This is a genomic window from Pseudomonas marginalis (assembly GCF_900105325.1).
Lineage (GTDB): Bacteria > Pseudomonadota > Gammaproteobacteria > Pseudomonadales > Pseudomonadaceae > Aquipseudomonas > Aquipseudomonas marginalis.
This window is the reverse complement of record NZ_FNSU01000003.1, coordinates 1,320,983-1,435,465: the sequence shown is the minus strand read 5'-3', so window position 1 is coordinate 1,435,465 and position 114,483 is coordinate 1,320,983. Positions and strand designations below refer to the sequence as shown.

Sequence of the window (114,483 nt, the reverse complement as noted above, 5' to 3'; positions counted from 1 at the left end):
CAGGCTCAATTGCTGCTCGGCGCCCTCGGTGAGGGCACGTTCGTCGCAGATCACGATTACCAGGCTGCCGGGACGCAGCACTTCGCGGCCACGGCGCAGGGCCATGCCCAGGGCGTCGGCCTCCGGGCGGCTTTCGGTGTCCAGGCTCTGGTTGACGCGCACCAGGCGGTTGAGCAATTGCAGCAGGCTTTGCTTGCTGCGGCGCGGCTTGATTTCGTAGTGCTCGTTGTCGCCGAACACCAGCCCGCCGACGCGGTCGTTGTGCCCTAACGCGGCCCAGCCGATCAGGCTGGCGGCTTGAGCGGCGAGCACCGACTTGAACATCTGCCCCGAGCCGAAAAACAGCCGGCAACTTTGCTCCACCATGATGAAAATCGGCCGTTCGCGTTCTTCGTGGAACAGCTTGGTGTGCGGCTCCTGGGTGCGCGCGGTGACGCGCCAGTCGATGGTACGCACGTCGTCGCCGGCCTGGTACACGCGCACCTGGTCGAAGTCCACACCGCGCCCGCGCAGCTTGGAGTGGTGCAGGCCGATCAGCGGGCTGCGCTGGCTTGGCGTGGAAAACAGCTGCACTTCGCGCACACGGTGGCGCATCTCGATCAGCTCGCTGAGCGTGACGCGCACCCCATCGCTTGCGTTCATCGACTTCAAGCGACGGCAACGACGTCGAGAATGCGTTGCACCACACGGTCCTGGTCAATCCCGGCCGCTTCGGCTTCGAACGACAGGATGATGCGATGACGCAGCACGTCGAACAGCACCGCCTGGATGTCTTCCGGGCTGACAAAGTCGCGACCGGCCAGCCAGGCATGGGCGCGCGCGCAGCGATCCAGGGCGATGGAGCCACGGGGGCTGGCGCCGTAGGCGATCCATTCGGCCATTTCCGGGTCGAACTTGGCCGGGGTGCGCGTGGCCATGACCAGTTGCACCAGGTATTCCTCCACCGCATCGGCCATGTACAGGCCGAGGATTTCCTTGCGCGCGGCAAAGATCGCCTGCTGGCTGACGCGGCGCTCGGGCTTGGTTTCGCCGTTGAGGGCTTCGCCACGGGCTTGTTGCAGGATGCGCCGCTCCACGGTTGCGTCCGGGAAGCCGATCTTGACGTGCATCAGGAACCGGTCGAGTTGGGCTTCGGGCAGCGGGTAGGTGCCTTCCTGCTCAATGGGTTTTTGCGTGGCCATCACCAGGAACAGCGGCGACAGGTCATAGGTGCTGCGCCCCACGCTGACCTGGCGCTCGGCCATCGCTTCGAGCAAGGCTGATTGCACCTTGGCCGGGGCGCGGTTGATTTCGTCGGCCAGTACCAGGTTGTGGAAGATCGGCCCTTGTTGGAATACGAAGCTGCCGGTTTCCGGGCGATAGATCTCGGTGCCGGTGATGTCGGCGGGCAACAGGTCGGGGGTGAACTGGATACGATGGAACTGCGCTTCGATGCCTTCGGCCAGCTCTTTGATCGCCTTGGTCTTGGCCAGGCCCGGCGCGCCTTCCACCAGCATATGGCCGTCGGCGAGCAGGGCGATCAGCAGGCGATCGATGAGTTTTTCCTGGCCGAGAATCTGCGTAGAAAGAAAGGTTCGCAGCGCGAGCAGCGCTTCACGATGTTCCATCGATGACGGTTCCTGGAGAGATGAGCCTGTGCGTCATGTAACAAACGACAGCCTGGGGCGCCTACTTTAATGCATGGCAGGGGGTGGCGACTAACGGCACGCGGGGTATTTTTAGCAAAACTTGTAGGAAAATTGTGTGAGAGGCACAAAGGACGGCGAGCAGGCGTGTCCGCTCACCGCCTCTGCTTCAACGGCAGGGCACCCCGGGATGCCAAGGCTGGCTATGCACGGCAGAGTTGAGATCCGGGCGTTTGTCGAGGCTGTAGAAGTTCTGTTTGTAGGCCATGCCGTTGTACGACACCGCCTCTGCGTAGGTTGAATAGACCTTGGTGGGCGACCACGCCGGAATGTCGCGGCAACTGCCCGAAGGTGGCAGGGCCTTGACGGTGATCGGTTTTTCCAGTCGCAGCGTACCGCCGCGCCCGTCACTGACCCCGACACTGACGATGACGCGGGTATCGCCGGTGACCGCAGGGGCGGTGAGGGTGACGCTGCGGGTATTGCCGATGGTGCCGGTGAAGCCGGTCGGGCGCGTCCACGTGTAGCTCATCGCGTCGCCGTCAGGGTCGCTGGTGTTGGCGATGAAGCTCACGGCCTTGCCCGAATCGACCGTTTCGCTGCCCTGCAGGCTGCCGACGGGTGGGCGGTTGGCGGGGGTGCCGGTGGTCACCGTGAGGCTGTGGCTGGCCGTCGCACGGCGATCGCGTTCATCGGTGACGGTCAGGGTGATGACGCGTGTTCCCGCCGTATTCGGAGCAATAAAGCTGCTGGATGCTTGCGCCGAAAAGTCCGGGTTGAAGCCAGTGGCCGCCCAGGCGAAGCGCAAGCCTTGGCCCGTGGAGGAGGCCCCCGATAGCAGCACCGCCTTGCCGGCCTCAACACTGGAAGGGCCGGTGATCCTGGCGACCGGCAGCCCGTTGCCGCAGGTGCCCAGGCGCCGCCAGGGTTTGGCGGCGCCGGTTTCAACAAAGTTCAGATCGGGGCGAGCGTTTTGCGTCCAGTGCGCCACTTGGTAGTTGTAACCGCTGTAGGAGACTTTTTCGCCAGCGGAGGCATATACCTTGCTCGCAATCCAGGGGGCGGCGCAGTCGCCGACCGGAGGCGCGTCAGGGGCCTTGATGGTCATGTTTTCCCTCAGGTTGAGGGTGTGGGTGCCGTCGGACACCGCCACGGAAATCGAGGTCAGGGTATCGGCGGTTACGGGCGGGGCGGTCAATGCCAAGGTCGGTCCATCCCCGTCCGGAGGGGTAAACCCGTCGGCATTCCAGCGATAGGTCAGCGGTTTTTGCGTGGGCGATTGCGCATAGACATGGCCGTTGAACGTCTCTCCCGATTTGGCTTGCTCGGGGATGGCCAGCCGGCCCGTGGGCGGTTGGCCGGCGCCGTCGGCAAGCAGTTTGCGGATGGCGGCCTCCAGGTCCGGTTGCACGCCAATCTCGGTACGGTTGCCGTTGGCTTGTGGATAGCCGGTCTCCACGAGGATTCTGCGCAGTTCCTTGGGGGCGAGATTGCCCAGGCCATTGGCCCGCGCCACACCTTGCAGCGATGCCATCACCCCGGCAATGATCGGGTTGGCGGAGGAGGTGCCGCTGTAGGTGTGGGTATAGGCGCTGGTGGGGTTGGCGGTGGTCCAGGTCGTCGTGGTGACGGAGCCGCCCCAACTGAACAGGTCGACGCGTCTGCCGTATTGGGAGTAATAGGCTCTCAAACCGCTCGTGGGGGACACGGCGCCCGCGTAGATGCTGCCGGAATCGAATCTGTTGCGATCAAAGTAGCCGTTGAAGTAGGGGTGGTCCAGGTTGATATTGCCGTTTGCCGCAGCCAGTACGACATGCACACCTTTTTCCATCGTCAGGTAGGTGATGATGTCGCGTACCATGCTGTTGTATTCCAGGGGCATGTAGCAGTTCTGGGTGCAGCCGACTGCTGGAAAGGGCGTGTAATTCATATGCACGCCCAGTTGCAACACATCGCCGGGGCTCAGTTGTTCGGCGGTTTGCAGCAATCGGCTGGGGCCATATTGCGAATAGCCCAGTTGTGCATGGGGCACGATGCCGGTGGTGCCGAAGCCGTTGTCCCTGGAGCCGATGGTGCCGACGCTGGCCGTGTCGTGGTAGCCAGTAAGAGCCCCTGCATCGACTTCCAGAAAAGGTTTGGGCAGGTCCACGTGGTTGTAGGCCCAATGATCGATCTCCGAAGAGATCACCCGCATGTTGTAGCCCTTGCCACCGGGTACGGTCCAGGCCTTCACCGCGTTTACACCGCCGATGTTGTAGGGCGGCACGGCTTGTCGGCCGAGCAGGTAGTGCTGGCGTCCGGTATGGTCCGGTATGCTGCCGCTCGCACTGCCTGCGATGGGTTCGGCCTTGTCGTCGTGCATGCCCTCCACCACGGGTTCAAAGTCGACGTCTTCTATGGCCGGGTCTTGCTGGAGTTGCTGGCGCAGTGCGTCAGCCTGCCTGTGGCTCAAGTGGCGCGTGTCGACGATGTAGTAGCGGTCCAGCCGATGGCGGCGCAGGGCTTCTGCATCCGCCAGCGTGCGGGCCTTGCTCGGCGTTACCAGCGGCTTGATGTTGGGCACGCGGTGCTGGAAGGTGCTGGAGGGGTCGACGAGGTCCTGAAGATTTCGCGACCTGGATCCGTCGTCTTTGATCAGCAGAATCAAGTGTGAATAGTCAGTGTTGGCTGCGGATGCCGCCAGCGCTGATGAAACCGTAGCCAAAAGGCCAATGGCCAGGAACTTGCTGAGGGATTTCATCGAGGCACCCGTGCAGTCACCGTTGCTTTGCTCAGCTAAGGCCGGAAACACGGGGCCGGGTACTGTTAGAAATAACAGTACCGACCAACGGTCAAGGGCATCGGTGAAGGCTGCGCCAGTGCGATTCAGGCGCGGATGTAGGTGCCGGTGCCCTTGAGGATGTTTTGCAGGGTTTGTTCCACTTCTGCCATCTCCGCTGCGGCGGTGGCGTGGGTTATCTCCAATTGGTCCTTGCCGCCCAGTGCATCGGCATCGCCCGCTGCCAGCTCTACCCGCAATGTCGTGTCGCTGAGGGTGACTTTCAGCCCATCCAGGGTCGACGGCTCATAGTCCCAGGTCAGTTCCACTTCGTCTTCGTCGGGGTAGCGGGTGAGCATGAACATCTCGCCGTTCCTGCCGTGGCAGCAGAGCATGGCCATGTTGTCTTCTTCGTCGTCGCACGGGGTGGCCATCAGGGCGTCGGTTTTCAGTTGCAGCATGGGGAATCCTGTCTGGGGTAGGGCGTTGCGTAGGTAATTGTGCCATTGCGGCGAATTTTATGCTGCTTCCTGTGTCAGACCCAGCGCATGACCTGACGGGCAATACCGGTCATTTTCGGTACTCGGGGCGGGGAAAATAGCCGGTTTTTCTACCGGGAATTCCGGGTTGCCCAAGTCGCAACCCCACGCCTGCGTACCGATGACCGAATATGTCGCAGCATCGCAAGCACCCGGCTTCCCACACTCGTTAAGCTGCGCAACGGATGTGCACGTGCCAGGCGCCTGACCTGCCCGTCGTACCGTCACCCGGCAAGGTGCGCATCTTATGGAAGTTGTATGTGACCTCATTGTCTTGTCCAGCTTCACCCACCTGTCACCCTGATTCGTTTATGGTGCTTAACTCGTTACCTGCGAACAGAGCTGACGGTCTCCCCACCAGGGGATAACACGCGACGCTTCCATCAATAACAAGCCCAAGCGGAGTACCACAGATGGCGTTCTTCACCGCAGCCAGCAAGGCCGACTTCCAGCATCAACTGCAAGCGGCACTGGCGCAGCACATCAGTGAACAGGCACTGCCACAAGTGGCGCTGTTCGCTGAGCAATTCTTCGGCATCATTTCCCTGGATGAACTGACCCAGCGTCGCCTTTCCGACCTGGCCGGTTGCACCCTGTCTGCCTGGCGCCTGCTTGAGCGCTTTGATCACACCCAACCGCAAGTGCGGGTCTACAACCCCGATTACGAACGTCATGGCTGGCAATCGACCCACACTGCGGTCGAAGTGCTGCACCATGACCTGCCATTCCTGGTGGACTCGGTACGCACCGAGCTGAACCGCCGTGGCTACAGCATCCACACCCTGCAGACCACCGTGCTCAGCGTGCGCCGTGGCAGCAAGGGCGAGTTGCTGGAAATCCTGCCCAAGGGCACCCAGGGCGAAGGCATCGAGCAAGAATCGCTGATGTACCTGGAAATCGACCGCTGCGCCAACGCCGCCGAACTCAACGTGCTGAGCAAAGAGCTTGAGCAGGTACTGGGCGAAGTGCGCGTGGCCGTGGCCGATTTCGAACCGATGAAGGCCAAGGTCCAGGAGCTGCTCGACGGTATCGACGCCAGCCCGTTCGGCATCGACGGCGAAGAAAAAGCCGAGATCAAGAACTTCCTGGAATGGCTGGTGGGCAACCACTTCACCTTCCTCGGCTATGAAGAGTTCGTGGTACGTGACGAGGCGGACGGCGGTCATATCGAATATGACGCCAGCTCGTTCCTCGGTCTGACCAAGCTGCTGCGCGCCGGCCTGACCGCCGACGACCTGCGCATCGAAGACTACGCCGTGTCGTACCTGCGCGAGCCGACCGTGCTGTCGTTCGCCAAGGCCGCGCACCCAAGCCGTGTGCACCGCCCGGCTTACCCGGACTACGTGTCGATCCGCCAGATCGATGCCGACGGCAAGGTGATCAAGGAATGCCGCTTCATGGGCCTCTACACCTCGTCGGTGTATGGCGAAAGCGTGCGCGTCATCCCGTATATCCGCCGCAAGGTCGCGGAAATCGAGCGTCGCTCGGGCTTCCAGGCCAAGGCGCACCTGGGCAAGGAGCTTGCTCAAGTCGTTGAAGTGCTGCCCCGTGACGACCTGTTCCAGACCCCGGTCGACGAGCTGTTCAGCACCGTGATGTCGATCGTGCAGATCCAGGAACGCAACAAGATCCGTGTGTTCCTGCGTAAAGACCCGTACGGTCGTTTCTGCTACTGCCTGGCCTACGTGCCGCGCGACATCTATTCCACCGAAGTGCGCCAGAAGATCCAGCAAGTGCTGATGGATCGCCTGAAAGCCTCGGACTGCGAATTCTGGACCTTCTTCTCCGAATCCGTGCTGGCGCGCGTGCAGCTGATTCTGCGGGTCGACCCGAAGAACCGCCTGGACATCGACCCGCTGCAACTGGAAAAAGAAGTGGTGCAGGCCTGCCGCAGCTGGCAGGACGACTACTCCAGCCTCGTTGTGGAAAGCTTCGGCGAAGCCCACGGCACCAACGTGCTGGCGGACTTCCCGAAAGGCTTCCCGGCCGGCTACCGCGAGCGTTTCGCTGCGCACTCGGCCGTGGTCGACATGCAGCACCTGCTCAGCCTCACCGAAGCCAACCCGCTGGTGATGAGCTTCTATCAGCCGCTGGGCCAGGTCTCCGGCCAGCGCGAGCTGCATTGCAAGCTGTATCACGCCGATACCCCGCTGGCGCTGTCCGACGTCTTGCCGATCCTGGAAAACCTCGGCCTGCGCGTGCTGGGTGAGTTCCCGTACCGCCTGCGCCATGCCAACGGCCGCGAGTTCTGGATCCACGATTTTGCGTTCATCGCCGCCGAAGGCGTGAACCTGGACATCCAGCAGCTCAACGACACCCTGCAGGACGCGTTCGTGCACATCGTGCATGGCGATGCAGAGAACGATGCGTTCAACCGCCTGGTACTCACCGCCGGCCTGCCATGGCGCGACGTCGCGCTGTTGCGTGCCTACGCCCGTTACCTGAAGCAGATCCGCCTGGGCTTCGACCTCGGCTACATCGCCAGCACCCTGAACAACCACACCGACATCGCCCGCGAGTTGACCCGGTTGTTCAAGACCCGCTTCTATCTGGCGCGCAAGCTCACCGCCGATGACCTGGAAGACAAGCAGCAACGCCTGGAACAAGCGATCCTCACGGCCCTGGACGACGTCCAGGTGCTCAACGAAGACCGCATCCTGCGGCGCTACCTGGACCTGATCAAGGCCACCCTGCGCACCAACTTCTACCAGACCGACGCCAACGGCCAGAACAAGTCGTACTTCAGCTTCAAGTTCGACCCGCGTGCCATCCCCGAGCTGCCCAAGCCGGTGCCGAAGTTTGAAATCTTCGTCTACTCGCCGCGTGTCGAAGGCGTGCACCTACGCTTTGGCAATGTGGCCCGTGGCGGCCTGCGCTGGTCCGACCGTGAAGAAGACTTCCGTACCGAAGTGCTCGGCCTGGTCAAAGCCCAGCAAGTGAAGAACTCGGTGATCGTGCCGGTGGGCGCCAAGGGCGGCTTCCTGCCGCGTCGCCTGCCATTGGGCGGCAGCCGTGACGAGATCGCGGCCGAGGGCATCGCCTGCTACCGCATCTTCATTTCCGGCCTGTTGGACATCACCGACAACCTGAAGGATGGCGCCCTGGTGCCGCCGGCCAACGTCGTGCGCCATGACGACGATGACCCGTACCTGGTGGTGGCAGCGGACAAGGGCACCGCGACCTTCTCCGACATCGCCAACGGCATCGCCATCGACTACGGCTTCTGGCTGGGCGATGCCTTTGCCTCCGGTGGTTCCGCCGGTTACGACCACAAGAAAATGGGCATCACTGCCAAGGGGGCTTGGGTCGGTGTGCAGCGTCACTTCCGTGAGCGCGGCATCAACGTGCAGGAAGACAGCATCACCGTGGTGGGCGTCGGCGATATGGCCGGCGACGTGTTCGGTAACGGCCTGTTGATGTCCGACAAGCTGCAACTGGTCGCGGCCTTCAACCACCTGCATATCTTTATCGACCCGAACCCGAACCCGGCCACCAGCTTCGTCGAGCGCCAGCGCATGTTCGAGCTGCCGCGTTCGGCCTGGACCGACTACGACACCAGCATCATGTCCGAAGGCGGCGGTATCTTCTCGCGCAGCGCGAAGAGCATTGCCATCTCGCCACAGATGAAGGAACGCTTTGACATTTCGGCCGACAAGCTGACCCCGACCGAACTGCTGAACGCCTTGCTCAAGGCGCCGGTGGACCTGTTGTGGAACGGCGGTATCGGTACCTACGTCAAGGCCAGCACCGAAAGCCATGCCGATGTAGGCGACAAGGCCAACGACGCGCTGCGCGTCAACGGCAACGAGCTGCGCTGCAAGGTGGTGGGCGAGGGCGGTAACCTCGGCATGACCCAGCTGGGCCGTGTGGAATTCGGTCTCAATGGTGGCGGCTCCAACACCGACTTCATCGACAACGCCGGTGGCGTGGACTGCTCCGACCACGAAGTGAACATCAAGATCCTGCTCAACGAAGTGGTGCAGGCCGGCGACATGACCGACAAGCAACGCAACCAGTTGCTGGCGAGCATGACCGACGAAGTCGGCAGCCTGGTGTTGGGCAACAACTACAAGCAGACCCAGGCCCTGTCCCTGGCTGCGCGCCGTGCCTACGAGCGTGCCGCCGAGTACAAGCGCCTGATGAGCGACCTGGAAGGCCGTGGCAAGCTGGACCGCGCCATCGAGTACCTGCCGACCGAGGAGCAGCTCACCGAGCGCGCTTCCACCGGCAAGGGCCTGACCCGTCCGGAACTGTCGGTGCTGATTTCCTACAGCAAGATCGACCTCAAGGAAGCGCTGCTCAAGTCGCTGGTACCGGATGACGACTACCTGACCCGCGACATGGAGACCGCGTTCCCACCGAGCCTGGTGGCCAAGTTCGGCGAAGCCATGCGTCGCCACCGTCTGAAGCGCGAGATCGTCAGCACCCAGATCGCCAACGACCTGGTCAACCACATGGGCATCACCTTTGTGCAGCGACTCAAGGAGTCGACCGGCATGAGCCCGGCGAACGTGGCCGGTGCCTACGTGATCGTGCGCGACATCTTCCACCTCCCGCACTGGTTCCGCCAGATCGAAGCCCTGGACCACCAGGTCTCCGCTGACGTGCAATTGCAGTTGATGGATGAGTTGATGCGCCTGGGCCGTCGCGCCACGCGCTGGTTCCTGCGCAGCCGTCGCAACGAGCAGGACGCCGGCCGTGACACCGCGCACTTCGGTCCGCACCTGGCCGCGTTGGGCCTCAAGCTCGACGAACTGCTGGAAGGTCCGACCCGCGAAGGCTGGCAGACCCGCTACCAGGCCTACACCGAAGCCGGCGTGCCGGAGTTGCTGGCGCGCATGGTTGCAGGCACGACCCACCTGTACACCTTGCTGCCGATCATCGAAGCCGCTGATGTGACCGGGCATGACGCCGCCGAAGTGGCCAAGGCCTACTTCGCTGTCGGCAGCGCCCTGGACCTGCCGTGGTATCTGCAGCAGATCAGCGATCTGCCCGTGGCCAACAACTGGCAGGCCCAGGCCCGCGAAGCGTTCCGCGACGATGTGGACTGGCAGCAACGTGCGATCACCATTTCCGTCCTGCAAATGGCCGACGCGCCACAGGACATGGAAGCCCGCGTGGCCCTGTGGCTTGAGCAGCACAAGGACATGGCTGATCGTTGGGTCGCAATGATGGTGGAAATCCGTGCTGCGGTCGGCACGGACTACGCCATGTACGCGGTGGCCAACCGTGAGTTGCTGGACCTGGCGTTGAGTGGTCAATCGGTGTTGTAAAACAACGACTGGTACTGGAAGAATCCCTGAATCTCACGATTCAGGGATTTTTTTTGGCCCGGTGAACCCGGGCAGCCCGCTATTGGACGATTATTTCGCAGTGCCCGGAATGATCAACTCCTCAAGGCGAGAGAAGGGTTCAATAGCCTTTTCTGCAAGTTGGGTCAGGGTCGTGTTGGCCTTTTCCCAATCCGTTTGCGTCATCTGCATTTCGATTGCGTGGAGGTCGGATGCAAGCATGGGAACCTCTTCAACCTCCGCTGTTTTCTTGAGTACATACTTCAACATCGCGTAGGCCAGGCCGAGGTCCTTGGCTAGGCCGTACGTGCGCGGCGCCTGTCGCTCGCCAGGGGCATAGCGGGATGCGTCTTTTTGCGCGCGTGCAAAGTTGGCGAGTGCGTAGCCGTATTCGAGCATCCCGTATACCTGTCCCATCCACGCCAGTTGAGCAAGACGTGATTGTTTTTCGGCAAAGCTGGCATTCGACTCATCAGAAAAGACTCGTGCGTGTACCGCCAAAGGCAGTCCACCGTCTGCGGACGCTTGCAGGAGTTCTTCGATTCGGGCGTGGCGTAGGGTGTCGTTACTAAAGATCTCAGGCTTTTGTTGATACAACTGGGCGAGTTTGTATTGGGCTTGGTTCCAGCCGACGGCGGCGGACTTCTCCAACCAGTGGGTGTCATTGGTAATGAGGTACATGTAATACATGCCCTGGGGATTCTCTTGGCTCGCCGGGTTGGTCAGCAGGCCCTTGGCTTTTTCCAGGGACTGGGCGTCACCCAGTTGTATCAAGGCAGGAATATAGTTCTGAGCCGCAGCCAATCTGAGCCATTTCTTTGTATCGTCGCTTGCGTGGGAAGTGACCTCACCGTTCTTGTGATGCCAGATGCCGTCGCGGTAAGCACCGCATGTGGCCAGGGCGAACTGAGACCAAGCGTTGCCGGTCGCGGCGGCTATGTTTAGAAAGCGCTCGGCTTCTTCAAGTTTGTTGAGCTGGAATATTTTCGCTCCCGTGTAAAGCGCAGCATCGTTCAACTCGTTCAGAGCCGTCTGCATTTCCAGTGGCATTGTTGTTTTTTGCGTGTTCAGTTGCGAAAGCACGCTGAACAGTGCTGGTCGTATTTTTGAATCTGATTTCATGATTGGTACCTGTAATACGCACTCAAATTGTGCGCAAACAGGGTGTGAGATTGCCTGGGCCCTCAGGCGTTAGATAGCTATTGCGTTAGCTTGAGCAGTTTCGATTCCAGGTGATCCAAATGCTGGGTCATCAGGCTGATCGCACGGTTGACGTCGCGTTGCTCAACTGCGTCGACAATCGCCACATGCTCCTGCCACGCGCAATACGTGCAGGCTTTGGCCTCATATTGCGCAATGATCAACGACGTCAGCGGCACCAGGCTGTTCAGGAACTGCGCCAGCGGCGCATTTCCTGCTATGGCTGCCAACTGCAGGTGAAACTCCCCCGACAAGCGTATCGCCGGCCCACGCTGGTCACGTTCAATGCAATCGCGCTCGCGGGCGATCAATTCGCGTAATTGGCGGATTTGCCCGGAGCTGGCCTGGGCGCATGCCAATTGCACCACGGTCATTTCGGTCATGCGCCGCGCTTCGAGGATTTGCCGCGTCTGCTGGGCATCCGGCGCCGCCACTTGGGCGCGCTGGTTCGGACGCAGGATAATCACTTGCTGATGGGACAGTTTGGCCAATACCCGACGGATCACGCTGCGGCTCACGCCGAAGGTTTCGCCCAGGCTTTCTTCGGTGAAGCGGCTGGCCGGGGCGATGCGTTGTTCGAGGATTGCGTCGAACAACCGTGGGTAGATGTCATCCACCGAAGGCTTCTTGCCGGCCACCAGGCGCAGGGTGGGCAAGTAGGGGTCGTGTTGCAGGGCGTGGGCGGTCATGGCCGGTCTCCAATAAATCAGCTGCCCAGATGATCGTCCGGGATATTCAGGCGAATGCCCATGCGCAGGCCTTCCTGGAGGATATGCCGGCGCATCTCGGCACTGGCCAGGGCGCTGTTCTTGTTGCGGATGGCGCGTACCACCGCCTCATTTTCCTGCAGGCGTTCCGCCAGGTGCTCGGGTGAGTTGCGCAGCACCTGGGTGCTTTGCTTGAGGGCATTGCTGGTTTGCTGCACCACGTTCTGGAAGATCGGGTTGGAGGTGAGCGCGAACAGTTCCTCATGAAAGTCGAGGTAAGCGTTCATGCCGGCTTCGGCGTCACCGGCATCCAGGGCTTCGCGCATGTCCATCAGGGTCAGGCGCAATTGGCCGACTTCCTTGCTGCTGATGGACTGGGCCACCAGGCCGACGATAAAGGGTTCGAGGGTGTAGCGCAGTTGCAGGATGTCTTCGAGGCTGGCGTCGGCCACGGCGTCGCTCGATTGTGGTTCGCTGACGCTGGTTTCCAGCACGACCACGCCTTTGCCGGGCATGGAGCGCACCAAGCCGAGGGTTTCCAGCACGATGACCGCTTCGCGCAGGCTGGGGCGGCTGATGCCCATCTGTTCGGCCAGTTCGCGCTGGCCGGGCAGCATTTCGCCCCGGCGCCACTGACCGCGAGCCAGGGCGGCGCGGAGTTTTTCTACGACTGAATTGACGACGGTTGAGGTGCTGATCACGTCGTGCGCTCCTTAAAAATGAATAATCCCTGCACTGTAGGAGCGAGCTTGCTCGCGAAAAACTTCAAGTCACCGCGTGCATCCAGAATGCCCGCGTTATCGTTGACGACCTTCGCGAGCAAGCTCGCTCCTACAGTGGAAAGCGTTTGGCGTTTTAAAATTCCTGGTGGGCCGGCACTACCGGCTTCTTGGCCTGGAAGGCATAACCTTGCTGGCCGTCCAGCACCTTGTTGGCGCGTTGGATATCGATGTCTTTTTCCCAGCGGGCAATGGCCACGGTGGCGACGCAGTTGCCGATCAGGTTGGTCAACGCGCGACCGATACCCATGAACCAGTCCACCGCCAACACCAGCACCAGACCGACTACTGGAATCGCCGGGATCGCCGTAAGCGTTGCCGCCAGAATCACCAGCGCCGAGCCGGGAATCCCGTGGGCGCCCTTGGAGGTGATCAGCGACACCAGCAGGATGGTCAGCAGGTCGGTCATCGACAGCGGCGTGCCGGTGGCGTTGGCGATAAACACGATGGCCAGGGTCAGGTAGATCGAGAAACCGTCGAGGTTGAACGAATACCCGGTGGGAATCACCAGGCCCACGGTGGAGCTGCCAATGCCCAGGTGTTCGAGTTTGCGCATGACCTGCGGCAGCACCGCGTCGGAGGAGGCGGTACCCATCACGATCAACAGTTCTTCGCGCAGGTACTTGAGCAACGGCAGCATGCGCAGGCCCGACAGGCGCATCACCAGGCCGAGGATCAGCGCGACGAAGGCAAGGCAGGTCAGGTAGAACAGGCCCACCAGGCTGCCCAAGTGTTGCAGGGAGTCCAGCCCGTAGGTGCTGGTGGTGAAGGCGATTGCGCCGAACACACCGATCGGCGCCAGGCGCACGATCATGCCCATGATGCGGAAAATCACGTGGCTGAGTTCGTTGATCAGCCGGGTGATGCCCGAGGCTGCTTCGCCTACCAGGTTCAGCGCGCTGCCGAACAGTACCGAGAACAGCAGCACTTGCAGCACGTTGTTGTCGGCAAAGGCGCCGATCACCGAATTAGGGATCAGGTCCATCAGGAACTGGCTGGTGCGTTTGATGTGCTGGCCCTTGTCGGCCAGTTCATTCAGGCCGGCAGAGGAGAGCTGCTCCAGGTGGATATTGGCACCTTGGCCGATCCCGGTGCTGAAGGCCATGATCAGGCCGATCACCAGGGCGATGGTGGTGAGCACTTCGAAGTAGATCACCGACTTGAGGCCGATGCGCCCGACCTTCTTCAAGTCGCCGGCCCCGGAAATACCACTGACCACCACGCAGAACACGATCAGGCCGATCAGCATCTTGATCAGCTTGATAAAGCCGTCACCCAGGGGTTTGAGTTGCGAGGAGAATTCGGGAAGGGCCAGGCCGCACACGATGCCGAGCATCAGGCCAATCACGACTTGCAGGAAAATCGAACGCGAGCACCATCTGAGCATGGGAGGGATCTCTATTCGGTGCCCTGGTGGTTCCAGGGCTTAATTGTTGTGGTCATACCGGTAAGTCCAGTGCGTCGCCAGTCTAGGCCAGGTATTTTTGAAATCACAAGTAAAAATTCGGCGGTAGGCAGGTCCCGGTCTGACCAGTTGGTCGCGAAGGTGGATGCTTGAGCGGTTGGCGGGGCGCAAATTTTTTCGCTTATCATTCGCCGCCTGGCACATGAGGTGATGGATGGACAAACAAGGACTGACCACCGACGAAGCAGGGCTGACCCACTGCACCTGGCGCACGGCCGCGCCGGAATACCTCCGTTATCACGACCACGAGTGGGGCGTACCGGTGGCGGATGATGTTCAACTGTACGAGAAGATTTGCCTGGAAGGCTTCCAGGCCGGCATGGCCTGGATCACCATCCTGCGCAAGCGCGAGCCGTTCAGGGCGGCATTCGACGGTTTTGATTTTCGCCGGGTGGCGCAGTACGGCGAGGCGGATGTCGAGCGGTTGATGCAGGACGCGGGCATCGTGCGTAACCGGGCGAAGATCGTTTCCACCATCAACAACGCCCGCCGGGCGTGTGAGCTGGTGGATGAGACCGGCTCGCTGGCGCAGTGGTTATGGGCGTTCGAACCCGGCCCTGAAGAGCGCCCGGCAGTGGTGGACCTGGCTTACTGGACGGGCAATCCCATCTCGCCGGCCTCGGTGCGCCTGTCCAAGGCCTTGAAGAAACGTGGCTGGACGTTCGTCGGGCCGACCACGATGTATGCGCTGATGCAGGCGATGGGGATGGTCAATGATCACCTTGATGGGTGCGTGTGCCGCCCAAAGATCGAAGAACTGCGCCGCCAGTTCAAGCGCCCGTGAGTCGCTGACGGAGGGAGGGGGCTTCATCCATATTGCTGATTGGTGATGAGGCTGATTAGTGAGGAAGAGGGGTCAACACCTCGGCCTTGTCATCCAGCACCATCACTACCAGCAGCCTGGCCGGCTGGGTCTGGCTGGCATTGCTGGATTCAAAGTGTCGCGAACCCGCGGGCTCGTAGAACGATTCGCCAACCGTGTAGGTCCTGGCTTTCTCATCATTCACCCGCGAGGTAATCGCGCCTTCGAGCACATAGGCCACGGCCGTGCCCGTGTGGCTGTGGGGTACGGTGGCCTGGCCGGGGGCGTAGTCCACGGTGAGCATGAGGGTTTTCTTGCCGGGCACCTGGGGCAGCGCGTGTTCTTGCAGGACCTTGATCGATTCCTGGTTGTACACGGGCGGGTGGGCAAAGGCGCTGAGCGAGGCGAGCATCAGGGTGGTGGCGAGTAGGCGTTTCATGGCGAAGTTTCCGAGAAGTTCGAGACCTGCCCACCGTACGCCGGGATTTTCGAGCGACCAATGACCAATCCGGCGGAAAAACCCTTAGCCAATCTGCTGGAGAATATCGCGCACCTTGTCCAGCGCCGGGTCGATGTCGAGGGTCTCGATGGCCCCAAACCCGATGATCAGGCCCGGACGCACCGGCGTGTCGTGGAAGAACACGTCCAGCGGGTATAGGCCGACTTCCACCTGGCGCGCCAATTCCATCAGCAACGGGATATTCACCGGTACTTTGCACAACGCCGCCATATGGAACCCGGCGACGGTGGGCACCGCTTCGAACCACGGCGACAGGTCGCCCGCCAGGCGCTGCAAAATGCGCTCGCGGCGCCCGGCGTATACGCTGTGGCAGCGGCGAATATGCTTGAGCAAATAGCCTTCGCTGATGAATTTGGCCAGCGCCCATTGCGGCAATGTGGAGCTGTGCTGGTCGGTCAATTGCTTGGCCTTGAGCACCGCGCCGTAGATCGCCGGCGGCAGCACCGCATAGCCCAGGCGCAGTTCGGGCAACAGGGTCTTGGAGAACGTCCCGACGTAGGTGACCACGCCACGGCTGTCCATGCTTTGCAGGGAGTCGGTGGGCCGGCCTTCGTAGCGGAACTCGCTGTCGTAGTCGTCCTCGATGATGATCGCACCCAACTCGAAGGCGCGTGCCAGCAGTGACTCCCGACGTGGCAGGCTCATGGGCATGCCGAGGGGGAACTGGTGGGAGGGCGTGACGTAGATCAGCCGGGCGCCATCGGGGATCCGGTCGACCTGAATGCCTTGTTCATCGATGGGAACCCCGATGACCAAGGCCCCCATCGCCATGAACAACTGGCGCGCGGGGCTGTAGCCGGGGTCTTCCATGGCGACGATGCTGCCCGGTTCCAGCACCACGCGGGCGATCAGGTCCAACGCCTGCTGCGCACCGTTGGTGACTACGATGTCGCTGTCGCGGCATTTGACCCCACGGGAAAACGCGATATGCCCGGCGATGGCACTGCGCAGTGCCGGCACCCCTTCGGGCTGGCTGTAGAACCCACTGTTCTGGGCGATGCGCCGCAGCGCATCCTGGGTGCAGCGCCGCCATTCATCCTGGGGGAACTGATTGCGGCTGGTGGCGCCGCCGATAAATTCGTAGCGCAACGTGCTGTCGCGGGTGGGATGGCGCATGGGCGAGGGCAGTGACTGCCACTTCGCCAGGTTGGCGGCGCAGGCCAGGTCGGTGGCGGTCTGCACGCGATTCGGCTGTGGTGCCCACGCGTTGACGAAGGTGCCACGGCCAATCTTGCCCACCAGCAGGCCCTCGTAGGTCAGGGTGGCGTAGGTATCGGATACGGTCTTGCGCGATACGCCTAATTGCTCGGCCAGCAGGCGGCTGGGTGGCAGTTGCGCGCCCGCCGAGAGACGCCCGGTGGCGATGGCTTCACGCAACTGCTGATAAAGCTGGGCCGCCAGGTCCTTACGCCCGTTGATGACGATGTGGAGTTCCATGTTTCATCCTGAGACAGATCGATCTACGCCAAGGTTACGCGTAAATCGATCTGTAGAAACCCAGGCGTACTCAGGACAGGAAGCCGCCATCCACATTCAGCGACACACCGGTGGTGTAGCTCGACGCATCGCTGGCCAGGTACAGCACCGCACCGGCCATCTCGCTCGGGTCGGCCACGCGCTTGAGCGGGATCTGCGCCAGGGCCATTTTCAGGATCGCGTCGTTCTTCACCAGCGCCGAGGCGAACTTGGTGTCGGTCAGGCCGGGCAACAGGGCGTTGCAACGAATGCCGAATTCGGCGCATTCCTTGGCGAACACCTTGGTCATGTTGATCACGGCGGCCTTGGTCACCGAGTAGATGCCCTGGAACACGCCCGGCGAAATGCCGTTGATCGACGCCACGTTGATGATGCTGCCGCCACCGTTCTCGCGCATCAGCTTGCCGGCTTCCACCGACATGAAGAAGTAGCCGCGAATGTTCACGTCAACGGTCTTCTGGAAGGCGCCGAGGTCGGTGTCCAGCACGTTGCAGAACTGCGGGTTGGTCGCGGCATTGTTGACCAGTATGTCCAGGCGGCCGAACTGTTCGCGGATGCCGGCAAACACCTGGGTAATCTGCTCCATTTCACCGATATGGCAGGCAATCGCCGTGGCCTTGCCGCCGTCGGCGATGATTGCATCCGCCACATGCTGGCAGCCTTCGAGCTTGCGGCTCGAGACGATCACGTGGGCGCCTTGCTGGGCAAGCAGCTTGGCGATGGCTTCACCGATGCCACGGCTGGCGCCGGACACAAAGGCAATCTTGCCGTCGAGGTCGAACAGGTGGGTCTTGGACATTAGCGATTCCTTAGAGGGCTGATTTACCGATGACATTCAGGCTCATCTGCTCCAGCAGCTTGTTCATGTGGATGAACTGCGCAAAGCGTTTGTCCTGGGTCTGGCCGTGGAAGAAACGGTAGTAGATCTGCTGCACGATGCCGGCCAGGCGGAACAGGCCGTAGGTGTAGTAGAAGTCGAAATTGTCGATCTGGATCCCGGCGCGCTCAGCGTAGTAATCCACGAACTGGCGGCGGGTGAGCATGCCGGGGGCATTGCTCGGTTGGCGGCGCATCAGTTGCACCGGCGCCGGGTCGTCGGCTTCGATCCAGTAGGCGAGGGTGTTGCCCAGGTCCATCAGCGGGTCGCCGAGGGTGGTCAGTTCCCAATCCAACACGCCGATGATCTGCATCGGGTTGTGCGGGTCGAGGATCACGTTATCGAAGCGGTAGTCGTTATGCACGATGCTCGAGGTTGGATGGTCGGCGGGCATCTTGTCGTTGAGCCAGGCACGTACCTTTTCCCAGTTGGGGGCGTCGGGGGTCAGGGCCTTTTCGTAGCGGTCGCTCCAGCCACCAATCTGGCGTGCCACATAGCCTTCAGGCTTGCCCAGGTCGGCCAGGCCGCAGGCGCGGTAGTCGACCTGGTGCAGTTCGACGAACTTGTCGATAAAGCTTTTGCACAACGCCTCGGTCCGGGTGGCATCCAGGCCCAGTTCGGCGGGCAGGTCGGAACGCAGGATGATGCCGTTGACCCGTTCCATCACATAGAACTCGGCGCCGATCACCGACGCGTCGGTGCAGTGCACATAGGCCTTGGGGCAATACGGGAAACCATCCTTGAGCTGGTTGAGAATGCGGTATTCGCGGCCCATGTCGTGGGCGGACTTGGCCTTGTGGCCAAAGGGTGGGCGACGCAGCACGAATTCCTGGCCGGGGTATTCCAGCAGGTAGGTGAGGTTGGATGCGCCACCGGGGAACTGGCTGATCGTGGGCGTGCCGCTCAGGCCTGGGATATGGGCCTTGAGGTAGGGATCGATCAAGTTGGCATCAAGTTCTTCGCCTGGGCGAATCTGGGTCGATTGGTCGTTAAGCGCCATGCTTATCCCTTCTGCTTATTCTAAAGGCGTCGGACTATTTCCTAATCTAATGCGCACCACCGCCCAGCGACAAGGTCGGGGCGGCTTAATAGGTTAGCGTGTTGAAGGGTGATCAGCCTGCCTGATTGGTCATTTTACGGGCGGGGGCAGGACGACCGGGGTAAGCACCGGCCGGCCGGCAAAGTACTCCACCAGGTTGTCGGCCACACGCTGCACGGTGTCGTGGGCGGCCTCGGGAGACAGGCCGGCCACATGGGACGTGAGCACGGTATTGCTCAAGCGCTTGAGGGCATCCGGCACCTTGGGTTCATCGTCGAACACGTCCAGCGCCGCACCCCCGATACGGCGTTGTTCAAGGGCGGTGACCAGGTCGGCGGTGACCACCACGCTGCCACGGCCGATATTCACCAGGTAACCGTTCGGGCCGAGGGCGTCCAGGGCGTGGCGGTCGATCAAGTGGCGCGTGCCGGCGCCGCCGGGCGTGGCCAGGACCAGGAAATCCGAGCTGCGCGCCAGCTCCACGGCCGTGGCGCAGTAGGTGTAGTCCACATCATCGCGCGGCTGGCGGTTGTGATAGCTCACTTCCATGCCAAAGCCGAGGGCCGCGCGCTTGGCGATTTCCAGGCCCACCGCGCCGAGCCCGAGGATGCCCAATTGCTTGCCGCCCAGAGACGGGCGCATGACCTTGGGCCATTCGCTGCGGCGTACCGCTGCGTCCGTCTGGGGAATGCCGCGCACCAGCGACAACAGCAGCGCCATGGCGTGGTCGGCCACCGACGGCGCATTCACCCCGGCGCCATTGGTGACCACGATGCCGCGATTGCTCGCGGCCTGCAGGTCGACATGCTCATAACCGGCGCCGATCACGCAGATGATCTCCAGCATTGGCAGGGCCGCGATTTCTTCGGCATACAGGCCCAGCGGGCCCCGGGTCAGTACGGCCTTGATCTGCCCGCCATGGGTCTTGATCGCCTGGGCGCGCTCGCTGGGTGTGGGCGCCAGGATCACATGAAAGTCGTTGCTCTCGATGATTTGCAGGTATTCATTGATGGTTTCAACCAGAACCAGAACAGTGGTGGTCATCGGAAGGCTCTTCCTGAAGGGTTTGAGGGCATCAGTATGCGGGATTTGCAGGAGGGCGCGTTTTGCTCGGGTAGAAAAAATCTACGACTGCAGGCGCGAGCATGCTTGCTCCTACAGTTTGTACCGGTCAGAACCTGACGTCAGCCGCTTTCATACTCAGCCCAAACGCCCCCGCCAGCGTGGCATTGTGATGCGCGATGATCGCCTCGGCCTTCAGCGCCGGGGTGTCCATGCAGGTATGGGCGTCTTCAGGCACGATCACCGAGAAGCCCAGCTCTACCGCCACGCGGCAGGTGGTGTCGATGCAGTACTGGGTTTTCATCCCGACGATCACCAGTTGATTAACCTCCAGGGCTCGCAGTCGTCGGGCCAGGTCGGTACCCAGGAAGCAACTGGGGCGGGTTTTGTCGAACAGATGGTCGTGAGTCTCGTCTACCAGCAGCCCTTGCCACAGTTGCCAATTCGGACTGCCCGCAGCTATCGGCGAGCCCGCCGGGCCGGTATGGCGGGCAACCAGGATCGGCGCGCCGGCTTCACGGGCGCGGCCGATCAACGAGTTGATGGTGCCCAGCACACGCTCGCGTTCAAAGGGTTTGTCGGGGCCATCGTACAAGCCGGTTTGCATATCGATGATCAACAGGGCATCAGCCATGGTATTGCTCCTTGCGAGTGCCAGGCGACGGAGCAATAAAACGGCCCCGTCCATTGCTGGCGGGGCCTTGGGTTGAATCTGGGTGGTGTTTAGCTTGAGCACCCACGGCAACCGCACGACCCGCCTGGAGCGGTCGTGGTGGTGGTGCGGGTGAGGAGCTGCTGGAAAAAGGTCATGCCTCGATCATGCTGGGACAGGGGCGAGGCTGTCAAATGCATCAGGTGCCGAAAAAGTTGCGCCCCAGCTGGAACAGGGGGCGCGGATGCTAGCGGGAGATCACTGCGGGGGGCTAAGCCGTGCCTTTTCCTGCTCGGCCTGAGCGATGGCCATGAAATTGTAGGTGGGGAAGAATTCCGTGGTGTAGACCCCCCATGCGGTGTTTTCGATCGCCAGGTTGACTTCCGCCAGGCGCGACGCCGGCAGGCGCAGCACAACGACCTGCCCGATACCCATGGTGATGTTCCAGCTCACTACTTCCACTCCTGCTGGTGGGAACACCTTGTGAAATTCCTGCTTGGCCAGTTGTCGTTTCAGTTCGCTCAACGGGCGTGATTGATCGTGTTTAAGAAATACGGTCAACATGACGGCGTTGTCCGCTGTGGCAGCAGCGTTTTTTGCAGGAAGGGTTGTTGAAGTTTGCGCAGTCGCTACACCGGGTAACAGTGTCGCGGCCAGCAGTGCGGGTATTAACAGTTTGCGCATATTCATTGTCGGGTGCCTTGTTTGTTATTCGGTTTTATCATTAAACATGAATGTTTAATCAGTTCGACATGACTGTCTTCATGGGGCCGGTGTAGGGGGCGTGTACCACATAAATCCGAACGGGCGGGTTAGTGCTGACCATATCGCGCGGCACTTCGCGGGAATAAGTGAATTCGCTGCTGTCGAGTTTTTCGAGTCTTCTAACAATGGTTCTGGTCGGGCCAACGTCAGGGACCAGGATATGGGTCTTTTTATCGCCGGTGACCAGGAAGTAACCGCCGCCGCCATCGGCGTGTTTCGAGCGGCCGGTATCGGTGTAGAAGAACTCATAGCGATTACGCTGCGGGTCCCACATCGATATGCCTACCACGCCGGGGTAGCTGGCCTTGACGTCGGTGTCCGGCTCGCCTTCGATATAAACCTTGGTGGTCAGCCATTGAGGCGAGGAAGCCAGTGCGTGAACGTCAGGTTCAGACGCGGTTTGATTGGCGTAACTTTCAGACGAGCAGAGTAGGCCCGTGATCAACAAACCAGCAAAAACAACAGTGAGTCTTCGCATATTGGAATCCTTGTTATTTTAAATAAGCATGTTGTTCTTCGAATGGAGCGGGGCGATGTTAGGTTGGTTCTTGGCGAATGCTCAATGGCTATGTAGGGTTGTGTAACAATTGCAAGGTTGTTGTGGTTAAACTTTTATTTAGATATAAGGTGTTTCTGGTCTTGCTGTAGGCGACTTCTCTAAAAGTATGGGAAGTCCATTGGTTAGAATCCCCGATCGCGCTCGTCAATGGCGCCTGGCAGCCACTCGAGAAACCCGCGGCAGCGCCCCCCGAAACCACTGCCCAGGGCCGCGCTTGAGCCTCTGCACCGCATAACCGTTCCTCAGCTAAGTCTTTGCTTATTCACGAGAATCCCGGACAATCCGGCCCCTTCTATGGTCGGGGCGCTGCCTGTCAGGTTTTTCTGACTCGTCCCGGCCGTGTAAATGCGGAGATCCGACCGGATGAATGATCAGGCCAATAGCGTCGACGAACGCTATGCAACGACACCTGCAACCCTCTCAAGCTGGAGCCGCCAGGACACCACCTGGATGCTTGGCCTGTTCGGCACCGCCATTGGCGCCGGCACCTTGTTCCTGCCGATCAACGCCGGCCTGGGCGGCTTCTGGCCCTTGGTGATCCTGGCGGTGCTGGCGTTCCCGATGACGTTCTTTGCCCACCGTGGCCTGACCCGTTTCGTACTCTCCGGTCGTGCGGGCTCCGACATCACCGATGTGGTCGAAGAGCATTTCGGCATCAAGGCCGGTGCGTTGATCACGCTGCTGTACTTCTTCGCGATCTTCCCGATCCTGCTGATCTACAGCGTGGCCCTGACCAACACGGTCAGCAGCTTCATGGAGCACCAGTTGCACATCATGCCGCCGCCACGGGCGTTGCTGGCGTTTGTGCTGATCCTGGGGCTGCTGGCGGTGGTGCGTTGCGGTGAGCAGGTGATCGTCAAGGCCATGAGCCTGATGGTGTACCCGTTTATCGTCGCCTTGCTGTTCCTCGCGGTGTACCTGATCCCCCATTGGAACGGTGGCATCCTCAGCACCGCCAGTGTGGTGCCGGCACCGTCGGCGTTGCTCAACACCCTGTGGCTGGCGATTCCGGTGATGGTGTTCTCGTTCAACCACTCGCCGATCATCTCGGCGTTTGCGGTCGACCAGAAGCGCCAGTACGGCGAACACGCCGATGAGCGCAGTTCGCAGATCCTGTCCCGCGCGCACCTGTTGATGGTGGTGATGGTGCTGTTCTTCGTGTTCAGTTGCGTGCTGACCCTGTCGCCGGTGCAGTTGGGTGAGGCGAAAGCGCAGAACCTGTCGATCCTGTCGTACCTGGCCAACCACTTCAACAACCCGACCATCGCGTTTGCCGCGCCGTTGATCGCGTTCGTGGCGATTGCCAAGTCGTTCCTGGGTCACTACATCGGCGCCAGCGAAGGCCTCAAGGGCCTGGTGCTCAAAAGCGGTCGCCGTCCGGCCGCCAAGACCCTGGACCGCATGACCGCCGCCTTCATGCTGGTGGTGTGCTGGATCGTTGCCACGCTGAACCCGAGCATCCTCGGCATGATCGAGACCCTGGGCGGGCCGATCATCGCGTCGATCCTGTTCCTGATGCCGATGTACGCGATCCGCAAGGTGCCGGCCATGGCCAGGTACCGTGGGCAGGCGTCCAACGTGTTTGTCACGGCGGTGGGCCTGGTGGCGATTACCGCATTGATTTATTCGCTGCTGTCCTGACCCCGGGGCTCACGCCCGCAAGCCGATTCGCGCACACCGCGAATCGGCTTTTTTTTTGCCTGCGCAAAAGCTGACGCGGCGCAACCGTCGCCGACCAATGAGGGCTAAGCTTACCCACGCTTTTTGCCAGGATGGGTTGGGCCGATTGAAGACTGAAACCGATGCACCCGTTGCCGTAACCTCTAACCGCACCCAAGACCTGCTGGCCGGCTTATCCATTGCCGGTTTGCTGCTGCCGGAGGCCGTGGCCTATTCCAGTATTGCCGCGCTGCCGCCCCAGGCCGGGGTGATCGCCTTGTTTGCCGGGCTGGTGTGCTATGGCCTGTTCGGCAGCAGCCGCTTTGCGATTGTCTCGGCCACCTCGTCGTCGGCAGCCGTGTTGGCGGCGGCCACGGCGAGCCTGGCGGGTGACGACCCGGCATTGAGGCTGTCCCTGGCCTTCGGGCTGGTGTTGCTCACCGGGGTGTTTTTCCTGTTGGCCGGACTGTTCAAGCTCGGCGGCGTCACCTCGTTTATCGCCAAACCGGTATTGCGTGGCTTCGCCTTCGGCCTGGCGCTGACCATCATCCTCAAGCAATTGGCCGGTGTGGTGGGTGTGCACCTCACCGATAACAACCTGATCCGTTTTCTGCCGCAGTTGCTGGAGCAGCTGCCGCGCTGGAACTGGCCTGCGGCACTGGTGGCGACGCTGGCGTTGCTGGTGCTGTGGCTGTGCGCACGCCTCCCGCGCCTGCCCGGTGGCCTGGTGGTCGTGGTGCTCGGCATCGCTGCCGGGCAGTACCTGGACCTGCAGGCCTATGGGGTGGCGCAGATCGGCATGATCGACCTGCGCCTGGAGCTGGGGCATTTGCCGGTGCTGCCGTTTGCCGACTGGCTGCGCCTGGGGGAATTGGCGTTTGCGCTGGTGATGATCCTGTACGCGGAGTCCTACGGCTCTATCAGTTCGTTCGCGCTCAAGCATGGTGACCGGGTGTCATCCAACCGTGACCTGCTGGCGCTGGGCGCGGCCAACCTGGTCTCCGGGTTGTTCCACGGCATGCCGGCCGGTGCCGGGTATTCGGCGACGTCGGCCAACGAGGCGGCCGGCGCCTATTCGCGCCTGGCGGGGATTGTCGCGGCGCTGGTGATCTTGCTGATTGTGCTGACGGTGCTGCCCTATGTCGCGCTCACGCCGGAGCCGGTGCTGGCCGCCGTCGTCATCTATGCCCTGGGACGAGGCTTGAGCGTGCAGCCGCTGGGGCGTTATTTCCTGTGGCGGCGCGATCGCGTGCTGGTGATCTGTGCGGTAACGGCAGTGCTGGTGCTCGGTGTGCTGGATGGTTTGCTGGTGTCGGTCGCGATCAGCGTGATGTTGATGCTGCGCCAGATGTCCTCAGCCGACATCCAGGTGCTGGGGCGCTTGGGTGACAGTCATGACTTTGTCGATCGCCAGCACCATGCCGATGCCCTGGCCGTGCCGGGGGTCTTGATCGTCCGGCCCAGCGAGGCGCTGTTTTTTGCCAATGCCGAACGCATCCTGGGCGCGGCCTTGCGCCTGATGCGGCAGTCACAGGTAGAGGTGGTGGTGTTGAGCCTGGAAGAATCGCCGGACCTCGACGGCACCAGTATCGAAGCGCTGGCGGCGTTTTTTGCCCAGGTACGTGGGGAGGGCAAGCGCTTGGTGCTGGCCCGCGTCCGGCATGAGGCTCGTGAGGTGTTGCAGGGGTTGCCTGAGGCATTGGCGCCCCATGTATTGCTCAGTGGCCTGAGCGTCGATGGCGCGGTGCAGCTGGCGCTTGAGGTAGGAAAAGCGTGAGGAAGGGGGCTTATGCGATGGCGGTGGGTCAGTGACAGATGCATCAACTGAATGTGTTTGTATTCCAGGCATAAAAAACGCCGCGTACCTTGCGATACGCGGCGTCTTTCACATCAACACACCGTTAAGCCTGGATCACCGGGATGTTGGCGCTTGCTGCGATTTTGCGGAACTCGGCGATCTGGTCGAAGTTCAGGTAGCGGTAGACGTCACTGGCCATGGTGTCCAGTTTCGCTGCGTAGCCCATGTACTCTTCGACGGTCGGCAGGCGACCCAGGGTGGAGGCGACTGCCGCCAGCTCAGCCGAAGCCAGGTAGACGTTCGCGCCGTCACCCAGGCGGTTCGGGAAGTTACGGGTCGACGTCGATACCACGGTCGAGTTCGGCTCTACACGTGCCTGGTTACCCATGCACAGCGAGCAGCCCGGCATTTCCATGCGCGCGCCAGCCTTGCCGTAGATGCCGTAGTAGCCTTCTTCGGTCAACTGGTGAGCGTCCATCTTGGTCGGCGGCGACAGCCACAGGCGAGTTGGCAACTGACCCTTGACCTGCTCCAGCAGCTTACCGGCAGCGCGGAAGTGACCGATGTTGGTCATGCACGAACCGATGAACACTTCGTCGATCTTCTCGCCGGCAACGCTGGACAGCAGACGGGCATCGTCCGGGTCGTTCGGCGCGCAGAGGATCGGCTCGTTGATTTCGGCCAGGTCGATCTCGATGACTTCGGCGTATTCCGCGTCGGCATCGGCTTCCATCAGTTCCGGGTTGGCGACCCAGGCTTCCATCGCTTGGGCGCGACGTTCCAGGGTGCGGGCATCGCCGTAGCCTTCGCCGATCATCCAGCGCAGCAGGGTGATGTTGGAGTTCAGGTACTCGGTGACGGATTCTTTCGACAGCTTGATGGTGCAACCGGCAGCCGAACGTTCGGCCGATGCGTCGGAGAGCTCGAAAGCCTGCTCCAGCGTCAGGTCGTTCAGGCCTTCGATTTCCAGGATGCGGCCGGAGAAGGCGTTTTTCTTGCCTTTCTTCTCTACGGTCAGCAGGCCAGCCTGGATCGCGTAGTAAGGAATGGCATGAACCAGGTCACGCAGGGTGATGCCAGGTTTCATCTTGCCTTTGAAGCGCACCAGGATCGATTCCGGCATGTCCAGCGGCATGACGCCGGTGGCTGCGGCGAACGCGACCAGACCCGAACCGGCCGGGAACGAGATGCCCATCGGGAAACGGGTGTGGGAGTCACCACCTGTGCCGACGGTATCCGGCAGCAGCATGCGGTTCAGCCAGCTGTGGATGATGCCGTCGCCTGGACGCAGCGATACACCGCCACGGGTCATGATGAAGTCAGGCAGGGTGTGGTGGGTGGTCACGTCGATCGGCTTTGGATACGCCGCGGTGTGGCAGAAGGACTGCATCACCAGGTCGGTCGAGAAGCCCAGGCACGCCAGGTCTTTCAGTTCGTCACGGGTCATCGGACCGGTGGTGTCCTGGGAACCCACGGTGGTCATCTTCGGTTCGCAGTAGGTACCTGGACGAACGCCTTTGCCTTCCGGCAGGCCGCAGGCCTTGCCGACCATTTTCTGGGCCAGGGTGAAACCCTTGCCCGTGTCGACCGGTGCTTCAGGCAGCTTGAACAGGTCGGTAGGGCCCAGGCCCAGCTCGGCGCGCGCCTTGTCGGTCAGGCCACGGCCGATGATCAGCGGGATACGGCCGCCGGCGCGAACTTCGTCGAGCAGGACCGGGGTCTTCATTTCGAAGGTGGTCAGGACTTCGTCGGTGCCATGCTTGCAGACTTTGCCAGCATGAGGGTACAGGTCGATCACGTCGCCCATGTTCATGTTGGTCACGTCGAATTCGATCGGCAGTGCGCCGGCATCTTCCATGGTGTTGTAGAAGATGGGAGCGATCTTGCTGCCGAAGCAGAAGCCGCCGGCGCGCTTGTTCGGCACGTAGGGAACGTCGTCGCCGAAGAACCACAGCACCGAGTTGGTCGCGGATTTACGCGAAGAGCCGGTACCGACCACGTCACCGACGTAGGCGATCGGGAAGCCTTGGCCGCGCATTTCTTCGATCTGCTTCATCGGGCCGGTCTTGCCTTGCTCGTCCGGCACGATGCCTTCACGTGCCATTTTCAACATGGCCAGGGCGTGCAGCGGGATGTCAGGGCGGGACCAGGCGTCCGGGGCAGGGGACAGGTCGTCGGTGTTGGTTTCGCCGGTGACCTTGAACACGCGCAGGCTGATCTTGTCGGCCAGGGTCGGGCGGTTACGGAACCACTCGCCGTCAGCCCAGGACTGGATCACGCCTTTGGCGTGCTCGTTGCCGTTGCGGGCTTTTTCGGCGACGTCGTGGAACGCATCGAACATCAGCAGGGTGTGCTTGAGTTGGGCAGCCGCGACAGGCGCCAGCTCGGCGTCGTCCAGCAGCTCGACCAACGTCACGATGTTGTAGCCGCCCTGCATGGTGCCGAGCAGTTCAACCGCGCGTTTCTTGTCGATCAGGGGGGAAGTGGCTTCGCCCTTGGCCAGGGCAGACAGGAAGCCGGCCTTGACGTAGGCAGCTTCGTCAACGCCCGGTGGAATACGGTTGGTGATCAGGTCAACGAGGAATTCTTCTTCGCCAGCCGGGGGATTCTTCAGCAGCTCAACCAGGCCTGCGGTTTGTTCGGCATTAAGCGGCTGGGGAACGATACCCAGTGCTGCACGCTCTTCGATATGTTTGCGGTAGGCTTCAAGCACAGTTATTACCCTCATCAGTGGTCCCACGGGACGCTCATCCAGAAATGAACGGCACGCATGCGCTCGGGGGCTTTTTGGGCCGCAAAGCCAGCGCTGCCGGCATTCCTTACAGAAGCTGCTTTCAAAGTTTTACGCCTGCAGAACGGAGCTGATGAGGGTTGGCGCTGATCATTACCTGCCGGGTAATGACCATCGCCAACACCGTTCTGAAGGAACGACTGTGCTCGTGACGCTTTGAAAACAGCTTCCAGCGGATTATTGGCGCCTTACAAGGCCGGATGATTCTACGGCAAAAAATTTCTAAAGGTAAGTTGCATCACCAAGTTTGCTGGGTGATCAACCTTAGACAAAGGGCTAACATGGCGCACTGTTTCGCTGATTTGCGTGTTGTTGCCCATGTCCAACCAAACCATCAAGACCCCCTGCGTCGGCCTGTGCTCCACGGTCTACGGCGATCTCGTGTGCCGTGGCTGCAAGCGTTTCCACCACGAGGTGATCCAGTGGAATGGCTATAACGAGGAAGAAAAACGCGCGGTCTGGCTGCGGCTGGAGCAACTGTTGGTGCAGGTGATGGCCGGCAAACTCGAGATTTTCGACCCCAAGACCCTGCGCGGCCAACTGGAGCAACGCAAGATCCGTTTCGTGCCGCACCAGTCCGAGTACTGCTGGGCGTACCAGCTGATTGCCCGCGGCGCGCGGGTGATCAATAACCTGGAGGCGTACGGCATGGTGCTGTTGCCGGAGTTTCGCGACTGGGCCTTGCCGGAACTGCGCGATGCCATCGACCGTGAGTTCTTCATTCTGTCCGAGGCCCATTACCAGCGCTATATCGCCCCGGGGTTCCTGAGAGACGCGCTCGCTGACTGACAACACACATCCAACTGTGGGAGGGGGATCGGCGTCAGGCCTTGGTCGCCAGTTCCTCCAGGTGATCCATCAACGTCTGCGGCTTGAGCACCAGTACATCACTGTCCACCGCATCCAGGATCACCTCCGCCGTATTACCGATCAACGCCCCGGAAATGCCGGTGCGCCCCACGGTGCCTATGATGGTCACGGCCGCTTTCAATGTGTGGGCCAAGTGGGGGATCAATACATCCGCCGGGCCCTCCTCGACATGCAGGTGCGCGTCATCCACATCGAATTCCGCCTGGAACGCCTTGCACTGCTCCCGATAACGCGCCTCGATGGTTTCCTTGAGCTGGAACGTCGGGTCCGCCGCCGACAACATCGGCGACGGATGGGCGCTGATCACATGCAACTGCGCCTTGGCCAGGCTGGCGATGTCGAAGCCATGGTCGATGATCGCGTGATGCAGCTCGCGGTGTTCCCCGTCGTTGTTGCCCACATCGATCGCCGCCAGAATTACCCCGCCCGCCCACGGTGTGGACGTCTTGACCAGCAACACCGGCGTCGGGCACAAGCGCAACAGCTTCCAGTCCGCCGGCGTCAGCAGGGCCTTTTTAAGCGGGCTGTCGGGAAAGTGCTGCTTGATCACCAGCCCACAGCCTTCGGCCTGCTGCACATCGATAATGGTGTCATGCAGGCTTTCATTCCACGCCTGCTCGGTGGTCACGCTGTAACCGTCCTCCTGCAAGCCGGCCTTGAGCAGGCTCAACAGCGCCGAATGCTCGTGTTTCTTGTCGCAGACCAGCAAGTGCAGGTGCGCGCCGGTAACCCCGGCGATCAGCTTGGCGCGCTTGAGGGCCAGGCTTTCCGAATGCGCGGGCTCGATGACCACCAGGATGCTGCGAATGGCTTGCATGATCGGATCTCCAAAAGGGTGGGCGTGGAACAACTATAGTTGCTGCCCGCCAGACGTCATGTTGATGCACATCAAGGCCGGTGGCTGGTGGTCTGCGGCGCGGTGGGTATAATCGGCGGCCTTTTTGTGATCCTTTGTCCGTGAGCCCGATGAACCTGCCCGAAATCCACGAATTCCTCGGTTGCCGAACCCCCGATGCCTGGGTGCAGGCCGCATTGGCCGATCAGGACACCCTGTTGATCGACCACAAGAACTGCGAATTCAAAGCGGCCAGCACCGCCCTGAGCCTGATCGCCAAGTACCACGCCCATGTTGACCTGATTAATATGATGTCGCGGCTGGCCCGGGAAGAACTGGTGCACCATGAGCAGGTCATGCGCCTGATCAAGAAGCGCAAGGTCGAGTTGCGCCAACTGCACGCCGGGCGCTATGCCTCCGGTTTGCGCAAGGTGGTGCGCAGCCACGAACCGGTCAAGCTGGTGGATACCCTGGTGGTCGGCGCCTTTATCGAAGCGCGCAGTTGCGAGCGTTTCGAAGCCCTGGTGCCGCATTTGGACGAAGAACTCGGCAAGTTCTACTTCGGCCTGCTGAAAAGCGAGGCGCGGCACTTCCAGGGTTACCTGAAGCTGGCCTACCAGTACGGCGACGCCAAGGACATCGCCCAGGTGATCGAGCGGGTGAGGGCGGCCGAGCAGGAACTGATCGAATCACCCGACATCGAGTTCCGCTTTCACAGTGGCGTGCCAGCCTGAGGCCACGGCCACGCCGATCAAGGCGCTGATCCCGGTCAGTAGCAGGATCACCGTCTGCGTGCCCAAGGGCGCCGCCAGCACTGCAATCACCAGGCCCGCCAGCGGCTGGGCCAGGTTGTTGAGCAAGGTGATCACGCCCACGGTCTTGCCGAAGTCCTGCACTGGAATGACCCGCTGACGAGTACTGCGCAGGTAAACGTTGAACATCTTGTCGAAGCCGGTGACCAGCAGGAATCCCAGGGTGTACGCCCACAGGCTGGGACTGACCGCCATCACCAACGCCCCGGCGCCGATCATCGAGTAAGACAGCCCGCCCAGCACTTTCAAGGGCAACGTGGCGCGCGCCAGGCAAAACAGAATCGCGATGGTCACCCCCGCGCCGGCCGCCTGCAGCAGGGCATAGGTGTCCTTGTCGGCAGCGTAGAGGCCGGTGACCATGGCCGCGGAGGTGGCCAGCGTGACGCCGATGATCAGGTTCACACCGACCGCCAGGGTAATGATCCGCTTCAGGTCCGCCAGGTTGCGGATATGCCCGAACGCGATGCGCAGCGGTTGCAGCCAGATATCCCGGTGCTGCCGATGGGTTTCCAGGCTTGCCGTGGTTTTGCGCTGCCAGGCCAGCATCGCCAGGTCCGCCAGCACAAACAGCCCGGCAATCCCCAACACCACCCAATGCCAGGCCCACACCTCCAGCATCAGCGCGGCCACCAGCGGCCCCAGCACCAGGCCGCTCTGGTCGGCGATCTGCGAGTAGGAGAGGGTCTTGGCATAGCTGTACTGCGAGAAGACATGCGGCATCAACACTTCGCGGGCCATGATGCCCTGGGTCGTCAGCACCCCGCATAACGCCGACAGCAGCACCAGCCAGTAGATGCCGTTGAACACCCCATACAATGCCACCGCCACCACGCAGGCCAGTGCCCGGTAAACCTGGCTGATATGCAGGATGCGCACCGGCGAATACTTGTCGCACAACGCCCCGCACACCGGAAACGCGAGATAGCGCGGCAGTGATTCGACAAAGAAGGCCAGCCCGGCCCAGGACACGCTGTGGGTGGTCTGGAACACGATCAGTGGCACGATAAACAACAGGATCTGGTCCGCCAGCCGCGACAGGAACAGCGAAACGAAGAACGCCAGGTAATCCTTGCGCATACAACTCCCTGTGGATGGCGTTAAAAAATGCAGGCTATTTGTTAAAAACTCTTAAAAGCATGAAGCTTCGTCGGCACCAACTGGCCAGTTGCTTTAGTTGACCAGCTTGCCACCTATAATGCCCGCTCTTCAATCCGTCTTTGCACACTGAGAACTTATGGAAAACCTGGGTCTGGGCAAGGTCCTGCTCGTTGAGGACGACGAGAAGCTGGCAGGGCTGATCGCGCATTTTCTGTCACAGCATGGCTTTGAGGTCCGCGTGGTGCACCGCGGCGATGAAGCCCTGGCGGCGTTCCTCGACTTCAAACCCAAGATCGTCGTGCTCGACCTGATGCTGCCGGGCCAGAGTGGCCTGCATGTGTGCCGCGAGATCCGCACGGTGTCCGACACCCCCATTGTGATCCTCACTGCCAAGGAAGACGACCTGGACCATATCCTCGGCCTGGAGTCGGGTGCCGACGACTATGTGATCAAGCCGATCAAGCCGCCGGTACTGCTCGCACGCCTGCGCGCCCTGCAACGTCGCCAGGCGCCCGAGCCGACGGTGCGCGGCGCCCTCGCGTTCGGCCGCTTGGCGATTGACCGCAGTTGCCGGGTGGTCAGCCTGGGGGACGAGCAGATCGACCTCACCACCATGGAGTTCGAGCTGCTGTGGTTGCTGGCCAGCAGCGCGGGCAAGATTCTTTCCCGCGACGACATCCTCAATCGCATGCGCGGCATCGCCTTCGACGGCCTTAACCGCAGCGTCGACGTGTACATCAGCAAGCTGCGCGGCAAGCTCAACGACAACCCCCGTGAGCCGGTGTGCATCAAGACCATCTGGGGCAAGGGCTATCTGTTCAATCCGTTTGCGTGGGAGGTCTAGATGCTGCGCCTGTTTCTGCGCCTGTATGTGATTCTGGCGATCGGCCTGGCGGGGGCGATCTGGCTGGTCAACTACACCTTCGACGAACTGCTCCCCGAAGCCAACGAGACCTATAACCGCGAAGCCATGCGTGGCCCGGCATACGGCTTGGTGGAGCAATTGCGGCCGTTGCCCGTGGAGCAGCGCGCCGCACGGCTGGCCGAGTTGCAGTCCCACTACGGCCTGCGCCTGAAGCTGGTGCAGAAGGATGCCCAGGCCCTCACCGAGCGCGAACAAAAGCTTCTGGAACAGGGCTTGCTGGTGGTGCGCGGCGACTTTATGGAGTTTCTCACGGCCATCGACGGTGGCCCGCAACTGCTGGAAATCAAACTGCCGGAAGAGCCCAAGTGGTTATACCTGTGGGCCTACGGTTTTCTCGGGCTGTGCCTGGCCATCGTCCTGTATTTCTGGGTGCGCCCGCACTGGCGCGACCTGGAACATATCCGCCTGGCCGCGCAGCGCTTCGGCGACAACGACCTCGGCTCGCGCATCCTGCTGCCGCGCAGCTCCACCGTGCGTGCGCTGGCCGGGCACTTCAACCAGATGGCCGAACGCATCGAAAGCCTGATCGCCAACCAGCGCGAACTCACCAATGCGGTGTCCCACGAACTGCGTACACCGATTGCACGGTTATCGTTCGAACTCGACCAACTCAAGCAACAGGCCGACCCGCGCCAGCGGGGCGAATTGATCGCCGATATGTACGCTGACCTCGGCGAGCTGGAGGAGATGGTGTCCGAGCTGCTCACCTACGCCAGCCTGGAGCGCGGCGCCACTCAGGTCACCCGCGAGCGCATCGAGGCCCACAGCTGGCTCGACAGCGTGATCGGCAGCGTCGCGCTGGAGGCGGAGGCGGCCGGTATCCAGCTGACGTTGCGTACCTGCGAGGTCGACTTTATCCAGATCGAGCCGCGCTTCATGGCCCGCGCCGTGATCAACCTGCTGCGCAATGCCATCCGTTATGCCGAGCGCCGGGTCGAGGTGTCGCTGGTGAAGTTCGGCGAGGGCTACGAAGTGCGTGTGTGTGACGACGGCCCCGGCGTGCCCGAGGACGGCCGGGCCAGGATCTTCCAGCCCTTCATGCGCCTGGATGCCAGTCGCGACCGCCGGACCGGCGGCTTCGGCCTCGGCCTGGCGCTGGTGCAGCGGGTGTCGCAGTGGCATGGCGGGCACGTGCACGTGATGGATTCGGAGTGGGGCGGGGCGTCGTTTCGCATGACGTGGGCGTATGCCGAGTAATACATTTTGAATGCTGTGGAGATCAAATGTGGGGGGGGCGAGCCCTCTCCCACATTTTTTGACTGGCTTACCCTGTCAAAAGGTGTATTCCAGCCCCATCACCGACGCCTGCTAACGACGCCCCACAATCGGGCTCTTGCCTGCGTCATCCGCCAGGTATTGCACATCCAGCAGGCACTGTGAAGAGAGCGACAGATGCAGGGTTTTTGAACACATAAGGGGGTTAGAAGGCCAAGGGTTTATAAGGGGATCGGGTGCGTTTGAAGGCGTAGCCCGAAGCGCTGAGACCGTTGATCTGGCGGCTCACCGTATCGCCCAGGCCATAGCCGTTGCCGGCGAGGACGGCATGGGCGTTGTCGATGGGCAGCAGGATGTAGTCAGTCAGCGGTTCGTCGTGCAGTTGGCCGCGGATCACCAGGAAGCCGTCTTCCAGGCGCACGCTGATGCCGCTCAGGGGGGCGTCCGGCTCATGGGTGTTGAGCACTTGATAGGTCCCGATGGTGTCGGCCCAGGCCGAGGGCAAGGGCGGCGGTTCGATGCGCTCACCGATAGCCACGCGCTGGCCGTGGCTGCGGGCGGTGAGCATCTGGCGGCCTTGCACGCTGATCACGTCCAGTTGCACGCGGCCCAGTTCGCCGAGGTCCTTGAGCCAGAAGCCGAGCACTTTCTTCTGCGCGCGCAACCAGCCATCGTCGTCGCGCAATAATTCGAAGGTGTAGCCGGCCAACTCGCCCGACAGCCGCTGATCGTCATCCTTGATCCGGAACACGCCCCAGGCGGTGGCGTAGAAGCCGGCCAGGCGCCTGCGGTCGATGGCGGCCGGCACGTGGCGCAGTTTCAGGCCGTGGCTGGGCGCCTGGCAGTCGTCGGCGCAGACGGCGTGGCCGGTTTGCGCCTGGAGCAGCAGGCGCAGGGTGTCGGTGGCCAGGCCGGCCACCAGGTCTTCGGCGTTGCTGTCATTGGCCATGATGATCACGGCCAGTTGTTGGTCGGGCAGCAGGCTCAACTGCGCGGCAAAATCATCGCCGCCACCGCTGTGCTGGTAGGTGCGTATACCGGGGCCGACGGGTTCGTCACCGCATGGGGCGAGGAACCAGCCCAGGCCCATCTGGCAATCGAAGTCCAGCGCATTGCCGGTGTTCTGCTGGGTGAACATCGCGTCGATCGAAGCGCTGCCCAGCACGCGGTTGCCTTTGTAGACGCCTTGGGCGAAGAGCATGTGCACGTAATGCGCGAGGTCTTTCGGGCTGGCCCACAGGCCGCTGGCGGCGATGTCGCGCACCGGGGCATCGGTACTGGCAACGCCGTCCGTGTAGCCCAGGGCGCGGAACGCCTGCTGGCTGGCGGTGCCGACAAAACTCGACTGGTTCATTTCCAGCGGCCTGAGCAGGCTGTTTTGCAACTGGGCTTCAAAGCTTTTGCCGCTGCTGCGCTCGATGGCCGCGCCCACCAGGGCATAACCGAGGTTGGAATACGCCACCTGCGAGCCTGGCGGGCTGCTCAGCCAAACCCCCGACACGCGCATCGGCATCTGCCCCATGGCGTAGGTGCTGTGCAGGTCACGCAGGTGTTCACTGGGCAGGCCGGACTGGTGGCTGAGTAAACGCCGCAGGGTCACAGCGCGGTCGGCAGCGGCCTGGTCGTCATGAAAGCGCGAGCGCACGTAAAACTCGCGCAAGGTCTGCTGGATCGGCGCATCCAGCGCCAGCCGCTGTTGTTCCACACATTGCAGCGCGGCCGTGGCGGTGAGCAGCTTGGAAATGCCACCGGCACGGAACGCGGTGTTGGGCGTGACCGGCACGCCCCGGGCCTTGTCGGCCAGGCCGAAGCCCTGGGCCCAGATCAGCTCCTGGCCATTGACCAGGGCAATCGACAGGCCGGCGATATGCTCTTGGGCGATCGCCCGGGGAATGCGGGCTTGCAGGTAGCGGATGATCGCGCCGTAGTCACCCTTCTGAATGGGCGGCGGTGCCGGCGGTTGCCCATGGCAACCGAGGCTGCCCAGCAGGCAACCCAGCAGCGGAATACCGCGCAATCTGCGAAACATGAGGAGCACCCGAATGGCTGTTTGGATGCTCGAATGCTAGGGAAGGGCCGTCCAACAATCTTTGCGAGCTTTGTCGGGAAACTGTCAAAGACTGTTAACGGCTGAGCCCATGGCGTTCATGCCACTGCGCGATGGATTCTTCGGGGTATTCATCAAACTGCAGGTCGCCTTTGCGCACGCTGACTTCGACCCACGGCGCCTTCGAGCCCAGCATCAGGTGCGTATGCGCCGGCGGTACTGGCAACGGCGTGTCGATGGCCGAGGCAAACGGGTGGATCAGCTCCGGCCACTCCGGGCTGAACAGCCATAGCGCACTGCCGCACTGCGAACAGAAATGCCGCTCGGCGCTACTCGCATGGGCACGGCTGGCGCCCTCGGGTTTGAGCCGGGCGTGGTAGATCGAAATCTGTTTGCGCCCGCGCACTTGCAAGCTATTGGCATCCCCGGCCAGGTTGATCGCATAACCGCCGCCGCCCTGGGTCTTGCGGCAGATCGAGCAATAGCAACGCTGGTAAGGGTACGGGTGGGCGCTGGTGAGGCTGAACGTCACGGCGCCGCAGTGGCAGGATCCCTCAAGCTGCATCGGGGCTGACTCCTCTTGGGTTTATGTAACAACGCTTTGCTAATACCTTAGCCTCAGGCAAGATTCCTTGCTTTGGTTTCAGGGAAGACACCCATGATTGCTGAGTTGCACAGCGCTGCCGCGCAAATTCGCCATGCCGTGCGTGCGGCCACCGAAGGCCTGGTCGGGCGTGAGCAACTGGCCGAGCTGATTGTATTGGCCGCCGTGGCTCAGGAGCACATCCTGGTCATCGGGCCACCTGGCACCGCCAAGAGTGCCGTGGTGCGGCGTGTGGCGCAGTCCATGGGCGGGCGTTATTTCGAATACCTGCTGGGGCGCTTTACCGAACCCTCGGAATTGTTCGGTGCGGTGGACTTGAAGAAACTGCGCGAAGGCACCGTCGAAACCGACGTCAGCGGCATGCTGCCGGAAGCCGATATCGTCTTTCTCGATGAGGTCTTCCTCGGTTCGACCGCCATCCTCAACACCCTGCTGGGCGTGCTTAACGAGCGCCGCTTTCGCCGTGGACACACCCAGATCCAATGCCCGCTGCGCGTGTGTGTCGGTGCTGCCAACGGCCTGCCGGACGACGAAGCGCTGGCGGCGTTCGGGGATCGTTTCCTGTTGCACCTGTTTGTCGAGTCGGTGCCGGATAACCAGTTGGAGGCCATGCTCGCGGGTGGCTGGCAGTCGGAACAGCGGCCGGTGCAGCAGTTGCTCGGTTTGACCCAGTTGGACACCCTTGGCCATGCGCTGAAAAACGTTGACCTCAACCCCGTACGTCCGTTACTGGCCCAGGCTATCCGCCGCCTGCGTGAAGCCGGCATTCAGTTATCGGACCGGCGTATCGTCAAGTCTCAACGGCTGATCGCAGCGGCTGCCTTGCTGGGCGGGCGCCTGGAAGCCAGCGATGCCGACCTGTGGCCGCTGCTGTACGTGCTGCCGACCCAGGAAAGCCAGCAACACGGTCGTGAAGTGCTGCGCGACCTGTTTGCCGCCTCCAGTAACCGTCATTTGTTCAGTGCGGTGGAGGAAGCCACCTTGCAGCCGATGTCACGATTCAATCGCCTGTTGGAAACCGCCGAAGATTACCTGGCACGCACCGAGCCACCGGCGAGCCCGGCGCTGGAAGGCCTGCTGCGCGAGATTGACGCCAACTTCAACAGCCAGACCCTGCCTGAGCCGTTGCGACAGGTACGCGGGCAATTGGCGCGACTGCTGACGCCCACGCCATGAGTGCAGCGTTGCAGCGTTGGACCTGGCGCCCACGGCAGGTACCGACCGAGCCGCAGGCCGCTGTCGCCTGGGGTGACGCTGCTCGGCTTCTGCACGCGCGCTTGTTACAGCTGCCGGACGAACAGGCTGCGCGACTGCAAGCCACGGCCAGCGGTGAAGTGCTGGTGGTTACCGGCGCCGGTGTTGACCTGCCCTGGGTCGACGGGGTGGCCTACGCCGCACCGGGAGATGTCGCGCCAGGGCTGTGGTTGCCCACCAGTTGGGAGCCGACAGCTGCGGTAGATGTGCTGGGCCAGGCCCTGGCGGCACGCTTCAAACGTTCGCCGTTATTGCTGTGGCGTGAACCGCAGGCCGTGGTGCCGCTGGATCGCTTGCTGCCCGTCAGCCCCGATCATTTGCGGCGAATCGCTGCTCACTGGGGGATGCCCGATGCAACTGCCTGATGCCCTGCAACCCTGGCGGCAGTGGCTGGAATGGTTTGCGCCCGAGCACCTGCCAGTGTTCGCCGATCTGCTGGGCCGTCTCAACCCGCTGCTCGGCCCACTGCGGGGCAGGCAACAAGGCGGTGTGCCGGAGCCTGATGGCCTGGGCGACCTGCAACGCCGTGGCCCCTATGAGCGTCTGCTCTCCAGTGAATGGTTGCTGGCAGAGGAGGTACCCGATGAGTTTCTCCGCCGTGCGGTGGGGGGCGAGCATATGTTCCTCACGCCCCAGTACCGTGCCCGTGAGGCCAACCGCCTGATGGTGGTGCTGTTCGACGCCGGTCCCTTGCAGTTGGGGGCCGCACGCCTGGTGCATATCGCATTGCTGATGCTGTTGGCGCGGCGTGCCGAAGAGGCGGGCGCCGAGCTGCGTTGGGGGCTGCTGCAAGGCCCGCCGGTGTTGCATGAACTGGATTCGCCGGCACAGATCAAGCGTCTGCTTAACGCCCGCACCTATGAAGGGGTGAGCGACAGCCATTGGTATGCCTGGCGCGACTGGATGGCCGCGCAGGATCGTCCTGTGGGTGAATGCTGGATGGTCGGGCAACGCTTGCCGGTCGCCGACGCCAGGCATTGCAGCCACCGGGTCCAGGTCAAGCGCAGCCTGGATGGGCGTAGCCTGTCGTTTGAGTTGCAGGCAGGCCAGACGCGACGGGTGTTGCTGCCGATGCCGCAGGCGCAGCACGCGGTGCAATTGCTCAAAGGGCAGTTCGATCACGAGGTCAAGGCACCGCCCGCCACCAAGACTGGTGTGGTGCCGCGCGTGGTCCTGACCTTGCCGCCGGTGATCTCAGGCTCCGGCAGCCATGTCGCCCTGCGCATGCTGGATGAAACCGGAATGGTGGTGATCAAGCTGCCGTCGAGGAACCAGAAAAAATCCCTCGAGGTGCGTCGGCGCCTGTGGTCAGGCCACCAACGCGCGCTGAGTATGAGCTTTCACTACCGCAGCCTGGGCGCGGTGCTCAGCAGTGACAACACCTTGAACTTCTGGAACATACCGGGCATTGCCCCGATCGACAAACCACCCGCCGAACGACTGCACCTTCCTCCAGGCACCGCGACGTTCCTGCCCTCGGTGTGGTTGCGCAGTCAGAAAAGCGAACGGCTCTACCTGCTGGACAGCAAGGGCCGGCTCGCCTGCTGGCAAGGCGCGGTGCTCCGCGCTCCGGCGCGTGAGGGCTGCGAGATCACCGACAATGTCATCGACCTGGCCCAGGTCGACACCTTGACCCTGGCCTACGCCCGCAGTGAAGGCGGGCAAGTCGTCGTGTATGCGGCTACGGGCGATGGGCTGAGGTCCGGTGGTTACGCGGTGGGTGCGGCCAATGGCGTGAGCCAGGTGCTGTTTGCAGGCACCGCCTATTGGCGGCAGTACTTTGGCGGCTGTGCACTGCTGGCCGATAATCTTGGCAGCCAACGTTGGCGCGTGGTCACCCACGACAGCTTCCCCTCGAAAAAAGCCCAGATCGACCTGGCCCCCGGCTGGAAGGCCATCGGCCTGCACCATGAGGTTGGCCCCCAGGAACTGCACGCGCTGGTACTGCTGGGCCCGAACCAGCACACCGTCGGTTTGTATATCGAAGGGCAGCAGCGTGTGCTGTTCACCACCTCGGCAGCGATTGCGCGGGCAACGTTCTGCCCGATGAGTGGCCTGGTTGCCGTTATCACCAGCGCCCGTGAACTGTTGGTGTATTCGGTGCCCGAGCGTGCCATGCGCCTGCAAGTGCTGTGTAACCAGGTCGCGTTGTTAACCCATGAGCGTGAGCATGCTTGAACAGGACGCAATGCTGATCAGGCGCCCGCTGCTGACGGGGCATCAACACATTGATGGGCTGTGGTTTTCCAGCGACCGCTTGGATTTGCACGAGCGCGCCGGCTTGATCCTCGAATACTGGCAGCCCGGCGCCCGTGCCTACCGCTTTGCCGACGGCGATGTGTTGCAGTTCGCGCGGCCTGAATCGGTGTTGTGCGAAACCCTGGTCGGTTGGCCGCTGGTGCGCCAGGGCCGTGGTTTGTCCTCCGCGCTGCTCGACCCGCAGGAGCTGCGGGCCTTGCCGGCTGCCGACCTGTGGCTGGTGCGTGGCAGCCAGGTGCAGGCCTTGCAGTTGCGCGATGCGCAGTTGCTGGCGCCTGGGCAGTGGCTGGATATCAGCGCCTGCACACTGTTGGATACCTTCGACTGCCATGCACCGGTACTGGAACCGGTGCCGCCGCTGCGGGTCACCGATGTGCGTGAGATTCTCGGCGGGGCACTGGGGCCCGTCAGCCCGGAGCGGGAAGGGGTGATGCAGGCGCTGATCGAACGTCAGCGCCATGCGCCGAAGAGCCCGCCGGCCAAAGCGACCGCGGCTGGCAACGGCGAGTGGGACTCACGCGAGCCAGCCTCGTTCCCGGCACTCAAGCTTGGCGCGACCTTGGCGCTGGTGACTGCTGTGCTGTGGATGGCCAACCAGGGTCAGCACGCGCCCTTGACACCCATGCCAACGCTGAGCAGCGACCAGGTTTTTGCGGTGGTCGGCGTGACGTTGGTCGGTGGGCTGTTCTTGACCGGCTTTTTATGGGGCCTGAACCGAGCCCTGCGGCGTGGGCGCACGCCAGTCTCCGGCACGCCAACAGCACCGGTCGCCCCTGGCATCGCTGCGCGCAGCGAACCGCGCCGGCACAAACCCGCTGCGTGGCGCCGCTGGCTGACCCGCCTGACCCTGCATTCGCGCTTGTCCACGTTGTATGGCAAGCGTCAGGCTGCTTATGTGCGGCGGATGCTCGAGATGTTCGAGGACGGCAATTTCGAAGAAGCCTTGCGCCATGCCATTCCCTTGAAGGGTGAGCAGTCCGGTGACGAGCAGAGCTTTGGAACCCCCCAACGCCGCCAGGACCTGGCCCTGGACCGGCAAAACGGGGCAAGCCGTTCGATGTTCTTCGAAGAGGGGATGACCGAGCACCTGCGCCAGGTCTACCGCCAGAGCTATGAGCGCCTGGACCGCGCCGGGCGCATTGAAGAAGCGGTGTTTATCCTCGCCGAGTTGCTCAAGGAGCGTCAGCAGGCCCTCGATTACCTGGAAAAACACGCGCGCTATCAACAAGCCGCCGACCTCGCCCTGGCCTGGGATATGCCACCTGGGGTGATCGTACGCCTGTTGTGCCTGGCCGAGAACTGGCAGCGCGCCTTGCTGGTGGCGCGCCGTGACGATGCCTTCGGCGATGCGGTGCTGATGCTCCAGGCCAAATCACCGGAAACCGCCGACCGCCTGCGCCTGGAGTGGGCCGAAGCGTTGATCGCCAAGGGGTTGTGGCTGCAAGCGGTCGATGTGATCTGGAGCCTGCCGGCTGAACGCCCACGCGCCGCGCAATGGCTGCTCAATGCCGAATCGGCCGGTGGGCGCTTGGCCATTGGCGCGTTGGTCAAGCGCGCCATCCTGCTGCCGGACACCCTGGAGGCGTACGGCGAATGGGTCGAAGACGTGCGTGACGACCCCGCGCGCGGCAGCGAGCGCGCCGCCCTGGCCGAGGCATTGCTGGAACATAAAGCCCAATCCTCGGCCCTGGCCTGGCTGGCAGGCGCTACCGTGCACGCGATTCTTGCCGACCAGTTCAGTGGGCACGGGCGTCTGAACTTCAATCAGTTGCAGGCGCTGGTCAAAATGAGTCGGGATAAATTGCTTCAGGCGGACTTGCCGGGCCAGGCGCTGAAACGTCCAGCCGTTGTGTCGCTGGACCGCGTGGGCAGCACGCTGGAGTGGTCCGCACCGGCGTCGGGCAATCGGCCGATCCTGGATGCCGTGCCCCTGCACGATGAGCGTTACCTGTTGGGGCTGGGCGAGGCCGGCGCGCTGGTGGTGGATGCGCAGGGCAAGACGCTGTTTCATTTTGCGGTGCCGGCGCAGCAGATTGTCATCGGCCACAGCCGCCAAGTGGCCTTGGCGCTGACGCGTCGAGACCGGCTGTGGCGTATCAGCAAGCTGGACCTGGTAAGCCGCACGGCCACGGACCTTGGTGTCTTGGCGCTGGACGTATTTGCCAAGGTGTTTGACGGCACTGCCTGGACCGTCGGCCGTGACCGGGAACTGAGGGTGGTGGACGTCGATCGTGAGTTTGAAACGTTATGGCACGTGGGCGATCTACCGGCACGGGTGCATGCCCTCGAGACGGATCAGCACAACGAATACCTGTGGCTGTTGGAAATGGGCGGGATCCTGGCGCTCTGGCATTATCGTTTGCCGGAGCGTCGCTTGATCAGTCGCGACCCTGGAATCGATGTCATAGAAGCGGATTTCGGGCTACCCAGTGCAACCGGTCAGGCGGCGCAATACTTGATCAAGTACGACAGCGAAGGGCCGCCGGTCCTCGTCCTGAAGCAGGGTGGGGCGCGCAAGGGCTATCGTTTGCCCGGCAACCTGCGGGAGGAGGAGTGGGATCAAACGGTCTGGCCATTCCTGTTCGAGGACTGGCTGCTGATTCGCTATGGCGTGGAGGAAGAGGCGACCCGTTGGCATTTCATTCATCGCGCCAGCGACCGGCTCTGCGTCAGCCTGCACTGGCCACAAGCGCAAGTCCAGGCGCGGCGCCTGGGGACGGACTGGCTGTTATTCGATGATCAAGGCCGCTTGAGCCACATCAACCTCGACCACGCCAGCCAGCACAACCTCACCCTGCATTGACCGTTTCCGGCATCAACGTGGCAATCAATGCCCGTATGGTGCCGGGCAGTGCCTCAAGCTCCCTGACCAGAATACTGCGCTCGCGAATCGCCCACGGCTCATCCAGCGTCACCGCCACCAGTTGCATGGTGCGGCTGTGCCGTACGGCGGCGGACTCGGGGATGATGCCGATGCCCACGCCCGCTTCGACCATCCGGCAAATCGCCTCGAAACTCGACACCTGGATACGCAGCGACAACTGCTTGCCCAACCGCTCGACGTGTTCACGCAGGAAGCTGAGCAAGGTGCTGCCTTCATGCAGGCCGATATGCTGATAGGCCAGGGTCTGTTCCAGGGTGACCGAGGCTTGATCGGCCAAGGCGTGGCCGACGGGCACCATCAGCACCAGTTTGTCGGTGCTGAAGTGCAGCACCTGCAAACCCGCCGCCTCCACGGGGCCGGCGATGATGCCCATGTCGCTGGTGCCATCCAGCACGCCGCGCACGATATCGCGGGACAAGCGCTCCTGCAGGTCGACGGTCACGCCAGGGCGCTGGGACAGGAAGCCGGCCAGCACCTCCGGGAGGAACTCGGTGACCGCCGTGGTGTTGGCGAAGATGCGGATATGCCCGGCGGAATCCACGCCGTATTGGGTGAACTCACTCTTGAGGTAATCCACCTGGCGCATGATCAACCGCGCATGGTGCAGCAGCCGTTCGCCCGCAGGGGTGATCTCTACGCCACGGCTGTCACGGTACAGCAGGCGCGTGTCGAGCTGGCCTTCCAGCGCCTTGATCCGCGCACTCGCGGCGGCCGGCGAGAGGAACGCGCGCCTGGCGCCCTGGGTCAGGCTGGGGGATTCGGCGATATGGATAAACAGGCGCAGGTCGGCCAGGTCGAAGTGCATGCAAAACTCCCGTATGAATGAATGAACCCGGTAGATACCGTCCTATCCAACACCGCCCAAATCCCCGTAGCAGCTGTCGAGCGCAAGCGAGGCTGCGTAGGCCGCGACTCGGTCCTGAATCGACAGCGCGCCCGACGCAGCCTCGCCGGGGCTCGACAGCTGCTACGGGGATTGCGCGGTGCGGGATAAGACGGTATCTACGGATCTGGGCCGCGCGGGTGTTATGTCGGGGAAAGAGCGTTCAGCATAGCCGAACGCTGGTTTATTGAAATGCAAATTCTCAGAACGGGCCGGCGCTTGCATGATCCGGGGCAGACACTCACTGCCCGAGGACCTGTACCTGATGAGCGCTACTGACTGGATCGGCCGAAGCGAAACCGCCCACGACCACCTGAGCCATAACCTGCTCAAACGCATTGCCGCCACCTTTGGCGAAGCCGTCCCCGAGCAGGGCGCAGTCCTGCCGCCGCTGTGGCAGTGGTGCTTCTTCCAGGACCCGCTGCCGGAAAGCGCCCTGGGCGGCGACGGCCACCCGGCCCGTGGCGGCTTCCTGCCGCCGGCGGATAACAGCAATCGCATGTGGGCGGGTGGGCGTATCGAGTTCCTGCACCCGCTGCGGGCCGGCGAGGCGGCAACCCGTGTGTCGACCATCACCCAGGTCGAAGAAAAGACCGGGCGCAGCGGCTCGCTGTTGTTTGTCACCGTGCGCCATGACTATGCCCAGGAAGGTCGCCTGGCGATCCGCGAAGAACAGGACATCGTCTACCGCGAGCCGACGCCGCCCAAGCCGGGCAGCGGCGAGGCCCTGGCCCAGGGCGAGTGGCAGGAAACCATCGACCCCACGCCGACCCTGCTGTTTCGCTACAGCGCCGTGACCTTCAACGGTCACCGCATTCACTACGACTACCCCTATGTCACCGGCACCGAAGGCTACGCCGGGCTGGTGGTGCATGGCCCGCTGATCGCGACCTTGAGCCTGCGCGCGTTTTGCCGCGCCCATCCCGAAGCCAGCGTGCGGCGCTTTGCCTATCGCGGCGTGCGCCCGTTGATTGCGCCGCAGCCGTTCGCAGTGGGCGGTCGCATCAGTGAAACCGGGGCGGCGGCGTTGTGGGCGGGGAATGCCGATGGCCTGGCGCAGACCGCTGAAGTGCATTTCGAATAAGCCAAGAACAACAGGCGGAGAGCCGTGAGATGAACCCGAATGACAACGAAGCACTCAATGCCATCCGCGACGGCGTGCGCGCCTTGTGCGCCGCATTCGACGCGGCCTACTGGCGCCGGATCGACGAAGAAAAGGGCTTCCCCGAAGCCTTCGTCAAGGCGCTGACCGACGCCGGCTGGCTGTCGGCGATGATTCCCGAGGAGTACGGCGGCTCCGGCCTGGGCCTGGCCGAAGCCTCGGTGATCCTCGAGGAGGTGAACCGCTGCGGCGGTAACTCCGGCACCGTGCACGGGCAGATGTACAACATGTTCACCCTGTTGCGTCACGGCAGCGAGGCGCAAAAACGCTTCTACCTGCCCAAGCTCGCCAGTGGCGAATTGCGCCTGCAATCCATGGCGGTCACCGAGCCCACCACCGGCACCGACACCACCAAGATCAAGACCACCGCGATCAAGCGTGGCGACAAATACGTGATCAACGGCCAGAAGGTCTGGATCTCGCGGGTGCAGCATTCCGACCTGATGATCCTCCTGGCGCGCACCACCCCGTTGGCACAGGTGAAGAAAAAGTCCGAAGGCATGTCGATCTTCCTGGTCGATCTGCGTGAGGCCATCGGCAACGGCCTGACCGTGCAGCCCATCGCGAACATGGTCAACCACGAGACCAATGAGTTGTTCTTCGACAACCTTGAACTGCCCCTCGATAGCTTGATCGGCGAAGAGGGCAAGGGTTTCAAATACATCCTCGACGGCCTCAATGCCGAACGCACCCTGATCGCCGCCGAATGCATCGGCGATGGCCGCTGGTTTATCGACAAGGCCAGCGCCTACGCCCGCGACCGCGTGGTGTTCGGCCGGCCCATCGGGCAGAACCAGGGCGTGCAGTTTCCGATTGCCGAAGCCCATATCGAAGTCGAGGCGGCCGACCTGATGCGCTGGCGCGCCTGTGCGGAATACGACAGCGGCGTGAATGCCGGCGCCAGCGCGAACATGGCCAAGTACCTGGCGGCCAAGGCGTCCTGGGAAGCGGCCAATGCCTGCCTGCAGACCCACGGCGGCTTTGGCTTTGCCTGCGAGTACGACGTCGAGCGCAAATTCCGCGAGACGCGCCTGTACCAGGTGGCGCCGATCTCCACCAACCTGATCCTGTCCTACGTGGCCGAGCACCTGCTCGAGCTGCCACGCAGCTTCTGAGGGCCTGCCCATGAGCCATACCCAAGCCCTGTGTCGGTTCCTGGCCGACCTGGCCTACGAGCAGTTGCCCGAACCCGTGCTGGCGCGCACCGAAGACCTGTTCCTGGATTGGCTGGCGTCCGCGTTGGCCAGCCAGGGCGCGCACCCGATCCCGTTGTTCGAGCGCTATGCCCAGAAGATGGGCCCGAGCAGCGGCCCGGCGCAGGTGATCGTCAATGGCACCGGCAGCAGCGCGTATTTCGCCGCACTGGTCAACGGCGCCTCGTCCCACCTGGTGGAACAGGATGACCTGCACAACAGCTCGGTGCTGCACCCGGCCACCGTGGTGTTTCCCGCTGCCTTGGCCGCCGCCCAGGACCTCGGTAAATCCGGCCGTGACGTGTTGCTGGCCTCGGTGGCCGGCTATGAGGCCGGGATCCGCATCGGCGAATTCATGGGGCGCTCCCACTACCGCATCTTCCACACCACGGCCACGGTGGGCACCCTGGCGGCGGCCGTGGCGGTGGGCAAGTTGCTGGATTTCAATCAGGACCAGTTCATCCATCTGCTCGGCAGCGCCGGCACCCAGGCCGCCGGGCTGTGGGAATTCCTGCGCGATGCCGCCGACTCCAAGCAACTGCACACGGCCAAGGCGGCCGCGGACGGTTTGCTCGCCGCGTACCTGACGGCGGATGGCCTGACCGGTGCGCGCAATATCCTCGAAGGCGACCAGGGCCTGGCGGCGGGTATGTCCACGGATGCCGAACCGAGCAAGTTATCGGCTGGCCTTGGTAGCCGTTGGGCGCTGCTGGAGACCTCGTTCAAGTTCCACGCGTCGTGCCGCCATACCCATCCGGCCGCCGATGCGTTGCTGGCGTTGATGCAACGCGAAGGCCTGGAGGCCGTCGATATCGCCCGTGTGGAAACCCGTGTGCACCAAGGCGCCATCGATGTACTGGGGCGGGTAAGCGTGCCGACCAGCGTGCATCAGGCCAAGTTCTCCATGGGCACCGTGCTGGGGTTGATCGCCGTGCATGGCAAGGCCGGGCTCACCGAGTTCCATGAATCGGCGTTGACCGATCCCGCCGTCGCCGCCTTTCGCGACAGGGTCAGCATGACCCTCGACCCCGAGGTCGATGGCGCCTACCCGCAGCGCTGGCTCGGCCGCGTCACCGTCACCACGGTTGACGGCCGCACCCTGCACGGCGCCATCGACGAGCCCAAGGGCGACCCGGGCAACACCCTGAGCCGTGCAGAACTGGCGGATAAATTCCAGCGCCTCGCCCGGTTCAGTAACGCTCGCACACCGGCCCAGGCCGCCGCATTGATTGCCAAAGTCTGGGATGTGCGCAACGCCGCGTCCATGGCCCACTGGCTCTGAGGAACTGTCATGACTGACCCACGACCGCTGGACGGCATCACCGTTGTCAGCCTGGAACACGCGATCGCCGCGCCCTTTTGCACCCGTCAACTGGCCGACCTCGGCGCCCGCGTGATCAAGATCGAACGCCCCGGTGCCGGTGATTTCGCCCGTGGCTACGATGAGCGCGTGCGTGGCCTGGCCTCGCATTTCGTGTGGACCAACCGCTCCAAGGAAAGCCTCACCCTGGACCTCAAGCAGGACGACGCCGACGCCATCCTCGACAGCCTGCTGGCGGATGCCGATGTGCTGGTGCAGAACCTTGCACCGGGCGCGGCGGCGCGCATGGGCCTGTCGTTCGAGGCGCTGCATGCACGCTTTCCACGGCTGATCGTCTGCGACATTTCCGGCTATGGCGAAGGCGGGCCCTACGAGAAAAAGAAAGCCTATGACCTGCTGATCCAGAGCGAGGGCGGCTTTTTGTCGGTGACCGGTGGCCCGGGTGACGAGCAGATGGCCAAGGCCGGTTGCTCCATCGCCGACATCTCCGCCGGCATGTACGCCTACAGCGGCATCCTTTCCGCGCTGCTGTTGCGCGGCAAGACGGGGCAGGGCAGCCGCATCGACGTGAGCATGCTCGAAAGCCTGGTGGAGTGGATGGGCTATCCGATGTACTACGCCTTCGACGGTGCGCCTCCACCCCCGCGTGCCGGCGCGGCGCACTCGACCATCTACCCCTACGGGCCGTTTCCCACCGGCGACGGCGGCACGGTGATGCTCGGTTTGCAGAACGAGCGTGAATGGGCAGCGTTCTGCGACAAGGTGCTGCTCACACCTGGACTGGCGACGGATGAGCGCTTCAGCGCCAACTTCAAGCGCTCGGCCAACCGCGAGACGCTGCGCCAGATCATCGTCGACAGCTTTGCGCAACTGGACGCCGAGGCCGTGATCCAGCGCCTGGAGGATGCGCAGATCGCCAGCGCCCGCGTCAACGATATGCAAGGCGTGTGGGACCACCCGCAGCTCAAGGCCCGCGACAGTTGGCGTGAAGTCGCAAGCCCTGCCGGGCCGCTGCCGTCGCTGCTGCCGCCGGCGCGCAACGGGGCGTTTACCCCGCGCATGGACGCCGTACCGGCGCTGGGGCAGCACAGCCAGGGCATCCTCGAGCAGCTCGGTTACTCCGGCGATGCCATCGACAGCCTGCGCGCGCGCGGCGTTATCTAATAAGGAAGTCCGTTATGCCAAACCCTCTTGTGCGCTCTGCGCTGTTTGTTCCCGGCAGCCGACCGGAGCGATTTTCCAAGGCGCTGGCCAGTGGCGCCGACGCCGTGATCGTGGATTTCGAAGACGCGGTGGAAGAGCCGCTCAAGCGCCAGGCGCGGGATAACCTCGGGGCGTTCCTGCAAAGTCACCCGCAGGCCCGGGTGTGGGTGCGCATCAACGCGCCGGAACATGCCGAGCATTTTGAAGATGTGGCGTTCTGCAAAGCCCACGTCAACGTGGCAGGTGTGCTGTTGCCGAAAGTGGAAAGCGCGGCCCAGGTGGCGGTGGTCGCCGCTGCGGGCAAAGTGATCTGGCCGATTATAGAAAGCGCACGGGGCTTGCTGGCGGTGGCCGACATCGCGGGGGCGCCGCAGGTCGAACGCCTGTCATTCGGCGGCCTGGACCTGGCGCTGGACCTCAACTTGAGCAGCAACTCCCCGGCCGCGCAGTTCGCCCTCGACCAGGCACGCCTGGCGCTGATCGTGCATTCCCGCGCGGCTGGCCTGGTGGCGCCACTGGATGGCGTGCACCCGGCCATCGACGATCCTGAAGGCCTGCGCCGTTCGATCCGGCATGCCTATGAAATGGGCTTTGCCGGCGCGTTGTGTATCCATCCCAGGCAGGTGGCGGTGATCCATGAAGCGTTGGCGCCCAGCGCCGCCGACCTGGCCTGGGCACGGCGGGTGGTTGACGCCGGGGCGCATGGGGCGGGGGCTTACCAGATTGATGGGCAGATGGTGGATGCGCCGGTGTTGTTGCGGGCGCAGCGGTTGCTCGCACAGTTATAGCTGACGGAACCGAATCAAATGTGGAGGGGGAACTGCATTTTTCTTGAGGTTGGTGTTCGGCGTGGCCGAACGCAGGTATCAAAAATTCGAAATTCACTACACGCGTCATATCAGGCACCTTGCCCTACAACACAACAATAAGAAGGTGATTTTCCATGCTCAAGCTTTCTCGGGCGCTGTTCTGCGCCGCCACCTTGTTTGCCGCGGGCCTGGCCCAGGCGGCGGACCCGATCGTGATCAAGTTCGCCCACGTGGTCGCTGAAAACACCCCCAAGGGCCAGGGCGCGTTGCTGTTCAAGAAGCTCGCCGAAGAACGCTTGCCCGGCAAGGTCAAGGTCGAGGTGTACCCCAACTCGTCACTGTTCGGCGACGGCAAGGAAATGGAAGCCCTGCTGCTGGGCGACGTGCAGATGCTGGCGCCGTCCCTGGCCAAGTTCGAGCAATACACCCGGCAAGTGCAGATCTATGACCTGCCGTTCCTGTTCAACGACCTGGCCGCCGTCGACCGCTTCCAGGCCGCCGAGGGCAAGCAACTGCTGACCTCGATGCAGAACAAAAACATCCTCGGCCTGGCCTATTGGCACAACGGCCTCAAGCAACTCTCCGCCAACAAGGCACTGCATGAACCCAAGGACGCCCGTGGCCTGAAGTTCCGCGTGCAGGCCTCCAGCGTGCTGGAGGAGCAGTTCAAGGCGATCCGTGCCAACCCGCGCAAGATGAGCTTTGCCGAGGTGTACCAGGGCTTGCAGACCGGCACCGTGAATGGCACCGAGAACACCTGGTCGAACTATGAAAGCCAGAAGGTCAACGAAGTGCAGAAGTACTTCACCGAATCCAACCATGGCCTGATCGACTACATGGTCATCACCAATGCCACGTTCTGGAACGGCCTGCCGCCGGACATCCGCGGCACCCTGGAGCAGGTCATGGTCGAGGTCACCGTCGAGGTGAACAAACAGGCCGAAGCGCTGAACCAGTCGGCCAGGCAGAAGATCGTCGAGGCCAAGACCAGCGAAATCATCGAGCTGACCCCCGAGCAACGCCAGTTGTGGCGCGAAGCGATGCGGCCGGTGTGGCAGAAGTTCGAAGGGGAAATCGGGGCTGATCTGATCAAGGCGGCGGATGCCTCCAACCATTGAATCCGGTTTCCGCCCTGACATCTCATTTGCTTTCGCGAGGTTTTGCCATGCAAACGCTAAGGCGCGTCTGGGAGCACCTGGAGGAAGGCTTTATTGCCTTCCTGCTGGCGGCCATGACCCTGGTGACATTTGTTTACGTCATGCTCAACAACATCTACACGCTGTTCTTTGCCCTGTCTGACAAGTGGGCGTGGAGCAGCACGTTCTTCGGCGCGCTGGGCGACCACACCATGACCTGGGCCCAGGACATGACCTGGAGCGTGGCGCTGACCAAGGCCATGTTCGGCTGGCTGATTTTCTTCGGCATTTCCTATGGGGTGCGCACCGCCGGCCACCTGGGGGTGGACGCGCTGGTTAAGCTGACCCGGCGTCCGGTGCAGCGCGTGCTGGGCATGCTCGCCTGCCTGTGCTGCCTGGCCTATGCCGGGCTGTTCATGGTCGCCAGCTACAAGTGGGTCAGCGCGGTGATGACCGCCCATATCGGCGCCGAAGACCTCGACCAGTTCGGCATCGACGTGGGTGACATTGTGATCATCGTGCCCATCGGTTTTGCCCTGGTGTTTATCCGCTACCTGGAGATCTTCTACCGCATCTTTACCCGCCGTCAGGTCGGGTTGGGGCTGGCTGACGAGGCCGGTGAGGCCAGCAAATTGGCAGGCAGCCATGGGGAGCGTCACTGATGGCCGTGCTCTGTCTGTTCCTGCTGTTGTTCGTGTTCATGTTCCTCGGCGTGCCGATTGCCATTGCGCTGGGTTTGTCGGGCGCGGTGTCGATCCTGATGTTCAGCCCGGACTCGGTCAGTTCCCTGGCGATCAAGCTGTTCGAAACCTCCGACGCCTATACCTTCCTGGCGATCCCGTTCTTCCTGCTCTCCGGTGCGTTCATGACCACCGGCGGCGTGGCGCAGCGGCTGATCGACTTTGCCAACGCCTGTGTCGGGCATATCCGTGGCGGCCTGGCGATTGCGGCGGTACTGGCGTGCATGCTGTTTGCGGCGCTGTCCGGCTCATCCCCGGCGACGGTGGCGGCGGTGGGTTCGATTGCGGTGGCGGGCATGGTGCGCTCCGGTTACCCGAAGGAATTCGGTGCGGGGATCATCTGCAACGCCGGCACCCTGGGCATCCTGATTCCGCCGTCGATCGTAATGGTGGTGTACTCGGCGGCGACGGAAACCTCGGTGGGCAAGCTGTTCATGGCCGGGGTGATCCCGGGCTTGCTGCTGGGCCTGATGCTGATGGTGGCGATCTACATTGTCGCGCGCATCAAGAAGCTGCCGGCCCAGCCACGGGCGACGTTGGGTGAATGGCTGGGCTGTGCGCGCCGCGCCTTCTGGGGCCTGTTGCTGCTGGTGATCATCCTCGGCGGCATCTACAGCGGCATGTTCACCCCCACCGAAGCGGCGGCGGTGGCGGCGGTGTACTCGGCCTTTGTGGCGTTGTTCGTCTACAAGGACATGAAGCTGCGCGACTGCCCCAAGGTGCTGCTGGAGTCCGGGCGCCTGGCGATCATGCTGATGTTTATCATCGCCAATGCCATGCTCTTCGCCCATGTGCTGACCACCGAGCAGATCCCCCAGGAAATCACCGCCTGGGTGCTGTCCGAGGGCCTCACGCCGATTGGCTTTTTGATCATGGTCAACGTGGTGCTGCTGATCGCCGGCAGTTTCATGGAGCCTTCGGCCATCGTGCTGATCCTGGCGCCGATCTTCTTCCCGATCGCCATGAAGCTGGGCATCGACCCGATTCACCTGGGCATCGTGATGGTGGTCAATATGGAAATCGGCCTGGTGCACCCACCGGTGGGGCTGAACCTGTTCGTCACCTCGGCGGTGACCGGGTTGACGCTGGGGCAGACCATTCGTGCGGCGTTGCCGTGGCTGATGATCCTGTTGGTGTTCCTGATCATGGTCACGTACTTGCCGTTTATCTCGCTGGCCTTGCCGCACTGGTTGGGGATGTAGCGCGGGTCAGCAAGTGACTCGCTCCTGCAAAGTGTCTTAACTGACTGGTATTGGGGCTTGCCCCTCCCACATTGGTTTTGCGTCAGGCTCTATTGGTCCAGCGCACTCAAGATTGCATGGGCGACCTTTACCCGTTCGGCATTCGGGTAGTTCTTGTTCGCCAATATCACCACGCCCACTCCCTTGCTCGGCACGTACGCCACGTAGGCGCCAAACCCATTGGTGGAGCCGGTCTTGTTCACCAGGGTGTCGGCGTGGGGCGCCTGGGGCGGGGTCAGCCAGTTGACCGCGTGCGGTTCCATTGCCATGGGTGTGGAGTTGCCGGCCATCAACCCATCGAGCGGGATGGGGTAGGGGTACATTTCCCAGCCCAGGCCCTGGGTCATGCCGTCCACGCTGTAGTAACCCGTGTGAGTCACGCTGATCGCCTGCTGCAGGGTTTTATCCAGCGTCGCCGGGTGCATGTTCGCGTCAACGTATTTCAGCAAGTCCGCAGCGCTGGTCTTGATGCCGTAGGCCTCGCTGTCCAGGGCGCCGGGGCCGACGCGTACCGGTTTGCCATCTTTGCCATAGCCTTGGGCGTACAGGCTCATCTGGCTCTGCGGCACCTTGATGAAGGTGTGCTTGAGCCCGAGTGCGGGCAACAGGGTCTTTTCCATCGCCTGATCGAACGGCTGCTTGAGGCTCTGCGCCGCCAGGTAGCCGAACAACCCCAGGCTCGGGTTGGAATACAGGCGCTGGGTGCCAGGGGCGAAGTCGGGTTGCCAGTGCTGGAAGTAGCTGATCATGCGCTGGCTGTTATCCGCATTGGCGGGGAATTGCAGGGGCAAGCCGCCGGCGGTGTAGGTGCCGAGGTTGAGCACGCTGATGTGGTCGAACTTGCCGCCGCCCAGTGCCGGCAGGTAATGGCTGGCCGGGTCGGAGAGCGTGAGTTTGCCGCTGGCTACCGCGTAACCGGCCAGGGTCGCGGTGAAGGTCTTGCTCACTGAACCCACTTCGAACAGGGTGTTTTCGCTGACCGGCTGGCGGGTATCGGTGGCGGCGATTCCGTAGTTAAAGTATTGCGCCTTGCCGTCCCGCACCACGCCGACCACCAGGCCGTTAATCGACTGCTGCTGCATCAGCGGTTTTACATTGGCATCCACCACCGCCTGCAGGTCGGTGGACGCCAGGCAGTTGCCGGCGGCGATAAACACCGCGAGGGCGGTGAAATTACGCACGCCAGACAGTAAATGTTGGGGCATGATAACGCTTCCATGAGAATGATCGATTGAATAAAGAGCCTGCGCGGGCGAGGCAAATGTAGGCCGTTCGCCGGTCCTGGGCAAACGATGATATCTCGCAGCAGTCATTAGAAATATTGGGGTCAATATGCTCCGCTCCCACTTACCGTTGAACGCCTTGCGCGCCTTCGAAGCGGCCACCCGGCATTTGAGCTTTACCCGCGCCGCCATTGAGTTATGCGTGACCCAGGCGGCGGTCAGCCATCAGGTCAAGAGCCTGGAGGCGCAGCTCACTGTCACCTTGTTCAAGCGCCTGCCCCGCGGGTTGATGCTCACCCGCGAGGGCGAAACCCTGCTGCCGGTGGTGCGCGAGTCGTTCGACCGCATTGCCCACACCTTGGGTCAGTTCGAGGGCGGGCATTACCGCGAGGTACTCACCGTGGGCGCGGTCGGCACCTTTGCCGTCGGCTGGCTGCTGCCACGTCTGCCGGACTTCCAGAGCCGCTACCCGTTCATCGACCTGCGCCTGTCCACCCATAACAATCGAGTCGACGTGGCTGCCGAAGGCCTGGATTACGCGATTCGTTTCGGTGCAGGTGCCTGGCACGGCACGGATGCGCTGGAGTTGCTGGAAGCGCCGCTGACGGTACTGTGTGTGCCGTCACTCGCCGCGCAGTTGCACACGCCGGCCGACCTGTTGAAACACACGCTGCTGCGCTCCTACCGCGCGGATGAGTGGAGCCTGTGGCTTCAGGCCGCCGGACTGCCCGCCGACACCCTGGTACCGCGCAGCATCGTGTTCGACTCGTCGCTGGCGATGATGGAGGCTGCGCTGCAAGGCAGCGGCGTGGCGCTGGCGCCAGCGCTGATGTTTTCGCGGCAACTGGAAAGTGATGTGATTCGCCAGCCATTCGACGTCGGCATCACCACTGGCAGCTACTGGCTGACGCGCTTGCAGTCGCGGGCCGAGACCTCGGCGATGCTGGTGTTCAAGGACTGGTTGCTGGGGGAGGGTGGGAGTGTCTGAGTTTTCTTGGAGCATAAAGAAACATTAAGGTGGTGATGGTCAATGTGGGAGGGGCGGTGCGACGATTCGACTTGCCCCCGATAGCGGCGGGTCAGTTACCTCAATTGTTGCTGATACACCGCAATCGGGGGCAAGCCCCCTCCCACATGTTGACTGCATTCAGGCCAGGTATTTGCGGAACCAACCGAGTGTCCTTTCCCACGCCAGATTCGCCGCCGCCTCGTCATAACGCGGTGTCGAATCGTTATGGAAACCATGGTTGGCGCCCTTGTAGATATACGCTTCATAAGTCGTGCCGGCGGCCTTCAGGGCCTTTTCATACGCCGGCCAACCCTCGTTGATCCGCGTATCCAGCTCGCCGAAATGCAGCATGATCGGCGCCCTGATGCGCGGCACGTCCTTGGCTTCCGGCTGGCGCCCGTAGAACGACACCGCCGCGCCCAGTTCCGGGTACGCCACCGCCGCCGCATTGGTCACGCCGCCGCCATAGCAGAAGCCGGTGATGCCAACCTTGCCGGTGCTGCTGTCGTGGTGCATCAGCCATTCGATGGCGGCGAAGAAGTCGTTCATCAGCTTGGTCGGGTCGACTGTCTGTTGCAGCGCCACGCCTTTTTCATCGTTGCCGGGATAGCCGCCCACCGAGGTCAGGCCGTCCGGCGCGAGGGCGATAAACCCGGCTTTGGCCAGGCGCCGGGCGACGTCTTCGATGTAGGGGTTGAGGCCACGGTTTTCGTGGACCACCACCACGGCCGGCAGCTTGCCGGTGGCCTTGGCCGGGCGCACCAGGTAGCCACGCACGGTGCCGTTGCCCTTGGGCGAGGGGTAGGTGATGTAGTCGGCAACGATGTCCGGGTCGGTGAATTTCACCTGTTCGGCCAGGGCATAGTTGGGGCTCAGGGCCGCCAGCAGGGCCGAGGCGGTGAGGCCGCCAAAGGTGAACAGCGCCGCGCGGTCGAGAAATTCGCGGCGGTTGAGCTTGCCGTGGGCGTAGCCGTCGTAGAGTTCCAGCAGTTCGGGGGCAAAGTCTTTCGCGGTGAGACGAGTCATCGGTTCGGTCCTCGATTAGCGGTGCCAGTCAATGTAGACCAGGATCAGCTGTCACGGCCATGGGCGGCCGCAGCCAGTTCGCGGGTGTCGACGCGCACGAACAGCGAATCGCCGATGGCCGTGAGCACCTCGCCGGCGTACACCTCGCAGACCACGCGGCTTTTGCGGCCCACTTCGCCTTCGACCCGCGCACGCAAGGTGAGCGGAACGCCCATGGGAGTCGGCTTGATGAATTTGATCCCCAGGTTGCCGGTGACGCAGTCGATGCGCGGCAGGCTGCCGGGTTCGCGCTGTTCGGCACGGTAGTGGTAGGCCATGGCGGTCCAGTTGGAGTGGCAGTCCACCAGCATGGCGATCAGGCCGCCGTAGACCAGGTCGGGCCAGCCGCTGTATTTTGCCTCGGGGTGATGTTCGGCGATGAGATGGACACCATCGGCATCCCAGCGGCTCTTGATATGCAAGCCATGCGGGTTACTGCCGCCGCAGCCGTAGCAGATGCCTTCCGGCGCGGTGATGTCCTGTAGAGAAGGGGTGGGCATGCAGCGTCCTTATTGTTGTGAGCGACTAGTCTGTTTAGCAGGACAGGCACCTGATGGGAATACATCCATTTTTTGCGGAGCGTGGCATGAAGCGTCGAATTCTCCCGTTGGTCCTGGTCCTGGGTGTTATCGGCTGTGCCCAGGCGGCGGAATACACCGACGTCAATCGCACCGCCAGCCAGATCAGTTTTACCTATAAGCAGTTGGGGCAGCGGGTGTATGGCACCTTCGGCGACTTCGAAGGCACGCTGAGCTTTGACACGCAAAAGCCCGAAAGCGGACATGCCTTGCTCAAGATCCAGCTGGCGAGTATCGATGCCGGCAGCCCCGATGCGAACGACGAGCTGCAACGGGCCTCGTGGTTCGATACCGCGACCTATCCGGTGGGCGTCTATGAGTCCACCGCTGTAAAGGCCCTGGGGGATAACCGCTTCAACATCAGCGGCACCCTGACGATCAAGGGCACCACGCGCCCGGTGGCGGTCAACGTGGTGCTCAAGGAGCTGGATGGCATCGGCGTGTTCGACGGTGAGTTCATCCTCAAGCGCGGCGACTTCAGGATCGGCGAAGGCGAATGGGCCGGCAACAGCGTGGTGTCCGACGACATCAACATCAAGTTCAAGATGGTCGCGCCCCAGCGTTAGCGCGCGAACCGCTTGGCCCCGGCCACGCAGCCGATCACCGCGACCGTCACCAGCAGCATGCCCAGGCTGACCTGTTCATGCAGCAAGCCCGCTGCCAGCGCCAGGCCGAAGAACGGTTGCAGCAGTTGCAACTGTCCGACGGCGGCGATGCCACCCTGGGCCAGGCCGCGATACCAGAACACAAAGCCGATCAGCATGCTGAACAGCGACACATAGCCCAGGCTCAGCCAGGCCGGCAGGCTGATACCGCTGACGCTCGACGGCGCCAGCACCAGGCTCAACGGCACCACCACCGGCAACGACACCACCAGCGCCCAGCAGATCACCTGCCAGCCGCCCAGGCTGCGCGACAGTTTGGCGCCTTCGGCATACCCCAGGCCGCACACCAGCACCGCCAGCAGCATCAGTACGTCACCCGCCGGTGCGGCGCTCAAGCCCTGGGCGAAGGCGTACCCCATCACCAGCGCACTGCCGAGGATCGAAAACAGCCAGAACACCGGGCGTGGACGCTCGCCGCCACGCAGTACAGCAAACACGGCGGTCGCCAGCGGTAGCAGGCCGATGAAGACGATGGAGTGCGCGGAGGTCACGTATTGCAGCGCCAGCGCGGTGAGTAACGGAAAGCCGATCACCACGCCGAGGGCGACGATGGCCAGGGGCATCCATTGCTGGCGCGCGGGGCGTTGCTCCTTGAACAGCCCCAGCAAGGCCAGCCCCAGCAGCGCGGCAATGGCGGCGCGGATCATGGTCAGGAACACCGGGTCGAATTCCATCACCGCCAGGCGCGTGGCTGGCAGCGAGCCGCTGAAGATCACCACGCCGATAAAACCGTTGATCCAGCCTTGGGTGCGGGTGTCCAGGTTGCTGAGGGGGGCTGTACGTTCCATATGGGGTGTCCGAAAAGGATGAGTTGCGTGGCAGGCATCCTAGGGTTGAAGATAAAGACAATCAAAAAATTGTCATGGATACATCGCTATGCCCCGCGCCCGCTACAAGTCGTTGGTCGACAGCTTCGCCGAGGCCATTCGCTCAGGCAGCATGCCCCCCGGTACGCGACTGCCGACCCACCGCCAACTGGCCGCCGAACATGGCCTGGCGCTGGTCACCGCGAGCCGGGTGTACGCCGAGCTGGAGGCCATGGGCCTGGTCAGTGGCGAGACAGGCCGAGGCACCTTTGTGCGCGAAATCTCGCTGCCGCCGGGGCAGGGCAGCGGGCAGATGAGCGTGGCGGCGGGCATGCTCGATCTGAGTTTCAACTACCCGTCCTTGCCGGGCCAGGCCGACTTGCTGCGCACCGCATTGCGCCAGTTGGCGCTGTCCGGCGACCTTGAAGCGCTGCTGCGTTACCAGCCCCACGCCGGTCGCCTGCATGAGCGCGCCGCTGTCGCGCGGCACCTTTTGAGTCGAGGGCTGACGGTCGAGGCCGAACAGGTGCTGGTGGTCAGTGGCGCCCAGCACGGGTTGGCCGTGACCATGATGACCTTGCTCAAGCCCGGTGATGTGATCGCCGTCGACGCCTTGACGTATTCGGGGTTCAAGGTGCTGGCCGAGACCCTGCACTTGGAGATCGTCGCCATCCCGGTCACCGCCGACGGCCCGGACCTGGACTACCTGCACAGCCTGTGTCGCAAGCGCCCGGTGCGTGCCGTGTACAGCATGCCGACTTTGCATAACCCGTTGGGCTGGGTGCTGAGCCTGGCGCAGCGCGAGCAGTTGGTGGCGGTTGCCCGTGAGCACAACCTGATGATCATCGAGGACGCGGCCTACGCGTTCCTGGCCGAGGACGCGCCGCTGCCCGTGGCCAGATTGGCGCCGGAGCGCACGGTCTATGTGGGCGGGCTGTCGAAAAGTGTCGCGACCGGCCTGCGCGTGGGGTTTATCGCTGCCCCGTCGGGTTGGGTCAAAGCACTGGAACGCACCATCATGGCCACCACCTGGAACGTGCCGGGGGTGATGAGTGCGATTGCGGTGGCCTGGCTCGAGGATGGCACCGTGGCGCAACTTGAAACCCACAAGCGCCAGGATGCGCGGGCGCGGCAAGCCTTGGCCGCGCAGGTGCTCAAGGGGGTGGCCTACACCAGCCACCCGTCATCGTATTTCTTGTGGCTGCCCCTGGCGGAAGAGGCCCGCGCCGATCAAGTCGCCATGACCTTGCAGCGCGACGGTATTTCCGTCTCCACCGCCGAGCCCTTCGCCGTCTCGGCCCACGTGCCCCATGCGTTGCGCCTGGCCTTGGGCTCGGTGGACATGCCGGCGCTGCGCGAGGCGTTGCTGAAGGTGCGCAAGGTGGTGCAGTGGTGAGCCCGATGGCCCACCGCTAGCCATCAGAATTTAAACGCCTGGCGCCCGATCAGCAGCCAGTGGCCTTTCTGTTTTTGCCAGATCTGGAAGTTCTCGATTTCGGTGGGCACTTCCTTGCCGCTGTTCACCGCCAGGGCGGAGAAGTGGTTGCGTACCAGGGCGGTATCGCCACTCAGGGTGATGGTCTGTTTCTGCATTTCCAGGGTCTTGAAGCCGCTGCGTCCGGTCTCGATGTCGGCGATGAATTCCTGCTTGTTCTGGATCTTGCCGCTGGAGTGGCCGTAGGTGAGGTTCTCGGCGGTCAGGCTCTGGAGCTGCTTGAGGTCTTTATGCAGCATCGCCTGGGTCAGGTGGTCGACCGCTTGGGCGACGTCTTTGTCGGCGGCAGGGGCCGCGGCCACATAGCCGCTGAACAGGCACAGAAAACCGATCAGCACTTTGACGTTTTGCATGGGTGTTTCCTTATTGTTGTTGGGGAGGTGTACGGGCAACACGTTACTGAATATGTTGTCGTACAACATTGCAATAGTCGAAGGGCTTTTGGAAAGTAAAATTTGGAATATTTGCGCAGTGCCTTACGTTGTAAAGGGTGGTTGAAGCCTTCAATCTTGTACGATGTCTCATCACAGGTTAAAACTAGTCTCCCGTCTAACAATAAAATAACGGAGATACCCATGGATTTTCCCCCTTCGCCTGCCCGCTCCGAACACAGCCGCCGGGTCTTTCTCCAGCGATCCCTGGCGGTTTCCGCGTCGGTGGCGGTGCTGGGCAACCTGCCTCGCCTGGCAGACGCGGCCGAGCCCTTGAGCCAGCGTTATCCAGACCCCCTGATCAAGGTGCTCGACGACAGTTTCCTCGAGCTGCGCCTGTTCAATGCCAGCGTTGAGCGCCTGGCGACCGGCCTGCGCTGGGCCGAAGGACCGGTGTGGATCGGCGATGGCCGCTACCTGCTGCTCAGTGATATTCCCAACAACCGCATCGTGCGTTGGGATGAGGTGACCGACAGCCTGTCGGTGTACCGTGAAAACGCCAACTTCTCCAACGGCATGTGCCGCGATCGCCAGGGCCGCCTGCTGGTGTGCGAAGGTTCGACCACTTCTGGCGAGGGGCGGCGCATCACTCGCACCGAACATAACGGTAGCATCACGGTGCTGGCGGACAGCTTTGACGGCAAACCCTTCAACTCGCCCAACGACATCGTGTGCAAGCGCGATGGTTCGGTGTGGTTCAGCGACCCGCCATTCCAGACCGGCAACAACTACGAAGGCCACAAGATCACCCCCACCCAGCCCCATGGCGTGTATCGCATCGACGCTGACAGTGGCAAGGTTACGCGGGTGATCGACGACCTCAACGGTCCCAACGGCCTGTGCTTTTCGCCGGATGAAAAGACCCTCTACGTGGTGGAAGGGCGCGCCAAGCCCAACCGACTGATCTGGGCGATTGACGTCAAGGACGACGGCACCCTGGGCGAACGGCGCAAGCATATCGAAGGCCTCGAATACGCAGCGCTGGACGGCATCAAGTGCGACGAGAGCGGCAATCTCTGGTGTGGCTGGGGCGGCAATGGCGACCCCAAGGCCGACCTGGAAAAGCTCGACGGCGTGCGCGTGTTCAATTCCCAGGGCAAGGCCATCGGGCATATCTCGCTGCCGGAACGCTGCCCCAACCTGTGCTTTGGCGGCCGCGAAGGCAACCGCCTGTTCATGGCCGGCAGCCATTCGATCTACGCGTTGTTCGTCAATACGCGAGGGGCGGATTTCGCCTGATAGGCGCTGAAAAAAATCAACTGTCAGCGCCGGTTGGCCGGCGTTCACAGTGGCTATTTAGCGCTATGCTGCGCGCTCCTGAAACATCAGAGCGTTACGCAAATGGACTTTGATTGGCACAGCGCCCCTATCACCCGCAGCACGCCTGTCACTTCACACTACAAAAACACCCAGAACGTACGCCGTTTCATGCGTGAGCACTGCGGCGCGGGGTTCACGTTCGACCGGCCTTTCATGGCGTGGATTCGCAACGCAACACCCAAGACGATGGGCGACGTGGTGGATGAGTGGCAGCGTCGCAACGAGGACTCCCGAGCATGACACCGGATGAAAAATACCAAGCCGTGCAAAAACGTCTCGGCTATCAATTGGATGAATTCAAAGTCGGTGGCAACTACACGCCGCTGGTGCGCGACGGTAACCATCTGTACATCAGCGGGCAGATCCCGCGTGTCGGCGACACGGTCATGCTGCCGGGTAAGGTCGGTGACACCTTGACCCTGGCCCAGGCACAGATCGCCGCCGGCATCAGTGCATTGCGCTGCCTGGGCCTGCTCAAGCAGGCGCTCGGTTCGCTGGATCGGGTCAAGGCCATCCCGCGTATCACCGTGTATGTACGCAGCGCCGAGGACTTCGATCAGCAGAGTGAAGTGGCCAACGGCGCCTCGGACCTGTTGCACGAGATCCTCGGCGGTGCCGGGGTGCATTCGCGCACGTCGGTGGGGGTGATGCAACTGCCGAAGTCGGCGGCGGTGGAAATCGACATGGTCGCGGTCGCGCACGACTGATGGTCAGCCAAGGTCTGGTCGTCCTGCTCAACTACGGCCTGCACCTGGCGCCGGGCTTGCTGCTGTTTGGCCTGTGGTTCGGGTTGACGCCCAAGTCGTTGCCGGCCATGCGCATCCTGATTTTGCTCGCGGCGTTCGTACTGATGCGCGATGTGATGACGCCCCTGGGCATGTGGGCGCTCAGTGAAGACGTGCAAATCGCCTTCACCGCGAATGCCTTTGTATTGGCGGCGCTGGGTGGCCTGTCGGTGCTGCTGGCCGTAGTGTTGGTCCGGGTGGCGCCGGAGTTGTGGCGCCTGGTGGTATGGACCCGGGGCCACCGCGCCCTTGGCCTGGCGGTGGGGTTTGCGGTCGGTTGCCTGATCGGTGTGCCGTTGCGGCTCTATCAAGGGATAGAGCCGCACGCGATCCCCGGCTACTGGGTGTGGCTGCCGGGCATGGTGGTGTTGGCCTATGGCGCCAATGCGCTGGAGGAAGTGTTGTTTCGCGGGTTTTTGCAGGGCTACCTTGAACAGCAGGTGACACCGCTGCGAGCGGCGCTGATCAGTGGCGTGGCGTTTGCCGCCTGCCATGCCTTCCTGGCCTTGAGCGTGACTCAACTGGGCTGGCCGGTGTTGCTGTTTACCCTGATCGAAGGGCTGGCCTGCGCACTGGTGCGCATGCGTCATGGCGTGTTGGCGGCGACGGCCTGCCATGGCACGGCAATCCTGCTGATTGCGGTGCCCTATATGGCCTGACTTGAAATGCGCTCAGAACGGTGGGAGGGGGCTTGCTCCCGATTGCAGTGGGTCAGCCACCGATGCATCAACTGACACGCCCTCATCGGGAGCAAGCCCCCTCCCACATTTTTTACCGAGTACACCAGCCCCAACTCCAATTGGCTCCAAGGCCGAAAAAGCCAGAGCAAAAGCAGACCGAGATCTACCTGATATATGCAGTTCCAAATGTGGGAGGGGGCTTGCTCCCGATGGCAGTAGTTCAGCCACAGATGCATCAACTGACACTCCCTCATCGGGAGCAAGCCCCCACACTTAACCGAGTACACCAGTGACAACTCCGGTCGGCTCGAAGACTGCAAAAGCCAGAGTAAAAGCAGACCGAGATCTACCTGATATATGCAGATCCAAATGTGGGAGGGGGCTTGCTCCCGATGGCAGTAGTTCAGCCACAGATGCATCAACTGACACGCCCTCATCGGGAGCAAGCCCCCTCCCACATTTTTTACCGAGTACACCAGCCCAACTCCAGTTAGCTCCAAGGCCGAAAAAGCCAGAGCAAAAGCAGACCGAGATCTACCTGATATATGCAGTTCCAAATGTGGGAGGGGGCTTGCTCCCGATGGCAGTGGGTCAGCCACAGATGCATCAACTGACACTCCCTCATCGGGAGCAAGCCCCCACACTTAACCGAGTACACCAGTGACAACTCCGGTCGGCTCGAAGACTGCAAAAGCCAGAGTAAAAGCAGACCGAGATCTACCTGATATATGCAGATCCAAATGTGGGAGGGGGCTTGCTCCCGATGGCAGTGGGTCAGCCACAGATGCATCAACTGACACGCCCTCATCGGGAGCAAGCCCCCTCCCACAGTGAAGCAGTTAGTTTGTCGCCAGCGGCGGCGTGCGCGGCGGGATCAGGCGTTTGCTGCCGGTGGCTTCATACGCCGCCGCAAACCGCAGCAATGCCGAATCATCGTAGGCGCGCCCGGCAAAGGTCAGCCCGACCGGCATGCCGATGTCCGCCATCACGCCCATGGGCACGGTAACGGTAGGCACGCCCAGGTGGCGGATGGCGAGGTTGCCGTTGGCCACCCACACACCGTTGCTCCAGGCAATGTCCGCACTGGCTTCGTTCACATCGGCATCCGCAGGGCCTACATCGGCCACGGTGGGGAACAGCACAGCGTCGAGGCCGAGCTTATCCATCCAGTCTTCCAGGTCGATCCGCCGGGTTTGCTCCAGGCCGCGCAGGCCATCGGGGACGGTGCTAATCTCGTTCCACGGGGTGATGCCACGCTCGGCCATGCGCACGTACTCGTCCATGCCGGCTGCGAGGTCGTCTTCACGGTTGGGCAAGGTGCCAGGGTCGTGGGGGAAGATTTTCGGCCCGTCCACATCGGCCAGGCGGTTCAGGGCCGGGTCGTTGTTGGCGCGCAGGAAATCATCGAAGGCCCAGGCCGACAGTTCCCACAGTTCATCGTGCAGGAATTCCCGGGACACCAGGCCACGATTAAACACGGTCGGCGCGCCTGGACGGTCGCCTTCGCAGTTGGACACCAGTGGGAAGTCGACCTCGATGACTTCGGCACCGGCGGCTTCCAGCGCCTGGCGTGCGTCTTTCCAGAGGTCGATCACGCTGGCACGGGTGTTGATCTTCTGCCCGGTGGGGCCGCCGATGCCGGGCTTTTCGCTGGTGCCGGCCTCGGGGTCGGCGTTGATGTACATGCGCGGCACGCCGAAGCGTTTGCCGGCCAGGGATTCGGCCGTCGCCGCCAATTCAGGGTAAGACGCCGGGCGTACCGAGGCGACGCTGGGGATCGGCACCCACGGCTGCAGGCGCCACAGGTCGCCACGGGTGTGCGGGTCTTCAGCCACTATCACGTCGAGCACTTCCAGCAGGTCGGCCATGGTGCGGGCGTAGGGCACCACCACGTCCATGGTCGGGGTCAACGGCCAGTTGCCGCGCACCGAAATCACCCCACGGGACGGGGTGTAGGCGCACAGGCCATTGTTGGACGCCGGGCCACGGCCGCTGGACCAGGTTTCTTCCGCCAGGCCGAAGGCGGCAAAGCTGGCGGCGGTGGCGGTGCCGGCACCGTTGGACGAACCGGAGGCGAACGGCGCGGTGAGGTAGTCGGCGTTATACGGGCTTTCCGCGCGGCCATACACGCCGCGCTGCATGCCGCCATTGGCCATCGGCGGCATGTTGGTCTTGCCCAGGCAGATGGCGCCACCGGCGCGCAGGCGCTCGATGGTGAACGCATCGCGCTGGGCGACAAGGCTGGCAAAGGCCGGGCTGCCCGAGGCGGCCGTCAGCCCTTTGACCAGGTAGCTGTCCTTGGCGGTGTAGGGAATGCCATCCAGTGGCCCCAGGGTTTCGCCCTTGGCCCGACGTGCATCGGAGGCTTGGGCTTCCTTGAGGGCTTCGGGGTTACGCACGATGACGGCGTTGAGGGCGGTAGCGGTCTGCGGGCCGTCGTAGGCATCGATCCGTGCGAGGTAAGCCTGCACCAGTTCAACGGCTGTGGTCTGGCCGGATTCGAGCGCCGCGCGCAATTGGGCAATGGAGACTTCGGTAACTTGCATGACGTTTTCTTCGCCGCCTTAAGTTGAGGTATGGCGGCAGTCTACGTACAGATATTTCACAAAACCAGTGCGGCATTTTCCCCTTGGGCGGCACGCATCACCTGCCAGGTGGCGTCGTCTGCGGGAATCAGATGTTCGATACGCAGGGAGGCGAGGGTGATGTCCTGGGGCATGCCGAAGGTGGTGAAGGTGGACAGAAAGCTCAGCTCGCCCTGGCTGGTATGCACGCGGGTCAACACCAGCGGCGGCATTTCAGGCGGCGGCGTGGTGTGGGCGGGGGCGGGCAGGCTCTCCAGTAGAGCGGCCAGCACAGGGTTGTCCAGCGCCTCGCGGCTTGCCCGTTGCCAGGCCAGGGTGCGGATTTCTTCGGCGTTGACCAGGTGGTCGCCCAGGCCGCCGGGTTGCAGCAGGGTGGTCAGCAGGTTCAGGCCTTCCAGCGGCGGCGTGACCCCCACCAGTTCCAACAGCGCGCCGGTACTCGCATTCGCCGCCAGCACTTCCCAGTGGCTGCCCAGCAGGATCGCCGGGGCCGGGTTGTTGGCGTGCAGGACATGGCTGACCGCCTCGCGAATTGCGGCCATGGCCGGGGAGGCGAGCGGGGTAGCGGTATAGCGTGGCGCGAAGCCGGCGGCGAGGAATACGCGGTTGCACTGCTCCAGCGGTGTTTCCAGTGCGCTGAGCAGGTGATGCAACGTACCTGGGCTCGGCTTGGCGCGGCCGGTTTCGAGGCAACTGAGGTGGCGCTGGGACACGCCGGTGATCAGGGCCAGGTCAAGTTGGCTCAGACCAGCCTGTCGGCGTAGCTGGCGCAGATGTTCGCCGGCAGTAGCGGGGTTATCCATGGCGTGACTATGACCTCCGAGGTCATTGCGAGGGGGCAACCTTATCACTAGGGTGGGCTTCGATCACGTCAAGGAACAGACCATGCACAAACCTTATCTGGCCCTCGCCGCTCTGCTGGGTTTTTCGCTGTACACCCTGTTCACGCTGCTCACGGCCGAGCAATCGTTGCTGGCCTTCGGACGAGAGTTGATATCGCGCCCGGACACCGCGCAGGTCGTCATCGACCTGTACCTGATGGCCGTACTGGCCTGTGTGTGGATGTACCGGGATGCACGGGCGCGGGGGCGGTCGCTGGCGTCGGTGCTGCCGTACTTCTTGCTGACGGCGGTGTTCGTGTCGGTGGGGCCGTTGCTGTATATCGTCATCAATGGGGTTGTGCGACGCGCAGAGCGTCAGGACTGACGGGTCTACTTGTGGCGAGGGAGCAAGCCCCCTCGCCACGATGAAGTTTATGGGTTGAGGAATGCCTGGTAGTTGTCCTTGGTGATCTGCTGATAAGGAATGGTCAGCTCGGCGTCATACGGCTGTTTCTTGACCATCTTCACCGCCAGGTCAATGGAGCCCACGGCCTGCCCCTTGTTGTCCTGATACGCCGTCACCAGCAACTGGCCTTTCTTCACTGCGTCCAAACCGGCCGCGCCGCCATCGCTGCCGGCCACCAGAATATCCTTGCCGGGCTGCATGCCGGCCTGGCTGATCGCCATGGCCGCGCCAATCGCCATTTCATCGGCATTCGCCGCCACGGCGTCGATTTTGCGCCCGGACACGATCCAGTTGTTCATCAGGTCAATTGCCTTGCTGCGCTGCCATTCGGCACTCTGCTCCTCGACGATCTTTATACCTGGATAGTCCTTGAGCACGTTCTTGACCCCCAGCGTACGGTTGTGGGTGGCGTTGTTGGACAGCAGCCCGAGCATGATCGCCAGGTTGCCTTTGCCGCCCATTTTCTCGGCCAGGTAGCGCATCTGGATTTCACCGGCCTTGATCTCATCCGAGCCGACATAGCCAACCCCTGGCGGTACTTCCTTGAACTCGGGGCGGCGGTTGACGTACACCAGCGGGATCCTGGCCTGTTGGGCATTGACCGTCATTTTCTGGGTGGCGGCGGTGTCTACGGCGTTGACGATAATTGCGTCCATGCCCTGGGCGGTGAAGTTCTGCACCTGGTTAAGCTGGCGCACCACGTCCCCCTGGGCGTCTTCGAATTGCAGGGTCACGCCGGGCAGTTCCCGGGCGTGGGCGGCCATGTAGTCACGCATTTGCGCGAGAAATACGTCGTCGACCTGGGCGATGCTCACGCCGATCCGTATATCGGCCAGCGCCCAGGGGGTGATGGCGAGGGTCAAGAGTGCCGCAAGGAGTTGCTTCTTCATGGTTGTGCTCCGTTGTTTTTGTTGTTGTTAAAACATCACGCCTGGCGCTTGGCCCGCAGTTGCGCCACGGCCGCGGCGAAGTCCTCATACGCCCAGCGTTCGTCGAGGGCCTGCAGCATGAGTTGCTGCCCGGTTTGCGGGGCCAGGCCCTGCAAGGGTGGGTCGGTGTCGAGGTTGGTGGGGAAGGCATAGCCGTCGGCGGTGCAGGCCACCACCGCTGCAATCGCCTGGGCATCCAGGGCCGTGTTGGCCAGCAGGACCGGGTACACCGCCAGCATCATGCGGTCGCGGTCGAGGGCTTCCATGGGCTTGCCGAAGGCCGAGGAGATTTGCAGCAGGTTGGCCATGCGCTGGTGGCCGGCCGTGCGGTTGGTGCCGGCGGCGTGGAACAGCGCCGGGTTGAAAAACAGCAGGTCGCCCTTGTCCAGCGCCAGTTGCACGGCGTGCTGCTGGAAGTGCTCGATAAATTCGGGGCGCCGCCAGGCCAGGTAACCCAGGGCGTATTGCTGGGAAAACGGCAGCAACTGGGTGGGGCCGCTTTCCAGCGGCATCGCCGAGTGGGCCACTGCGCCCTGCAACGTCAGGTACTGGGACAGCACATGCAAGGGCAGGGGAAAGCGCTCCACCACCTCGGTGGTCTGGAAGCCCAGGTGATAGTCGCGGTGCGGCTGTTGCGCCTGGCCGCCGGGGTGCACCACGTTCACTTGCGCCGTTACCTGATAGCTCGGGCCCAGCCATGCCTCGGCGATCAGCCCCAGCAGCGGGTTGGCGTAATACTCCACAAAGGATTGCGGCGACTGTAGCGCGGCCTTCTGCAATGAATTCCAGATACGCCCGTTACTGCCGGCCTTGGCAAAATGGTCGGCGGCCACGCCTTGGGCGGCCTCCTGGGCAAAGATCGCCTCGAACACCTGGCTGTGGCGATCCACCACTTCCAGGTCCTCATAGGCGCGGCGCACCACCATCACGCCCGGTCCATCGCGAAACAAACGGTGCAGTTCATTCATCACCGTGTGGCGGTCGCTGTTGCGCAAGGTGCAGGCCTGATAGACCGGCACGTTGCCGAGCACTTCCGCAGCCAGGGGATAGTCCTCGGCACGCGCCTGTTGCGCGCAAATCCGCTTGAAATCCTCAATGCGTACATCCTGCAGTGTCACAAATGCCGACATTACTCACCTCCCAGGCTCAGGGCATTGAAGGGCTGCGGGCTGCCGCTGTCGGTGCAGCCGACCACGCCTTGCTCCAGGTCGATCACCGCGCCGGTCATCATCCCCGACTCGCGCGACAGCAGGAACGCCACGCTTTGCGCCACCTCTTCGGGCTTGAGCAGGCGGCCGAACGGCTGCGCGCGTTCCGCCTCAGCCAGCCAACCGTCCTGGGCGCCGTGGTACTGGCGCTGGATCTGATCCTCATGGGGCGTGTCCATCCAGCCGATGTTCAGGCCGTTGACGCGGATCCGGTTGCGCAGCGCACTGAACGCCACGTTCCTGGTCAGGATCGCCAGCGCACCTTTGGACGCCGCATACGCGCAAAGGAACGATTGACCACCATGCCCGGTGATGCTCTGGATGTTTACCACGGCGCCTTCCACGCCCTGGCTGATCATCAATTTCAACGCGTCCTGCATCAGGAAAAACGGCGCCCGCACATTCACCGCCATCAGCCGATCGAACAGCTGCGGCGAGGTGTCGACAATGGTGCCGCGGTCCGACATCCCGGCGCAGTTCACCAGGCCATGCAGGGTGCCGAAGTGGGTGCGCGCGGCCTCGATGATCGCGCGGCGATCCTCGACCTGTTCAAGGTCGGCCTCGACAAAAAACGCCTGGCAATCCAGCTGCGCCAACTGCCGCACCTGTTCTTCGCCCTGGGCGCGGCGCCGCCCGCAAATGATCAGCCCGGCGGCGCCGCGTCGCGCCAGGGTGTGGGCCACGGCGGCGCCCAGGCCCTGGGTGCTGCCGGTGACGACAAAATATTGGCCGTTGAACGTACTGGCGAGGTCGGCTTGAGGCATGGGGTTCTCCTGGATTGTTGTTGTTTTGATTGCCCGGCTCGACGCCGGACAAAACTGAGACTAGCATTGCAAAACCTCAGTAATACCTAAAAAAGACCTCATAAACACCTCAGGCGAAACCCATGCTCGAACGCGCCAAACACTTCTCCATCAAGCAACTCGCGACCCAGGCGGGCGTGAGCAAGGCCACGGTCGACCGCGTGCTGCATCAGCGCGGCAGCGTGCACGGCCAGACTCGCCGACGTATCGAGCAGGCGCTGGATGAACTGGAATCCCAGGAGAAAAACGGCCTGGCGGTAGGGCGCACCTTCCATGTCGACGTGATCATGCACACCCCTCAGCGTTTCAGCGCCGCGGTGCAGGCGGCGATCACCGCGCAACTGGCCAGCCTGGCGCCGTTTCGCATCGCCCCGCGTTTTCACCTGTTCGAAGAAATCGAGCCCCAGGCCATGCACGATCAGTTGCTGCGCTGCCTCGACACCGGCAGCCAGGGCGTGGTGCTCAAGGCCGCCGACGAGCCGGCGGTGAACCAGGCCGTCAAGCACCTGATCGCGGCGGGCATCCCGGTGGTGACCCTGGTGACGGACCTGCCGCAAAGCGAACGCATCGGCTACGTCGGCATGGACAACCGCACCGCCGGCCAGACCGCCGCCTACCTGATGTCGCGCTGGCTGCCGGCGTTGCCCCAGGACGTGGCGGTGGTGATCGGCAGCGAGTTGTTCCGTGGCGAGGAGGAGCGCGAGATGGGCTTTCGCGCCTGGCTGCGCGGGCGAGCCCCCCACCTGCGGGTGCTGGACGTCAGCGGCGGCTATGGCGTGTACCCGCGCACCTTCGAGCGGGTCACCCAGGCGCTGCAACAGCATCCCGGCCTCAAGGCGGTGTACAGCGTCGGCGGCGGCAACCGTGCGATTGTCGACGCCTTCGCCGCCCTGGGTCGCCCGCTGGAGGTGTTTATCGGCCACGACCTCGACGAAGAAAACCGCCAACTGCTGCTGGACGAAAAAATCGCCGCGATCATCGACCACAACCTGCAGATCGATGCCCGCCACGTGTTCCTGCACATCCTGCACTACCACCGGTTGTGGAAGGCCGGCCCGATTGCGCCGTCACAGGTGCAGATCGTCACCCCGTTCAACCTGCCGGACTGAGCACTCCCCCAAACAACAAGATCAGGAGTTCAACCATGCTACGTATCGCTGTTCTAGGTGCCGGGCGCATCGCCAGGATCCACGCCGCCAATGTCGCCGCCCACCCGAATGCCACGCTGGTGCTGGTGGCCGATCCCTGGCGCGAAGGCGTCGATGCCCTCAGCCGCCAACTGGGCTGCGAGGCGGCCTACGATTGCGCCGCCGTCCTCACGCGCAAAGACATCGACGCCGTGGTCATCGGCACCCCTACCGACACCCATATCGACCTGCTGTTGGCGGCGGTCGCCGAGGGCAAGGCGGTACTCTGCGAGAAGCCCATCGACCTCGATATCGCCAAGGCCCGCAGCGCCGCCCAGGCCGTGGAGCGCCAGGGCGGCAAGGTGATGCTCGGCTTCAATCGCCGTTTCGACCCCGACATGCTGCGCCTGCGCCAGGCCCTGGATGCCGGCCAGATCGGCGCAGTGCGCCAAGTGATCATCACCAGTCGCGACCCAGGCCTGGCCCCGCGGGACTACCTGGAACACTCCGGTGGCATCCTGCGCGACATGACCATCCACGACTTCGACACCGCCCGCCACCTGCTCGGCGAAGAACCGGTGGAAGTCGCCGCCATCGCCAGCCGCCTGGTGGACCCGAGCCTGGAACAGATCGACGACTACGACAGCGTGATGGTCCTGCTGCGTACCGCCTCCGGCAAGCAATGCCATATCAACTGCTGCCGCCAGGCGGTATACGGTTACGACCAGCGCGTGGAAGTCTCCGGCGCCCTTGGCGTGCTGCTCACCGACAACCATCGCCCCAGCACCCTGCGCCACTGGAGCGCCGACCACACCGAAGCGCTGGAACCGTTGCAGCATTTCTTCCTGGAGCGTTACGCCGATGCCTATCGCAATGAGCTGACCCGGTTTATCGATGCGCTGAACAGCGGCCAGGCACTGCCCACCAGTGTGCGCGACGGGTTGTATGCGCTGCATCTGGCCGATTGTGCGTTGGAGTCGGTGAGAACGGGGAGGTGCGTGGCGGTCAGTTACGACCTGTAGGCCCCGGTCCGATCCACCAACCGAATGCTGTCCCGTCCGCCACGCTTGGATTCATACAGCGTGGTATCTCCCTGTTCGATCAGCGCCGCCAGGCTGGCCGGCGGCTGGTCGAACAGGGTGGCGCCGATGCTCAGGGTCACCGGCGCGGGCGTGGCAAAGGTTTGTGCGGCCAGTTGCTGGAACTGCTCGCGCAGGCTGCTGCCCAGTTCGACGATCTGCTCGGTCGAGGCCGGGTTAAGCAGGATCACAAACTCATCACCGCCCAAACGTGCGGCCAGCGCGCCTCGGGGCACGACTGCGCGAATCATCTCGCTCAAGGCGATCAGCACACGGTCGCCGGCGGTATGGCCGTGGAGGTCGTTCACCGACTTGAAGTTGTCGATATCGATCAGCAGCAGTGCGCCCGGTTGTTGCGCCGACACCTGGGCCAGCAGGCGCGGCGCGCGCAGGTCGAGGGCGCGGCGGTTGTAGAGGGCGGTGAGCGGGTCGCGGGCGGCGAGGCGGGCGATCTGCTGTTCGCGGCGGTAGCGTTCCGAGCCGGTCATCGACAGCGCAATCAGCATGATCGCCATGGCGCCTTCCACCAGGGACACCTGGATGATCTCGCCCTTGAACGCCGCAAGGTCGATCAAGGTGCCAGGGATCACCACCGACAGCGCCTTGGCCACGTAGAACATGCCGTGGACCAGCAGCACATAACGCAGTTGCACCGCGCCGATGCTCAATGATCGGCCGTGGGGCCGCAGCAGGAAACTGGCGCGCAGGGTCGGCAGCGCGACCAGCAGCGACTGCACGCCCAACATGGCTTTGGACCACGGCAGGTCGGTCGGGAGCATCAGCATGCCCAGCCACACGGCCAGCAGCAGCCACCACCGCGGCGACAGGCGTACCTGGGTAAAGCGCGCGACCCCGAGCAAGAACAGGCAGTGCGCGGCCACCAGCAAGCCGTTGGCAAACCAGATGCCGATGAGCAGGTAGCCATTGATGCGCAGCAGGGCCAAGGTGGAGCCGACGGTGATGGTGGCGAAACCGGCGCTCCAGAACAGCAGCGAAGGTTCGCGTACGCTGCGCCATTCTATGGCCAGGTACAGGGCAGCAGCGGCGGCCAGGGCAACGGTGAGTGCCAAAATCGTAGGAGGGTCGAGCGTCATTTCGTGCCGGGTCTGCCTGGGTGTGCGTTGAGGCTGGGGATTGTAAGCGCACACGCAGGTTTTTCAGAGCCCAAAGGATAATGGCATACAGCCATCCGATGATCGGCGGTCTAGACGCCTTTGGTCGACGGCAGCAGTATCGTCAGGATGCCCACCAGTGGCAGGAACGAGCACAGTGTGTAGACGTACTCGATGCCGTGGCTGTCGGCGAGCAGTCCGAGCAAGGCCGCGCCGATCCCGCTGAAGCCGAACATCAGGCCGAAAAAGATCCCGGCGATCATGCCGACATTGCCGGGCACCAGTTCCTGGGCAAACACCACGATGGCCGAGAACGCCGAGGCGAGGATGAAGCCGATCACCACGCTGAGCACGGCGGTCCAGAACAGGTCTACGTAGGGCAGGGCCAGGGTGAACGGCGCGGCACCGAGGATCGAGAACCAGATGACTTTCTTGCGCCCGATCCGGTCGCCGATCGGCCCGCCCGCGAAGGTGCCCACGGCCACTGCACCGAGGAACAGGAACAGGTACATCTGAGAACTCGATACCGACAGGTGGAATTTTTCAATCAGGTAGAACGTGAAGTAGCTGGTCAGGCTGGTCATGTAGAAGTATTTGGAGAACACCAGCACCGCCAGCACCACCAGGGCAAACGTCACGCGGCCTTTGGACAAGCCGTGGGTGGCTTTGCCGCCTTGCTTGAGCTTGAACAGGTTGAGGTGGTTGCGGTACCAGCGGCTCAAGCCGTACAGCACCAGGATCGCGAACACGGCAAACAGCCCGAACCAGGCGATGTTGCCCTGGCCGTAAGGAATGATGATCGCCGCCGCGAGCAACGGCCCCAACGCGCTGCCGGTGTTGCCGCCGACCTGGAAGGTCGATTGCGCCAGGCCATAGCGCCCGCCGGAGGCCAGGCGTGCGACGCGCGAGGTTTCCGGGTGGAAGGTCGATGAGCCGACGCCCACCAGGGCTGCCGCCAGCAGGATCGCCGGGAAGCTGCCGACAAACGCCAGCATCAGGATGCCGACCAGGGTGCAGACCATGCCCGCCGGCAGCAGCCACGGCTTGGGATGCCGGTCGGTGTGGTAGCCGATCCAGGGTTGCAGCAGCGAGGCGGTCAGCTGGAACGTCAGGGTGATCAGGCCGACCTGGGTAAACGTCAGGCCGTAGTTGGCCTTGAGCATCGGGTAGATCGACGGTAATACGGCCTGGATCAGGTCATTGATCAGGTGCGCCAGGGCACAGGCGCCGAGGATACGCATGACTAAGGGGCTTACTTGGGGCGGACTCGAGGTGGCGGCAGGTGATGCGGTCAGGGTCGACATGCAGGCATTCCATACAAGGCAGCGAAGAGGGGCAGCGAGTACTTGAGCAGGCTGCCCATTTCAATTTGTTTCAGAGCTTATGCTAGATTCGTCAGGAATGCCTGTCTCGCGTAATTCGGGAGGCAACCATCGTAAAAAGGGCGAAATGATCAAATCACTGGATAAATTTTTGCAGGAAATCGATGAGGGCGACTGGGCTGTCATCAGTTCGGCCACCGATTATCCGGAAAACTGGGTGATCCCCGACCACAGTCACGAAAAGCATCAATTACTCTACGCCACCGAAGGCGTGATGGTGGTGCATTCGGCGCACAACCAGTGGACGGTACCGCCCAACCGCGGCTTCTGGATGCCCTGCGGGCACGTGCACTCCCTGCGCTGCGTGGGCGCCCTGAAAATGCGTAGCGTGTTCGTGCGCCCCGACAGTTTCCCCAACCTGCCGACCGAGACCAAGGCGGTGAGTATTTCGCCGCTGCTGAGCGAGCTGATCAAGGCCTCCGTGAGCTTGAAACCGCCCTATACCGAAGACTCCCGCGATGCGCGGATCATGCACCTGATCCTCGACGAGCTGGCGCTGTTGCCGGCCTTGCCGCTGTCGCTGCCGCAGCCCGCCGATCTGCGGATCCAGCAGATCTGCCTGGCGTGGCAGGAGGACCCGGGCGATGCCTCCACCGTGGCGGATTGGAGCGAGCGCCTGGCCCTCGACCAGAAAACCATCCAGCGCCTGTTCCGCAAGGACACCGGCATGACCTTCGGCCAATGGCGCCAGCAGGCGCGGCTGCTGCTGGCATTGGAGCGTATCGCGGTGGGGCAGAAGATTATCGACGTGGCCCTGGAGCTGGGCTACGAAAGCCCGAGTGCGTTTACCAGCATGTTCAAGAAACAGTTTGGCAAGACCCCGAGTCATTTTTTCCGCTGACGTCGGCGCAGTAGTCGTCCAGCAAGCCGTTGAATGCGTCGATATCCAGCGGTCGGCTGAGGAAGTAGCCCTGGCCTTCTTCACACGCCACGCTTTTGAGCATGGCCAGGTGCTCAGCGGTTTCGATGCCTTCGGCCGTGACCGTCAGGGCAAGGGCACGGCCCAAGCCGACAATGGCTTGGATAATCGCCTTGTCATCCTCGCTTTCCTCCAGTCGGGTGAGGAAGCTGCGGTCGATTTTCAGACCATCGAACGGGAACGCCCGCAGGTAGCTGAGGGACGAATAGCCGGTGCCGAAGTCATCCATGGCAATGCGGATGCCCAGTTGCTTGAGCGTGCGCATCACCTCAAGTGCGCCGACGGCGTCCTCGAGCATGACGCTTTCGGTCATTTCCACCTCAAGGCGCGCAGGGTCGATACCCGAGGCGTCCAGGGCGTGGCGCACGCGCTCCACCAGGTTGCCGCGCTTGAACTCGGTGGGTGACAGGTTCACCGAGACGAACAGCGTGTCGGGCCACTGCGCCGCGCACGCACAGGCAGTTGCCAGTACCCAGTCACTCAGCGCCAGGATCAGCCCCGATTCTTCGGCAATCGGAATAAAGGTGTCCGGGGCGATCAGCCCGCGTACCGGGTGCTGCCAGCGCACCAGGGCTTCGGCCCCGACCATCTGCCCATCGGCGATGCGATAGCGCGGCTGGAAGTGCAGGCGCAGTTCGGCGTGCTTGATCGCAAAGCGCAGATCGCTCTCCAGGCGCCGCCGCTCGATGATCCGCGTATTCATGTCCCCGGAGTAAAAGCGCCAGGTATTGCGCCCGGCCGCCTTGGCCTCATACAGCGCGATATCGGCGTAGCGCAGCAGTTCGGTGGCATCGCGGGCATCGGTGGGCGCCAGGGCAATGCCGATACTGGCACTGATAAACACCTCTTGTTCGTCGATTTTGATCGCCTGCTCGATGGACTCGATCAAGCGCAGGCACAGGCTTTCGACTTCATCCTGGCTGCCGGCGTCGCTGAGGATCAGCACAAACTCATCGCCGCCGACGCGAGCCACCAGGTCGCCGTGGCGCACGCAGGCGGCCAGGCGGCCGGACACTTGATTGAGCACCCGGTCACCGGCGGCGTGGCCGAGCAGGTCATTGACCGGCTTGAAGCGGTCCAGGTCGAGGCTGAGCATCACCAGCGGCCGCTCGGTGCCGGGCAGGGCCTTGAGTTTGCCGTCCAGGAACGCCTGCAGGCGTGTGCGGTTGGGCAGCCCGGTCAGGGCGTCGTGTTGAGACAGGTACTCGATGCGCCGACGTGCTTCGACTTCTTCGGTGACGTCGGTGGCCGTACCGCGAAACCCGCCACAGGGCATTTCCCGGGCCGACAGCCGGGTTGTGCGCTCCTGTCCCTGGGCATCGATATAGCGGCATTGCACACTGATGTCCACGCGCCGGCCCGGGGTGCTCAGCCACTGCGACAGCAGGTCGGCCTCGGTGTCCAGCAGGTCGCTCATGGCCGCCCCGAGCCAGGCTTGCCGGGTCAGGCCGGTGACGCTTTCGAAACGCTCCGACAGGTAGGTAAAACGCCAGCCGGCATCGATTTCCCAGACCCAGTCCGAGCTGGCCTCCACCACGTCGCGAAAGCGCGCCTCGCTGGTGGCCAGGGCGGCCTGGCTGTCCAGCAGGGAGGTGTGGCTGGCATCCAGGGCGAGGGCGGTGGCGGTGGCGCGACGCAGAATGACCCAGGTCATCAGGCACACCAGCAGCGCGGCCAACCCCAGCAGCGGCAAGCCTACGCTCATCAAGCGCAGGCCGGGTCGCGCTGGTTCCCAATGCAGGCTGCCAGCGGCGCCGTTATCGCCAAGGGGGAAAACCAGGGTCTGGCCGATGTCATCGGGCGTGGCCACATGCAGCTTGCCCACGCCGAAGTCATCGCCGATCGCACTCAGCTTGGCGCTGTTGAGAACGTCGACGAAGATCAATACCGAGGCCGGCCGGCCATCGGGCTCTACCGTGGGATCGGTGCCGGGCGTGATCGCGGCGGCGGCCACCAGTGCCGGGCTGCCGCGTACATTGATGAACGCCGTGACCGGTGTTTCGTTTTCAGCCCCGGCACGCGCCTGCTCGATAATTTCGGTCAGGGGCTGGTCGAGCCACTGCGAGAGCTCGACGCTTTGCAACGCGCCCTTGATCACCGAGTAGACCGTGCGATTGTTGTTATCGACCACGAACAGGCCTTGGAAACCAAAGTCCTGATACAGCGTGGCGCCGACGTTGCCGCGCGCGTAGGCCCAGTCGCTGTCCACGGTCATGTGCAGGTGCTTGTAGGCATCGCTCCAGAAGGCGTAGTCCTTGACGGTCACCCGCAGGGACTTCTCCAGGGATTGCACGGCTTTACGCGTATAAAACGCGCTTTCCTGCTGTTCGGAGTGATCCAGTTCGTGCGCAAGGTAAACCAGGGAGTAGGCGGCGGCGGCAAAGACCAGGGCCAGCAACGCCACGAAATTGAACAGCGATGTACGTGCCAGCGACAGGCTGGTGCGATTGGAGAGCTTGCGCACAATGGGGGCGAGAGAGTTCGGCATTATTTCCCGCAGGACGTCGCTGCAAGTAAGGGATATGCCTGGGTATCGGCTGTCTGGGCAAAATAATTAGCGCTTCAGCGCCGTGCGCCCACATGGGTTTGCCTTCACCGGAACGCTGTCGCCGTACTGGCGGCCCAGGCGAGTATCGCCGCCATGCACAGTAGCGCCGCGCTCAAGGCAAACGTCGCCTGGTAGCCCGACAGGTCAAACACCACACCGCCCAGCGTTGCCCCGGCGGCGATTGCCAGTTGGATGATGGCAACCATCAAGCCGCCCCCTGCCTCGGCATCCTCAGGCAGGGTTTTTGCCAGCCAGGTCCACCAGCCCACCGGCGCGGCGGTGGCTACCAGGCCCCACACACAGAGCAGCGCGCCGGTGATAACGGTCGAGCTGCCGAATGCGACCAATGCCAGGGCGATCACCGCCATCAATACGGGAATGGCGATCAGCGTGGGGTACAGGCTGTTCTTCAGGACACGCTCGATCAGCAGTGTGCCGGCCAATCCGGCCAGGCCGAGCACCAGCAACATCAACGACAGCAGAGACACACCCACCTGGGTAACACCTTCCAGAAACGGCCGCAGGTAGGTGAACAGCATGAACTGGCCCATGAAAAACACGCTGATGGCAAGCATGCCCAGGGCCACCGGGGCGCGCTTGATCAAGCGCAACAGGTTGCCGTTGTCGGCCTGGCTGCGGGGCGTGATCGACGGCAGGCTCAGCAGCAGCCACAGCACCGCGACCACGGCCACCGGCACCACGCAGAAAAACGCGCCACGCCAGCCGATCAAACCACCGAGGAAACTGCCCAGCGGTGCCGCGATCACGGTTGCCAGTGCGTTACCGCCATTGACGATAGCCAAGGCGCGCGGCACCTGGCCCTCGGGCACCAGGCGCATGGCGGTGGCTGCCGACAGCGACCAGAAACCGCCGATGGCAACGCCGATCAGGGCGCGGCCGAGCATGAAGATCAGGTAGTTCGGCGCGAACGCTACCACGCTGCCGGACACGATCATCAGCAAGGTCAGCGCGACCAGCAGGCGCTTGCGATCCACGCGCGCCGCCACTCGGGCGATCACCAGGCTGGTGAGCAAGGCAAACAGGCCTGACACCGAAATACCCTGGCCGGCCTGGCCTTGGCTGATGCCCAGGCCGGCGGCCAGCGGGGTCAACAGGCTCACCGGCATGAACTCCGAGGCCACCAGGGCAAAGGCTGCCAGGGACAGGGCGAAGACTGCGCCCCAGCGGGGCGTGTGAGGGTTTATCGAGATCACTTCAAGTGACTTTTGAAGAAGCTGGTGAGCTTGGCGAAGGGGATCAGGTTGACCCGGTCGTAGAGGTCCACATGGCCGGCGTTGGGGATGATCACCAGCTCCTTGGGCTCGGCGGCACGGTGGTAGGCGTCTTCGCTGAACTCGCGGGAGTGGGCATCGGCACCGGCAATCAACAGCAACGGGCGAGGGGAAATGGTCTCGATATCGTTGAACGGATAGAAGTTCATGAACTTCACGTTGCTGGTCAGCGTCGGCATGGTGGTGGTCTGCGGCGACGCGCCGGCCGGTGTGACTTCACCGCGCGGTGTGCGGTAGAAATCGAAAAACTCATCGCCAATCGGGTTGCCGCTCCGCTTGAGCGGCGTGCCGCTGGTGTAGAGGGTCTCGCCGCCCTGGAATTCCACGTAACGCTGGTTGGCCGCCTGCACCAGCACCTGCCGGCGTTGTTCCGCTGTCATGCCGTGCTTGAGGCCGTTGCGGTTGGCGGCGCCCATGTCGTACATGCTGACCGTGGCAATGGCCTTGAGGCGTGGGTCGATCTTTGCCGCCGCGATGGCAAAGCTGCCGCTGCCGCAGATGCCGATTACGCCGATGCGCTCACGATCGACCAGCGGCCGGGTACCGAGGAAGTCCACGGCGGCGCTGAAGTCTTCGGCGTAGAGGTCGGGCAGCACCGCATTGCGTGGTGTGCCTGCGCTTTCGCCCCAGAACGACAGGTCCAGCGACAAGGTGACAAAGCCCTGTTCGGCCATTTTGGTGGCGTAGAGGTTGGCGCTCTGTTCCTTGACGGCGCCCATCGGGTGGCCGACGATCAGCGCGGCATTTTTCGAGGCCGGGGCGAGCTGTTTGGGCACGAACAGGTTGCCCGCCACCGGCATGCCGTATTGATTGTTGAAGGTGACTTTTTCGACGGACACCTTGTCGCTTGTGTAGAAGTTGTTTGCACCGTTGGACATGTCGGCTCCCAGAGAAGAGAACGAAATCACCAGCAGACTCAGGGTGAGCAAGAGGCTTTTCATGGATGGATCCTTGAGAAGGGGGTCGGCACATTTTCCCGGCGTGGCTGAGGGTTCTGTAGTGCGTTCCACTGGATTACTTGCCTGATCCTCTGAGTCTGTCGGGTTGCCGGGGACGCCAGCGGGCCGGTCGGGGTAAAGTCCAACGATCAGAGCAAAGGGCCCTTTATGAAGATCAATCAAACGCCCCTGGACGTGCTGGTCCGCGTGATCGGCTCAAGGGTCTGCGTACCCGGCGACTACCCCACGGCCATCCCCGGCCTGGGCTTTTATCGGCGTGAGCAGCCCGCGACACCCGTGGTGTGCATGGTCGAGCCGAGCATCGTGCTGGTTGCCCAGGGTGAGAAGCGGCTGTGGGTCGGCGGCGAGGGGTACCCGTATGACACGGCACGATTTCTGCTCACGTCGCTGGATATACCGGCCAACTCCGAAGTGCTGGTCGCCAGCCCGACCCGCCCGTGCCTGGGCCTGACCTTCAAGCTCGACCTGCGCATCCTGGCCGAGCTGATCGCCCAGGGGGAGTTGCCGCCAACGCGTGAGCGGGCGGTGATGAAAGGCGTGGGGATTGGTGTGGTGACCGGCGCCATGCTTGCCTCCTTTGCGCGCCTGGTTGAATTGCTTGATGAGCCCGAAGCGATACCGGTGCTCGCGCCCTTGATCCAGCGCGAGATTCACTTCCGGCTATTGCAGAGCGACCAGGCCGGCCGACTGCGCCAGATCTGTTCCGTGGACGGGCAGGGTTATCGGATTGCGCGGGCGATCGATTGGCTCAAGCTCAATTACGACGTGCCGCTGCGCGTGGACGAACTGGCCGCGCGCGTGCAGATGAGCGCGGCGACGTTTCACCATCACTTTCGCCAACTGACGGCCATGAGCCCGCTGCAGTATCAGAAATGGCTGCGCCTCAACGAAGCGCGGCGTTTGATGTTGAACGAGCATCGGGACGTATCCAGCGCGGCGTTCAAGGTCGGCTATGAAAGCCCGTCGCAGTTCAGCCGCGAGTACAGCCGGCTGTTTGGTGTGCCGCCCAAGCGCGATATGGCCGTGCTGCGCGGCAAAGCGGCGGTCAGCGATCCGCTGGCGTCAAGTTAGCGTAGAAGATGCAGCCGATCAGCCGCGCAAACAGGCTGAGGGTTTCCGGCAGGTTGGGGTCGTCAAACAGCATCGCCCGGGAATCCAGCGCACACAGTGCACCGAACAGCCGGCCATCCGGGAGGAAGATCGGCGCGCCGGCATAGCTCTCGATGGCGTATTGCTTGACCACCGGGCGTGCGGCAAAGCGGCCATTGGCGCTGACCTGCGGGATGAACAGGGTCTGCGGGTTGATGCAGAACTCGCTGCACAGGGTGGTTTCCAGGTCGAGCACGTCATCGGCATGAATGCCCATGTCGAAGGGGTCGTGCGCTGAACAGACAATCCATTCCAGGTCAGTGAACTTGGCGATGCCGGCAAAGCGCATGCCCGTCAGGCGGGTGACCAATTGCAGGATGCTGGTGGTGGCTTCGATTTCGGCGATGGCAGCGCGTTCGTCGGCGCTGAGTAACGCGTGTGCGGCGGTGCAGCTTGGAAGCATGGTTGAACACTCCACTGGCGTGGCGGCCCTTGCCACCACGCTTGGTCAGGTCTTAGTTGATACGCGGATGCTGCTGCACCAGGTTCTGGCGCTTGGCTTCCAGTTCGGCAATCTCGGCGTCAATGTCTTCGATTTTCTGCTCGATATTGTCGTGATGCTCCTGCAGCAACTCCTTGGCTTCTTCCATGTCCGACGCAGCCGGTGCTGCGCCGCGCAGGGGTTTGTTGGCGGTTTCCTTCATGGTCAGGCCGGTGATCAGGCCGACCACCGCAAACACCATCAGGTAGTAGGCGGGCATGTACAGGTCGTTGGTGCTTTCAACCAGCCAGGCCACCGCGGTAGGCGTGACGCCGGCGATCAATACCGAGACGTTGAACGCACTGGCCAACGCGCTGTAGCGCAGGTGCGTGGGGAACATCGCCGGCAGCGTGGACGCCATGACGCCGATGAAGAAGTTAAGCACGATGGCCAGGATCAGCAAGCCGGCGAAGATCAGGCCGGTCTTGCCGCTGGTGATCAGCATGAAGGCCGGAATGGCCAGGAACAGCAGGCCGATGCTGCCGGCGATGATGAAGGGCTTGCGGCCGATCTTGTCGCTGACAAAACCGATGAACGGCTGCACGAACAGCATGCCGACCATGATTGCGATGATGATCAGCACACCGCTGTTTTCGGAGTAGTGCAGGTTATGGGACAGGTAGCTCGGCATGTACGTGAGCAGCATGTAGTACGTCACGTTGGTGGCCGCGACAATGCCGATGCAGGTCAGCAGGCTGCGCCAGTGCTTGGTGGCGATCTCCTTGAACGACACTTTCGGGCCATGGGTCAGGCCTTCGCGGTCACCCTGTTCGAGCTTGTCGACATGCTGTTGGAACGCCGGGGTTTCTTCCAACGCATGGCGCAGGTACAGGCCGATCATGCCCAGGGGCAGGGCCAGGAAGAACGGCAGGCGCCAGCCCCAGGCCTCGAAGTCGGCTTCGCCCAGCACGCTGGAGATCAGCACCACGACGCCGGCACCGAGGACGAAACCGGCGATGGAGCCGAAGTCCAGCCAACTGCCGAGGAAGCCGCGCTTGCGGTCCGGCGCATATTCGGCGACGAAGATCGAGGCGCCGGTGTATTCACCGCCCACCGAGAAGCCCTGGGCCATTTTGCACAGCAGCAGCAGGATCGGCGCCCAGATGCCGATGGAGGCGTACCCGGGGATCAGGCCGATGGCGAAGGTGCTCAGCGACATGATCACAATGGTCGCGGCGAGGACTTTCTGGCGTCCGTATTTATCGCCCAGCGCGCCGAAGAACAGGCCGCCCAGGGGACGAATCAGGAACGGCACGGAGAACGTCGCCAGTGCCGCGATCATTTGTACGCTAGGGGAGGCGTCGGGGAAGAACACCTTGCCCAATACATAGGCGACAAACCCGTAGACACCAAAGTCGAACCACTCCATGGCGTTACCCAGTGCGGCGGCAGTGATCGCCTTGCGCATCTTGGCGTCGTCAACAATGGTGATGTCTTTCAAACCGATGGGCTTGACGCTTTTCTTACGTAATTTCATGCGGACCACTCTAAAACAGAACAGGGGAGGTGCCATCGTTGCGATGGCACCGCTCTGTCAGTTCAGATACAAGCGGACATGAAATAATTCACCGCTATTTGCGTTTTTTTGCCTGGGGCGCAATTTGCGTGCAATTGCCTGGGTTTTCGGGGTGAGCACCTACCCTGGGGCGATCCGGCATTCTGTGGTGAGCGGGCTTGCCACAAGAAGCATAGGTATCTACACAACTCTTAAAGGCTGACACATAACTCTGTGGTGAGCGGGCTTGTCGAATCGTCGCACCGCCCGCGCTGGGCTGCGAAGCGGCCCCAATAAGGTCACCGAAGAGTGCCAGAATCAATCGAGGTGAAGGTTTTGGGGCTGCTTCGCAACCCAGCGCGGGGCAAGCCCGCTCACCACAGAAGCCTAATTGCCAGAGATTCCGTATTCACTGGAAGTTGTGTAGATACCCATGCACAAGAAGCCCGCTCGCCGTGGTCATGTGCGCTTGTCGTCCTACAACCTAGCTGCGCCTGGCACTTTTTACACCCGCGAGATAGCCCGAAAAAGCCGTAATCTTTCAGATTGACAGCGGGTAGGTAGCCCGATATAAAAGCCACAGTTGTACGACGACATATGACGTTACATATGTCCTACCTAACAAAAATAAAAAGTGATGCCATGAACTTGATCGAGCCCATCAACGCCCAGCGCGTTGGCCAAGCTGTAGGCAACTATCGCTGGACCATCTGCGCGATGTTGTTTTTCGCGACCACCGTCAACTACCTCGACCGCCAGGTGCTCAGCCTGCTCGCGCCGCAGTTGTCGACGCAATTTGGCTGGAGCAACACCGATTACGCCAATATCGCGGCGGTGTTCCAGTTTGTGTATGCGATCTCCATGCTGTTTGCCGGGCGGTTCGTCGACAAGATCGGCACCAAGGCCGCCTACGTGATCGCGATTGCGATCTGGTCCACCGGCGCCATCATGCATGCGTTCTCGGTGCCGATGGGCGAGGGCATCGCCGCGGTCAGCGGTGCGATCGGCCTGGCGGTGATTCCGGTGTCCATCGCCGGCTTCATGCTGTCCCGGGCGGTGCTGGCTATCGGCGAGGCGGGTAACTTCCCGATTGCGATCAAGGCCACCGCCGAATATTTCCCCAAGAAAGAACGCTCGCTGGCCACCGGGATCTTCAACTCCGGCGCCAACGTCGGCGCGATCCTGGCGCCGATCTGTGTGCCGCTGATCGCCGGGATGTGGGGCTGGGAAGCGGCCTTTATGGTCATCGGCATGCTGGGCTTTGTGTGGGTGGCGGTATGGGCGGCGGTGTATGAGAAGCCGGAGCAGCAAAAACGCCTGTCGGCCGAAGAGCTGGCCTATATCCGCAGCGACCAGGCGCAGCAGCCCTCTATCCCGCCGGTTGCAGGCGCGGTACAGAAAAAAGTCTCGTGGTTCAAGTTGCTCACCTACCGCCAGACGTGGGCGTTTGCCTTCGGCAAGTTCATGACCGATGGCGTGTGGTGGTTCTTCCTGTTCTGGCTGCCCACCTACCTGTCGGCGCAATACGGCATGAAAGGCGCCGATATCGTCATGCCGCTGGCCGTGCTGTACAGCATGACCATGGTCGGCAGCATCGGCGGCGGCTGGTTCCCCAGCTACTTCATGGCCCGTGGCGATGCCCCCTACGACGGCCGCATGAAAGCCATGCTGGTGATCGCGCTGTTCCCGTTGGTGGTGTTGCTGGCGCAACCGTTGGGCTACATCAGCTTCTGGGTCCCGGTATTGCTGATCGGCGTCGGCGCCTCGGCGCACCAGGCGTGGTCGTGCAACATCTTCACCACCGTGTCCGACATGTTCCCGCAGAAAACCGTGGCCTCGGTGGTCGGCATCGGCGGCATGGCCGGCGGCATCGGCGGTGTGGTGATGACCAAGATCGGCGGCTGGGTGTTCGACTACTACAAGTCCATCAATGACATCCACACCGGCTACATGATCATGTTCGCGATCTGTGCGCTGGCGTACCTGGTGGCCTGGAGCGTGATGAAGACCCTGGTGCCGCGCCATAAGGAAATCACTGACCTGTAATACCTCGTGGCCGCCGCGCTGTCGCGCAGCAAACTGGTACCTCTGTGGCGAGCGGGCTTGTCCCGCGTGGGGCTGCGCAGCAGCCCCACGCGGGACAAGCCCGCTCGCCACAGGTCCATCGAATCACCCATAACGTTGTGTCGAGACCCATTCCTTCAAGCGCCTTTTCTACAACGCGCGCGCCCAGGTCTGGCTGACCAGTTGCTTGCCGAAACTCAAGGTGGGCTCCTCTTCCACCAACTCGAAACCGGCTTTCTGGTAGAGCTTGCGCGCATCGGTCAAGGCGCTCATGGTCCACAACATCATGCGGGTGTAGCCGACATCGCGGGCAAAGCGCAGGCATTCGTCCACCAGGCGCTGGCCGATGCCCAGGCCCCGCGCACTCGCATCCACGTAGAGCATGCGCAGCTTGGCGGTTGTATCGTCATGGCGCACGACGAACACCGAGCCGACCACCTCGCCCTCCTTCTCCGCGATCCAGCAGCGCTCCCGCGCCGGGTCGAACTCGCGCAGGTACTTGGCGACGATCTCCGCCACCAGCGCTTCAAACTCCCAGTTCCAGTGGTATTCGCGGGCATACAGCGCCGCTTGCTGCTGCACCACCAGGCCCATATCCCCTGGCCGTGGATCACGCAGCAGGTAGCTCGACGGGCGGTCTTGCAGCAGGGCCTGGATACGTTGCATGGCGTCGGTCAATTGCTGCTGCCGGGGTTCGGGCAGGCTCTCGAGCAGGGCGATGACTTCATCCTGGGTCTGCTGTTCCAGGGGCGCCAGGACCGCGCGGCCGAGATCGGTGAGGTGCAATTGCACCGCGCGCGCATCGGTGGCGCAGCGGACTTTCTGGATCAGGCCGTTTTTCTCGAAACCACTGGTCAGGCGGCTCAGGTAACCCGCGTCGAGGCTGAGCATCTGGCAGAGGTCGGCGCTGGTGAGGTCGCCACGGGAGGACAGCTCGTACATCACCCGAATTTCAGTCAGGGAATAGTCGCTGTGCAACAGGTGTTCCTGCAGCACGCCGATCTGGTGGGTGTAGAAGCGATTGAAGCCGCGCACGATGCCGGCGCGTTCCACAAGCAGGGGAGTGGACATGGCGGATACTCGAATGGTTGCCTTAGTCAATTATATTGTTGCTTCAGGCAAGCATGTCAACGGCTATGATCGCCGGTCATGGTCATCCCAGGCTTGGCCGTCGCCTGTGGGCTCGTCAATATGATTCGAATCGCCATGGCCACGCCGATCAGCACCGCAACCAGTCCCACGGCTTCCATGAGTGTGGGCCAGCGCCCGTGAAACCCCAGGCCGAGCAGGGTGGCGAAGAGGGATTCGAGGGCGATCAATTGGCCGCTCAGTACCATCGGCAGGCGTCGGGTCGCGGCGTTCCAGGCCCAGGCGCCGACCATGGTGGACATCACCGCGATCACCAGGCTCCAGGCATAGAGCGGGCCAGCCTGGGAAAGGCCGAAGCCGAGCATCGGCAGCTTGAACATGCCAAGCCCATGGATGAACGGTAGCAGGCACAGGGTGGCGACACCGCTGCCCACCATCATGAGTGCGGTCCAGAGACCGGTTGCCTGCGCCGCAAGGTGTGTCAGTTGCCTTTGGTTGATCACGCTGAACCACAACCAGAGAGCAACTGCACTCAGGGAAAAAAACAGCCCTGCCCACCAGGCGCTTGTGTCCAATGAAGGTTGATGAAAGCTGCTGATGTTCGACAGCAAGAGGCCCACTGTCAGGCATGACAAAGGGGTTGCCAGGCGGCGCCACGGGACTGTCCTCGTGCTGGCGTTACCCACCAGGGCCAACAACACCGGCACCGTGCCGATAAACGCCGGGGTCATGACCGGCCCGCCGAACATCACGCCGGCGGCGATGCACACGCCGTAGCCCAGGCACCCCAACGCCCCGAGTGCTGCGGCGAGGCATCCCTGGCCGGGCCCGAGCAAGTGCAACTGTGCCCGGCATAGGATCACCCCCATGACACCCAATGTGCCGGCGATCAGAAATCGCACAGCCATCAAGTCATAGAGGCTGTAGTCGCCGGTGACGTAAGGCGCGATGAAGTTCAACGCCCAGCCCAATGTCGCAACAACCGCGAGCAGCACGCCGACGGCAATGGAGGTCTGTGCAGCGTTCATCCGGGGCATCCATTGAGGTAATGGATCCATGGTGCCCAGTCATGCGGGTGTGCTACAAACGAGTTCTCGGCCGTGGATGTATAACCTCAGATTATGAATACACTTGGCAAGACCCTGCCGCCCCTGGCCAGCCTGTTGCCGTTTGAAGCGGCGGCACGCCTGGGCAGTTTCTCCAAGGCGGCCGATGAGCTGCACATCACCCAGGCTGCCATCAGCCGCCAGATTCGCGGGCTGGAAGACAACCTGGGGGTGAAGCTGTTCAGTCGGCGCAACCGGGCGGTGTTCCTCACCCAAGAGGGGCGGGAACTGGGCCGGGTGGTCGGCGAAGCGCTGCGCAGCATCAGTGAGAGTGCCACCAGCCTGCGGGGGTCACCCCACAGTCATCGCGTGGTGTTGCTGTGTCAGTTGTGCGAAGCGTTTTATTGGCTGATGCCGCGCTTGTCGACGTTCCACCAGCAATACCCGCACATCGAAATCCAGGTGGTGACCTCCACCCGCCCCCTGACGGAGTTCACCAGTCACTTCGACGTGGCCTTGCAAAGTACCGGGCGCGCGAGTGGCAGCCATCCGCTGATGTTCACCGCCGCCGACGAAGTGTTCCCGGTGTGCAGCCCCGGCTATCTGGACAGCAAACTACCGCTGTCGCTCGCCGGGTTGCAGTCGCGCACCTTGTTGCACCACAGCTCCCATCCTCCGCACTTGATGGAGTGGGACAGCTGGTTGCAGGTGTTCGGCCAGGCCTTGAGCGGGGAGGTGCGCGGTGCGACCTTCGATAGCTACCCGCTGATGTTGCAGGCGGCGGTGGAAGGGCATGGGATCGCCATGGGCTGGCGGCGTACGGCGAGCCGGTTGATTGACAGCGGGGCGCTGGTAAGGCCCTGTGTCGAGAGTGTGCATTTGCCCCAGGCGCTATCGATTTACCGGCAGCAGGGAGAGGGCAGCCGGGCCGAGGTCGTGGCGTTGCTCGACTGGCTGGAGGCGCAATTGCAGGATGAAGGCTGACAGGGGCGCCGCCGCCCCTGTCATATGCCGCTATGGCTTGCGCGTCACCCGCCACACGGTATTGGCCAGGTCGTCGGCGATGATCAGCGCGCCTTTCGGGTCCACCGTCACCCCCACCGGGCGCCCACGGGTCTTGCCGTCGTCACCGCGAAAGCCGGTGGCGAAATCAATCGGCTCACCCGATGGCTTGCCATTACTGAACGGCACGAAGATCACCTTGTAGCCCACCGGGTTGTCGCGGTTCCAGCTGCCGTGCTCGCCGACGAATACGCCGTCGGCAAATTGCTCGCCCATGGCCGGGATGGAAAAGTCCACGCCGAGTGCGGCCACGTGGGAGCCCAGGCTGTAGTCGGGCTTGATCGCGGCGGCGACTTTGGCCGGGTTCTGCGGTTGCGCGCGCGGGTCGACGTTCTGGCCCCAATAGCTGTAGGGCCAGCCGTATAACGCGCCTTCTTTCACCGACGTCAGGTAGTCGGGCACCAGGTCGGGGCCGAGTTCGTCGCGTTCGTTGACCACCGTCCACAGTTGCCCGGAGTCGGGTTGGATGGTCAGCGCCGTCGGGTTGCGCAGGCCAGTGGCATAGGGCTTGTGTGCGCCGGTGGCGGCGTCGATCTGCCAGACCATGGCGCGGTCGATTTCCACTTCCATGCCACGTTCGGTCACGTTGCTGTTGGAGCCGATCCCCACATACAACTGGCGTCCATCGGCACTCACTGCCAGGGACTTGGTCCAGTGATGGTTGATCTGCGCCGGCAGGTCGGTGACTTTCACCGGTGCGCCGCTGGCCTTGGTCTGGCCATCGGTGTAGTCGAAGCGCACCAGCGCATCCTGGTTGGCCACGTAGAGCTTGCCATCGGCAAACGCCAGGCCGTAGGGCGCGTTGAGGTTGTCGGCGAACACCGTCTTCAACTCATAGGTGCCGTCACCGTCGGCATCGCGCAGCAGCGTCAGGCGGTTGCCGCCTTTTACCTTGGTGTTGCCCTGAGCCTTGATCACGCTGGCGATCACATCCTTGGGCTTGAGCTTGGCCGCACTGCCGCCACGTCCTTCGGCGATCAGGATGTCACCGTTGGGCAGCACCAACGTCTGGCGCGGGATGGCCAGGTCGGTGGCGATGGCCGTGATGCTGTAGCCCTCGGGTACCTGGGGTTTCTGATCGCCCCAGGGGGTGGGCTCGGCGATCTTCATGCTCGGCAACAGGCTGCTTTGTTGCTCCGGCAACGTGGGGTCGGGGCCACGGGCCTGGGTCTTGTCGCCTTCGCCGCCGCAGGCGCTCAGCAACAGCGCGGCGCTCAATACGCTCAGTGTGTGGGACGTTTTCATTTGGCACCTCCCGAGCGCAGGCCGGTCCAGGTGGCCGACAGTGTCAGCAGCAAGACGACGGCCGACATGATCAGCCCGGCAGGCATTGAGGCGTAGGCATCCTTGGCATGTTGAAAGGCATTGACCAGCCCTAATACCCAGGTGGCTAACAGCAGCAGGACATACCGCGTGGGTTGCCCCGCCTTGCGCTCGGCGCGAAGCAGGTTGACCAGCGCAAACAGGAACGCGAGCCCACAGAACACCAGAGCACCGCCAATCAACCAGGACGCAAAGTTGGCCCATTGAATCTGGTAGGTCTGGGTGTAGGCAATGTCGCTGAGCAAGGCACCAAGAAACAGCGGCACGGTGCCGGCCAGCAAGGTCGCATGCAGCGGCCCCGGCGTGTATCGGTAGGCGGGAAGGGTTGTCATGGTAAGGCGGCTCCTTGTTGTACAACGCCCCTGGTCGGGGCTGCGCATAGAAAATGAACGCCTTACGTATCAGATAGTTCAGCATAATTCGTGTCGAAATATTAAGAACCAGCCTGAAAGCTGGCATGCTCAGGGCTTCACATAAGGAGCCGTCCCCATACCAACCCTGCACCTGCTGTGCGGCAAGATCGCCTCGGGCAAGTCAACACTGGCCAAGACCCTGGTGGCCGAACACGCCGCCATCCTGCTCAGCGAAGACACCTGGCTCGCCCAGTTGTACCCCGGTGAAATCCTCTCGATCGCCGACTACCTGCGCTGTGCCCAGCGTATTCGCGGGGTGTTGGGCCCGTTGGTGATCAACCTGCTTGAATCCGGCGTCAACGTGGTGCTGGATTTTCCCGCCAATACCCTGGCCAATCGCGAATGGCTGCTGGGGTTGGCGCAGGCCGCCAAGGTGCCGCACCGCCTGCATTACCTCGAGCTGGACGACGCCACCTGCCGCGCAAGGCTGCATGCGCGCAATGCCCGGGGCGATCATGATTTCGCGGCGACGGATGCCGAGTTCGACCTGATCACCCGGCATTTCTGCGTGCCGAGCGAGGCGGAAGGGCTGGTGATCGAGGTGCATCGCCCATGAGTACGCCTTCTGCGGGCATCGACGCGGACGGTTTTATCCTCACCGTCCCCGACACCCCCGTGCAGCGTGAATACCAGCCGTTGCTGGCGGACGTCTGCGCGTCGCTCTCGAGGGACGACCTGGGCCTGGACGGCCTCTATCTCTACGGCAGTGTCGCAAGGGGCGACGCCATTCCCGGTGTTTCCGACCTCGACCTCACCCTGGTGCTGCGCGAGCCGGCAACGGCGGAGCTATTGGCCCGGCTGGAGGCAGTCCGCTGTGCACTGGAGCAGCGGCATCCCCTTGTCACCAAGGTGGATTTCGATATCGGCCACCGCGCGCAAGTACTGGCGGCGGAAAACCGCAACGGGTGGGGTTTCTGGCTCAAACACCAGTGCCGCTGCCTGTGGGGCAATGATCTGTCAGTGCATTTCGAACGGTTTCGGCCATCCCGTGACATCGCGCTGGCGGTAAATGGTGATTTTCACGCCGTATTGAGCGCGTACCTCACGCGCATCGCGTGCGCCGACACCGAAACGCAGCGCCTTAGCTTGCAGCGCGAGGCTTCACGCAAGCTGATCAGGTCCACCCATGTATTGCTTTCGGAAGATGCGTCGACATGGCCGCGCACCCTCGAAGAGCATGTGGCGATGTTCGTCCGGGGGTATCCGCAGCGGGTCACTCACCTTGCGTTCTTTCTCTTTGAGGCCAGGAACCCTGGCGCCACGATGGAAAACTTCACCACGCGGCTTCGAGCTTTTCTGGATTGGATGGCTTCACCCATCGTAGATACCGTCTTATCCAGCACCGCGTAAAACCCCCTAGCAGCTGTCGAGCCCCGGCGAGGCTGCGTCGGTCGCGGCTCGAGCTTGAATCGGCAGCGCGCCTGACGCAGCCTCGCTTGCGCTCGGCAGCTGCTACGGGGGGGCCTTGATGGGGTTGGCATTCGTAGCAGCTGTCGAGCTTTGGCGAGGCTGCGTCGGTCGCGGCTCGGGCTTGAATCGGCAGTGCGTCCGACGCAGCCTCGCTTGCGCTCGGCAGCTGCTACGGGGGGGGCCTTGATGGGGTTGGCATTCGTAGCAGCTGTCGAGCTTTGGCGAGGCTGCGTCGGTCGCGGCTCGGGCTTGAATCGGCAGTGCGTCCGACGCAGCCTCGCTTGCGCTCGGCAGCTGCTACGGGGGGGGCCTTGATGGGGTTGGCATTCGTAGCAGCTGTCGAGCTTTGGCGAGGCTGCGTCGGTCGCGGCTCGGGCTTGAATCGGCAGTGCGCGTGACGCAGCCTCGCTTGCGCTCGGCAGCTGCTACGGGAGGAGGCGGATGATCAGTTGGCGACAATCATCAGGACTTGAAGCGCCCCACCAGGCCATTCAACTCATCCGACAGATTCGCCAAGCGCCCCGAGTCGTCCTGCGCCGAGTTGGCCAGGCTTTCCACCAGGCGCGCCTCGTCGTAGATCTGCTGGATATGCCGGTTGATCTCTTCGGCCACACTGTGTTGCTCCTCGGCGGCGGCGGAGATTTGCAGGTTCTGGTCGCGGATCTCGTTGACCGACAGCTGGATGCCTTCAAAGCTGTCGCGCGCGCTTTCGATGGACGACACACTGGCCCGTGACAGGTCCAGGCAACTGCCCATTTTTTGCGTGACTTCCTGGGTCTTGTTTTCCAGGGTGCCGAGCAGGTGCTCGATCTCGCCGGTGGAGTCGGAGGTGCGCTTGGCCAACGCGCGCACCTCGTCGGCGACCACGGCAAAACCACGGCCCTGGTCGCCGGCACGGGCGGCCTCGATGGCGGCATTGAGTGCCAGCAGGTTGGTCTGTTCGGCAATCGCGCGAATGGTGCCGATGATCTGGTTGATGCTGCGGCTGCCGGCTTCGAGTTCGACCATGGCGTCGGACGACTCGGTCAAGCGGCGGCCCAGGCGGTTGACGTTATCGGTGGTGACTTCGATCTGTTGCTTGCCCTCGGCCACCCGGCGATGGCCGTTCTCCGCCGACTCTGCCGCACTGCTGCATGAACGCGCGACTTCGTTGGCAGTGGCGACCATTTCGTTGAACGCGGTGGACACCAGTTCCACCGCCTCGCGCTGGCGCCCGGCGGCTTCGTTCATGTTGTGGGCCACTTCGCTGTTGACCTTGGACGCATTGTGCAAATTGGCCGAGGCCGCGCCGATGTGCTGGATCAATTGGCGAATCGCGGCAAGGAACTTGTTGAACCAGCCGGCCAGTTCGGCGGTTTCATCCTTGCCCTGCACCTGCAGTGCGTGACGCAGGTCGCCTTCGCCCTCGGCAATCGACTGCAAGCCGCTGCTGACCTGGCCGATGGGCTTGACGATCACCTTGGAAAACGCCGCCGCAAGCACGCCGAAGATCAGCACCAGCACGCCGACGATGACCGCTGTGAGGTAGGTCATGCGCGTGGCTTCGGCCATGACTTCGCGGTGCTCGATCAGGCCGATATAGCGCCAGCCCAGGCCGGGAGAGGTCCACACGTTGGCCATGTAGCGCACGCCGTTGATTTCCACCTCGGTAGAACCCTGGGACGTCTCGGCCAGGTGCGCATAGGCGGCGCCCAGGTCCTTGAGCGGCTTGAAACTGTGGGCGGCGTCGCGCGGGTCGACCAGCACCACGCCGTCTTCGATCAGCATCACGTAGCCGCTTTCGCCGAGCTTGATGCTCTTGACCAGTTCGGTGAGGTTTTTCAGCGACACGCTGACCACGAACACGCCCTTGGCTTTGCCGGCGCTATCCAGCAGCGCCCGGGCAGTGCCCACCAGCGCCACATCGTCTTTGTCGTAGTAGTAAGCCGGTGTGCGCACGGTCTTGCCGGGGCTGGCCATGGCGGCCTTGTACCAGGGGCGCGCGCGTGGGTCGTACTTGGCCAGTTGCGGGTCATCCGGCCATTTGACGTAGGTGCCGTCTTCCAGGCCGATGGAGAGGATGGCGGCTGCCGGGTGCGTGGCGCCAAAGCGCGCAAAGCGCTCGATGACCGCTTGTGCCGCTGCTGGCATCGGTTGGCTGGCGGCGTCGGCGGGCTGGTAGTTCTTCAGCGTTTCCACGGAGGTGTACACAGGATCCATGGCCATTTGATCGACGTTCTGCTGCGTGCCGTCGAAGAACTGGCGGATATTGCCATCGATCTGGCGGATTTCCCGGGTGCTGCCGTCGATAAATTGGTCAACCGCCTGGGTCCGTGTGTTCATCACGGAGATGACCGCCACCAGGCTTACCGGGATAAACGCAACCGAGACAAATGCCAGTACCAGCTTATTTTTTATTTTCATCGAGACGACCATCAGCGTAGAGGGCGGTCAAATCGTCTCGCTCCGGAAAAAGAGCGCGGCGATTTGCTATCACCGCTGTTTCGGCCCGATGCCGGTAAATCTTTAGGGTTTTTTGTACACAATACAAAGTGCTTATTGTTCTGTATCCAATCAGTAGACATCACGCAGATAGCGCTTCTGTTCGCTCAACTGGCGCCAGTACTCCACGGCGCCCTCAACGCCAAGCCCGCCGTGGGTTTGCGCCACCTGGCGCAGGGCGTGGTCGACGTCCTTGGCCATGTGGCTGGCATCCCCGCAGATATACAGCTGCGCGCCGTCCTGCAGCCAGCGCCACAGCTCGGCGCCGTGTTCCTGGATGCGGTCCTGCACGTAGACCTTCTGCGCCTGGTCTCGGGAGAACGCCAGGCTCAGGTGAGTGAGCAAGCCTTCGTGCTGCATGCCTTGCAGTTCGTCCTGGTAGTAAAAGTCGCTGGCCGCGTGTTGCTCGCCAAAGAACAGCCAGTTGCGGCCCTGGTGTCCCTGGGCCCGACGTTCCTGCAAAAACGCGCGGAACGGCGCCACACCGGTGCCGGGGCCGATCATGATCATCGGCACGTCGCCGTCGGCCGGTGTGCGGAAGTGCTTGGACGGCTGCACGAACAACGGCACCTCGCTGTCTGCGGCGCGGTCGGCGAGGAAGGTCGAGGATACGCCCTTGCGCTTGCCATAGCGCACGGCGGCCACGGTGAGGTGCACTTCCTGCGGGTAGGCCTTGGCGCTGGAGGCGATTGAATACAAACGTGGTTGCAGGCGCTTGAGGGTGCCGAGCAGTTCGTCCGCCGAGCAATCGATGGGGTATTCGTGCAACACATCCACCAGTTGCCGGCCCCACAGCCAAGCCTGCAGTTCGGTCTTGTGCTCGGGGCTCAGCAGGCGCTTAAGGCCTGGGTTGGCACTGCGCTCGGCGATAAAGGCCAGGGTGTCGCTGCTGGGGCGGGCGATTTCGAAACGCTGGGTCAATGCCTGGTGCAGCGGTACATCGCCGAAGGTGTCGATGTTCACGCAGGCACTGGCATCCAGGCGGGTCAGGTCGAGCAGTTCGCTGACCAGCTCCGGGCAGTTGCGCGGCATCACTCCCAGGGCATCACCGGCTTCATAGCTCAGCCCGGAGTCGGTCAGGTCCAGGGCGAACTGGCGGGTTTCCTTGTGGGTGCTCTGCGGGTTCAGGTGCCGGTTGAGCAGCAGCCGTGAGCCATGCAGCTTGGTTTTGCCGGCCGGTGTGGCGGGTGGGGCGAGCGTCGCGGCTTTGGCCGGGTTGAGGCTGTGTTGCAACTGTGCCAGCCAGGCATAGGCGCGCTCTTCGAATTCGGTGTCGCAATCCACGCGCTCCAGCAGGCGGGTCGCGCCCAGCTCCAGCAAGCGCTGGTCGAGTCGCTGGCCGTGCTTGCAAAACTGGTCGTAATTCGGATCGCCCAGGGCCAGTACCGCAAAGCGCAGCGACTCCAGGCGCATCTCGGCGGTGCTGAGGCTGTGCCAGAAGCCTTCGCCGTTGTCGGGCGGGTCGCCATCGCCGAAGGTGCTGCTGATCAGCGCCAGGTTTTGTGTGCTCGCCAGTTTGCTGGCCGGGAAATCCGCCATCGCGCTGAGCTCGACGCTGATACCGGCGTCGCGCAGGCGCTTGGCGAATCGCTCGGCGAGGGCTTCGGCGTTGCCGGTCTGGGAGGCCCATAACAGGGTGACGGCCGGGGAGGGCGTTGCGGCGATGGCGCTGACGTCTGCGCGGCTGAACAATCCGCCGAGCAAACCGTCCAGCCACAGTCGGGAATCCTTGGTCAGCGGCGCATGGGTTGGCATCACCGGCACACCCGCTGCCAGGCGCCCGGCCTCGGAGCGCAGACCGCTGAGGAAACCTGCGAGGTAAGTACGCTCGCTATCGCTCAGTGTCGGCGCCGGCAGGTTGCGGATGCCGGCAATATCGGCGAAGGCGTCGAGGCGCGACAGGGTGAGGTCCTCTACTAAGGGGGGCAAGTCTTGCGAGACCGGCCCATCGAGAAACTGGTGATCGATCAACTCGACCCGGGCCAGGGCGACGGCACAGAACTTGAACTCGGGTTGCAGGGAAATCGGATCGACCGCGTCGTTGGTCACCGCGTTGATCGCCAGGTTTTCGCCAAATACATCGTTCCAGTGGAAAGGCGCAAAACAGTTGCCCGGCTGCACGCGGTCGGTGACCACCGCAGGCAGCACGGCACGCCCGCGCTGGGAGCGCACCTCCACGCGGTCCTTGTCCTGGATGCCCAGGCTGGCGGCGTCTTCGGGGTGCAGTTCGACGAAGGGGCCGGGGTTGAGTTTGTTCAGGGTGGCGACCTTGCCGGTCTTGGTCAGGGTATGCCACTGGTGCTGCAAACGCCCGGTGTTGAGCACGAAAGGGAAGGCCTCATCCGGCATCTCCGCCGGCGGCATATGTGGGCGCGCCAGGAACTGGCCCTTGCCGTTGTCGGTGGCGAATCTGAGCGTGCCTGTATTCAGGTAGCGGATCGGGTTGCGGTCGGCGCCCGCGTCTGAAGCGCAGGGCCATTGCAGCGGTTGCGCGCGCAGCCGTTGATGGCTGGCGCCGCGAATGTCATAGCCGGTCTTGGGGTTCCAGGCGCGCTTGATCTCGTCGAAGACCTCGGCGGCGCTGGCATAGGTGAAGGCTTCGGCAAAGCCCATTTCACTCGCGACCCTGGCGATGATCTGCCAGTCGGGCAAGGTTTGGCCCGGTGGTTCGACGGCTTTTTGCATTAGGGTCAGGTTGCGCTCGGAGTTGATCATCACCCCTTCGGCCTCGGCCCACAGCGCGCCGGGCAGCAGGATGTCGGCGTAGCGGTTGGTCTCGGTGTCGAGGAAGGCGTCCTGGGTGATCACCAGTTCGGCGGCTTGCAGGCCTTCGATGACCTTGCGGCGATTGGGCGCGCTGGCCACCGGGTTGGTGCAGATGATCCAGCAGGCCTTGATCTGCCCGGCGCTCATCTGCTCGAACAGCGCCACGGTGCCGCGGCCGACTTGGCGCGGCAGGCTGCCTGGGGGGATCTGCCAGAGGTCTTCGATAAATGCGCGGTCGGCCTCCACCAGTACCGAGCGTTGCCCCGGCAGGCCAGGGCCCATGTAGCCCATCTCACGGCCGCCCATGGCATTGGGTTGGCCAGTGAGGGAAAACGGCCCGCTGCCGGGGCGGCAGATGGCGCCGGTGGCCAGGTGCAGGTTGCACAGGGCGTTGGTGTTCCAGGTGCCGTGGGTGCTTTGGTTGAGGCCCATGGTCCAGCAGCTCATCCACTCGGCAGCCGCGCCTATCCAGTCGGCAGCCTGGCGGATGTCTGCTTCGGCCAGGCCGGTGATCTCGGCGACCGTGTGCGGCGGGTAGTCCTCGAGAAAGCCGGGCATGGCCTCCCAGCCCTCGGTGAACGCGGCAATAAAGGCCGGGTCGGTGTGGCCGTTCTTGACCAGCAGGTGCAACAGGCCATTGAGCAGGGCGAGGTCGGTGCCCGGTTTGATCGGCAGGTACAGGTCGGCTTTGTCGGCGGTGGCGCTGCGCCGTGGATCGACCACGATCAGCTTCGCCCCGGCCTTGACCCGGTCCATCATGCGCAGGAACAGGATCGGGTGACAGTCGGCCATATTGGCGCCGATCACGAAGAACAGGTCGGCGCGGTCGAAGTCTTCATAGGAGCCCGGCGGCCCATCGGAACCGAGGGAAAGCTTGTAGCCGCTGCCGGCGCTGGCCATGCACAGCCGCGAGTTGGACTCGACGTTGTTGGTGCGCACAAAGCCCTTGGCCAGTTTATTGATCAGGTACTGGGCTTCCAGGGACATTTGCCCGGAGACGTAAAAGGACAGGGCATCCGGCCCGTGGCTGTCGAGGATGCCGCGCAGGCGCCCGGCGGTTTCGCTGATGGCGGTGTCCATGGCGATGCGCACCGGGTCGTGGTCACGCTTCTCGCGCAGGTAGGCGTTTTCCATCCGCCCGGACTCGGCGATGGCCTGCCCGCAGGTGGTGCCTTTGGTGCACAGGCGGCCGAAGTTGGTGGGGTGGGCCTTGTCACCGATGACCTTGACCACCTTATTGTGCTCGACCTGCATGATGATGCCGCAGCCCACACCACAATAGGGACACACACTGCGTACGCTTTGGTTTGCCATCTGTCACCCTCGAAACTTTTTCTGCCCCCAACAAAAAAGCGCCCTGCAACCCTCCGTTGGAAACGGGGATTGCACGGCGCCTTTGTCGTGAATGGGCAATCAGCGTTGACTGCTCTGTGTGTGTTCCCTAGCAAGTCACGCGCCAATTTCTTAAGCACGGGCAAATTGTGGCAAGCCAGCTTGTTGTGGTGAGTGGGCTTACAGTGGTGAGTGGGCTTGCTGTGGTGAGCGGGCTTGCCCCGCGCTGGGCTGCGTAGCAGCCCTAAACCCAAGCGCCTCAGTCCTTACAGGAAGTAAGCTGTGGCAGTGATGGGGCGGCTTCGCCACCCAGCGCGGGGCAAGCCCGCTCACCACAATAAGCCCGCTCTTCTGTGACCCTTTGATTTTTATCCGGGAATGCACTTTTTTGTCGCGGGATGCACCAGTTGGAGGCGCTGAAGTGTGCATTCAGACTCGATGAGTACCGCTAGAAGGCGTCGCAGTAAGGCTCGCGTCCAATTGGCACAGACCCTGCAAGCTCCCCCTCAACCCACCTCGGTCAACGACGATCGACAACAGGGGCATAAAGCGGTAGATCCGGCGCAGTCGCCGATCCGATCCCGCATAAGAACAGGCAAAGGCGCCTGGAACCGCAAGGTTTCAGGCGTTTTTTTTTGCTTTTTAAACCGTGATGAACGTTGTCGGGTGCTTGCTATGAACAAACAGATGAAAACCCTGATCGTCGTCGGTAATGGCATGGTCGGCCACCATTGCGTGGAGCAATTGATCGAACGCGGCGCGCTGGATCACTACCGGTTGCACGTGTTCAGCGAAGAGCCGATGCGTGCCTATGACCGCGTGCATCTTTCCGAGTATTTCACCGGCCGCGATGCCGAGTCCCTGGCGTTGTCGGACGCCGCGTTGTACCAGACGCCGGGTGTCACCCTGCACCTGGGCGTACCGGTGCTGGAGATCGATCGCGAACGCTGTGAAGTGATCACCGCCCAGGGCTGCGTGGGCTACGACAAGCTGGTGCTGGCCACCGGTTCCTATCCGTTCGTGCCGCCGATCGAGGGCGCCGAAGGCGACTCGCGCCTGGTGTATCGCACCCTCGAAGACCTCGACGCCATCCGTGCCGCTGCCGCCAATGCCCGCCGTGGTGTGGTGGTGGGCGGTGGCCTGCTCGGCCTGGAAGCCGCCAACGCCCTGAAAAGCCTGGGCCTGGAAGCCCATGTGGTGGAATTCGCGCCGCGCCTTATGCCAGTGCAACTGGATGATTTCGGCGGCCTTGCGCTCAAGGCCCAGATCGAGCGGCTGGGCGTCGGTGTGCATCTGTCCCGCGCCACCCAGTCGATCAGTGCCGGCGAGCAGTACCGCTACCGCATGAACTTTGCCAATGACGAGTTCCTGGAGACCGACCTGATCGTGTTCTCCGCCGGGATCCGCGCCCAGGATGCCCTGGCTCGCCAGGCCGGCCTGGAGATTGGCCCGCGCGGCGGCGTGGTGATCAACGACGAGTGCTTGAGCTGCGATCCCAATATCTACGCGATTGGCGAATGCGCCTCCTGGAACGGCAGCCTGTTCGGCCTGGTTGCGCCGGGTTACCAAATGGCCCGTGGCGTCGCCGCGCTGTTGTGCGAGCACAGCGCTGAGCCCTTTGTCGGCGCCGACATGTCCACCAAGCTCAAGTTGCTGGGCGTGGACGTGGGCTCCATCGGCGACGCCCACGCCCACACACCGGGTGCGCGCAGCTACCAGTTCATCGACGAGGCGAGCGCCAGCTATCGACGCCTGGTGGTGGATGCGAGCGGCAAACACGTGATCGGCGCGGTGCTGGTCGGCGACAACAGCTACTACGACACCTTGCTGCAATACATGCAGAACAGCATCGCGCTGCCGGCCGAACCGGCCAGCCTGATCCTGCCATCGTCCAGCGGCGCACCGACCCTCGGCCCAGGCGCCTTGCCGGACTCGGCCACGGTGTGCTCGTGCCACAACGTCAACAAGGGCGCGATCTGCTCGGCCATCGACGGCGGGTGCAGCGACCTCGGCCTGCTCAAGTCGCAGACCAAGGCCTGCACCGGTTGCGGTGGGTGTGCCGGGTTGCTCAAGCAGGTGTTCGAGCACGAGCTGATTGCCCGTGGCGTCAGCGTCGACAAGAGCCTGTGCGAACACTTCGCCTATACCCGCCAGGAGTTGTATGCCCTGGTGCGCGTGGAAGGGGTGACCACCTTCGAAGAACTGCTGGCCAGACACGGTCGTGGCCACATCGGCTGTGACGTGTGCAAACCGGCGGTGGGGTCGATCCTGGCCTCGTGCTGGAACCAGCCGATCATGGACGCGTCCCTGGTGCCGTTGCAGGACACCAACGATACCTTCATGGCCAACATGCAAAAGAACGGCACCTACTCGGTGGTGCCGCGTATTCCGGGCGGCGAGATCACCGCCGACAAGTTGATCGTGATTGGCGAAGTGGCGAAGAAATACGACCTCTACACCAAGATCACCGGCGGCCAGCGCATCGACCTGTTTGGCGCGCAACTGCACGAGCTGCCGGACATCTGGGCCGAGCTGATCGCGGCCGGGTTTGAAACCGGCCACGCCTACGGCAAATCCACGCGCACGGTGAAGTCCTGTGTGGGCAGCACCTGGTGCCGCTACGGTGTGCAGGACAGCGTGAAAATGGCGCTGCTGATCGAGGACCGCTACAAGGGCCTGCGTTCGCCGCACAAGCTCAAGTTCGCGGTATCCGGCTGCACCCGCGAATGCGCCGAAGCCCAGAGCAAGGACGTGGGCGTGATCGCCACCGAGAAGGGCTGGAACCTCTACATCGCCGGCAACGGCGGCATGCGCCCACGCCACGCCGAACTGTTCGCCACCGACCTGGATGACGCCACGCTGATCCAGTACATCGACCGCTTCCTGATGTTCTACATCCGCACCGCCGACAAATTGCAACGCACCTCGGTCTGGCGCGAAAGCCTGGAAGGCGGCCTGGATTTCCTCAAGGACGTGATCCTGCACGACAGCCTGGGCCTGGGCGCCGAGCTCGAAGCGCAGATGCAACGGGTGGTCGACCGCTACGAATGCGAGTGGGCCAACGCCCTCAAGGACCCGGAAAAACTCAAGCGCTTCCGCACCTTCGTCAACGACAAACGCCCCGACCCGGACATCCACTTTGTCCAGGAACGCGGCCAGCGTCGGCCGATCATGGCCGCCGAACTCAACCTGATTGCCGTCACCGAGGAGCTTGCCTGATGAGCCAGTCCAACACGCAGCGCAACCTTGCCACCTGGAAAAGCGTGTGCAACGAGACCGACCTGGTGAGTAATTCCGGCGTAGTGGTGTGGCTGGACGGCGCCCAAGTCGCGCTGTTCTACCTGCCCGGCGCCCGGGACCAGACGCTGTACGCCATCGACAACCACGACCCGGAATCCGGCGCGAATGTGATCGGACGCGGGCTGGTCGGCAGCATCAAGGGCGACCTGGTGGTGGCCGCGCCGATCTATAAGCAGCATTACCGTTTGGAAGACGGCCAATGCCTGGAGGCACCGCACCAGCGTTTGCGGGTATGGCCGGTGCGGTTGAATGCTGGAGTGGTGGAAATAGGTCTGGGCTGACACGCCTCGGTCTGAATGTGGGAGGGGGCTTGCTCCCGATGACGGTGGATCAGCTAATGAATCAGTTGACTGACACTCCGCTATCGGGAGCAAGCCCCCTCCCACAGTTGAGCTGTTTACATCCGGCAGATTTCGGTCGCATGGGCGGTAGCCAAAAGTCGTGTGTTGGAAGTAGGCATGGGCTGACACACCTCGGTCTGAATGTGGGAGGGGGCTTGCTCCCGATGACGGTAGATCAGCTAATAAATCAGTTGACTGACACTCCGCTATCGGGAGCAAGCCCCCTCCCACAGTTGAGCCGTTTACATCCGGCAGATTTCGGTCGCATGGGCGGTAGCCAAAAGTCGCTTGATTGAAGTAGGCATGAGCTGACACACCTCGGTCTAAATGTGGGAGGGGGCTTGCTCCCGATAGCAGTGTGTCAGCTAACAGATTCACTAGCTGACCCACCACCATCGGGAGCAAGCCCCCTCCCACAGTTGAGCCGTTTACATCCGGCAGATTTCGGTCGCATGGGCGGTAGCCAAAAGTCGCTTGATTGAAGTAGGCATGAGCTGACACACCTCGGTCTGAATGTGGGAGGGGGCTTGCTCCCGATGACGGTAGATCAGCTAATAAATCTGTTGGCTGACACTCCGCTATCGGGAGCAAGCCCCCTCCCACAGTTGAGCTGTTTACATCCGGCAGATTTCGGTCGCATGGGCGGTAGCCAAAAGTCGCGTGTTGGAAGTAGGCATGGGCTGACACACCTCGGTCTGAATGTGGGAGGGGGCTTGCTCCCGATGACGTTGGATCAGCTAATAAATCTGTTGGCTGACACTCCGCTATCGGGAGCAAGCCCCCTCCCACAGTTGAGCTGTTTACATCCGGCAGATTTCGGTCGCATGGGCGGTAGCCAAAAGTCGCGTGTTGGAAGTAGGCATGGGCTGACACGCCTCGGTCTGAATGTGGGAGGGGGCTTGCTCCCGATGACGGTGGATCAGCTAATGAATCAGTTGACTGACACTCCGCTATCGGGAGCAAGCCCCCTCCCACAGTTGAGCTGTTTACATCCGGCAGATTTCGGTCGCATGGGCGGTAGCCAAAAGTCGCGTGTTGGAAGTAGGCATGGGCTGACACACCTCGGTCTGAATGTGGGAGGGGGCTTGCTCCCGATGACGGTAGATCAGCTAATAAATCTGTTGGCTGACACTCCGCTATCGGGAGCAAGCCCCCTCCCACAGTTGAGCTGTTTACATCCGGCAGACTTCAGTCGCATGGTCGGCTGCCAAAAGTTGCTTGTTGGAAGTAGGCGTGAGCTGACACACCTCGGTCTGAATGTGGGAGGGGGCTTGCTCCCGATGACGGTAGATCAGCTAATAAATCTGTTGGCTGACACTCCGCTATCGGGAGCAAGCCCCCTCCCACAGTTGAGCTGTTTACATCCGGCAGATTTCGGTCGCATGGGCGACTGCCAAAAGGTAATTACTGCTCTTTGCTGCAATCCCGCGGCGTGATGCCTTTCTCCTTGGCGTACTGCGCCGCCGAGGCTTCGATGATCGGCCGCAGCAAGGCGCGGTCGGCTTGTACCCAGTCGCTGATCAGGTTCCAGCGCTGGCCGTCCCATTGCTGGAAGCGTACGGCGCCGCCGCCTTCGTGGTCGGCGCAGGAGAGTTTCAGCGGTTGCACCAGGCCCTTGGCGCCCAGCGCCTGCAGGCGCGCGTCGTCGAGGTTCAGGTGTTCGAAGCCCCAGCGTACCTGCTCGCCGGTCAGTGGTTTTTGCCCGTATTTTTCCTGGGCCAGGCGCAGCGCTTCGACGTTGAGAATGCCGTTGACCACGCCCAGGTTGTAATACACGGTGCCGAAACGCTTGGGGTCGGCCAGGTTGCCCTTGCCGGCGTCTACCACGCTTTGCTGGATACCTTGCAGCACCGGGAAGTCGGTGCCCGACGGGTGGGTGGTGATCGAGATAAAGCCTTTGGCGGCGGCACCGGCCGGTACCACGTCTTCTTCGGAGTTGCTCCAGATATTGCCGATGATGTGATCGGCCGGGTAGCCGACTTTCTGCGCGGACTTGAGCGCCACCGGGTTCATCACACCCCAGCCGCGCAGGATCACCCAGTCAGGCTTGAGACGCCGGATGTTCAGCCACTGCGATTGCTGCTCGTTGCCGGGGTGCGGCACTTCCAGCAGGGTCAGTTCGAAGCCGGCGTTTTTCGCCAGGGTTTCGAGCACGCCATTGGTTTCCTTGCCGTAGGGCGAGCCGTGGTAGAGCACGGCGATTTTCTTGCCCTTGAGCTTGTCGGCGCCGCCTTCGCGTTGGCCGATGTAGTTGATGATCGCCGAGACTTCCGAATAGGGGTTGAGCTGCAGCGGGAACACGTAGGGGAACACGCTGCCATCGGTGGAATCGGTGCGGCCATGGTTGATGGTGATCAGCGGCAGTTTGTCGGTGGTGGAGCGGTCCAGGGTGGCATAGGCGATGCCGACTGACAGCGGGTTGGTGGCGGCGGCCGGTGCACCGTTGAGCCCACCCTTGAGGCGCTCGTAGCATTCGACGCCTTTTTCCACCACGTACTCGGTCTCGCACTCGCTCCAGGTCAGCTTGACGCCGTTCACCCCGCCCTTGGCATTGATGTATTGCAGGTAGTCGATAAAGCCCCCGAAGAAACCGGTGCCACCGGCGGCGTACGGGCCGACCCGGTAGCTCTGCAACGGGAAGTATTGTTCGTTGGCAGCCTGGGCGCCGGCCGTGAGCCCGGCGGTGATCAGGGCCAGGCCCAAGGCCAGGCGGCGCAGCGATAAGCGGTGTGTCATGGAGGTCATTCCTGGGGGGTTATTGAGTTCAGTAACGCAGCGGCCAAACCCTGGCCCGTTGACGAAAGCGCTGCCACAGACGGGCCAGCCCCTCCGGTTCCTTGATCAAAAACGCGATGATCAGCGCGCCAAACAGCATCTTCTGGATGTTCTCCAGCTGTCCGGCATCCATCAGTCCAGCGGGCAACAGCGCGAAGAGATTGGCCAGCAGGATCGGGAACAACACGATGAATGCCGCGCCAAGGACGTTGCCGAGCACGCTGCCCAGGCCGCCGATAATGATGATGAACAGCACCTGGAACGAGCGGCTCAGGTCAAAGCCGTGGGGCTCGACCGTGCCCAGGTAGGCGAACGCCCACAGTGAACCGGCGATGCCTAGATAGAAGCCGCTGATGGCAAACGCCAGCAGCTTGGCCTTCAACAGGCGAATGCCGATGACGGCAGCGGCGGTGTCCATGTCGCGCACTGCCATCCAGTTGCGGCCCAGTTCGCTGCGCACCAGGTTCTTGCCCAGCCAGAACAGCGTCACCACCACGGCCAGCGTCAGCACGTAGCGGCCACGCGGTGAACTGAAATCCAGCCCGGCAATCAGCAGCGGCGGTGAGGTGATCACGCCCGAGGCGTTGTCGTTGGTAAACCAGCTGAAGCGGGTGAGCACCCACTCCACCACGAACTGCGCGGCCAGGGTCGCCACCAGCAGGTAAAAGCCCTTGATGCGCAGGCTCGGCAAGCCGAAGAACACCGCCACCGCGGCGGCGATCACGCCACCCAGGGCAAAGCTCACCAGCAGCGGCAGGCCGGGCACCCGCAACTGCAGGTTGTAGGCGGCAAACGCGCCCACCGCCATGAACGCCGCCGAGCCGAGTGAAAGTTGCCCGGCGTAGCCCGTCAGCAGGTTGAGCCCAAGCCCTGCCAGCGATAGCACCAGCAGCGGCACCAGGATTGCGCTGAACCAGTAGTCATTGCCCAGCCAGGGCACCGCAAAAAACGCCACGCCCAGCAGCAGCCACAGCGCGACGCGGTCCTGGCGCAGGCGAAAGGTGCGGCGCTCGGCCGCGTAGGAGGTGCTGATTTGACCGACTTCTTGATACAACATGCAGGCATTTCCCCAAGGACAATCAAACCCGTTCGATGGCGCGCTCGCCGAACAACCCGGCAGGCCGCACCAGCAGGAACAGCAAGGCGAGGACGTAGGGCACCCAGTTCTCGATGCCGCTGCCGATGATCGGGCCGAGGTAGATCTCGGCGATCTTCTCCGCTGCGCCGATGATCAAGCCACCGACAATCGCCCCGCCGATGGACGAGAACCCGCCGATGATCAGCACCGGCAGCGCCTTGAGCACCACCAGCGAGAGCGAGAACTGCACCCCCAGGCGTGCGCCCCAGAGCAACCCGGCCACCAGCCCGACGAACCCGGCCACCGCCCACACCAACGCCCAGATGCGCGGCAGGCGAATACCGATGGCCATGGACGCCAGCGGGTCATCGGCCACCGCACGCAACGACAGGCCCGCCCGGGTCTTGTTGAACAGCAGCGACAGCACGATCACCAGCGCGGCGGCGGTGCCGGCGGCAAACAGGTCGAATTGCGAAAGCAGCATGCCGCGGATTTCCAGCGGCTCGTCGGCGATGCCCAGGTCGAGCCCGTGCACCTGCGCGCCCCACAGGAACTGCGCAAAGCCTTCGATCAGGTAGGACAGCCCGAGGGTGGCCATGAACAGGATGATCGGTGGGCGATTGACCAAGGGCCGCAGCACCACTTTTTCGATCAGCAGCGCCAGCACCACCATGCTCGCCAGGGTGATCAGGAACGCCCAGGCAAACGGGAAGCCGCGCTCCAACAGGCTGACAAACGTCAGCGCGGCGAACAGCACCATGGCGCCCTGGGCAAAATTGAACACGCCGGAGGCCTTGTAGATCAGCACAAAACCAATCGCCACCAGGGCATACATCACGCCCGCCAGCAGCCCGCCGATCAGCACTTCGAAGAAAAATTCCATGTTCAGGTACCCAGGTAGGCGGCGATGACATCGGGGTTGGCGCGCACCTGTTGCGGGGTGCCGTCGCCTATCTTGCGACCGTAGTCGAGGACCACCACGTGGTCGCACAAGCCCATGACCACGCCGATGTCGTGTTCGATCAGCACCACGGTGGTGCCGAACTCGCGGTTGATGTCGCGGATGAACTGGCTCATCTGGGCTTTCTCCTGGGCGTTCATGCCGGCCATGGGTTCATCCAGCAACAGCAGGGTCGGTTCGGCGGCCAGGGCGCGGGCCAGCTCGACACGTTTTTGCAGGCCATAGGGCAGGGTGCCCACCAGCACATGGCGCCAGGGATGGATCTGCAGGAAGGCAATCACCTTTTCCGCGTGCAGGCGGTGGACGTCGTCCTCCCGTGGCGCGCGGCCCAGGCGCAGCATCTGTTCCAGCCAACTGCTGCGGCGCTTGAGGTTGCGCCCGGTGAGCACGTTGTCGAGCACGCTCATGCCCTTGAACAGCGCGATATTCTGGAAGGTCCGCGCAATCCCGCCTTCGGCCGCCTGGTGCGCGCGCATGCGCCGCCGGGTCTGGCCGGCGTAGCGGATGCTGCCGCCCTGGGGGTGGTAGACCCCGTTGATCACATTGAGCAGCGAGCTTTTACCCGCGCCGTTGGGGCCGATCAGGCCGCAGATGTCACCGGCCTTGACCTCGAAACTGATGGAGGTGATGGCCTTGATGCCCTTGAACGACAGGGAGATGTCATCGAGCCGCAGTAATACCGCTTCAGTGGGTGTGGGCATGGAAGGCTCGTCAGGCAGATTGAGGCAGCAAGTGGTCGCTGGGTTCGTGGCGGGTGGACGGCTCTTGCCAATGGCCGGGACGAATGCCCAGGGCCGCAAAGAAGGCGGCACTTTCCGGATGCAGTGGCGGCCCGACCAGCAAGGGCACGCGCAGGCGGCTCATGCCCAGCACATCCAGCAACGGCCGACGCACCAGCCAATGGCCCAGCCAGCGGCGCACGGGGGAGGGTGTCGGCTGCATGGCCCAGTCGTATAAACGATGGCTGAAGCTGCCCGGCAGTGGCAGGCGTTCACGCACCCATTGCTCCAGGCGCCCATAGGATTCGCGGGTGCCCAGCACCAGGGTCGGGCCCAGCTCGCGGCGGTCGGTGTCGCGGGTGGCGAGGGCCTCGGGGAAGTTCAGCCGAAAGCCGGCGTGCAGCCAGGGCGCGAGCAGGTAGCGTGCCTGCCCGCTGGCGGCAAACACCCGTGCGGCGAGGGCTTCGTCGTCGGCGCCGAGGTGTTCGCGGTCGACCAGCGTCCGGCTTCCCGCGAGCAATTGCCCATGGGTCAAGTGCAGGGACGTGTCGGCATGAAAGACGAAGGCGGTGTCGTTCGGCTGCGGGGCGTGGGCGGGTGGCGGTGCATCGGCACGCAGCTCGGCATAGTCGATCAAATCGGCGTCTGCGAACTGGCTCAGGCCACGCCCGTCAAGAAACACCACCACCCCGCGTTCACCGAGTTGTTGCAGCGCTTCCAGGTCTTGCACGAGCACAAAGCGCGGTCGCAGCCCGGCCAGCAGCGCCCGGTTGTCGCGGTCCGGGTCGAGCAACGTGACGTTGGCGCCCAGCCATTGCGCGGCCAGCGCCAGCAGCAACGCTTCGGGGCGCGCCTGGCTGAGGATCAACAGGTTATCGTCAGGCCCGAAGCGGCGCTGATGCAAGGCGGCGGCGAGCTGGCTGACCTCGTCAGCCACCGCGCTCCAGCTGCGCTCGTGCCAGATACCCAGGCGCTTGAAGCGCAAGGCAATTGCCGACCCTCGGGTGTGGGCTTGGCGCAACAGCGCTTGGGGCAGTGTCTGGGGCATGGGGGTATCCTTCGTCAGTATGCGAAGGCGATTGCACGCGTCATGCCAGAGGATTAAATGCTTTTATTTCAAGGGGATATGTGGATTTTTGGGGGAGGAGGCGTGTGTTGATTCAGCACAAGCTGTCCAAGCAGTGTTGTTGGGCCAACAGCGATGGGGCCATTGCTGGAGCGCTACCTGTCGCCGACAGGGCTCCAGCTTGTCACGCCGGGATAAGCCCCGCGTCCCGATAACTCTGGACCAGTTCGTCGTACAAACCGAGATCGGCCCGGGTGCGGGCAATCAACTGCGCGCCGGCAATGGCGGTGTAGATGGCACGCGCGCGACGCTCGCAGGCCTCTGTATTGCCGGGTTCGATCTCGGCAAGCAGCGCCGCCAGCCAGGCTACGTTGATATTGGCAAACGTCAGTATCTCTTCCTTCACCGGCTCCGGCAGGTCCTTATATTCGGCCGCCATAAAACTGGACAGGCACAAGCGGTTGCCGTCTTCGAGTGATTTTCGAAAGATGCTCGGATAAGCACGCAGGCATTGCAGCGGATCCGGGTTCTCGCTGCGTATCGCCGCGAGGGCGCTGGCGGCGTCTTCCCAATAGCGCCTGGCGACGGCCGCGCCGAGATCGGCTTTGCTCGGGAAGTGGTAATAGATACTGGCGTTCTTGATCCCCACCGTTTCGCCGATGCTGCGGAAGTTGATGCCACTGTAGCCGTAGTGCTGAGCGGCGAGTCTGGCGGCTTCCAGAATCGCTTCGCGGGCATTTTCACTCACGTGGGGATTGCTCTTCAGTGGGGGGAGGGGCGAATTCTACGCTGATAAGGTTTTACCTGCCAACTGGTAGGTAATGCTTGACGGCTTGAAATAATGCCTTCAGTCTTTACCTACCATTTGACAGGTAGGCGAGCAGATCATGACGTTCCAACAACCACAACCCGACGTATCCCAACCTCAGTTGATGCGGATTTATGATTGGTACAACGGCCCCTATCCAGCGCGTGTTCGTATCGCGCTGGCCGAGAAAAATATGTTGCCGCGCGTTGAGTTCGTGTCGGTCAACCTCTGGAAAGGGGAGCACAAACAACCTGAGTTCCTGGCCCTCAACTACTCCGGCACCCTGCCAGTGCTGCAACTGGAAGACGGCACGTTCATCGCTGAATGCACGGCTATCACCCAGTACCTGGACACGCTCGATGGCAACCCGACCCTCACCGGCAGGACGCCGACCGAGCAAGGCTTGATCCACATGATGACCAAGCGCGCAGAGATTGAATTGATGGATGCGGTCAGCGTGTATTTCCATCATGCCACCCCTGGGCTTGGGCCTGAGGTAGAGCTTTACCAGAACGCCGAATGGGGCATGCGCATGCGGGACAAGGCGGTCAGGGGGATGCACTATTTCGATAAGGTGCTCAAGACCCGCGCCTTTGTGGCTGGCGATGCCTTCTCAATGGCCGATATCGCGTTACTCGGCGGCATGATCTTCGCGGACCTGGTGCAATTGCCGCTGCCGCAGACGTGTGAAGCCCTGCGCGCCTGGCAGGCCAGGGTCAACGAGCGACCTAGCGTTCAAGCCTGGCGTGCAATGGTTGCACAACCGCACTGAGGGCAACGGCCCGCATAGCTGCCGCCAGCCCGGCCGCTGCGCTGGTGAGGGGCAGCGGGCCGGCCGTTACCTGCACGGCGGCCGCGCTCATCGACGCCTGGCCCAGCGCAACCCGTGTCATTCCATCCCTATAGGCGGCATCGGCAGCTTTGGCGATTGTCGCCAGGTAGCCGTCGATGTCACCCGCCTTGAACAAGCGCCATGCCCCCGGAACCAGCCGCACTTCGACGACCGCGTTCGATTGCAGCGCGGCCTTGTGAAACAGCCGCGCGGTCGGTTCGAGGGTGGTTTCCACCGCGCACAGCACCGCAATTTTTCCGCCCGCCTGCACCGCCGAGGCGGCCAGCGCTTCGTCTGTTCTCAGGATCGGGACACTGCTGGAGATACCTTCAACGGCCGGGCCCAGGGTCGAACAGGTGAGCACCACGGCGTCGGCCTGTTCAGCCAGTGCAAGCAGGGCTGATGCGGTGGATGCGCAGATCTCGGCGCTTAGATGACCGGCGTTTTCGGCAGCAGCCAACAGGTCGGCGCGCACTTCATGGCGTAGCACACCAGCGCCGATACCCAGTGCTTTCGCGGCGGTTTCAAACACGCTGATATTGCTGGCGGCGGTATGAAGGCAGGCAATGCGCATGGGCTGTTTCCAGTGCTGAAAATGTCGACGATGGTTAAGATGCAGCCCGCACTCACCTAACGCAAGGACAGGGTATGCCGCTGATCATGGAACGCGTAGAACAGGCCCGCAACGGCACCAACCACAAGATCATCTGTCGCATGCCCTCAGGTTGGGCAGTGATGGGCGATGTGCAATTCCTGCCTGGCTACTGCCTGCTATTGCCCGACCCTGTGGTCGCCAGCCTGAACGACCTGGATGCCGACGCCCGCGCGATCTACCTGCTCGACATGGCGCGCATCGGCGACGCGGTGCTGCAAGCCAGCGGTGCGTCGCGCATTAACTACGAGATCCTGGGCAATTCGGAGCCGGAGTTGCATTGCCATATTTTTCCGCGCTACGCCTCGGAGCCGGATGACAAGCGCAAGATGCCCGTCTGGTTTTATGATTGGAAAAATGCGTTGCCGTACGCGGAAGACATGCATGGGGAGCTGCGTAAGGCTATCGCGCAATTACTGGCAGGCTGATGCGTTTACCCTGCGATGTCGTTCAGTTCTGCCAGCACGTCGTCCGTCAGGTCCAGTTCGGCTACGGCGAGGTTTTCTCGCAAATGAGCGACCGATGAGGTCCCCGGAATCAGCAGGATATTCGCTGAGCGACGCAGCAACCACGCCAGGGCCAGTTGCTTTGGCGTTACGCCCAGGCGCTGGGCAACGTTAGTCAGTGTCGATGATTGGACCGGGGTAAATCCGCCTAGGGGGAAGAACGGTACATAGGCGATGCCGTCCCTGGCCAGCTCATCGATCAAGGCGTTGTCGTGTTGGTGGGCGATGTTGTACAGGTTCTGCACGCAGACGAACTCAATCAGGCCACGGGCTTCGGCCACTTGCGTCGGCGTGACGTTGCTGATGCCGATATGGCGTACCAGGCCCTGCTGTTGCAGTTCGGCGAGTGCGGCCAGGGGCGCTGCGATCGAGCCTTCTGCCGTGCCCATCAGGTTGTGGGTACAACGGAAATTGACCACATCCAGCACGTCCAGGCCCAGGTTACGCAAGTTGTCATGCACGGCCTTGGTCAGTTCCGCCTTCGATGCTGCGCCATGCCATCCACCTTGATCGTCGCGACGGGCGCCGATCTTGGTGACGATCGTGAGGTCGTCCCGGTAAGGATGCAGCGCCTCGCGGATAATTTGGTTGGTGACGTGCGGTCCGTAGAAATCGCTGGTATCGATATGGTTCACACCGCCTGCGACGGCCTCACGCAGTACCGCCAGGGCCGCATCCCGGTCCTTGGGCGGGCCGAATACACCCGGCCCAGCCAGTTGCATTGTGCCGTAGCCGATGCGGTTGACCTTATGGTCGCCAAGGGTGAAGGTGCCGCTGCTTGCCAGGTTGCTCATGACTGCTGCTCTTGCTTGAACTGAATAAGGCCCTAATATGAAGGATCCTTCAGATTTTGGAATTCGCATTCCATGAGCACCGTCAAAGCGTCATTGAAACCAAGAAAATCAGCGGTTCAAGCACGCTCTGCGGCAACCGTCGAAGCATTGCATGAGGCAACCCTTCAGGTTTTGACCCAGCAGGGTCTGGTGCGCTGCACCACTACGCGGGTGGCGGAGCGCGCGGGAATGTCGGTGGGCAGTCTCTACCAGTACTACCCAAATCGCGATGCGTTGCTCGCCGCCATTCTGGAAAAACACCTGGTGCGCGTGGCCGATAGCGTCGAGCTGGCGTGCTCCGGGCTTCAGGGCGCGTCGGTTGCGGAGATGGCGGGCGGCCTGGTCAAGGCATTACTCACCGCAAAATTGCGCGAACAGGCGGTATCCAAGGCGCTGTATGCGATCGCAGCCGAACGCGGCGGGCCGGAGTTGGTCGCACGTATCAACCTGCGCATGGTGGGCGCGATTGCAGCCATGCTGGCAACGGCGTCCGACGCCCACTTTGACGACCCTGGCCTGGTCGCGGCGATCTCGCTGAGTGCCATCGTCGGCCCGGTGCGCACCCTGCTTGAGGGGAACGCCGCGCCTGCGTTCGAGGCTGCGCTGGAGCAGCAAACCACCTTGATGCTGAGGGCGTATCTGCAGGCTCATCAACCCCCGACCCCAAGGAAGGCCCATGCGTGAACGAAAGGCCGCACGACTGCTGGTGATCAACCCCGCGCACGAGGTGTTGCTCTTCAGGTTCATCCATAAAGACGGCGCACTGGCCGGTCAAAATTACTGGGCTACCCCTGGCGGCGGTGTCGAACCGGGGGAGACTTTCGAGGCCGCTGCCATCCGCGAGCTGCGCGAGGAAACCGGTATCCAGGTGCAGGCCGTTGCAGCGCCCATCGCCGAGCGCCGATTTGCGCTGATGCTGCCCAGCGGTGAAACGGTGTCGGCCGTCGAGCACTACTTTGTGGTCCACACCGCCAACACCGAACTGTCCAGGGCTGAGTGGACGCTGGAAGAAACCCAGGTGATGGCGGACCATCAGTGGTGGTCGGCCCAGGCGTTGCGTGCCACCGAGGAAACGGTCTGGCCCGAAGCGCTGGTTGACATGCTGGTGCAAGCCGGCGTGTTCAGCGCATAGCGCCGAGAATCCCGGCCGTCTCGACCACCCTGGCATAGTCCATGGCCAGGTTGCTCAGCGACAGTGCGTGCACGTCCTCGGCCGGCCACAGGCGCCCGGACAAATCGGTTTGATCGAAGGTGTAGCAGGCGTCTGCGGCGACGAGCACGTCAAAGCCCAGGTTGCCGCCTGTGCGTGCCGTTGCTTCGACGGAGTTGTTGGTGATCACCCCGGCGATCACCAGTTGCTTGATCGAACGCGCGTGCAGCCAGCGTTCCAGCCCGGTGGCGATGAAGGCACAGGGTACGTTCTTTTCCACCACGTGTTCGTGGGCCAGTGGTTGCAGCCCAGGCTGAAATTCGCAGCCCGGCTGGCCCGGCCAGAATACCGAACCGGGGGTACGGGAGATGTGCCTGACGTGCACCACCGGTCGCCCCGACTGCCGCCAGGCGCCGAGCAACTGCTGCAACTGCTGCTCGGCCTGCGGATTATTGCGGCGCCCGAGCTTGGGGTCGTTCATGCCCTGCTGCATGTCGATGAGCACCAGTGCAGCGTTTGTGGCTAGGGGGTCCATGGCACATCCTTTGGCTCGTGAGGCACAAAACATAGCAGCCATTGAGTGCGCCTAAACAGCGATTTGTTCGATGCCTTCGCCATTTGCCTTTACACTGCCGCCCCCGAATTTCAGCAAGGATGCGTTGGATGCGTACGCGACTCAGCGGTGTACTCCTCTCCCTGGCCCTGGCCGCTCCCGTCATGGCCGAGCCCCGTTCGTTCTCGGTCAATGACCCCAGTGGTCAATACCTGGTCGAAGTGTTGTTCCCGGAGGTGCCGCAGGACTTGCAGCACCTGGCGCCGGCGCTCATCACCCTGCGCGACAAACGCTCCCTTGAAATCCTTCAGCAATTGCAGACCCCGGATGCCCAGGTGCCGCTGGACCAGCAAGGCAGAACCGTGGACTGGCGCCTGATGGGGGAGAACGGCGTGGTGTACTTCGCCGATATCAACCAGGATGGCCGCCAGGACCTGGCGATCCGCAATGGCACCGGTGCGGATAAGGACTTCCAGTCCAGTTACGACGTGTATCTGCAAGACCCGCACACGTCCCGCTGGGTGCTGAATGGCCCCTTGACCGACCTCGCCAACGAGACCTCCGGCGGGATGTTTTCGATCAATCCCAAGGACGGCATTATCCATTCGCAGACCGACCGGGGTTGCTGCTGGACCCGCGCCAGCCGCTATCAGATG

97 protein-coding genes and 2 pseudogenes (2 of these 99 only partly in view) are annotated in these 114,483 nt (G+C 62.7%); 43 read left to right on the top strand and 56 right to left on the bottom strand.

All coding sequences use genetic code 11. The annotated features are described in order from the left end of the window. From BLW22_RS15615 to BLW22_RS15600, 4 genes are all read right to left on the bottom strand, one after another. Positions 1-642, bottom strand: partial view of a DUF58 domain-containing protein gene (locus BLW22_RS15615; RefSeq protein ID WP_027608569.1) — the 5' portion only. The gene continues 291 nt to the left of window position 1, outside the view; only the first 642 of its 933 coding nucleotides appear in the window; it begins with the start codon at positions 640-642; its stop codon lies off the left edge, out of view. Between the two features lie 5 nt (positions 643-647). Further along, positions 648-1,607 (bottom strand): AAA family ATPase, encoded by a 960-nt coding sequence (locus tag BLW22_RS15610; protein WP_074846976.1) that lies wholly within the window; start codon positions 1,605-1,607, stop codon positions 648-650. Positions 1,608-1,794: 187 nt separating this feature from the next. Continuing rightward, positions 1,795-4,365, bottom strand: coding sequence for a S8 family serine peptidase (locus tag BLW22_RS15605; protein WP_074846975.1), 2,571 nt, complete (start codon positions 4,363-4,365; stop codon positions 1,795-1,797). Positions 4,366-4,490: 125 nt separating this feature from the next. Next, positions 4,491-4,844, bottom strand: a complete 354-nt coding sequence (locus BLW22_RS15600) for a hypothetical protein (RefSeq protein WP_065927991.1) — start codon at positions 4,842-4,844, stop codon at positions 4,491-4,493. A gap of 491 nt (positions 4,845-5,335) precedes the next feature. Here BLW22_RS15600 and BLW22_RS15595 point away from each other — a divergent pair, with 491 nt between their 5' ends. After that, positions 5,336-10,195, top strand: a complete 4,860-nt coding sequence (locus BLW22_RS15595; protein WP_065927992.1) for an NAD-glutamate dehydrogenase — start codon at positions 5,336-5,338, stop codon at positions 10,193-10,195. Positions 10,196-10,285: 90 nt separating this feature from the next. On the opposite strand, the gene BLW22_RS15590 is transcribed toward BLW22_RS15595, so the two are convergent. The 5 genes and pseudogenes from BLW22_RS15590 to BLW22_RS15575 all read right to left on the bottom strand — a co-directional run bounded on the left by BLW22_RS15590 (position 10,286) and on the right by BLW22_RS15575 (position 14,301). After that, entirely contained in the window at positions 10,286-11,335 is a 1,050-nt protein-coding gene (locus tag BLW22_RS15590; protein ID WP_141691324.1) for an SEL1-like repeat protein, read from the bottom strand. A gap of 77 nt (positions 11,336-11,412) precedes the next feature. After that, a complete protein-coding gene (locus BLW22_RS15585) occupies positions 11,413-12,102 on the bottom strand; it encodes a GntR family transcriptional regulator (RefSeq protein WP_065927994.1) in 690 nt (229 codons plus the stop codon). Between the two features lie 17 nt (positions 12,103-12,119). After that, a complete protein-coding gene (locus BLW22_RS15580; RefSeq protein ID WP_065927995.1) occupies positions 12,120-12,821 on the bottom strand; it encodes a FadR/GntR family transcriptional regulator in 702 nt (233 codons plus the stop codon). A gap of 32 nt (positions 12,822-12,853) precedes the next feature. Beyond that, positions 12,854-12,982 (bottom strand): annotated as a pseudogene (locus BLW22_RS36035) (outer membrane lipoprotein carrier protein LolA); the annotation flags it as partial. Then, positions 12,976-14,301 carry a C4-dicarboxylate transporter DctA gene (locus tag BLW22_RS15575; RefSeq protein WP_174562744.1) on the bottom strand — a complete coding sequence of 442 codons (1,326 nt, stop codon included), beginning with the start codon at positions 14,299-14,301 and terminating at the stop codon, positions 12,976-12,978. The gene BLW22_RS15575 and the pseudogene BLW22_RS36035, both read right to left, overlap by 7 nt. A gap of 217 nt (positions 14,302-14,518) precedes the next feature. Here BLW22_RS15575 and BLW22_RS15570 point away from each other — a divergent pair, with 217 nt between their 5' ends. Then, positions 14,519-15,148 (top strand): DNA-3-methyladenine glycosylase I, encoded by a 630-nt coding sequence (locus BLW22_RS15570; RefSeq protein ID WP_074846973.1) that lies wholly within the window; start codon positions 14,519-14,521, stop codon positions 15,146-15,148. Positions 15,149-15,203: 55 nt separating this feature from the next. On the opposite strand, the gene BLW22_RS15565 is transcribed toward BLW22_RS15570, so the two are convergent. From BLW22_RS15565 to BLW22_RS15530, 8 genes are all read right to left on the bottom strand, one after another. After that, the gene (locus tag BLW22_RS15565; RefSeq protein WP_065927998.1) at positions 15,204-15,605 is read right to left on the bottom strand and encodes a cupin domain-containing protein; all 402 of its coding nucleotides are present in this window, start codon (positions 15,603-15,605) and stop codon (positions 15,204-15,206) included. Between the two features lie 84 nt (positions 15,606-15,689). Further along, the gene (gene pdxR, locus BLW22_RS15560; RefSeq protein WP_065948234.1) at positions 15,690-17,123 is read right to left on the bottom strand and encodes a MocR-like pyridoxine biosynthesis transcription factor PdxR; all 1,434 of its coding nucleotides are present in this window, start codon (positions 17,121-17,123) and stop codon (positions 15,690-15,692) included. A 70-nt stretch (positions 17,124-17,193) separates the two neighbouring features. After that, positions 17,194-17,961: an SDR family oxidoreductase gene (locus tag BLW22_RS15555; protein ID WP_027608558.1), complete on the bottom strand. Its 768-nt coding sequence runs from the start codon at positions 17,959-17,961 to the stop codon at positions 17,194-17,196. A gap of 10 nt (positions 17,962-17,971) precedes the next feature. Then, on the bottom strand, positions 17,972-19,039 hold the full coding sequence (locus tag BLW22_RS15550; RefSeq protein WP_027608557.1) for a phosphotransferase family protein: 1,068 nt from the start codon (positions 19,037-19,039) through the stop codon (positions 17,972-17,974). A 129-nt stretch (positions 19,040-19,168) separates the two neighbouring features. Continuing rightward, on the bottom strand, positions 19,169-20,122 hold the full coding sequence (locus tag BLW22_RS15545) for a 2-hydroxyacid dehydrogenase (protein WP_065928000.1): 954 nt from the start codon (positions 20,120-20,122) through the stop codon (positions 19,169-19,171). Positions 20,123-20,249: 127 nt separating this feature from the next. Continuing rightward, positions 20,250-20,774 carry a cysteine hydrolase family protein gene (locus tag BLW22_RS15540; protein ID WP_065928001.1) on the bottom strand — a complete coding sequence of 175 codons (525 nt, stop codon included), beginning with the start codon at positions 20,772-20,774 and terminating at the stop codon, positions 20,250-20,252. A 276-nt stretch (positions 20,775-21,050) separates the two neighbouring features. Beyond that, the gene (locus tag BLW22_RS15535; protein ID WP_413038071.1) at positions 21,051-21,482 is read right to left on the bottom strand and encodes a hypothetical protein; all 432 of its coding nucleotides are present in this window, start codon (positions 21,480-21,482) and stop codon (positions 21,051-21,053) included. 52 nt (positions 21,483-21,534) lie between these two features. Then, entirely contained in the window at positions 21,535-22,035 is a 501-nt protein-coding gene (locus BLW22_RS15530) for a DUF4822 domain-containing protein (RefSeq protein ID WP_065928002.1), read from the bottom strand. Positions 22,036-22,479: 444 nt separating this feature from the next. On the opposite strand from BLW22_RS15530, the gene BLW22_RS15525 reads away from it, so the two are divergent. Continuing rightward, positions 22,480-23,757 (top strand): serine/threonine transporter, encoded by a 1,278-nt coding sequence (locus tag BLW22_RS15525; protein ID WP_065948238.1) that lies wholly within the window; start codon positions 22,480-22,482, stop codon positions 23,755-23,757. 145 nt (positions 23,758-23,902) lie between these two features. Continuing rightward, positions 23,903-25,552 carry a SulP family inorganic anion transporter gene (locus BLW22_RS15520; RefSeq protein WP_074846972.1) on the top strand — a complete coding sequence of 550 codons (1,650 nt, stop codon included), beginning with the start codon at positions 23,903-23,905 and terminating at the stop codon, positions 25,550-25,552. A gap of 124 nt (positions 25,553-25,676) precedes the next feature. On the opposite strand, the gene acnB is transcribed toward BLW22_RS15520, so the two are convergent. Then, positions 25,677-28,286: a bifunctional aconitate hydratase 2/2-methylisocitrate dehydratase gene (gene acnB / locus BLW22_RS15515; protein ID WP_065928005.1), complete on the bottom strand. Its 2,610-nt coding sequence runs from the start codon at positions 28,284-28,286 to the stop codon at positions 25,677-25,679. Between the two features lie 396 nt (positions 28,287-28,682). Between acnB and BLW22_RS15510 the strand changes: the two genes are divergently transcribed. Then, positions 28,683-29,153: a DUF1289 domain-containing protein gene (locus BLW22_RS15510; RefSeq protein ID WP_065928006.1), complete on the top strand. Its 471-nt coding sequence runs from the start codon at positions 28,683-28,685 to the stop codon at positions 29,151-29,153. 34 nt (positions 29,154-29,187) lie between these two features. Here BLW22_RS15510 and BLW22_RS15505 read toward each other — a convergent pair whose 3' ends face one another. Then, positions 29,188-30,051 (bottom strand): universal stress protein, encoded by an 864-nt coding sequence (locus BLW22_RS15505; RefSeq protein ID WP_027608548.1) that lies wholly within the window; start codon positions 30,049-30,051, stop codon positions 29,188-29,190. A gap of 149 nt (positions 30,052-30,200) precedes the next feature. On the opposite strand from BLW22_RS15505, the gene BLW22_RS15500 reads away from it, so the two are divergent. Further along, the gene (locus BLW22_RS15500; protein ID WP_027608547.1) at positions 30,201-30,803 is read left to right on the top strand and encodes a MiaE family protein; all 603 of its coding nucleotides are present in this window, start codon (positions 30,201-30,203) and stop codon (positions 30,801-30,803) included. Here BLW22_RS15500 and BLW22_RS15495 read toward each other — a convergent pair. Further along, positions 30,759-31,958 (bottom strand): MFS transporter, encoded by a 1,200-nt coding sequence (locus tag BLW22_RS15495; protein WP_074846971.1) that lies wholly within the window; start codon positions 31,956-31,958, stop codon positions 30,759-30,761. The two genes, BLW22_RS15500 and BLW22_RS15495, sit on opposite strands and share 45 nt — an antisense overlap. A gap of 157 nt (positions 31,959-32,115) precedes the next feature. Here BLW22_RS15495 and BLW22_RS15490 point away from each other — a divergent pair, with 157 nt between their 5' ends. Together BLW22_RS15490 and BLW22_RS15485 are read left to right on the top strand one after the other, a co-directional pair. After that, on the top strand, positions 32,116-32,823 hold the full coding sequence (locus BLW22_RS15490; protein WP_065928008.1) for a response regulator: 708 nt from the start codon (positions 32,116-32,118) through the stop codon (positions 32,821-32,823). Continuing rightward, positions 32,824-34,101, top strand: coding sequence for an ATP-binding protein (locus BLW22_RS15485; protein WP_065948241.1), 1,278 nt, complete (start codon positions 32,824-32,826; stop codon positions 34,099-34,101). 223 nt (positions 34,102-34,324) lie between these two features. Here the strand turns inward: BLW22_RS15485 and BLW22_RS15480 are convergent, their stop codons facing one another. Together BLW22_RS15480 and BLW22_RS15475 are read right to left on the bottom strand one after the other, a co-directional pair. Next, complete coding sequence (locus BLW22_RS15480) at positions 34,325-36,148, bottom strand: serine hydrolase domain-containing protein (RefSeq protein ID WP_074846970.1); 1,824 nt, start codon at positions 36,146-36,148, stop codon at positions 34,325-34,327. Between the two features lie 94 nt (positions 36,149-36,242). Then, a complete protein-coding gene (locus tag BLW22_RS15475) occupies positions 36,243-36,731 on the bottom strand; it encodes a GFA family protein (protein ID WP_065928012.1) in 489 nt (162 codons plus the stop codon). Positions 36,732-36,824: 93 nt separating this feature from the next. On the opposite strand from BLW22_RS15475, the gene BLW22_RS15470 reads away from it, so the two are divergent. The 4 genes from BLW22_RS15470 to BLW22_RS15455 are packed head-to-tail and all read left to right on the top strand — an operon-like array spanning position 36,825 to position 43,086. Next, entirely contained in the window at positions 36,825-37,946 is a 1,122-nt protein-coding gene (locus BLW22_RS15470) for an AAA family ATPase (RefSeq protein WP_074846969.1), read from the top strand. Beyond that, on the top strand, positions 37,943-38,389 hold the full coding sequence (locus BLW22_RS15465; RefSeq protein ID WP_027608539.1) for a bpX5 domain-containing protein: 447 nt from the start codon (positions 37,943-37,945) through the stop codon (positions 38,387-38,389). The genes BLW22_RS15470 and BLW22_RS15465 overlap by 4 nt, the downstream gene beginning before the upstream one ends. Next, a complete protein-coding gene (locus BLW22_RS15460; protein WP_074846968.1) occupies positions 38,376-40,202 on the top strand; it encodes a hypothetical protein in 1,827 nt (608 codons plus the stop codon). The genes BLW22_RS15465 and BLW22_RS15460 overlap by 14 nt, the downstream gene beginning before the upstream one ends. After that, positions 40,195-43,086, top strand: a complete 2,892-nt coding sequence (locus BLW22_RS15455) for a bpX6 domain-containing protein (RefSeq protein WP_074846967.1) — start codon at positions 40,195-40,197, stop codon at positions 43,084-43,086. Before BLW22_RS15460 ends, BLW22_RS15455 begins: the two co-directional genes overlap by 8 nt. Here BLW22_RS15455 and BLW22_RS15450 read toward each other — a convergent pair. Further along, on the bottom strand, positions 43,073-43,972 hold the full coding sequence (locus BLW22_RS15450; protein ID WP_065928017.1) for a LysR family transcriptional regulator: 900 nt from the start codon (positions 43,970-43,972) through the stop codon (positions 43,073-43,075). The genes BLW22_RS15455 and BLW22_RS15450 overlap by 14 nt on opposite strands. A 343-nt stretch (positions 43,973-44,315) precedes the next feature. On the opposite strand from BLW22_RS15450, the gene BLW22_RS15445 reads away from it, so the two are divergent. The 8 genes from BLW22_RS15445 to dctM all read left to right on the top strand — a co-directional run bounded on the left by BLW22_RS15445 (position 44,316) and on the right by dctM (position 52,816). After that, positions 44,316-45,134: an HTD2 family dehydratase gene (locus BLW22_RS15445; protein WP_074848176.1), complete on the top strand. Its 819-nt coding sequence runs from the start codon at positions 44,316-44,318 to the stop codon at positions 45,132-45,134. Between the two features lie 29 nt (positions 45,135-45,163). Continuing rightward, positions 45,164-46,327 (top strand): acyl-CoA dehydrogenase family protein, encoded by a 1,164-nt coding sequence (locus tag BLW22_RS15440; protein ID WP_065928018.1) that lies wholly within the window; start codon positions 45,164-45,166, stop codon positions 46,325-46,327. Positions 46,328-46,337: 10 nt separating this feature from the next. Next, the gene (locus BLW22_RS15435; protein ID WP_065928019.1) at positions 46,338-47,687 is read left to right on the top strand and encodes an MmgE/PrpD family protein; all 1,350 of its coding nucleotides are present in this window, start codon (positions 46,338-46,340) and stop codon (positions 47,685-47,687) included. 9 nt (positions 47,688-47,696) lie between these two features. After that, on the top strand, positions 47,697-48,890 hold the full coding sequence (locus tag BLW22_RS15430; RefSeq protein WP_074846966.1) for a CaiB/BaiF CoA transferase family protein: 1,194 nt from the start codon (positions 47,697-47,699) through the stop codon (positions 48,888-48,890). 14 nt (positions 48,891-48,904) lie between these two features. Continuing rightward, positions 48,905-49,717 (top strand): HpcH/HpaI aldolase/citrate lyase family protein, encoded by an 813-nt coding sequence (locus BLW22_RS15425; protein ID WP_074846965.1) that lies wholly within the window; start codon positions 48,905-48,907, stop codon positions 49,715-49,717. 155 nt (positions 49,718-49,872) lie between these two features. Beyond that, entirely contained in the window at positions 49,873-50,856 is a 984-nt protein-coding gene (locus BLW22_RS15420) for a TRAP transporter substrate-binding protein (protein ID WP_074846964.1), read from the top strand. Positions 50,857-50,903: 47 nt separating this feature from the next. Further along, positions 50,904-51,536 carry a TRAP transporter small permease gene (locus BLW22_RS15415; RefSeq protein ID WP_065928023.1) on the top strand — a complete coding sequence of 211 codons (633 nt, stop codon included), beginning with the start codon at positions 50,904-50,906 and terminating at the stop codon, positions 51,534-51,536. After that, positions 51,536-52,816, top strand: a complete 1,281-nt coding sequence (gene dctM, locus BLW22_RS15410) for a C4-dicarboxylate TRAP transporter large permease protein DctM (protein ID WP_065928024.1) — start codon at positions 51,536-51,538, stop codon at positions 52,814-52,816. The genes BLW22_RS15415 and dctM overlap by 1 nt, the downstream gene beginning before the upstream one ends. An 89-nt stretch (positions 52,817-52,905) precedes the next feature. On the opposite strand, the gene ampC is transcribed toward dctM, so the two are convergent. After that, positions 52,906-54,060 (bottom strand): class C beta-lactamase, encoded by a 1,155-nt coding sequence (ampC, locus tag BLW22_RS15405; RefSeq protein ID WP_074846963.1) that lies wholly within the window; start codon positions 54,058-54,060, stop codon positions 52,906-52,908. 127 nt (positions 54,061-54,187) lie between these two features. Here ampC and BLW22_RS15400 point away from each other — a divergent pair, with 127 nt between their 5' ends. Further along, entirely contained in the window at positions 54,188-55,066 is an 879-nt protein-coding gene (locus BLW22_RS15400) for a LysR family transcriptional regulator (RefSeq protein ID WP_074846962.1), read from the top strand. A gap of 159 nt (positions 55,067-55,225) precedes the next feature. On the opposite strand, the gene yghX is transcribed toward BLW22_RS15400, so the two are convergent. Continuing rightward, positions 55,226-56,113 carry a YghX family hydrolase gene (gene yghX / locus BLW22_RS15395; RefSeq protein ID WP_065928028.1) on the bottom strand — a complete coding sequence of 296 codons (888 nt, stop codon included), beginning with the start codon at positions 56,111-56,113 and terminating at the stop codon, positions 55,226-55,228. Positions 56,114-56,157: 44 nt separating this feature from the next. Further along, positions 56,158-56,652, bottom strand: coding sequence for a PaaI family thioesterase (locus BLW22_RS15390; RefSeq protein WP_065928029.1), 495 nt, complete (start codon positions 56,650-56,652; stop codon positions 56,158-56,160). Positions 56,653-56,738: 86 nt separating this feature from the next. Between BLW22_RS15390 and BLW22_RS15385 the strand changes: the two genes are divergently transcribed. Then, the gene (locus tag BLW22_RS15385) at positions 56,739-57,296 is read left to right on the top strand and encodes a YceI family protein (protein ID WP_074846961.1); all 558 of its coding nucleotides are present in this window, start codon (positions 56,739-56,741) and stop codon (positions 57,294-57,296) included. Here the strand turns inward: BLW22_RS15385 and BLW22_RS15380 are convergent. Beyond that, entirely contained in the window at positions 57,293-58,183 is an 891-nt protein-coding gene (locus tag BLW22_RS15380; RefSeq protein ID WP_065928030.1) for a DMT family transporter, read from the bottom strand. The two genes, BLW22_RS15385 and BLW22_RS15380, sit on opposite strands and share 4 nt — an antisense overlap. An 88-nt stretch (positions 58,184-58,271) precedes the next feature. Here BLW22_RS15380 and BLW22_RS15375 point away from each other — a divergent pair, with 88 nt between their 5' ends. Continuing rightward, positions 58,272-59,597: an aminotransferase-like domain-containing protein gene (locus BLW22_RS15375; RefSeq protein WP_074846960.1), complete on the top strand. Its 1,326-nt coding sequence runs from the start codon at positions 58,272-58,274 to the stop codon at positions 59,595-59,597. Positions 59,598-59,620: 23 nt separating this feature from the next. Here BLW22_RS15375 and BLW22_RS15370 read toward each other — a convergent pair whose 3' ends face one another. Then, entirely contained in the window at positions 59,621-60,049 is a 429-nt protein-coding gene (locus BLW22_RS15370) for a nuclear transport factor 2 family protein (RefSeq protein ID WP_024075865.1), read from the bottom strand. 222 nt (positions 60,050-60,271) lie between these two features. Here BLW22_RS15370 and BLW22_RS15365 point away from each other — a divergent pair, with 222 nt between their 5' ends. The 4 genes from BLW22_RS15365 (at position 60,272) to BLW22_RS15350 (ending at position 62,891) form a co-directional block, all read left to right on the top strand. Beyond that, complete coding sequence (locus BLW22_RS15365) at positions 60,272-61,366, top strand: SMP-30/gluconolactonase/LRE family protein (protein ID WP_074846959.1); 1,095 nt, start codon at positions 60,272-60,274, stop codon at positions 61,364-61,366. 102 nt (positions 61,367-61,468) lie between these two features. Beyond that, the gene (locus BLW22_RS15360; RefSeq protein ID WP_065928033.1) at positions 61,469-61,687 is read left to right on the top strand and encodes a DUF6434 domain-containing protein; all 219 of its coding nucleotides are present in this window, start codon (positions 61,469-61,471) and stop codon (positions 61,685-61,687) included. Beyond that, the gene (locus BLW22_RS15355) at positions 61,684-62,154 is read left to right on the top strand and encodes a RidA family protein (RefSeq protein WP_065928034.1); all 471 of its coding nucleotides are present in this window, start codon (positions 61,684-61,686) and stop codon (positions 62,152-62,154) included. Before BLW22_RS15360 ends, BLW22_RS15355 begins: the two co-directional genes overlap by 4 nt. After that, on the top strand, positions 62,154-62,891 hold the full coding sequence (locus BLW22_RS15350; RefSeq protein ID WP_074846958.1) for a CPBP family intramembrane glutamic endopeptidase: 738 nt from the start codon (positions 62,154-62,156) through the stop codon (positions 62,889-62,891). Before BLW22_RS15355 ends, BLW22_RS15350 begins: the two co-directional genes overlap by 1 nt. An 860-nt stretch (positions 62,892-63,751) precedes the next feature. Here BLW22_RS15350 and BLW22_RS15335 read toward each other — a convergent pair. Further along, entirely contained in the window at positions 63,752-65,458 is a 1,707-nt protein-coding gene (locus tag BLW22_RS15335) for an amidase (RefSeq protein WP_074846955.1), read from the bottom strand. Positions 65,459-65,514: 56 nt separating this feature from the next. Then, complete coding sequence (locus tag BLW22_RS15330; protein WP_074846954.1) at positions 65,515-66,300, bottom strand: helix-turn-helix domain-containing protein; 786 nt, start codon at positions 66,298-66,300, stop codon at positions 65,515-65,517. Positions 66,301-66,382: 82 nt separating this feature from the next. On the opposite strand from BLW22_RS15330, the gene BLW22_RS15325 reads away from it, so the two are divergent. Then, positions 66,383-66,703, top strand: coding sequence for a DUF2834 domain-containing protein (locus BLW22_RS15325; RefSeq protein ID WP_074846953.1), 321 nt, complete (start codon positions 66,383-66,385; stop codon positions 66,701-66,703). 47 nt (positions 66,704-66,750) lie between these two features. Here the strand turns inward: BLW22_RS15325 and BLW22_RS15320 are convergent, their stop codons facing one another. From BLW22_RS15320 to BLW22_RS15310, 3 genes are read right to left on the bottom strand one after another with little or no spacing between them, the layout of a single operon-like run. After that, the gene (locus tag BLW22_RS15320; RefSeq protein ID WP_065928039.1) at positions 66,751-67,674 is read right to left on the bottom strand and encodes a sugar ABC transporter substrate-binding protein; all 924 of its coding nucleotides are present in this window, start codon (positions 67,672-67,674) and stop codon (positions 66,751-66,753) included. Between the two features lie 35 nt (positions 67,675-67,709). Then, positions 67,710-68,843: a phytanoyl-CoA dioxygenase family protein gene (locus BLW22_RS15315; protein ID WP_065928040.1), complete on the bottom strand. Its 1,134-nt coding sequence runs from the start codon at positions 68,841-68,843 to the stop codon at positions 67,710-67,712. Next, positions 68,843-69,685, bottom strand: coding sequence for an SDR family oxidoreductase (locus BLW22_RS15310; RefSeq protein ID WP_074846952.1), 843 nt, complete (start codon positions 69,683-69,685; stop codon positions 68,843-68,845). The genes BLW22_RS15315 and BLW22_RS15310 overlap by 1 nt, the downstream gene beginning before the upstream one ends. 122 nt (positions 69,686-69,807) lie before the next feature. On the opposite strand from BLW22_RS15310, the gene BLW22_RS15305 reads away from it, so the two are divergent. Then, a complete protein-coding gene (locus BLW22_RS15305) occupies positions 69,808-70,833 on the top strand; it encodes a LacI family DNA-binding transcriptional regulator (protein WP_065928042.1) in 1,026 nt (341 codons plus the stop codon). 35 nt (positions 70,834-70,868) lie between these two features. Then, positions 70,869-71,873: an inositol 2-dehydrogenase gene (gene iolG, locus BLW22_RS15300; RefSeq protein WP_074846951.1), complete on the top strand. Its 1,005-nt coding sequence runs from the start codon at positions 70,869-70,871 to the stop codon at positions 71,871-71,873. Here the strand turns inward: iolG and BLW22_RS15295 are convergent. Beyond that, positions 71,861-73,024 (bottom strand): GGDEF domain-containing protein, encoded by a 1,164-nt coding sequence (locus BLW22_RS15295; RefSeq protein ID WP_027608507.1) that lies wholly within the window; start codon positions 73,022-73,024, stop codon positions 71,861-71,863. The two genes, iolG and BLW22_RS15295, sit on opposite strands and share 13 nt — an antisense overlap. A 110-nt stretch (positions 73,025-73,134) precedes the next feature. After that, positions 73,135-74,346, bottom strand: coding sequence for an MFS transporter (locus BLW22_RS15290; protein ID WP_065928044.1), 1,212 nt, complete (start codon positions 74,344-74,346; stop codon positions 73,135-73,137). Positions 74,347-74,443: 97 nt separating this feature from the next. Between BLW22_RS15290 and BLW22_RS15285 the strand changes: the two genes are divergently transcribed. Further along, the gene (locus BLW22_RS15285) at positions 74,444-75,265 is read left to right on the top strand and encodes an AraC family transcriptional regulator (RefSeq protein ID WP_074846950.1); all 822 of its coding nucleotides are present in this window, start codon (positions 74,444-74,446) and stop codon (positions 75,263-75,265) included. Here BLW22_RS15285 and BLW22_RS15280 read toward each other — a convergent pair. The 3 genes from BLW22_RS15280 to BLW22_RS15270 all read right to left on the bottom strand — a co-directional run bounded on the left by BLW22_RS15280 (position 75,222) and on the right by BLW22_RS15270 (position 80,124). Beyond that, positions 75,222-77,831, bottom strand: coding sequence for a bifunctional diguanylate cyclase/phosphodiesterase (locus tag BLW22_RS15280; RefSeq protein ID WP_074846949.1), 2,610 nt, complete (start codon positions 77,829-77,831; stop codon positions 75,222-75,224). The two genes, BLW22_RS15285 and BLW22_RS15280, sit on opposite strands and share 44 nt — an antisense overlap. Positions 77,832-77,935: 104 nt before the next feature. Beyond that, the gene (locus BLW22_RS15275) at positions 77,936-79,105 is read right to left on the bottom strand and encodes an MFS transporter (protein ID WP_074846948.1); all 1,170 of its coding nucleotides are present in this window, start codon (positions 79,103-79,105) and stop codon (positions 77,936-77,938) included. Beyond that, entirely contained in the window at positions 79,102-80,124 is a 1,023-nt protein-coding gene (locus BLW22_RS15270) for an alpha/beta hydrolase (RefSeq protein ID WP_074846947.1), read from the bottom strand. The genes BLW22_RS15275 and BLW22_RS15270 overlap by 4 nt, the downstream gene beginning before the upstream one ends. A gap of 165 nt (positions 80,125-80,289) precedes the next feature. Between BLW22_RS15270 and BLW22_RS15265 the strand changes: the two genes are divergently transcribed. After that, positions 80,290-81,213, top strand: a complete 924-nt coding sequence (locus BLW22_RS15265; protein WP_065928050.1) for an AraC family transcriptional regulator — start codon at positions 80,290-80,292, stop codon at positions 81,211-81,213. On the opposite strand, the gene BLW22_RS15260 is transcribed toward BLW22_RS15265, so the two are convergent. After that, positions 81,188-81,694: a GAF domain-containing protein gene (locus tag BLW22_RS15260; protein WP_065928051.1), complete on the bottom strand. Its 507-nt coding sequence runs from the start codon at positions 81,692-81,694 to the stop codon at positions 81,188-81,190. The genes BLW22_RS15265 and BLW22_RS15260 overlap by 26 nt on opposite strands. 52 nt (positions 81,695-81,746) lie before the next feature. Next, complete coding sequence (gene proP / locus BLW22_RS15255) at positions 81,747-83,249, bottom strand: glycine betaine/L-proline transporter ProP (protein ID WP_065928052.1); 1,503 nt, start codon at positions 83,247-83,249, stop codon at positions 81,747-81,749. Between the two features lie 660 nt (positions 83,250-83,909). Here proP and BLW22_RS15250 point away from each other — a divergent pair. Further along, positions 83,910-85,313 carry an MFS transporter gene (locus tag BLW22_RS15250; RefSeq protein WP_065948259.1) on the top strand — a complete coding sequence of 468 codons (1,404 nt, stop codon included), beginning with the start codon at positions 83,910-83,912 and terminating at the stop codon, positions 85,311-85,313. Positions 85,314-85,481: 168 nt separating this feature from the next. Here BLW22_RS15250 and BLW22_RS15245 read toward each other — a convergent pair whose 3' ends face one another. Both BLW22_RS15245 and BLW22_RS15240 read right to left on the bottom strand, forming a co-directional pair. Continuing rightward, positions 85,482-86,402 (bottom strand): bifunctional helix-turn-helix transcriptional regulator/GNAT family N-acetyltransferase, encoded by a 921-nt coding sequence (locus BLW22_RS15245; RefSeq protein ID WP_074846946.1) that lies wholly within the window; start codon positions 86,400-86,402, stop codon positions 85,482-85,484. A gap of 56 nt (positions 86,403-86,458) precedes the next feature. Beyond that, positions 86,459-87,448: a DMT family transporter gene (locus BLW22_RS15240; RefSeq protein ID WP_074846945.1), complete on the bottom strand. Its 990-nt coding sequence runs from the start codon at positions 87,446-87,448 to the stop codon at positions 86,459-86,461. Between the two features lie 93 nt (positions 87,449-87,541). On the opposite strand from BLW22_RS15240, the gene BLW22_RS15235 reads away from it, so the two are divergent. Further along, positions 87,542-88,450 carry a LysR substrate-binding domain-containing protein gene (locus BLW22_RS15235; protein WP_074846944.1) on the top strand — a complete coding sequence of 303 codons (909 nt, stop codon included), beginning with the start codon at positions 87,542-87,544 and terminating at the stop codon, positions 88,448-88,450. Positions 88,451-88,480: 30 nt separating this feature from the next. Here BLW22_RS15235 and BLW22_RS15230 read toward each other — a convergent pair whose 3' ends face one another. Beyond that, positions 88,481-89,773, bottom strand: a complete 1,293-nt coding sequence (locus tag BLW22_RS15230) for a PQQ-dependent sugar dehydrogenase (RefSeq protein WP_074846943.1) — start codon at positions 89,771-89,773, stop codon at positions 88,481-88,483. Beyond that, positions 89,770-90,183 (bottom strand): DUF2231 domain-containing protein, encoded by a 414-nt coding sequence (locus BLW22_RS15225; protein WP_074846942.1) that lies wholly within the window; start codon positions 90,181-90,183, stop codon positions 89,770-89,772. Before BLW22_RS15225 ends, BLW22_RS15230 begins: the two co-directional genes overlap by 4 nt. A 157-nt stretch (positions 90,184-90,340) precedes the next feature. On the opposite strand from BLW22_RS15225, the gene BLW22_RS15220 reads away from it, so the two are divergent. Together BLW22_RS15220 and BLW22_RS15215 are read left to right on the top strand one after the other, a co-directional pair. Beyond that, positions 90,341-90,820, top strand: coding sequence for a P-loop nucleotide/nucleoside kinase family protein (locus tag BLW22_RS15220; protein ID WP_027608492.1), 480 nt, complete (start codon positions 90,341-90,343; stop codon positions 90,818-90,820). Continuing rightward, entirely contained in the window at positions 90,817-91,614 is a 798-nt protein-coding gene (locus BLW22_RS15215; RefSeq protein ID WP_065948262.1) for a nucleotidyltransferase domain-containing protein, read from the top strand. Before BLW22_RS15220 ends, BLW22_RS15215 begins: the two co-directional genes overlap by 4 nt. Before the next feature lie 522 nt (positions 91,615-92,136). Here the strand turns inward: BLW22_RS15215 and BLW22_RS36030 are convergent. The 3 genes and pseudogenes from BLW22_RS36030 to BLW22_RS15205 all read right to left on the bottom strand — a co-directional run bounded on the left by BLW22_RS36030 (position 92,137) and on the right by BLW22_RS15205 (position 98,235). Beyond that, positions 92,137-92,904: a methyl-accepting chemotaxis protein gene (locus BLW22_RS36030; RefSeq protein ID WP_370671284.1), complete on the bottom strand. Its 768-nt coding sequence runs from the start codon at positions 92,902-92,904 to the stop codon at positions 92,137-92,139. Positions 92,905-92,991: 87 nt separating this feature from the next. After that, positions 92,992-93,996 (bottom strand): annotated as a pseudogene (locus BLW22_RS36025) (cache domain-containing protein); the annotation flags it as partial. A 231-nt stretch (positions 93,997-94,227) separates the two neighbouring features. After that, positions 94,228-98,235, bottom strand: coding sequence for a bifunctional nitrate reductase/sulfite reductase flavoprotein subunit alpha (locus tag BLW22_RS15205; protein ID WP_074846941.1), 4,008 nt, complete (start codon positions 98,233-98,235; stop codon positions 94,228-94,230). A gap of 693 nt (positions 98,236-98,928) precedes the next feature. On the opposite strand from BLW22_RS15205, the gene nirB reads away from it, so the two are divergent. Both nirB and nirD read left to right on the top strand, forming a co-directional pair. Beyond that, positions 98,929-101,472, top strand: a complete 2,544-nt coding sequence (nirB, locus tag BLW22_RS15200) for a nitrite reductase large subunit NirB (protein ID WP_065948264.1) — start codon at positions 98,929-98,931, stop codon at positions 101,470-101,472. Beyond that, the gene (gene nirD / locus BLW22_RS15195) at positions 101,472-101,834 is read left to right on the top strand and encodes a nitrite reductase small subunit NirD (RefSeq protein WP_065948265.1); all 363 of its coding nucleotides are present in this window, start codon (positions 101,472-101,474) and stop codon (positions 101,832-101,834) included. The genes nirB and nirD overlap by 1 nt, the downstream gene beginning before the upstream one ends. Before the next feature lie 1,464 nt (positions 101,835-103,298). Here the strand turns inward: nirD and BLW22_RS15190 are convergent. From BLW22_RS15190 to BLW22_RS15165, 6 genes are all read right to left on the bottom strand, one after another. Next, positions 103,299-104,630, bottom strand: coding sequence for an ABC transporter substrate-binding protein (locus BLW22_RS15190; RefSeq protein ID WP_074846940.1), 1,332 nt, complete (start codon positions 104,628-104,630; stop codon positions 103,299-103,301). A 28-nt stretch (positions 104,631-104,658) separates the two neighbouring features. Continuing rightward, complete coding sequence (locus BLW22_RS15185; protein ID WP_027608468.1) at positions 104,659-105,726, bottom strand: branched-chain amino acid ABC transporter permease; 1,068 nt, start codon at positions 105,724-105,726, stop codon at positions 104,659-104,661. A gap of 22 nt (positions 105,727-105,748) precedes the next feature. Continuing rightward, a complete protein-coding gene (locus tag BLW22_RS15180) occupies positions 105,749-106,630 on the bottom strand; it encodes a branched-chain amino acid ABC transporter permease (protein ID WP_074846939.1) in 882 nt (293 codons plus the stop codon). Between the two features lie 2 nt (positions 106,631-106,632). Next, a complete protein-coding gene (locus BLW22_RS15175; RefSeq protein ID WP_074846938.1) occupies positions 106,633-107,409 on the bottom strand; it encodes an ABC transporter ATP-binding protein in 777 nt (258 codons plus the stop codon). 10 nt (positions 107,410-107,419) lie between these two features. Continuing rightward, positions 107,420-108,475: an AMP-binding protein gene (locus BLW22_RS15170; RefSeq protein ID WP_074846937.1), complete on the bottom strand. Its 1,056-nt coding sequence runs from the start codon at positions 108,473-108,475 to the stop codon at positions 107,420-107,422. Positions 108,476-108,677: 202 nt separating this feature from the next. After that, on the bottom strand, positions 108,678-109,241 hold the full coding sequence (locus BLW22_RS15165; protein ID WP_065928067.1) for a TetR/AcrR family transcriptional regulator: 564 nt from the start codon (positions 109,239-109,241) through the stop codon (positions 108,678-108,680). Between the two features lie 139 nt (positions 109,242-109,380). On the opposite strand from BLW22_RS15165, the gene BLW22_RS15160 reads away from it, so the two are divergent. Beyond that, on the top strand, positions 109,381-110,073 hold the full coding sequence (locus tag BLW22_RS15160) for a glutathione S-transferase (RefSeq protein WP_074846936.1): 693 nt from the start codon (positions 109,381-109,383) through the stop codon (positions 110,071-110,073). Here the strand turns inward: BLW22_RS15160 and BLW22_RS15155 are convergent. Continuing rightward, positions 110,030-110,707, bottom strand: a complete 678-nt coding sequence (locus BLW22_RS15155; protein WP_074846935.1) for an aspartate/glutamate racemase family protein — start codon at positions 110,705-110,707, stop codon at positions 110,030-110,032. The genes BLW22_RS15160 and BLW22_RS15155 overlap by 44 nt on opposite strands. A gap of 74 nt (positions 110,708-110,781) precedes the next feature. Between BLW22_RS15155 and BLW22_RS15150 the strand changes: the two genes are divergently transcribed. Further along, positions 110,782-111,213, top strand: a complete 432-nt coding sequence (locus BLW22_RS15150) for an HIT family protein (RefSeq protein WP_065928070.1) — start codon at positions 110,782-110,784, stop codon at positions 111,211-111,213. Positions 111,214-111,218: 5 nt separating this feature from the next. Here BLW22_RS15150 and BLW22_RS15145 read toward each other — a convergent pair whose 3' ends face one another. Further along, positions 111,219-112,085: an aldo/keto reductase family oxidoreductase gene (locus BLW22_RS15145; protein WP_065928071.1), complete on the bottom strand. Its 867-nt coding sequence runs from the start codon at positions 112,083-112,085 to the stop codon at positions 111,219-111,221. Between the two features lie 72 nt (positions 112,086-112,157). Between BLW22_RS15145 and BLW22_RS15140 the strand changes: the two genes are divergently transcribed. Together BLW22_RS15140 and BLW22_RS15135 are read left to right on the top strand one after the other, a co-directional pair. Continuing rightward, positions 112,158-112,808 (top strand): TetR/AcrR family transcriptional regulator, encoded by a 651-nt coding sequence (locus BLW22_RS15140; RefSeq protein ID WP_074846934.1) that lies wholly within the window; start codon positions 112,158-112,160, stop codon positions 112,806-112,808. Continuing rightward, complete coding sequence (locus BLW22_RS15135; RefSeq protein ID WP_074846933.1) at positions 112,801-113,256, top strand: NUDIX hydrolase; 456 nt, start codon at positions 112,801-112,803, stop codon at positions 113,254-113,256. The genes BLW22_RS15140 and BLW22_RS15135 overlap by 8 nt, the downstream gene beginning before the upstream one ends. On the opposite strand, the gene BLW22_RS15130 is transcribed toward BLW22_RS15135, so the two are convergent. Beyond that, positions 113,246-113,809: a cysteine hydrolase family protein gene (locus BLW22_RS15130; RefSeq protein WP_065948275.1), complete on the bottom strand. Its 564-nt coding sequence runs from the start codon at positions 113,807-113,809 to the stop codon at positions 113,246-113,248. The genes BLW22_RS15135 and BLW22_RS15130 overlap by 11 nt on opposite strands. A 128-nt stretch (positions 113,810-113,937) precedes the next feature. Here BLW22_RS15130 and BLW22_RS15125 point away from each other — a divergent pair, with 128 nt between their 5' ends. Further along, a protein-coding gene (locus BLW22_RS15125; RefSeq protein WP_074846932.1) for an XAC2610-related protein crosses the window boundary here: on the top strand, positions 113,938-114,483 show its 5' portion. 861 nt of this gene lie beyond the right edge of the window; the window shows 546 of its 1,407 coding nt (coding positions 1-546); it begins with the start codon at positions 113,938-113,940; its stop codon lies beyond the right edge, outside the window.

Excerpts from the sequence above, each read along its gene's own strand:
- BLW22_RS15610 (WP_074846976.1), bottom strand. The coding sequence starts at position 1,607 with ATGGAACATCGTGAAGCGCTGCTCGCGCTGCGAACCTTTCTTTCTACG.
- BLW22_RS15605 (WP_074846975.1), bottom strand. The coding sequence starts at position 4,365 with ATGAAATCCCTCAGCAAGTTCCTGGCCATTGGCCTTTTGGCTACGGTT.
- BLW22_RS15600 (WP_065927991.1), bottom strand. The coding sequence starts at position 4,844 with ATGCTGCAACTGAAAACCGACGCCCTGATGGCCACCCCGTGCGACGAC.
- BLW22_RS15595 (WP_065927992.1), top strand. The coding sequence starts at position 5,336 with ATGGCGTTCTTCACCGCAGCCAGCAAGGCCGACTTCCAGCATCAACTG.
- BLW22_RS15590 (WP_141691324.1), bottom strand. The coding sequence starts at position 11,335 with ATGAAATCAGATTCAAAAATACGACCAGCACTGTTCAGCGTGCTTTCG.
- BLW22_RS15585 (WP_065927994.1), bottom strand. The coding sequence starts at position 12,102 with ATGACCGCCCACGCCCTGCAACACGACCCCTACTTGCCCACCCTGCGC.
- BLW22_RS15570 (WP_074846973.1), top strand. The coding sequence starts at position 14,519 with ATGGACAAACAAGGACTGACCACCGACGAAGCAGGGCTGACCCACTGC.
- BLW22_RS15565 (WP_065927998.1), bottom strand. The coding sequence starts at position 15,605 with ATGAAACGCCTACTCGCCACCACCCTGATGCTCGCCTCGCTCAGCGCC.
- pdxR (WP_065948234.1), bottom strand. The coding sequence starts at position 17,123 with ATGGAACTCCACATCGTCATCAACGGGCGTAAGGACCTGGCGGCCCAG.
- BLW22_RS15555 (WP_027608558.1), bottom strand. The coding sequence starts at position 17,961 with ATGTCCAAGACCCACCTGTTCGACCTCGACGGCAAGATTGCCTTTGTG.
- BLW22_RS15550 (WP_027608557.1), bottom strand. The coding sequence starts at position 19,039 with ATGGCGCTTAACGACCAATCGACCCAGATTCGCCCAGGCGAAGAACTT.
- BLW22_RS15545 (WP_065928000.1), bottom strand. The coding sequence starts at position 20,122 with ATGACCACCACTGTTCTGGTTCTGGTTGAAACCATCAATGAATACCTG.
- BLW22_RS15540 (WP_065928001.1), bottom strand. The coding sequence starts at position 20,774 with ATGGCTGATGCCCTGTTGATCATCGATATGCAAACCGGCTTGTACGAT.
- BLW22_RS15535 (WP_413038071.1), bottom strand. The coding sequence starts at position 21,482 with ATGAATATGCGCAAACTGTTAATACCCGCACTGCTGGCCGCGACACTG.
- BLW22_RS15530 (WP_065928002.1), bottom strand. The coding sequence starts at position 22,035 with ATGCGAAGACTCACTGTTGTTTTTGCTGGTTTGTTGATCACGGGCCTA.
- BLW22_RS15525 (WP_065948238.1), top strand. The coding sequence starts at position 22,480 with ATGAATGATCAGGCCAATAGCGTCGACGAACGCTATGCAACGACACCT.
- BLW22_RS15510 (WP_065928006.1), top strand. The coding sequence starts at position 28,683 with ATGTCCAACCAAACCATCAAGACCCCCTGCGTCGGCCTGTGCTCCACG.
- BLW22_RS15505 (WP_027608548.1), bottom strand. The coding sequence starts at position 30,051 with ATGCAAGCCATTCGCAGCATCCTGGTGGTCATCGAGCCCGCGCATTCG.
- BLW22_RS15500 (WP_027608547.1), top strand. The coding sequence starts at position 30,201 with ATGAACCTGCCCGAAATCCACGAATTCCTCGGTTGCCGAACCCCCGAT.
- BLW22_RS15495 (WP_074846971.1), bottom strand. The coding sequence starts at position 31,958 with ATGCGCAAGGATTACCTGGCGTTCTTCGTTTCGCTGTTCCTGTCGCGG.
- BLW22_RS15490 (WP_065928008.1), top strand. The coding sequence starts at position 32,116 with ATGGAAAACCTGGGTCTGGGCAAGGTCCTGCTCGTTGAGGACGACGAG.
- BLW22_RS15485 (WP_065948241.1), top strand. The coding sequence starts at position 32,824 with ATGCTGCGCCTGTTTCTGCGCCTGTATGTGATTCTGGCGATCGGCCTG.
- BLW22_RS15480 (WP_074846970.1), bottom strand. The coding sequence starts at position 36,148 with ATGTTTCGCAGATTGCGCGGTATTCCGCTGCTGGGTTGCCTGCTGGGC.
- BLW22_RS15475 (WP_065928012.1), bottom strand. The coding sequence starts at position 36,731 with ATGCAGCTTGAGGGATCCTGCCACTGCGGCGCCGTGACGTTCAGCCTC.
- BLW22_RS15470 (WP_074846969.1), top strand. The coding sequence starts at position 36,825 with ATGATTGCTGAGTTGCACAGCGCTGCCGCGCAAATTCGCCATGCCGTG.
- BLW22_RS15465 (WP_027608539.1), top strand. The coding sequence starts at position 37,943 with ATGAGTGCAGCGTTGCAGCGTTGGACCTGGCGCCCACGGCAGGTACCG.
- BLW22_RS15460 (WP_074846968.1), top strand. The coding sequence starts at position 38,376 with ATGCAACTGCCTGATGCCCTGCAACCCTGGCGGCAGTGGCTGGAATGG.
- BLW22_RS15455 (WP_074846967.1), top strand. The coding sequence starts at position 40,195 with ATGCTTGAACAGGACGCAATGCTGATCAGGCGCCCGCTGCTGACGGGG.
- BLW22_RS15450 (WP_065928017.1), bottom strand. The coding sequence starts at position 43,972 with ATGCACTTCGACCTGGCCGACCTGCGCCTGTTTATCCATATCGCCGAA.
- BLW22_RS15445 (WP_074848176.1), top strand. The coding sequence starts at position 44,316 with ATGAGCGCTACTGACTGGATCGGCCGAAGCGAAACCGCCCACGACCAC.
- BLW22_RS15440 (WP_065928018.1), top strand. The coding sequence starts at position 45,164 with ATGAACCCGAATGACAACGAAGCACTCAATGCCATCCGCGACGGCGTG.
- BLW22_RS15435 (WP_065928019.1), top strand. The coding sequence starts at position 46,338 with ATGAGCCATACCCAAGCCCTGTGTCGGTTCCTGGCCGACCTGGCCTAC.
- BLW22_RS15430 (WP_074846966.1), top strand. The coding sequence starts at position 47,697 with ATGACTGACCCACGACCGCTGGACGGCATCACCGTTGTCAGCCTGGAA.
- BLW22_RS15425 (WP_074846965.1), top strand. The coding sequence starts at position 48,905 with ATGCCAAACCCTCTTGTGCGCTCTGCGCTGTTTGTTCCCGGCAGCCGA.
- BLW22_RS15420 (WP_074846964.1), top strand. The coding sequence starts at position 49,873 with ATGCTCAAGCTTTCTCGGGCGCTGTTCTGCGCCGCCACCTTGTTTGCC.
- BLW22_RS15415 (WP_065928023.1), top strand. The coding sequence starts at position 50,904 with ATGCAAACGCTAAGGCGCGTCTGGGAGCACCTGGAGGAAGGCTTTATT.
- dctM (WP_065928024.1), top strand. The coding sequence starts at position 51,536 with ATGGCCGTGCTCTGTCTGTTCCTGCTGTTGTTCGTGTTCATGTTCCTC.
- ampC (WP_074846963.1), bottom strand. The coding sequence starts at position 54,060 with ATGCCCCAACATTTACTGTCTGGCGTGCGTAATTTCACCGCCCTCGCG.
- BLW22_RS15400 (WP_074846962.1), top strand. The coding sequence starts at position 54,188 with ATGCTCCGCTCCCACTTACCGTTGAACGCCTTGCGCGCCTTCGAAGCG.
- yghX (WP_065928028.1), bottom strand. The coding sequence starts at position 56,113 with ATGACTCGTCTCACCGCGAAAGACTTTGCCCCCGAACTGCTGGAACTC.
- BLW22_RS15390 (WP_065928029.1), bottom strand. The coding sequence starts at position 56,652 with ATGCCCACCCCTTCTCTACAGGACATCACCGCGCCGGAAGGCATCTGC.
- BLW22_RS15385 (WP_074846961.1), top strand. The coding sequence starts at position 56,739 with ATGAAGCGTCGAATTCTCCCGTTGGTCCTGGTCCTGGGTGTTATCGGC.
- BLW22_RS15380 (WP_065928030.1), bottom strand. The coding sequence starts at position 58,183 with ATGGAACGTACAGCCCCCCTCAGCAACCTGGACACCCGCACCCAAGGC.
- BLW22_RS15375 (WP_074846960.1), top strand. The coding sequence starts at position 58,272 with ATGCCCCGCGCCCGCTACAAGTCGTTGGTCGACAGCTTCGCCGAGGCC.
- BLW22_RS15370 (WP_024075865.1), bottom strand. The coding sequence starts at position 60,049 with ATGCAAAACGTCAAAGTGCTGATCGGTTTTCTGTGCCTGTTCAGCGGC.
- BLW22_RS15365 (WP_074846959.1), top strand. The coding sequence starts at position 60,272 with ATGGATTTTCCCCCTTCGCCTGCCCGCTCCGAACACAGCCGCCGGGTC.
- BLW22_RS15360 (WP_065928033.1), top strand. The coding sequence starts at position 61,469 with ATGGACTTTGATTGGCACAGCGCCCCTATCACCCGCAGCACGCCTGTC.
- BLW22_RS15355 (WP_065928034.1), top strand. The coding sequence starts at position 61,684 with ATGACACCGGATGAAAAATACCAAGCCGTGCAAAAACGTCTCGGCTAT.
- BLW22_RS15350 (WP_074846958.1), top strand. The coding sequence starts at position 62,154 with ATGGTCAGCCAAGGTCTGGTCGTCCTGCTCAACTACGGCCTGCACCTG.
- BLW22_RS15335 (WP_074846955.1), bottom strand. The coding sequence starts at position 65,458 with ATGCAAGTTACCGAAGTCTCCATTGCCCAATTGCGCGCGGCGCTCGAA.
- BLW22_RS15330 (WP_074846954.1), bottom strand. The coding sequence starts at position 66,300 with ATGGATAACCCCGCTACTGCCGGCGAACATCTGCGCCAGCTACGCCGA.
- BLW22_RS15325 (WP_074846953.1), top strand. The coding sequence starts at position 66,383 with ATGCACAAACCTTATCTGGCCCTCGCCGCTCTGCTGGGTTTTTCGCTG.
- BLW22_RS15320 (WP_065928039.1), bottom strand. The coding sequence starts at position 67,674 with ATGAAGAAGCAACTCCTTGCGGCACTCTTGACCCTCGCCATCACCCCC.
- BLW22_RS15315 (WP_065928040.1), bottom strand. The coding sequence starts at position 68,843 with ATGTCGGCATTTGTGACACTGCAGGATGTACGCATTGAGGATTTCAAG.
- BLW22_RS15310 (WP_074846952.1), bottom strand. The coding sequence starts at position 69,685 with ATGCCTCAAGCCGACCTCGCCAGTACGTTCAACGGCCAATATTTTGTC.
- BLW22_RS15305 (WP_065928042.1), top strand. The coding sequence starts at position 69,808 with ATGCTCGAACGCGCCAAACACTTCTCCATCAAGCAACTCGCGACCCAG.
- iolG (WP_074846951.1), top strand. The coding sequence starts at position 70,869 with ATGCTACGTATCGCTGTTCTAGGTGCCGGGCGCATCGCCAGGATCCAC.
- BLW22_RS15295 (WP_027608507.1), bottom strand. The coding sequence starts at position 73,024 with ATGACGCTCGACCCTCCTACGATTTTGGCACTCACCGTTGCCCTGGCC.
- BLW22_RS15290 (WP_065928044.1), bottom strand. The coding sequence starts at position 74,346 with ATGTCGACCCTGACCGCATCACCTGCCGCCACCTCGAGTCCGCCCCAA.
- BLW22_RS15285 (WP_074846950.1), top strand. The coding sequence starts at position 74,444 with ATGCCTGTCTCGCGTAATTCGGGAGGCAACCATCGTAAAAAGGGCGAA.
- BLW22_RS15280 (WP_074846949.1), bottom strand. The coding sequence starts at position 77,831 with ATGCCGAACTCTCTCGCCCCCATTGTGCGCAAGCTCTCCAATCGCACC.
- BLW22_RS15270 (WP_074846947.1), bottom strand. The coding sequence starts at position 80,124 with ATGAAAAGCCTCTTGCTCACCCTGAGTCTGCTGGTGATTTCGTTCTCT.
- BLW22_RS15265 (WP_065928050.1), top strand. The coding sequence starts at position 80,290 with ATGAAGATCAATCAAACGCCCCTGGACGTGCTGGTCCGCGTGATCGGC.
- BLW22_RS15260 (WP_065928051.1), bottom strand. The coding sequence starts at position 81,694 with ATGCTTCCAAGCTGCACCGCCGCACACGCGTTACTCAGCGCCGACGAA.
- proP (WP_065928052.1), bottom strand. The coding sequence starts at position 83,249 with ATGAAATTACGTAAGAAAAGCGTCAAGCCCATCGGTTTGAAAGACATC.
- BLW22_RS15250 (WP_065948259.1), top strand. The coding sequence starts at position 83,910 with ATGAACTTGATCGAGCCCATCAACGCCCAGCGCGTTGGCCAAGCTGTA.
- BLW22_RS15245 (WP_074846946.1), bottom strand. The coding sequence starts at position 86,402 with ATGTCCACTCCCCTGCTTGTGGAACGCGCCGGCATCGTGCGCGGCTTC.
- BLW22_RS15240 (WP_074846945.1), bottom strand. The coding sequence starts at position 87,448 with ATGAACGCTGCACAGACCTCCATTGCCGTCGGCGTGCTGCTCGCGGTT.
- BLW22_RS15235 (WP_074846944.1), top strand. The coding sequence starts at position 87,542 with ATGAATACACTTGGCAAGACCCTGCCGCCCCTGGCCAGCCTGTTGCCG.
- BLW22_RS15230 (WP_074846943.1), bottom strand. The coding sequence starts at position 89,773 with ATGAAAACGTCCCACACACTGAGCGTATTGAGCGCCGCGCTGTTGCTG.
- BLW22_RS15225 (WP_074846942.1), bottom strand. The coding sequence starts at position 90,183 with ATGACAACCCTTCCCGCCTACCGATACACGCCGGGGCCGCTGCATGCG.
- BLW22_RS15215 (WP_065948262.1), top strand. The coding sequence starts at position 90,817 with ATGAGTACGCCTTCTGCGGGCATCGACGCGGACGGTTTTATCCTCACC.
- BLW22_RS36030 (WP_370671284.1), bottom strand. The coding sequence starts at position 92,904 with ATGAACGAAGCCGCCGGGCGCCAGCGCGAGGCGGTGGAACTGGTGTCC.
- BLW22_RS15205 (WP_074846941.1), bottom strand. The coding sequence starts at position 98,235 with ATGGCAAACCAAAGCGTACGCAGTGTGTGTCCCTATTGTGGTGTGGGC.
- nirB (WP_065948264.1), top strand. The coding sequence starts at position 98,929 with ATGAACAAACAGATGAAAACCCTGATCGTCGTCGGTAATGGCATGGTC.
- nirD (WP_065948265.1), top strand. The coding sequence starts at position 101,472 with ATGAGCCAGTCCAACACGCAGCGCAACCTTGCCACCTGGAAAAGCGTG.
- BLW22_RS15190 (WP_074846940.1), bottom strand. The coding sequence starts at position 104,630 with ATGACACACCGCTTATCGCTGCGCCGCCTGGCCTTGGGCCTGGCCCTG.
- BLW22_RS15185 (WP_027608468.1), bottom strand. The coding sequence starts at position 105,726 with ATGTTGTATCAAGAAGTCGGTCAAATCAGCACCTCCTACGCGGCCGAG.
- BLW22_RS15180 (WP_074846939.1), bottom strand. The coding sequence starts at position 106,630 with ATGGAATTTTTCTTCGAAGTGCTGATCGGCGGGCTGCTGGCGGGCGTG.
- BLW22_RS15175 (WP_074846938.1), bottom strand. The coding sequence starts at position 107,409 with ATGCCCACACCCACTGAAGCGGTATTACTGCGGCTCGATGACATCTCC.
- BLW22_RS15170 (WP_074846937.1), bottom strand. The coding sequence starts at position 108,475 with ATGCCCCAGACACTGCCCCAAGCGCTGTTGCGCCAAGCCCACACCCGA.
- BLW22_RS15160 (WP_074846936.1), top strand. The coding sequence starts at position 109,381 with ATGACGTTCCAACAACCACAACCCGACGTATCCCAACCTCAGTTGATG.
- BLW22_RS15155 (WP_074846935.1), bottom strand. The coding sequence starts at position 110,707 with ATGCGCATTGCCTGCCTTCATACCGCCGCCAGCAATATCAGCGTGTTT.
- BLW22_RS15150 (WP_065928070.1), top strand. The coding sequence starts at position 110,782 with ATGCCGCTGATCATGGAACGCGTAGAACAGGCCCGCAACGGCACCAAC.
- BLW22_RS15145 (WP_065928071.1), bottom strand. The coding sequence starts at position 112,085 with ATGAGCAACCTGGCAAGCAGCGGCACCTTCACCCTTGGCGACCATAAG.
- BLW22_RS15140 (WP_074846934.1), top strand. The coding sequence starts at position 112,158 with ATGAGCACCGTCAAAGCGTCATTGAAACCAAGAAAATCAGCGGTTCAA.
- BLW22_RS15135 (WP_074846933.1), top strand. The coding sequence starts at position 112,801 with ATGCGTGAACGAAAGGCCGCACGACTGCTGGTGATCAACCCCGCGCAC.
- BLW22_RS15130 (WP_065948275.1), bottom strand. The coding sequence starts at position 113,809 with ATGGACCCCCTAGCCACAAACGCTGCACTGGTGCTCATCGACATGCAG.